The organism is Chitinivorax tropicus, assembly GCF_014202905.1.
Lineage (GTDB): Bacteria > Pseudomonadota > Gammaproteobacteria > Burkholderiales > SCOH01 > Chitinivorax > Chitinivorax tropicus.
Genome location: NZ_JACHHY010000013.1, coordinates 1 through 113,919 on the forward strand (window position 1 = coordinate 1; position 113,919 = coordinate 113,919).

General features: G+C 57.2%; 110 protein-coding genes and 1 pseudogene (1 of these 111 only partly in view). 40 read left to right on the forward strand and 71 right to left on the reverse strand.

Annotated features, from left to right (window positions below; translation table 11 throughout):
• The 3 genes from HNQ59_RS11045 to HNQ59_RS11055 form a co-directional block, all read left to right on the forward strand.
• A partial coding sequence (locus HNQ59_RS11045) for a DUF6010 family protein (protein ID WP_343074246.1) occupies positions 1–435 on the forward strand: 435 nt, incomplete at its 5' end.
• Entirely contained in the window at positions 428–787 is a 360-nt protein-coding gene (locus HNQ59_RS11050) for a DUF3817 domain-containing protein (protein WP_246490960.1), read from the forward strand. The genes HNQ59_RS11045 and HNQ59_RS11050, both read left to right, overlap by 8 nt.
• Positions 784–1,197 carry a CopD family protein gene (locus HNQ59_RS11055; RefSeq protein WP_184039058.1) on the forward strand — a complete coding sequence of 138 codons (414 nt, stop codon included), beginning with the start codon at positions 784–786 and terminating at the stop codon, positions 1,195–1,197. The genes HNQ59_RS11050 and HNQ59_RS11055 overlap by 4 nt, the downstream gene beginning before the upstream one ends.
• A gap of 191 nt (positions 1,198–1,388) precedes the next feature.
• On the opposite strand, the pseudogene HNQ59_RS19655 reads toward HNQ59_RS11055, so the two are convergent.
• A pseudogene (locus HNQ59_RS19655) lies at positions 1,389–1,646 on the reverse strand (transposase); the annotation flags it as partial.
• A 177-nt stretch (positions 1,647–1,823) separates the two neighbouring features.
• Positions 1,824–2,483, reverse strand: a complete 660-nt coding sequence (locus HNQ59_RS11065; RefSeq protein WP_184039060.1) for a DUF8198 family protein — start codon at positions 2,481–2,483, stop codon at positions 1,824–1,826.
• Positions 2,484–2,993: 510 nt separating this feature from the next.
• Between HNQ59_RS11065 and HNQ59_RS11070 the strand changes: the two genes are divergently transcribed.
• The 7 genes from HNQ59_RS11070 (at position 2,994) to HNQ59_RS11100 (ending at position 10,860) form a co-directional block, all read left to right on the forward strand.
• The gene (locus HNQ59_RS11070; protein WP_184039061.1) at positions 2,994–3,788 is read left to right on the forward strand and encodes a phasin family protein; all 795 of its coding nucleotides are present in this window, start codon (positions 2,994–2,996) and stop codon (positions 3,786–3,788) included.
• 151 nt (positions 3,789–3,939) lie between these two features.
• Positions 3,940–5,193: a patatin-like phospholipase family protein gene (locus HNQ59_RS11075; protein WP_184039062.1), complete on the forward strand. Its 1,254-nt coding sequence runs from the start codon at positions 3,940–3,942 to the stop codon at positions 5,191–5,193.
• 412 nt (positions 5,194–5,605) lie between these two features.
• Complete coding sequence (locus HNQ59_RS11080; protein WP_184039063.1) at positions 5,606–6,814, forward strand: patatin-like phospholipase family protein; 1,209 nt, start codon at positions 5,606–5,608, stop codon at positions 6,812–6,814.
• 327 nt (positions 6,815–7,141) lie between these two features.
• Entirely contained in the window at positions 7,142–7,957 is an 816-nt protein-coding gene (locus HNQ59_RS11085; protein ID WP_184039064.1) for an ion channel, read from the forward strand.
• 164 nt (positions 7,958–8,121) lie between these two features.
• On the forward strand, positions 8,122–8,643 hold the full coding sequence (locus tag HNQ59_RS11090; protein WP_184039065.1) for a disulfide bond formation protein B: 522 nt from the start codon (positions 8,122–8,124) through the stop codon (positions 8,641–8,643).
• A gap of 3 nt (positions 8,644–8,646) precedes the next feature.
• Positions 8,647–9,663 (forward strand): hypothetical protein, encoded by a 1,017-nt coding sequence (locus HNQ59_RS11095; protein ID WP_184039067.1) that lies wholly within the window; start codon positions 8,647–8,649, stop codon positions 9,661–9,663.
• A 525-nt stretch (positions 9,664–10,188) separates the two neighbouring features.
• The gene (locus tag HNQ59_RS11100) at positions 10,189–10,860 is read left to right on the forward strand and encodes a GntR family transcriptional regulator (RefSeq protein ID WP_184039069.1); all 672 of its coding nucleotides are present in this window, start codon (positions 10,189–10,191) and stop codon (positions 10,858–10,860) included.
• Positions 10,861–10,966: 106 nt separating this feature from the next.
• Here HNQ59_RS11100 and HNQ59_RS11105 read toward each other — a convergent pair whose 3' ends face one another.
• The 3 genes from HNQ59_RS11105 to HNQ59_RS11115 form a co-directional block, all read right to left on the reverse strand.
• Complete coding sequence (locus tag HNQ59_RS11105; protein ID WP_184039072.1) at positions 10,967–12,064, reverse strand: twin-arginine translocation signal domain-containing protein; 1,098 nt, start codon at positions 12,062–12,064, stop codon at positions 10,967–10,969.
• 95 nt (positions 12,065–12,159) lie between these two features.
• Positions 12,160–13,662, reverse strand: coding sequence for a TRAP transporter large permease (locus HNQ59_RS11110; protein WP_184039075.1), 1,503 nt, complete (start codon positions 13,660–13,662; stop codon positions 12,160–12,162).
• Positions 13,659–14,213 carry a TRAP transporter small permease subunit gene (locus HNQ59_RS11115; RefSeq protein ID WP_184039078.1) on the reverse strand — a complete coding sequence of 185 codons (555 nt, stop codon included), beginning with the start codon at positions 14,211–14,213 and terminating at the stop codon, positions 13,659–13,661. The genes HNQ59_RS11110 and HNQ59_RS11115 overlap by 4 nt, the downstream gene beginning before the upstream one ends.
• A gap of 194 nt (positions 14,214–14,407) precedes the next feature.
• Here HNQ59_RS11115 and HNQ59_RS11120 point away from each other — a divergent pair, with 194 nt between their 5' ends.
• Positions 14,408–14,743, forward strand: a complete 336-nt coding sequence (locus tag HNQ59_RS11120) for a hypothetical protein (protein ID WP_184039081.1) — start codon at positions 14,408–14,410, stop codon at positions 14,741–14,743.
• A gap of 321 nt (positions 14,744–15,064) precedes the next feature.
• Positions 15,065–17,593 (forward strand): EAL domain-containing protein, encoded by a 2,529-nt coding sequence (locus tag HNQ59_RS11125; protein WP_184039084.1) that lies wholly within the window; start codon positions 15,065–15,067, stop codon positions 17,591–17,593.
• A gap of 54 nt (positions 17,594–17,647) precedes the next feature.
• On the opposite strand, the gene thrS is transcribed toward HNQ59_RS11125, so the two are convergent.
• Entirely contained in the window at positions 17,648–19,555 is a 1,908-nt protein-coding gene (gene thrS / locus HNQ59_RS11130; RefSeq protein WP_184039088.1) for a threonine--tRNA ligase, read from the reverse strand.
• Positions 19,556–20,025: 470 nt separating this feature from the next.
• Here thrS and HNQ59_RS11135 point away from each other — a divergent pair, with 470 nt between their 5' ends.
• Both HNQ59_RS11135 and HNQ59_RS11140 read left to right on the forward strand, forming a co-directional pair.
• Positions 20,026–21,054, forward strand: a complete 1,029-nt coding sequence (locus tag HNQ59_RS11135; protein ID WP_184039091.1) for a LacI family DNA-binding transcriptional regulator — start codon at positions 20,026–20,028, stop codon at positions 21,052–21,054.
• A gap of 119 nt (positions 21,055–21,173) precedes the next feature.
• Positions 21,174–21,803 (forward strand): GTP cyclohydrolase II, encoded by a 630-nt coding sequence (locus HNQ59_RS11140; RefSeq protein ID WP_184039093.1) that lies wholly within the window; start codon positions 21,174–21,176, stop codon positions 21,801–21,803.
• 51 nt (positions 21,804–21,854) lie between these two features.
• Here the strand turns inward: HNQ59_RS11140 and HNQ59_RS11145 are convergent, their stop codons facing one another.
• Together HNQ59_RS11145 and HNQ59_RS11150 are read right to left on the reverse strand one after the other, a co-directional pair.
• Positions 21,855–23,237 carry a DUF1501 domain-containing protein gene (locus HNQ59_RS11145; RefSeq protein ID WP_184039096.1) on the reverse strand — a complete coding sequence of 461 codons (1,383 nt, stop codon included), beginning with the start codon at positions 23,235–23,237 and terminating at the stop codon, positions 21,855–21,857.
• A gap of 21 nt (positions 23,238–23,258) precedes the next feature.
• Positions 23,259–24,980 carry a DUF1800 domain-containing protein gene (locus HNQ59_RS11150; RefSeq protein ID WP_184039099.1) on the reverse strand — a complete coding sequence of 574 codons (1,722 nt, stop codon included), beginning with the start codon at positions 24,978–24,980 and terminating at the stop codon, positions 23,259–23,261.
• 496 nt (positions 24,981–25,476) lie between these two features.
• Here HNQ59_RS11150 and HNQ59_RS11155 point away from each other — a divergent pair, with 496 nt between their 5' ends.
• The 3 genes from HNQ59_RS11155 to HNQ59_RS11165 all read left to right on the forward strand — a co-directional run bounded on the left by HNQ59_RS11155 (position 25,477) and on the right by HNQ59_RS11165 (position 28,751).
• Positions 25,477–26,475, forward strand: a complete 999-nt coding sequence (locus tag HNQ59_RS11155) for a LacI family DNA-binding transcriptional regulator (protein ID WP_184039102.1) — start codon at positions 25,477–25,479, stop codon at positions 26,473–26,475.
• A gap of 118 nt (positions 26,476–26,593) precedes the next feature.
• The gene (locus HNQ59_RS11160) at positions 26,594–27,820 is read left to right on the forward strand and encodes an AGE family epimerase/isomerase (RefSeq protein WP_184039105.1); all 1,227 of its coding nucleotides are present in this window, start codon (positions 26,594–26,596) and stop codon (positions 27,818–27,820) included.
• A 1-nt stretch (position 27,821) separates the two neighbouring features.
• Positions 27,822–28,751, forward strand: a complete 930-nt coding sequence (locus tag HNQ59_RS11165; RefSeq protein ID WP_184039108.1) for a carbohydrate kinase family protein — start codon at positions 27,822–27,824, stop codon at positions 28,749–28,751.
• A gap of 91 nt (positions 28,752–28,842) precedes the next feature.
• Here the strand turns inward: HNQ59_RS11165 and HNQ59_RS11170 are convergent, their stop codons facing one another.
• The 13 genes from HNQ59_RS11170 to metK form a co-directional block, all read right to left on the reverse strand.
• Positions 28,843–29,412 carry a YceI family protein gene (locus tag HNQ59_RS11170; RefSeq protein WP_184039111.1) on the reverse strand — a complete coding sequence of 190 codons (570 nt, stop codon included), beginning with the start codon at positions 29,410–29,412 and terminating at the stop codon, positions 28,843–28,845.
• 25 nt (positions 29,413–29,437) lie between these two features.
• A complete protein-coding gene (locus HNQ59_RS11175) occupies positions 29,438–29,998 on the reverse strand; it encodes a YceI family protein (RefSeq protein ID WP_184039114.1) in 561 nt (186 codons plus the stop codon).
• 31 nt (positions 29,999–30,029) lie between these two features.
• Positions 30,030–30,578 carry a cytochrome b gene (locus HNQ59_RS11180; RefSeq protein ID WP_184039117.1) on the reverse strand — a complete coding sequence of 183 codons (549 nt, stop codon included), beginning with the start codon at positions 30,576–30,578 and terminating at the stop codon, positions 30,030–30,032.
• The gene (locus tag HNQ59_RS11185) at positions 30,575–31,021 is read right to left on the reverse strand and encodes a MarR family winged helix-turn-helix transcriptional regulator (RefSeq protein ID WP_184039121.1); all 447 of its coding nucleotides are present in this window, start codon (positions 31,019–31,021) and stop codon (positions 30,575–30,577) included. Before HNQ59_RS11185 ends, HNQ59_RS11180 begins: the two co-directional genes overlap by 4 nt.
• Before the next feature lie 223 nt (positions 31,022–31,244).
• Positions 31,245–32,390 (reverse strand): FIST signal transduction protein, encoded by a 1,146-nt coding sequence (locus tag HNQ59_RS11190; protein ID WP_184039124.1) that lies wholly within the window; start codon positions 32,388–32,390, stop codon positions 31,245–31,247.
• A gap of 106 nt (positions 32,391–32,496) precedes the next feature.
• Positions 32,497–33,534 (reverse strand): HD-GYP domain-containing protein, encoded by a 1,038-nt coding sequence (locus tag HNQ59_RS11195; RefSeq protein ID WP_184039127.1) that lies wholly within the window; start codon positions 33,532–33,534, stop codon positions 32,497–32,499.
• Complete coding sequence (locus HNQ59_RS11200) at positions 33,531–37,118, reverse strand: response regulator (RefSeq protein ID WP_184039130.1); 3,588 nt, start codon at positions 37,116–37,118, stop codon at positions 33,531–33,533. Before HNQ59_RS11200 ends, HNQ59_RS11195 begins: the two co-directional genes overlap by 4 nt.
• A gap of 273 nt (positions 37,119–37,391) precedes the next feature.
• A complete protein-coding gene (locus tag HNQ59_RS11205; RefSeq protein ID WP_184039133.1) occupies positions 37,392–39,275 on the reverse strand; it encodes a sensor domain-containing diguanylate cyclase in 1,884 nt (627 codons plus the stop codon).
• 75 nt (positions 39,276–39,350) lie between these two features.
• Positions 39,351–40,580, reverse strand: coding sequence for a nucleoside recognition domain-containing protein (locus HNQ59_RS11210; protein ID WP_184039136.1), 1,230 nt, complete (start codon positions 40,578–40,580; stop codon positions 39,351–39,353).
• Positions 40,581–40,795: 215 nt separating this feature from the next.
• Positions 40,796–41,722 carry an alpha/beta hydrolase gene (locus HNQ59_RS11215; RefSeq protein ID WP_184039139.1) on the reverse strand — a complete coding sequence of 309 codons (927 nt, stop codon included), beginning with the start codon at positions 41,720–41,722 and terminating at the stop codon, positions 40,796–40,798.
• A 285-nt stretch (positions 41,723–42,007) separates the two neighbouring features.
• A complete protein-coding gene (locus HNQ59_RS11220; RefSeq protein WP_184039142.1) occupies positions 42,008–43,015 on the reverse strand; it encodes an inorganic phosphate transporter in 1,008 nt (335 codons plus the stop codon).
• Positions 43,016–43,023: 8 nt separating this feature from the next.
• The gene (locus HNQ59_RS11225; RefSeq protein WP_184039145.1) at positions 43,024–43,665 is read right to left on the reverse strand and encodes a DUF47 domain-containing protein; all 642 of its coding nucleotides are present in this window, start codon (positions 43,663–43,665) and stop codon (positions 43,024–43,026) included.
• A 126-nt stretch (positions 43,666–43,791) separates the two neighbouring features.
• The gene (gene metK, locus HNQ59_RS11230) at positions 43,792–44,961 is read right to left on the reverse strand and encodes a methionine adenosyltransferase (protein ID WP_184039148.1); all 1,170 of its coding nucleotides are present in this window, start codon (positions 44,959–44,961) and stop codon (positions 43,792–43,794) included.
• A gap of 69 nt (positions 44,962–45,030) precedes the next feature.
• On the opposite strand from metK, the gene HNQ59_RS11235 reads away from it, so the two are divergent.
• From HNQ59_RS11235 to HNQ59_RS11280, 10 genes are all read left to right on the forward strand, one after another.
• Positions 45,031–45,885 (forward strand): lysophospholipid acyltransferase family protein, encoded by an 855-nt coding sequence (locus tag HNQ59_RS11235; RefSeq protein WP_184039151.1) that lies wholly within the window; start codon positions 45,031–45,033, stop codon positions 45,883–45,885.
• Entirely contained in the window at positions 45,885–46,748 is an 864-nt protein-coding gene (locus HNQ59_RS11240; protein ID WP_343074247.1) for a lysophospholipid acyltransferase family protein, read from the forward strand. Before HNQ59_RS11235 ends, HNQ59_RS11240 begins: the two co-directional genes overlap by 1 nt.
• On the forward strand, positions 46,745–47,296 hold the full coding sequence (locus HNQ59_RS11245; RefSeq protein ID WP_184039154.1) for a M15 family metallopeptidase: 552 nt from the start codon (positions 46,745–46,747) through the stop codon (positions 47,294–47,296). The genes HNQ59_RS11240 and HNQ59_RS11245 overlap by 4 nt, the downstream gene beginning before the upstream one ends.
• Positions 47,293–48,159: an LpxL/LpxP family acyltransferase gene (locus tag HNQ59_RS11250; RefSeq protein WP_184039157.1), complete on the forward strand. Its 867-nt coding sequence runs from the start codon at positions 47,293–47,295 to the stop codon at positions 48,157–48,159. Before HNQ59_RS11245 ends, HNQ59_RS11250 begins: the two co-directional genes overlap by 4 nt.
• 6 nt (positions 48,160–48,165) lie before the next feature.
• On the forward strand, positions 48,166–48,588 hold the full coding sequence (locus tag HNQ59_RS11255; RefSeq protein ID WP_184039160.1) for a CoA-binding protein: 423 nt from the start codon (positions 48,166–48,168) through the stop codon (positions 48,586–48,588).
• A gap of 6 nt (positions 48,589–48,594) precedes the next feature.
• Positions 48,595–48,897, forward strand: a complete 303-nt coding sequence (locus HNQ59_RS11260; protein ID WP_184039163.1) for a Dabb family protein — start codon at positions 48,595–48,597, stop codon at positions 48,895–48,897.
• Positions 48,898–48,904: 7 nt separating this feature from the next.
• Complete coding sequence (dapF, locus tag HNQ59_RS11265) at positions 48,905–49,741, forward strand: diaminopimelate epimerase (RefSeq protein WP_184039166.1); 837 nt, start codon at positions 48,905–48,907, stop codon at positions 49,739–49,741.
• Positions 49,738–50,433: a DUF484 family protein gene (locus tag HNQ59_RS11270; protein ID WP_246490962.1), complete on the forward strand. Its 696-nt coding sequence runs from the start codon at positions 49,738–49,740 to the stop codon at positions 50,431–50,433. The genes dapF and HNQ59_RS11270 overlap by 4 nt, the downstream gene beginning before the upstream one ends.
• Entirely contained in the window at positions 50,417–51,367 is a 951-nt protein-coding gene (gene xerC / locus HNQ59_RS11275; protein ID WP_184039169.1) for a tyrosine recombinase XerC, read from the forward strand. Before HNQ59_RS11270 ends, xerC begins: the two co-directional genes overlap by 17 nt.
• Positions 51,368–51,933: 566 nt before the next feature.
• On the forward strand, positions 51,934–53,067 hold the full coding sequence (locus HNQ59_RS11280) for an ABC transporter substrate-binding protein (protein WP_184039172.1): 1,134 nt from the start codon (positions 51,934–51,936) through the stop codon (positions 53,065–53,067).
• A 60-nt stretch (positions 53,068–53,127) separates the two neighbouring features.
• Here the strand turns inward: HNQ59_RS11280 and HNQ59_RS11285 are convergent, their stop codons facing one another.
• The 4 genes from HNQ59_RS11285 to bufA2 (HNQ59_RS11300) form a co-directional block, all read right to left on the reverse strand.
• Positions 53,128–53,913, reverse strand: coding sequence for an HvfC/BufC N-terminal domain-containing protein (locus HNQ59_RS11285; protein WP_184039174.1), 786 nt, complete (start codon positions 53,911–53,913; stop codon positions 53,128–53,130).
• Entirely contained in the window at positions 53,910–54,746 is an 837-nt protein-coding gene (bufB, locus tag HNQ59_RS11290; protein WP_184039177.1) for an MNIO family bufferin maturase, read from the reverse strand. The genes HNQ59_RS11285 and bufB overlap by 4 nt, the downstream gene beginning before the upstream one ends.
• Before the next feature lie 168 nt (positions 54,747–54,914).
• The gene (bufA2, locus tag HNQ59_RS11295; protein ID WP_184039367.1) at positions 54,915–55,172 is read right to left on the reverse strand and encodes a BufA2 family periplasmic bufferin-type metallophore; all 258 of its coding nucleotides are present in this window, start codon (positions 55,170–55,172) and stop codon (positions 54,915–54,917) included.
• A gap of 211 nt (positions 55,173–55,383) precedes the next feature.
• On the reverse strand, positions 55,384–55,644 hold the full coding sequence (bufA2, locus tag HNQ59_RS11300) for a BufA2 family periplasmic bufferin-type metallophore (protein ID WP_184039180.1): 261 nt from the start codon (positions 55,642–55,644) through the stop codon (positions 55,384–55,386).
• A 446-nt stretch (positions 55,645–56,090) separates the two neighbouring features.
• Between bufA2 (HNQ59_RS11300) and leuS the strand changes: the two genes are divergently transcribed.
• From leuS to HNQ59_RS11320, 4 genes are all read left to right on the forward strand, one after another.
• A complete protein-coding gene (leuS, locus tag HNQ59_RS11305; protein ID WP_184039183.1) occupies positions 56,091–58,712 on the forward strand; it encodes a leucine--tRNA ligase in 2,622 nt (873 codons plus the stop codon).
• A gap of 217 nt (positions 58,713–58,929) precedes the next feature.
• On the forward strand, positions 58,930–59,364 hold the full coding sequence (locus HNQ59_RS11310) for an LPS assembly lipoprotein LptE (RefSeq protein WP_184039186.1): 435 nt from the start codon (positions 58,930–58,932) through the stop codon (positions 59,362–59,364).
• A complete protein-coding gene (holA, locus tag HNQ59_RS11315; protein ID WP_184039188.1) occupies positions 59,365–60,396 on the forward strand; it encodes a DNA polymerase III subunit delta in 1,032 nt (343 codons plus the stop codon).
• Complete coding sequence (locus HNQ59_RS11320) at positions 60,393–61,052, forward strand: HAD family hydrolase (RefSeq protein WP_184039191.1); 660 nt, start codon at positions 60,393–60,395, stop codon at positions 61,050–61,052. Before holA ends, HNQ59_RS11320 begins: the two co-directional genes overlap by 4 nt.
• 26 nt (positions 61,053–61,078) lie before the next feature.
• On the opposite strand, the gene HNQ59_RS11325 is transcribed toward HNQ59_RS11320, so the two are convergent.
• Complete coding sequence (locus tag HNQ59_RS11325) at positions 61,079–61,885, reverse strand: substrate-binding periplasmic protein (RefSeq protein ID WP_281397210.1); 807 nt, start codon at positions 61,883–61,885, stop codon at positions 61,079–61,081.
• A gap of 318 nt (positions 61,886–62,203) precedes the next feature.
• On the opposite strand from HNQ59_RS11325, the gene HNQ59_RS11330 reads away from it, so the two are divergent.
• A complete protein-coding gene (locus HNQ59_RS11330) occupies positions 62,204–62,863 on the forward strand; it encodes a CCXG family PEP-CTERM protein (RefSeq protein ID WP_184039197.1) in 660 nt (219 codons plus the stop codon).
• A 44-nt stretch (positions 62,864–62,907) separates the two neighbouring features.
• Here HNQ59_RS11330 and HNQ59_RS11335 read toward each other — a convergent pair whose 3' ends face one another.
• The 10 genes from HNQ59_RS11335 to pstS form a co-directional block, all read right to left on the reverse strand.
• Positions 62,908–63,129 carry a PP0621 family protein gene (locus tag HNQ59_RS11335; RefSeq protein WP_184039200.1) on the reverse strand — a complete coding sequence of 74 codons (222 nt, stop codon included), beginning with the start codon at positions 63,127–63,129 and terminating at the stop codon, positions 62,908–62,910.
• Positions 63,130–63,234: 105 nt separating this feature from the next.
• The gene (gene gloA, locus HNQ59_RS11340) at positions 63,235–63,624 is read right to left on the reverse strand and encodes a lactoylglutathione lyase (RefSeq protein ID WP_184039202.1); all 390 of its coding nucleotides are present in this window, start codon (positions 63,622–63,624) and stop codon (positions 63,235–63,237) included.
• A 111-nt stretch (positions 63,625–63,735) separates the two neighbouring features.
• A complete protein-coding gene (locus HNQ59_RS11345; RefSeq protein WP_184039204.1) occupies positions 63,736–64,449 on the reverse strand; it encodes a M48 family metallopeptidase in 714 nt (237 codons plus the stop codon).
• Entirely contained in the window at positions 64,415–65,191 is a 777-nt protein-coding gene (locus tag HNQ59_RS11350) for a lysophospholipid acyltransferase family protein (RefSeq protein WP_246490964.1), read from the reverse strand. The genes HNQ59_RS11345 and HNQ59_RS11350 overlap by 35 nt, the downstream gene beginning before the upstream one ends.
• Positions 65,188–65,736: a D-glycero-beta-D-manno-heptose 1,7-bisphosphate 7-phosphatase gene (gene gmhB, locus HNQ59_RS11355; RefSeq protein ID WP_184039206.1), complete on the reverse strand. Its 549-nt coding sequence runs from the start codon at positions 65,734–65,736 to the stop codon at positions 65,188–65,190. Before gmhB ends, HNQ59_RS11350 begins: the two co-directional genes overlap by 4 nt.
• Positions 65,737–66,025: 289 nt before the next feature.
• Entirely contained in the window at positions 66,026–68,095 is a 2,070-nt protein-coding gene (gene glyS, locus HNQ59_RS11360; RefSeq protein WP_184039208.1) for a glycine--tRNA ligase subunit beta, read from the reverse strand.
• Between the two features lie 45 nt (positions 68,096–68,140).
• Positions 68,141–69,034: a glycine--tRNA ligase subunit alpha gene (gene glyQ / locus HNQ59_RS11365; RefSeq protein ID WP_184039210.1), complete on the reverse strand. Its 894-nt coding sequence runs from the start codon at positions 69,032–69,034 to the stop codon at positions 68,141–68,143.
• Between the two features lie 175 nt (positions 69,035–69,209).
• Positions 69,210–69,449, reverse strand: coding sequence for a thioredoxin family protein (locus HNQ59_RS11370; RefSeq protein WP_184039212.1), 240 nt, complete (start codon positions 69,447–69,449; stop codon positions 69,210–69,212).
• Between the two features lie 158 nt (positions 69,450–69,607).
• Positions 69,608–70,285 carry a MarR family winged helix-turn-helix transcriptional regulator gene (locus tag HNQ59_RS11375; RefSeq protein ID WP_184039214.1) on the reverse strand — a complete coding sequence of 226 codons (678 nt, stop codon included), beginning with the start codon at positions 70,283–70,285 and terminating at the stop codon, positions 69,608–69,610.
• 166 nt (positions 70,286–70,451) lie between these two features.
• Positions 70,452–71,498, reverse strand: coding sequence for a phosphate ABC transporter substrate-binding protein PstS (gene pstS, locus HNQ59_RS11380; RefSeq protein WP_184039217.1), 1,047 nt, complete (start codon positions 71,496–71,498; stop codon positions 70,452–70,454).
• A 323-nt stretch (positions 71,499–71,821) separates the two neighbouring features.
• Here pstS and HNQ59_RS11385 point away from each other — a divergent pair, with 323 nt between their 5' ends.
• From HNQ59_RS11385 to HNQ59_RS11400, 4 genes are all read left to right on the forward strand, one after another.
• Positions 71,822–73,741, forward strand: coding sequence for a B12-binding domain-containing radical SAM protein (locus HNQ59_RS11385; RefSeq protein WP_184039220.1), 1,920 nt, complete (start codon positions 71,822–71,824; stop codon positions 73,739–73,741).
• Positions 73,742–74,437: 696 nt separating this feature from the next.
• On the forward strand, positions 74,438–75,748 hold the full coding sequence (locus HNQ59_RS11390; protein ID WP_184039223.1) for a dicarboxylate/amino acid:cation symporter: 1,311 nt from the start codon (positions 74,438–74,440) through the stop codon (positions 75,746–75,748).
• Between the two features lie 217 nt (positions 75,749–75,965).
• A complete protein-coding gene (locus HNQ59_RS11395) occupies positions 75,966–77,789 on the forward strand; it encodes a sensor histidine kinase (protein WP_184039226.1) in 1,824 nt (607 codons plus the stop codon).
• A complete protein-coding gene (locus tag HNQ59_RS11400) occupies positions 77,786–79,108 on the forward strand; it encodes a sigma-54-dependent transcriptional regulator (protein WP_184039228.1) in 1,323 nt (440 codons plus the stop codon). Before HNQ59_RS11395 ends, HNQ59_RS11400 begins: the two co-directional genes overlap by 4 nt.
• Positions 79,109–79,202: 94 nt before the next feature.
• Here the strand turns inward: HNQ59_RS11400 and HNQ59_RS11405 are convergent, their stop codons facing one another.
• The 5 genes from HNQ59_RS11405 to HNQ59_RS11425 form a co-directional block, all read right to left on the reverse strand.
• Positions 79,203–79,553 (reverse strand): DUF3147 family protein, encoded by a 351-nt coding sequence (locus HNQ59_RS11405; protein ID WP_184039231.1) that lies wholly within the window; start codon positions 79,551–79,553, stop codon positions 79,203–79,205.
• Positions 79,554–79,706: 153 nt separating this feature from the next.
• Positions 79,707–80,222, reverse strand: a complete 516-nt coding sequence (locus HNQ59_RS11410) for a hypothetical protein (protein WP_184039234.1) — start codon at positions 80,220–80,222, stop codon at positions 79,707–79,709.
• Positions 80,219–80,998, reverse strand: a complete 780-nt coding sequence (locus HNQ59_RS11415) for an archaeosortase/exosortase family protein (RefSeq protein WP_184039237.1) — start codon at positions 80,996–80,998, stop codon at positions 80,219–80,221. Before HNQ59_RS11415 ends, HNQ59_RS11410 begins: the two co-directional genes overlap by 4 nt.
• Positions 80,995–83,304: a VIT domain-containing protein gene (locus HNQ59_RS11420; protein WP_184039240.1), complete on the reverse strand. Its 2,310-nt coding sequence runs from the start codon at positions 83,302–83,304 to the stop codon at positions 80,995–80,997. The genes HNQ59_RS11415 and HNQ59_RS11420 overlap by 4 nt, the downstream gene beginning before the upstream one ends.
• Before the next feature lie 498 nt (positions 83,305–83,802).
• Entirely contained in the window at positions 83,803–84,393 is a 591-nt protein-coding gene (locus HNQ59_RS11425; protein ID WP_184039243.1) for a superoxide dismutase, read from the reverse strand.
• Between the two features lie 206 nt (positions 84,394–84,599).
• Here HNQ59_RS11425 and HNQ59_RS11430 point away from each other — a divergent pair, with 206 nt between their 5' ends.
• Positions 84,600–85,523 carry a CobD/CbiB family protein gene (locus HNQ59_RS11430; RefSeq protein WP_184039374.1) on the forward strand — a complete coding sequence of 308 codons (924 nt, stop codon included), beginning with the start codon at positions 84,600–84,602 and terminating at the stop codon, positions 85,521–85,523.
• Positions 85,524–85,693: 170 nt separating this feature from the next.
• Here the strand turns inward: HNQ59_RS11430 and HNQ59_RS11435 are convergent, their stop codons facing one another.
• The 13 genes from HNQ59_RS11435 to HNQ59_RS11495 all read right to left on the reverse strand — a co-directional run bounded on the left by HNQ59_RS11435 (position 85,694) and on the right by HNQ59_RS11495 (position 98,482).
• On the reverse strand, positions 85,694–86,098 hold the full coding sequence (locus HNQ59_RS11435; RefSeq protein ID WP_184039246.1) for a ClpXP protease specificity-enhancing factor: 405 nt from the start codon (positions 86,096–86,098) through the stop codon (positions 85,694–85,696).
• Between the two features lie 20 nt (positions 86,099–86,118).
• Positions 86,119–86,724 carry a glutathione S-transferase N-terminal domain-containing protein gene (locus tag HNQ59_RS11440; protein WP_184039249.1) on the reverse strand — a complete coding sequence of 202 codons (606 nt, stop codon included), beginning with the start codon at positions 86,722–86,724 and terminating at the stop codon, positions 86,119–86,121.
• 149 nt (positions 86,725–86,873) lie between these two features.
• A complete protein-coding gene (locus HNQ59_RS11445; protein ID WP_184039252.1) occupies positions 86,874–87,635 on the reverse strand; it encodes a cytochrome c1 in 762 nt (253 codons plus the stop codon).
• A 14-nt stretch (positions 87,636–87,649) separates the two neighbouring features.
• Positions 87,650–88,831, reverse strand: a complete 1,182-nt coding sequence (locus HNQ59_RS11450; RefSeq protein WP_221320229.1) for a cytochrome b — start codon at positions 88,829–88,831, stop codon at positions 87,650–87,652.
• A gap of 68 nt (positions 88,832–88,899) precedes the next feature.
• Complete coding sequence (petA, locus tag HNQ59_RS11455) at positions 88,900–89,484, reverse strand: ubiquinol-cytochrome c reductase iron-sulfur subunit (RefSeq protein ID WP_184039258.1); 585 nt, start codon at positions 89,482–89,484, stop codon at positions 88,900–88,902.
• 252 nt (positions 89,485–89,736) lie between these two features.
• Entirely contained in the window at positions 89,737–90,483 is a 747-nt protein-coding gene (locus HNQ59_RS11460; RefSeq protein WP_184039377.1) for a Nif3-like dinuclear metal center hexameric protein, read from the reverse strand.
• 145 nt (positions 90,484–90,628) lie between these two features.
• The gene (locus tag HNQ59_RS11465) at positions 90,629–92,017 is read right to left on the reverse strand and encodes an aminopeptidase P family protein (RefSeq protein WP_184039261.1); all 1,389 of its coding nucleotides are present in this window, start codon (positions 92,015–92,017) and stop codon (positions 90,629–90,631) included.
• 104 nt (positions 92,018–92,121) lie between these two features.
• Positions 92,122–93,696: an aldehyde dehydrogenase (NADP(+)) gene (locus HNQ59_RS11470; protein WP_425491384.1), complete on the reverse strand. Its 1,575-nt coding sequence runs from the start codon at positions 93,694–93,696 to the stop codon at positions 92,122–92,124.
• Between the two features lie 303 nt (positions 93,697–93,999).
• Entirely contained in the window at positions 94,000–94,893 is an 894-nt protein-coding gene (locus HNQ59_RS11475; protein ID WP_184039267.1) for a dihydrodipicolinate synthase family protein, read from the reverse strand.
• The gene (locus tag HNQ59_RS11480) at positions 94,890–96,182 is read right to left on the reverse strand and encodes an FAD-dependent oxidoreductase (protein ID WP_184039380.1); all 1,293 of its coding nucleotides are present in this window, start codon (positions 96,180–96,182) and stop codon (positions 94,890–94,892) included. Before HNQ59_RS11480 ends, HNQ59_RS11475 begins: the two co-directional genes overlap by 4 nt.
• A complete protein-coding gene (locus tag HNQ59_RS11485; protein WP_184039268.1) occupies positions 96,169–96,414 on the reverse strand; it encodes a 2Fe-2S iron-sulfur cluster-binding protein in 246 nt (81 codons plus the stop codon). The genes HNQ59_RS11480 and HNQ59_RS11485 overlap by 14 nt, the downstream gene beginning before the upstream one ends.
• Complete coding sequence (locus HNQ59_RS11490) at positions 96,411–97,544, reverse strand: NAD(P)/FAD-dependent oxidoreductase (protein ID WP_184039269.1); 1,134 nt, start codon at positions 97,542–97,544, stop codon at positions 96,411–96,413. The genes HNQ59_RS11485 and HNQ59_RS11490 overlap by 4 nt, the downstream gene beginning before the upstream one ends.
• Positions 97,544–98,482, reverse strand: a complete 939-nt coding sequence (locus HNQ59_RS11495) for a proline racemase family protein (RefSeq protein ID WP_221320227.1) — start codon at positions 98,480–98,482, stop codon at positions 97,544–97,546. Before HNQ59_RS11495 ends, HNQ59_RS11490 begins: the two co-directional genes overlap by 1 nt.
• A 237-nt stretch (positions 98,483–98,719) precedes the next feature.
• On the opposite strand from HNQ59_RS11495, the gene HNQ59_RS11500 reads away from it, so the two are divergent.
• The 3 genes from HNQ59_RS11500 to asd all read left to right on the forward strand — a co-directional run bounded on the left by HNQ59_RS11500 (position 98,720) and on the right by asd (position 101,901).
• Positions 98,720–99,505, forward strand: coding sequence for an AraC family transcriptional regulator (locus HNQ59_RS11500; protein WP_246490965.1), 786 nt, complete (start codon positions 98,720–98,722; stop codon positions 99,503–99,505).
• A 166-nt stretch (positions 99,506–99,671) separates the two neighbouring features.
• On the forward strand, positions 99,672–100,841 hold the full coding sequence (locus tag HNQ59_RS11505) for a Do family serine endopeptidase (RefSeq protein WP_184039270.1): 1,170 nt from the start codon (positions 99,672–99,674) through the stop codon (positions 100,839–100,841).
• A 220-nt stretch (positions 100,842–101,061) separates the two neighbouring features.
• Positions 101,062–101,901, forward strand: coding sequence for an archaetidylserine decarboxylase (gene asd / locus HNQ59_RS11510; RefSeq protein WP_184039271.1), 840 nt, complete (start codon positions 101,062–101,064; stop codon positions 101,899–101,901).
• Positions 101,902–101,981: 80 nt separating this feature from the next.
• Here asd and HNQ59_RS11515 read toward each other — a convergent pair whose 3' ends face one another.
• From HNQ59_RS11515 to murA, 17 genes are all read right to left on the reverse strand, one after another.
• Positions 101,982–102,506, reverse strand: coding sequence for a hypothetical protein (locus HNQ59_RS11515; protein ID WP_184039272.1), 525 nt, complete (start codon positions 102,504–102,506; stop codon positions 101,982–101,984).
• Between the two features lie 209 nt (positions 102,507–102,715).
• A complete protein-coding gene (locus tag HNQ59_RS11520) occupies positions 102,716–103,171 on the reverse strand; it encodes a hypothetical protein (RefSeq protein ID WP_184039273.1) in 456 nt (151 codons plus the stop codon).
• Between the two features lie 135 nt (positions 103,172–103,306).
• Entirely contained in the window at positions 103,307–104,044 is a 738-nt protein-coding gene (gene tatC / locus HNQ59_RS11525; protein WP_184039275.1) for a twin-arginine translocase subunit TatC, read from the reverse strand.
• Between the two features lie 18 nt (positions 104,045–104,062).
• Positions 104,063–104,602: a Sec-independent protein translocase protein TatB gene (gene tatB / locus HNQ59_RS11530; RefSeq protein ID WP_184039277.1), complete on the reverse strand. Its 540-nt coding sequence runs from the start codon at positions 104,600–104,602 to the stop codon at positions 104,063–104,065.
• Positions 104,603–104,817: 215 nt separating this feature from the next.
• Complete coding sequence (gene tatA / locus HNQ59_RS11535; RefSeq protein WP_184039280.1) at positions 104,818–105,024, reverse strand: Sec-independent protein translocase subunit TatA; 207 nt, start codon at positions 105,022–105,024, stop codon at positions 104,818–104,820.
• 37 nt (positions 105,025–105,061) lie between these two features.
• A complete protein-coding gene (locus HNQ59_RS11540) occupies positions 105,062–105,424 on the reverse strand; it encodes a histidine triad nucleotide-binding protein (protein WP_184039283.1) in 363 nt (120 codons plus the stop codon).
• Between the two features lie 12 nt (positions 105,425–105,436).
• A complete protein-coding gene (locus tag HNQ59_RS11545) occupies positions 105,437–105,763 on the reverse strand; it encodes a phosphoribosyl-ATP diphosphatase (RefSeq protein WP_184039286.1) in 327 nt (108 codons plus the stop codon).
• Positions 105,764–105,945: 182 nt separating this feature from the next.
• Positions 105,946–106,332: a phosphoribosyl-AMP cyclohydrolase gene (gene hisI, locus HNQ59_RS11550; protein ID WP_184039289.1), complete on the reverse strand. Its 387-nt coding sequence runs from the start codon at positions 106,330–106,332 to the stop codon at positions 105,946–105,948.
• Positions 106,329–107,099 carry an imidazole glycerol phosphate synthase subunit HisF gene (gene hisF / locus HNQ59_RS11555; RefSeq protein WP_184039293.1) on the reverse strand — a complete coding sequence of 257 codons (771 nt, stop codon included), beginning with the start codon at positions 107,097–107,099 and terminating at the stop codon, positions 106,329–106,331. Before hisF ends, hisI begins: the two co-directional genes overlap by 4 nt.
• 13 nt (positions 107,100–107,112) lie before the next feature.
• A complete protein-coding gene (locus tag HNQ59_RS11560; RefSeq protein ID WP_184039296.1) occupies positions 107,113–107,880 on the reverse strand; it encodes a class I SAM-dependent methyltransferase in 768 nt (255 codons plus the stop codon).
• A complete protein-coding gene (hisA, locus tag HNQ59_RS11565; RefSeq protein ID WP_184039299.1) occupies positions 107,880–108,620 on the reverse strand; it encodes a 1-(5-phosphoribosyl)-5-[(5-phosphoribosylamino)methylideneamino]imidazole-4-carboxamide isomerase in 741 nt (246 codons plus the stop codon). Before hisA ends, HNQ59_RS11560 begins: the two co-directional genes overlap by 1 nt.
• 41 nt (positions 108,621–108,661) lie before the next feature.
• The gene (hisH, locus tag HNQ59_RS11570) at positions 108,662–109,309 is read right to left on the reverse strand and encodes an imidazole glycerol phosphate synthase subunit HisH (protein WP_184039302.1); all 648 of its coding nucleotides are present in this window, start codon (positions 109,307–109,309) and stop codon (positions 108,662–108,664) included.
• Positions 109,310–109,330: 21 nt separating this feature from the next.
• A complete protein-coding gene (gene hisB, locus HNQ59_RS11575; protein ID WP_184039389.1) occupies positions 109,331–109,918 on the reverse strand; it encodes an imidazoleglycerol-phosphate dehydratase HisB in 588 nt (195 codons plus the stop codon).
• 19 nt (positions 109,919–109,937) lie between these two features.
• Positions 109,938–111,017, reverse strand: coding sequence for a histidinol-phosphate transaminase (gene hisC / locus HNQ59_RS11580; protein WP_184039304.1), 1,080 nt, complete (start codon positions 111,015–111,017; stop codon positions 109,938–109,940).
• 49 nt (positions 111,018–111,066) lie between these two features.
• The gene (gene hisD, locus HNQ59_RS11585) at positions 111,067–112,371 is read right to left on the reverse strand and encodes a histidinol dehydrogenase (RefSeq protein ID WP_184039307.1); all 1,305 of its coding nucleotides are present in this window, start codon (positions 112,369–112,371) and stop codon (positions 111,067–111,069) included.
• A gap of 113 nt (positions 112,372–112,484) precedes the next feature.
• Positions 112,485–113,138, reverse strand: a complete 654-nt coding sequence (hisG, locus tag HNQ59_RS11590; RefSeq protein ID WP_184039310.1) for an ATP phosphoribosyltransferase — start codon at positions 113,136–113,138, stop codon at positions 112,485–112,487.
• A 236-nt stretch (positions 113,139–113,374) separates the two neighbouring features.
• A protein-coding gene (gene murA, locus HNQ59_RS11595) for a UDP-N-acetylglucosamine 1-carboxyvinyltransferase (RefSeq protein WP_184039313.1) crosses the window boundary here: on the reverse strand, positions 113,375–113,919 show its final stretch. 709 nt of this gene lie beyond the right edge of the window; the window shows 545 of its 1,254 coding nt (coding positions 710–1,254); its start codon lies beyond the right edge, outside the window; the stop codon is at positions 113,375–113,377.

Below are 113,919 nucleotides of genomic sequence, written 5' to 3' on the forward strand. Positions count from 1 at the left end.
GAATTGGTCGTGCCCGTTCTGGTGGCGCTGGTGCTCATTGCGCATATTTCGCTGCTGGCAGAGCCGGCACGACAGAAGTTCAGCGCAATCTTCCTCGCGGGCGCTGGCGCTGCCTATCTCAGCGGTGGTTTTGGGCTATGGGAGTTTGTGTTTTGCACCATCATGACAATCTTGGCATATGTGGGGCTGTCCAACTACCGAGCCCTGGCTATCGGATGGCTGGCACATACTATCTGGGATTACCTGCATCATCTTTACGGTAATCCGATTATTCCATTTCAACCAATGTCGTCTTTCGGTTGCGCGATTTGCGATCCGGTGCTCGCGATATGGTATGTAATTGGCGCTCCATCCATTTGGGCCATCTTCAAACGGTCGCCGCAACGATCCAGCTATGGTGGATTACAGTCCAGTCGGGGTGATGTCGATGGCTGATCAGGCGACACATCTACAAGTAGTAGGCAAACTTGAGCTCGATCAACTGAAACGTCTGGAGATTCTGTCGATAATCGAGGCCACAACGCTGCTGTTGCTGCTCGGTGTTGCTGTGCCGCTGAAACATGTGTTTGGCTGGCCGCTTGGGTCGCAGATTCTCGGCCCGGTTCACGGACTTGTCTTCCTTGTCTACCTCTGGGGCGTGATGCAGGTGATGGCGGGTGGTGGGTGGCGGTGGGTCGAGATGGTGCGCCTGTTTATGATCGCGCTGATTCCCTTTGGTGGTTTTTTCAACCTGCCTCTTCTGCGACACAGGGCAGCACAACTGCGTGGCATGGCGCAGCCATCATGAGTCTTGCCATGCTCTATCCCTGGCTGAAGGCGGTGCATCTTGCCGCAGCGATCATCTTTGCAAGCGGCGTGCTCGCAGTCGCGATGCTGCTTGCCGCGATGCTCGCCGACACAGCAAGCACTGCCTTGCTGGCGCGAGCTGTGCGGCGATGGGATCAGGTCGTGACGGGACCTGCGCTGTTCATAGCGTTGGCCTGCGGCTTGGTGCTGGCAGTCAATGGCCATTGGTTCGATGCCGCGTGGCTGCACGTCAAACTTGTCTTTGTGATGGTGCTTGCCAGCATCCATGGTTATCAGGCTGGTCTACTGCGTCGGCTTGTGGGTGGCGCAGCGTTGAGGCGGCGGCGATCAATGCCCCTCGTGCTAATTTGCACCACCGCCATTGCTGTGCTTGCGGTCGTAAAGCCGTGAATGCCATTTCAACAATTTGACTCTGATCAAGGGCTGCCATGCATTACCCAGATATCAGGATCTGCACTACCGTCATGGAACTGGTGTGCGACTGTTCACCGAAGTATCTTTTCAACCTGTGAGGCGCACCATCGCACACGGCACGTCTGAACTTTCTGGGCGGAAATCTTGACCTGCAATGTTTGTTGTCACCTGGACAGCGTGCTGTCGTCCGGAACGCGCCAGCCTAGACTCGCCAATTTGAGCAGGCTTTGGATGATGCCGATGATCTGCCGCAGCGCAGTCCAAACAGATTCCTGATGGTCAGACAGAATTGAATGGCGGCATCACTATCGGTTTGCGTCCGCACTTACCCAGTGGCATTGCTTGCCATGACAAGTTTGTGTCTAGCCAGATGAACAGGGCATCGCGCTCCCTACAGGCTTGGTTGTAAGCTTCCCGTTGGTGATTCGGTAGCGTTTTGGGCGAGCTTGGTTACGGTGTTATCAGGCCAAGCCGCAGCGCGGGCGGATTTGTGCAACAGAGCCGTGCGCAGCTACATATGGATAAATGCAATTTGCATTTCACCTGAAAGGTTCAACTGTATTGGATCGGGTGCGCGGGTTGAATTAACGTGTTGTCAGTATTCAATCTGCTTGGTCGAATGGAGCTGCAGCGCCTACTGCGGCAAATGGGTGAGGATCGCCCGATAGAATACGAGTCATGAATTGGCGCTCTCGCGCCACAATCAGATCAATGAATTCTTGTGCGCCGTGCATGGCCTGGAAAGCTGCAAAGCCGCGCTCCAGCGATTGCTGCAGCTCCTCCAGGCCGGCAAGTTTTGCGGGCAGGCGTGACATCATCAGCAGGGATTTGATCAGCGGTTTGTGAATCAGGCCATCCAGATCTTGCCCCAGTTTTTCGGTCAGATCGATTTGCCGGGCTCGTAATTCACCATTGTCACAGCGGCGGTATGCCGCGCAGTAGTTAGCCTCATCGATATGGTCTGCTCCCATCTCATCGAACAGCATCCGGGCGAGGCGCTCATCCAGCTCCTGGCTCAGCTGGTTCAGGGTCAGGGCATCGCTTAAAGGGGCAACCATGTGCCGAGGTAGCAGCGTCTGCAGCTTGGCATGAACCCGTTCGATCTGCTGATCACGCAGGCTGAAGTCCTTCGCTGCGTAGACATCACATAGGAAGTACTCGGTAGCGGCATGATAACGGGGGTGATTGAGCAGGTCACGGTGGCTGGTGGCCAGGCGATCGGCTTGCCATTGTGTGACTTTCAGGTGATTAGGTGTCTGCATGCGTATTCAGTGATGCTCGGATTGGGTTTTGAAAGGTGCAATCAACCTTGAATTGGTCTATGCCGAAGTATCACAGCCTGGTCGAAAGGCTAAGTATATCGGCCCCCGATGGTAGGCGAGACTGGCTGAAAATGCCATGAATCCGCTGCCACGAGATTGACATTGATCAACGCCGGCAAGATACTGGGTATTGATAATAAGTAAATCAGAATAAGCAATAAAACCTGCTGCAAGGCGCTATAAATTGAATTGTCCGCCATTCGGATGTAATTGGTAGATTGGGTATTCAGAAGGGCTGTACCGTTTTAGTTCTATTGACACGATTTCAGGGTGCGTTGGCTGTTTTTTGGGGTTGGTATCGATGCTGCAAGCCGCTTGTATGGCCGTCATGCGGCGTGCTTTGCACTTAGATGCCAAACGCAGGGAGCGCCCATGCGGATCTGGCAATCTTGTCGACAGAGCCTGATGCTGCGGGCAGACGTCAATAGGGTATGAGTTAGGAGAAGATCAATGAAATCACTTAAGAAAAATGCGCCGCAGAAGCAGTTGACCTCGGTTATCGTCGATTCTGCCAATCAGATCTGGCTGGCTGGCCTGGGCGCATTGGCTCGGGCACAGGTGGAGGGAAACAAGGTTTTTGATGCCTTGGTGGATGCTGGTAGGAAGATCGAAGAGGAAGGCAAGCGCATTGCTGGTGAGCGCGTGGGCGAAGCTGCGGGCAAGGCGGTGGAAACCTGGGACAAACTTGAAACGGTCTTTCAGGATCGTGTTGCCCGTTCTCTGTCACGTTTGGGGGTGCCGACGGAGTCAGATGTCAAAGCGCTCAGCAAGCGAGTGGATGAGTTGACCAAGAGCGTCAATGCACTGGTCAATCAATCGACAACCCAATCAGAAGCCAAGCCCAAGGCAGCAGTGAAGGCGGCGCCAAAGGCCGAAGCCAAGCCTGCCGCCGCCGCACCCAAACCGTCGGTCAAGAAGGCGGCTGTCAAAGCCGAAGCCAAACCGGAAATCGAAAAAGAAGCGGTAAAACCAGCCAGCAAACCGGCTGCCAAGCCGAAGGCGGCAGCGGCGGTGCCCAAGCCAGCAGTCAAGCAGGAGGCGGTTGAAGGCGAGGCCCAGCCTGCAGTGAAAAAAGAAGTGGTGAAGTCAGCCAGTAAGCCTGCTGCCAAACCTAAAGCGGCTGCGGCCCCGGCGACCAAGCCTGCCACCAAACCTGCTACGGCAAAGGCCGCAGCCAAGGCGACAACAGCGGCCAAGCCAAAGGCAACACCTACAGCGCCGTCTGGCGAGGGCGGAAACGCTTGATCTGTGGCTGAAGTGGGGTGGTTTGCTTGGTAATCAAGTGCAAATCACCCTAGCCATTCAGCACAAGGGCTTGATGAAGCCGTATGAGTCTGATCGGACGCGCCCCGTCTCGGAGAGGGATGGCGCGACGCTTTGACGTGAAAAGATCCGCATGAATCGACACAAATCGACATTTGCACCACGCGCAGATGGGCGCCCCCGAATCGGGTTGAATCTGGCTGGCGGCGGCCCGCTGGGTGGCATTTACGAAATCGGTGCACTGTGTGCTTTGCAAGAATCCCTCGATGGCATTGATTTCAATGATCTCGATGTCTATGTCGGGGTGTCTGCTGGTAGCTTGGTTGCAGCAGCCATGGCAAATGGCTACTCACCCACCGAGATGTACCGGATCTTGATCGATCAGGATCCGCGCTATGATGATCCATTCCGCCCCGAGCTGTTTTTACAGCCTGCCTATCGTGAGTATTGGCAACGCGCGTTGACCATTCCCAGGGCGTTGTTCGATGCTGCATGGCGCATGGTGACCCGATCGGAGGACGTGAGCCTGCCTGGGGCTCTGTCCACCTTGGGGCGAGCAATCCCAACGGGCATCTTCGATGTCGGGGCTATCAGTGAATACCTGGCCAGGGTGTTTTCCGCACCGGGGCATTGCAATGACTTCCGCCAACTTGAAAAATGCCTTTATGTGATTGCAACGGATCTGGATACCGGGCGATCCGTGAAATTTGGTGCGCGGGGGCATGATCATGTCCCCATCTCGACCGCTGTGGCGGCGTCGTGTGCCTTGCCTGGGCTTTATCCGCCGGTTGAGATCGATGGCAATTTCTATGTGGATGGTGCGCTGTTGCGTACATTGCATGCATCGGTGTCGCTGGATGAAGGGGCTGAGTTTGTCATCTGCTTGAATCCACTGGTGCCTTACGATGCCAGGCAGTATCCCAAGATCGGGTCAGTCCACCACGACAAGCTCACTGCAGGTGGGTTGCCGCTGGTATTGTCACAGACCTTCCGAGCCATCATCCACTCGCGCATGAAAGTGGGGATGTCCAAATATCGTGCGCTTTACCCGCATGCAGATGTAGTGTTGTTTGAGCCAAGCCATGCTGATGCGGAAATGTTCTTTGCCAACGTATTCAGCTATACCGATCGACATAAGATTGCCGAACATGCCTATCAGCGAACCAGGCAAGACCTGTTGGCCCGCTATGAGGAGCTGGCACCGGTCTTCACCCGCCATGGCATCGAGATCCGGCTGGATCATTTGTTGGATCAGGATCGGGTACTGAGCGACATGGTCAAACAGGCTCACGCCAAGCGATCAACCACTGAGCGCCTGAACGACACGCTGGATCAGCTTGAGCGATGGCTGCAGTACAGGGCGAAAGCGGAACCGCAGGCTGCTTGATGCCCGCACTGGATACCCCCGCCGTCGGCGGGTTCGGTAAAGAAAAATGCAGATCGGCCTATACAGTAATTGTGCATTCGCACATGTATAGGCCTTTATTTTTTCAGAGGCAGTGCCTAGTCTGAAATCAAACCCTGGGTTCTGCTGACATGATTTCATCGTCCACCTTGGCCTGATTTTGGGCTGGAGCCTGGGTGCAAAGTGCGGTGCATGGCGATCTATGCAAGTGGTTTGCAGCAATGGTACCAACCCAAAATCAGGTCAACCCGGTGGGCCGAACCGAGTTTGGGGCCGCCGCCATTGTCTGCTGCTGGTATGGCTTGCCAAGCCGCACTCGTGATGCCTACTTAGCCCCAAAACGCAGGGCTGTGCGGGCGATGAAACCGTGTCAACGGAACCTAGGTCATCTGCAATGTCTGTCGAGCCCACTGAAACACCTAAAATTGCGTTGGTATTGTCCGGCGGCGGCGCGCGTGCCGCCTATCAAGTCGGGGTGCTGCGGGCAATCGCCCATATGCTGCCCAAAGATGCCAGGAATCCATTCAAGATCATCTGTGGCACTTCTGCCGGGGCATTCAATGCCATAGGCGTGGCCATGGCAGCCAAGCAATTTCGAAACGGCATCTGCCGTTTGGATTACCTCTGGAAGAATCTGACCCCGGACAAGATCTATCGCACGGATTTCATGTCGGTATCCAGCCATATCTGGCACTGGATCTTGTCGATATTGCTGGGCGGTTTTGGCAAGCACAATCCCCGATCGTTGCTGGATAATGCGCCATTACGTGTGTTGCTGGAAAAGAATTTCGATCTGGCCGGGCTGGAGACAGCAATTGAGTCCGGCTCGTTGCACGCCTTGGCTGTGACCGTGTCCGGATTGACTTCTGGGCAATCCGTCACCTTTTTCCAGGGGCAGACAACGCTGGCAGGCTGGAATCGGGTGCATCGACTTGGCGTGCCGAACAAGATTGTCATTGATACCATCATGGCCTCGTCAGCCATTCCTTTTGTGTTCCCTGCCGTGCATCTCAATCGTGAATATTTCTGCGATGGGTCCATCCGTCAAACTGCCCCGATCAGCCCGGCGCTGCATCTGGGGGCGGACAAAGTGCTGGTGGTGGGCGTCAGCCGCCAGATCCGCTCCAATCCCGAGCGCATCAAGAGCACAGGGTATCCATCCATGGCGCAGGTGATCGGCCATCTGTTGAACAGTGTCTTTCTGGATGGGATGGCAGCAGACCTGGAGCGACTGGAGCGGGTGAACCGGACAGTGCAGTTGATTCCGCAGCAAACCAAGGATGAAACCAATTTCATGCTGCATCAGGTGGATGTACAGGTCATCCATCCCAGTCGGGATCTCGATGAGGTCGCATCCCGGCATGTGCACCGCTTTCCGCCGATGATCCGCTTTCTGTTGCGGGGCTTGGGGGGCCTGCGGCGCCGAGGGTCGGTGCTGGCCAGCTATCTGCTGTTCGACAAGCACTATACCCGGGAGCTGATCCGCCTGGGTTACGATGATACGATGAAGCAGAAAGATGACATTCTGCGCTTTCTGAATCATGCTGAGCCCAGCCCTGCAACCCATGCCCAATCACAAGCGGTGGCAGCCGAGATGGATTAGGTTCGCGTCTCCATGTAAACCAACGCAGACCATGGCGCCAGCCCAACGGGGCCAGGGTCTGATTCGCCACAAAATGCGCGTTCGTTGTTACGGATCAAAATATTTTCCCATGTGTTTTGTAAAACTTGGAAACGGTCACGGGGCTCCGCTGACAGTGTCTTGTTCCTCTGTCGAAGCGGGTGTGGTATGACCAGATACCGCATGCGTTGATGGCAGACAATGTCGGCTGGCGACAATGCAACCCAGGCTGACCGTTGCAGGCTGTGAAACAATGCCGAGCAGGGCTTGACCGGCCCGCATCAAAACAACAATCACTGGGAATACAACGTGTATAACAAGATCCGTGTCCTTTTGGGCTCAGCAGGCGTGCCGCCTGGTGATACCGCCGAAGCATACGAGTGGGAACGACGGCTGCATTGGCTGATGCTGTTCGTGGCCATGCTCGCATTGCCGACCTATTACCTTGAAGAAATCGCCATCGGTGATCAGCTGCATCAAGTCGGACGCTGGCTGGATGCGCTGATACTCGCTGCCTTCTCCTTTGAGCTGGTGTGGATGATGCGCGTGGTCAAGCAGCGCCGCCGCTACCTGCTGCACAACTGGCTTGATGTCTTGATCATCGCCGCCAGCGCCGCCAGCTTTTTCGGTATTGGCACCGAGTGGGTTGCGTTGACCCGGGTGCTGCGTCTGACTGCCGTGGCCATGATGATCATCCGGGTGATGAGCTCGGTGCGACATCTGTTTTCACCCGATGGCCTGCCTTATGTATTGCTGTTCGGTATTTTGACCATGCTATGTGGTGGGGCGGCGTTTTATTGGCTTGAGCCGACGATCCACTCTTTTGGCGAAGGGGTGTGGCTGGCATTCACGACCGCAGCAACTGTCGGATATGGTGACTTGGTGCCGACCGAGCCCGCATCACGTGTCTTTGCCGTCATACTTGTCCTGGTGGGCTACAGCATGCTGGGCATGGTGACAGCCAGCATTGCGTCGATATTCATTGGTGAGGACGAGAAAACACTGCGAAGGGAAATGCATCGGGACATTCAAAAACTGCAAGGTGAAATGCAGAGTATGCGAGAAGAGTTACGTGCAATGCGGGAACTTCTCATGCACAATCAGCGACCAAGCTGCGATGAGTGAGCGTTTGCCAGCACGCCGTCATCAGCTAAGATGGGCGCTTGGGATCGCTGTGCTGATCCGTTGCCATCAGTTTGTTCGCGGGCCTGACAGCCGCCTCTAATGGCGGTCGTGGCGCCAAGCCCTGGTGGTGCTGGCTTTACTTCTACTCTATATTCACGGACATCATGTTACTCAAGCTGATTCCTTCTCGCCGACTTGGCAATTTCCTCGGTTTTTTGGTGTGCGCCGGTTTGATCGGCTATGCGCTCTATCTACAGTATTACCAGTTCCAAGTGCCGTGCCCACTGTGCATCTTGCAGCGTATCGCGGTGATCGTCATGGGTGTCATGTTTCTGTTGGCCTCAGTGTTCCACCCTAAAGGCCAGATGGGCGCAAAGATCTGGGGGGGGCTGATTGCCATCCCGGGCTTGCTGGGCTTGGGCGTGGCCGCCAGGCATCTGTATATTCAGAGCCTCCCGCCTGACAAGGTGCCAGCATGTGGGCCAGGGCTGGAATACATGCTGGAGACCATGCCCTGGGCTTCTGCATTGGCCAAGGCGCTGCGCGGCTCTGGTGAATGTGCTGAGGCCAGTTGGCGGTTGCTGGGCTTGACCATTCCTGGGTGGATGGCGGTCTGTTTTGTGGGTTTGCTGACCTATACCATATTGGTGGTGTATAAAGATCTCAAGCACACCGCACAGCGATGAGGCATGTCAGACCAACCCGCCCCTCCAGCGGAGTCGATTGATGATCCCGCACCCAGCAAGCCAGGCCTCATGGCCCGCCTGCTTGGGCGCATCCGTCCTGGCAAACAGACCGAATCCGAGAGCGATGCGTCACCTGTAGTGGGTGATGCATCGGCAGCCAAATCCTCCCTCCTCAGCCGCCTGTTCCGGCGGAAACCGGCAGCAGAAGCGGCGGTGTCAGCTTCTGAAGGCAGCCAAGCTGATAGCCCGCCGATTCAACCCGCCAGTACTCCTTCTGCTGACATTTCCGACGAGGCAGCCCAACCTGCAGGTGGGGTGATGGCATTGATCCGCTCGCATCTGATCCTGATTCTGATCCTGGCAGGCGTGGTGTTGGTGGGGGTATTGATCATCTTGATCGTGCTGGTTGTCGTCAAGCGCCATCAAGCAGCCGCACCCAAGCCGGTCGCTGCTGTATCCGCCCCTGCCAAACCTACCCCGACCGCACCGGAAAAAGCGCAGGTCGGGCATCAGCAAGGGGGGCATGAAGTGGCGGCGCATCCATCTGAACATGGCTCGTCAGTTGCCTCTGATACCAGCCATGGCAAAGCGGACGATGGCGACGCCCACCCATCACCTGCGGGTGGTGAGCCAAAGGTAGAGGCGGTTGCCACCGATCATGGCACCAAGCCCGCAACCGAGCCGTCGGAAGACCCATTGGCGGAGGCGCGTAGGCAGCTTGAGTTGGAGCGGGCCAAATTGGAGGAAGAGAAGAAGGCACTGGCGGATGAGCGCAAGGCGCTACAGGCGCAACGTTCTGGCAAAGGCAATCCGGCTGGTGCGGTATCCAAGCCATCCCTGATCGGTGACTGCAGCTTGACTGGAGGGGACACGGCCACAAGGCGCGAAGCCCTGCGACGTTGCCTGGGCTTGCCCGACAAGCCAGTAGAAGCGGAATCGGCTAAGCCGGTTGAGCCGGCAGATGACAAACACGACGAGAAAAAAGCAAAGCCCAAATCCGCCCAGGATGCCCATTACTGACCACCCAGCCAGCTTGTCGATGATCGACCCTGGCCGTGACAATGCATGATCTGCCCACCTACAAAACAAAAACGCCACGGCGTGTGCAATCGCCATGGCGTGTTGATCGCGGCTGCTTATTGGTCTGTCCGTGTTGTTTCTATTGACAACTAGCTGACTGACCACTTGTTTTTACCGCTTGCTTACCTCGGTTGTTCTGTATGTTTTCGCTGATTGTATACAAAAGTAAAAGATGTGCAACCGTAAACTTTTGCAGTAGTTTACCTCTGCGTGGTCGGATGCCATTTGATTCCATGGAGTATTTGTTGCTTTAGGGCCGCTGGGAGGCTTATCCAGCGCTGACTTTGTCTGTTGGAGAGGTTGGTTTTAGCGTCAATATTGTAGTTTTTGTATACAAAAAAATGATGTTTTTTGGTCAGTAATGCTTCAAACTGCTTCCAGGCTGGATCGAAATCGCCCCCCCATCATGGCCGATTGGCGTTGTGCGCCGGCCCGGGGGACAACATCACTTGGAGAGCACCTGTCATGTCCAGTTTGAACAGGGTGCAGCAAAGCACCTTGACCGCCACCGCTACCGAGGCGTTACGAAGCCGTATCCTGTCTGGGCATTACCCTGAGGGAATGCAGTTGCGGCAAGAGGCCATTTCACGGGATCTGGGCATGAGCCGCGTCCCGGTGAGGGAGGCATTGCGCCAGCTGGAGGCCGAAGGGCTGGTCAATATCGTGGAGCACAAGGGTGCCGTTGTTACCACGCTGGTGTTGGAAGAGGTGGTCGAGTTGCTGCGAATTCGGGTCTTGCTGGAGTGTGATCTGTTGATGGATGCCGTGCCACGGCAGACACAGCAGGACCTGGATGTGGCCGAAGCGGTATTGCAGGCATTCGATCAGTCGATGGCTGCGCGTGATGTTTTGCATTGGGGGACGTTGAACGCGCAGTTTCACCTGGCGCTGTATCGACCGGCACAACGTCCGCATACCTTGGCATTGATCGAGCAGCTTCACAACCGCACAGAACGTTACACCCGGATGCAATTGATGTTGACCGATGCCAGCGGCAAGGCGCAGATGGAACACATGACCTTGTTGAATATGTGCCGTCACAAGGATGCCATTGGGGCTGCGGCATTTTTGCGACAGCATATTCTGGGTGCCGAGGCCTCGTTGGAGGCATACTTCCGCAAGCAGCAGGCCAGTTGAGGGCGCCTTGAGTGTTGTTGGGGGAGTAGTCGGCGTGGCCGACCAGGCCCACCACACACGATGTGATGGGCCATGGGACTGCGGCAGCCGCGCCTGAGCTGGCTACTTATTTCTTTGCTGGCGCCTTCTTCGGCGTGTACATCACCCGTTCCAATGTCGAGTCGGCAATGGCATGCCAGCCATGCTGCAGCTTGCGGAATTTCAGCCATTCCACATAGATCTTCTTGAATTTCGGGTTTTTCTCGGCTTCTTCGTCGTACAGCTTGAATGCTTCTGCCTCTGCCGCCGCGAGGATATCGGCTGGGTATTGGCGCAGCTTCACGCCATTACCAAGTAACCGCACCAGTGCAGCCGGGTTTTTGGCGTCATATTCGGAAAGCATCACCAGATTGGCTTCGGCTGCCGCCACTTCGAATGCAGCCTGGAACTCCTTGGGTAGTTTGTTCCACTGATCGAGATTGACGTAGAACGAGACTTGGGGGCCCGGCTCCCACCAGCCTGGGTAGTAGTAGTTTTTGGCCACTTTGTAGAAGCCCAGCTTTTCGTCATCATAAGGGCCGACCCATTCGGCTGCATCGATGGTGCCTTTTTCCAGCGCAGGGTAGATATCACCACCTGCAATGGTTTGCGGCACCGCACCCAGGCGTGCCATGATCTCGCCGCCGATTCCTGGTATGCGCATCTTCTTGCCCTTCAGCTCGGCCAGAGATTTGATTTCGTCGCGGAACCATCCCCCCATCTGCGTGCCAGTGTTGCCACCCGGGAACTGCATGATGTTGTATTCCTTGAACAGCTCGCGCATCAGCTGCAGTCCTCCGCCAAAATACATCCAGGCGTTTTGCTGACGAGCGGTCAGGCCAAAGGGCATGGAGGTGTCGAAGGCAAAGGCCTTGTTCTTGCCGACATAGTAATAGCTGCAGGTGTGTCCGCACTCCACAGTGCCTTGCTGAACGGCGTCCATCACCTGCAGGCCGGGAACCAGCTCGCCACCTGCATAGACGCGGATCTGGAATTTGCCTTCGGTGATCTGTGCGACACGGTTGGCCAGGGTTTCGGCTGCGCCGTAGATGGTATCCAGGCTCTTGGGGAAGCTTGAAGCGAGCTTCCATTTCACTTGCGGCTCGGCTGCCATGGCTGGTGCAGAAACGGCTGCTGCCGCCAAACCGGCAGTGCCGGCCTTTTTCAGAAATGAACGACGTTCCACGTGTGGGCTCCTATGGATTGGAAATGGATTGGGGTCGTACCGCCTGGGCATTGCTGATACGGGCCAGGAACTGCAACAGCAAAACCCAGGTTCAATCAGGGCGTGTTTTTGGCTGCTTCCTCCATCAATGCAGATGCGGCATCTGGCTGTTCAGCCTGGTCCGGTGCTGGCGTGGTGGCTGGGTCAGGGTTGAGTTGGGTTGCATGGTCAGGGGCATCGGTGCTGGTATCGGGGGCTTGTTGGAACAATAGATCAGCGTTCTCACTGCCCTTGGCCGCAGCGGGATGGTGGCCGACCAGCTCCGGAAAGCTCAACACCAACGCAACCATGATGATCTGGATGCCGACAAATGGAATGGCGCCCCAGTAGATGTCCGTGGTCTTGATGGATTTGGGTGCGACTGAGCGCAGGTAAAACAGTGCGAACCCAAATGGTGGATGCATGAATGAAGTCTGCATGTTGACACCCAGCAGCACGCCAAACCACACCAGGTCAATTCCCAGTTTTTGTGCCACGGGCGCCAGCAGCGGTACCAGGATGAAGGCGATCTCGAAGAAATCGAGGAAGAAAGCCAACACGAATACCAGCAGATTGACTACGATCAGGAAGCCCAATTGACCGCCAGGGATGGTTTCCAGCAGCCCTTCGACCCACTGATCGCCATCTACGCCCAGAAAGGCGATACGGAACACCCGTGCGCCTATCAGGATGAACACCACAAAAGTGGATAGCTTGAGGGTGGATTCCATCGCCTGACGGGTCAGGCTCAGGTTCAGACGGCCATTCATCATCGCCAGGATCAGAGCCCCCACCGCGCCCATGGCGCCGCCCTCAGTAGGGGTGGCAATGCCGAGGAAGATGGTACCCAATACCAGAAAGATCAACACCAGTGGTGGCAATAGCGAGGTGCCGACCCGTAACAACAGCTTGCTACCTTTGAGTGTGCGCGCTTCGGGCGGGAGGGCAGGGGCAAAGTCAGGCTTGACCAGGCTGACCATGAATACATACAAGGCGTACAGACCGGTCAGCACCAGACCTGGAACCAGCGCACCCTCATACATATCCCCCACCGAAGTGCCGAGCTGATCTGCCAGTACGATCAGCACCAGGCTCGGCGGGATGATCTGCGCGAGTGTGCCAGATGCCGCAATGACCCCCGTTGCCAGCCGGGCATCATAGCCATAGCGCATCATGATAGGCAGTGAAATCAAACCCATGGAAATGACCGAAGCCGCGACCACGCCTGTGGTGGCGGCCAGCAGGGCGCCAACAAAGATCACCGCATAGGCGAGGCCGCCTCTGACGCGACCAAACAGCTGTCCGATGGTGTCGAGCATGTCCTCGGCCATGCCCGAGCGCTCCAATATCAATCCCATGAAGGTAAAGAAGGGGATCGCCAACAGCGTGTCGTTCTTCATGATATCGAACACCTGCTGGGGCAGAGCCTGCAGCAGGCTGGGCTGCAGCAGCCCCATGTTGATGCCGATGATGGCGAACAGCAACCCCACTGCGGATAGCGCAAATGCGACTGGATACCCTATCAGCAGGAAGACGATCAGCGACAAAAACATGATCGGAGCCATTGATGCATGGGTCATGATGCATCCCCTTGCGGGGCGTGGCTCTTTGAGTCTGCCGGGTTGGGGATGAGATCCTGCAGGAAGGCGATGCGTTTGATGATCTCAGAGCAGGCTTGCAGGATCAGCAGGCCAAACCCGGCGGGAATCAGCACCCACACTGGCCATCTGATCAAGCCGCCCGCATCGGGGGACATTTCGTTCGAGATGATGGCGCGAGTCACGAATGGCCAGCTGTAATACACAATCAGGCATGCCATGGGCAGCAGGAAAAAGATCGCTCCCAGGATATCGACCCAGGCCTGCTGACGCGGGCTCAGCCTGCCCACGATCACATCGATGCGGATGTGCTCGTTACGCAGCAAAGTGTAGGCGGCACCCAGCAGGAAAATCGCTGAAAACAGATACCACTGGATTTCCAGAAATGCATTCGAGCTGATATCGAAAGCCTTCCGGATGATGGCGTTGCCCGCGCTGATCAATACCACCATCAGCACCAGCCACATGGCAGATTTGCCAACGAACTCGGTCACGGCATCGATCCACCGTGAGAGCTGCAGCAGGAACTTCATGAAACGACTCCTCTAGCTTGATTTGGAACAGACACGGGGTTGTTCGGTAGGCACGTTGCGTAGCGGGTGTCATAGTCCATTCGGCAGCGGGCAGGGCCGACGGGGCGTCGCCCGTCATAGCGCAAGCTTCTTCTGTCGTGGATGACCGACACATCGCAAACATTCGTGCTCTTGTGCAAAGCGTGAGTTAAGCCATGGATGTCACCCATTACCTGCAACGCCCAGGCTGTGATCTCAGGTGTGGGTACAAGAAGTCGACCAACCTGGATGATCAATCGGGCCACGGTGAGGCAGTAGGTGTCACCGAGCTGCTTTGTCATTGTTATATTTTTGTCATTGTTATATTGAGTTGGCGCCTGCATTTGCGGGGCGGGACAGGCGACAACGGCATGCGTTTTATTACCGCCATTGCAAATAATACGTGGAGAGCGGTGATCAAAGCGCAGTTGCAAATGATCATACGCAAAAAGTGTGGCTTGGCAACAGTATTTTTCTTGTGGATTTCCGAAGTCATATATTCGGAAGTTTGATTTTCAAAATAAGATTTATTGCATATTGTTAATTTAAATATTCAAATCAATTCATTAGGTTTAATGCTGCAGCTGCAGTAATTTGCTGCAGTGCAAAAATGGCCTGTGGTTTTCCGAATGCCGATTGTGTGATTGATCGTAAAAGCGTGGCTGTGTAGTTCAAATCAAAGCAGGAGTGCTTGGTCGAGGCATTTATTGCCTAGAATGGTTAAATGCAAGGGTGAATGAGGTCGCCAAGTGATGGGGGAGCATCTGAGAGGTAACGTTTTGCAGCGTTGCGGGTGGTGGCTTCTTCTTCATCTTCTGATCAACCTGCTGAGCATGGGCTATGCGCATGCTTCAACTGTGGTATTGAACGATGCAGGAAAAGTGATCTCCTTGGGGCCGTCTTTGTCGGTCTATGTTGACCCGGCCAACCAGCTGCCGTTCGAAGCGGTCCGCAGCTTGCCACCCGAGGTGTGGCAACCTGTTCAGGACAATACCCCCAACTATGGCTACAGCGCAAAGGGGTATTGGTTTCGCACCCAGCTCAGGCTGCAACCGGGCTTGCCGCGCAATTGGCTGATCGAGGTCGGCTATCCGGTGCTTGATCATGTCGAGTGCTGGCTGATCCAGCAAGGCCGCATCGTTGCCCACTGGCATACGGGTGATGATGTGCCGTTTTCGCAGCGCCCGGTTTTTCACCGCAACTTTCTTTTCCCTATCGAGCTGACGCCTGACAGCGAGTACCAGCTGTGGCTGAATGTGTCGTCCCAAGGCACGGTGCAGCTCCCCATCACTTTGCAGACGCCTGCTCAGTTCATTGAGGTCGAGCAGGCTCGCCTACTGCCGCAAGCGATCTATTTTGGCATGCTGATCGTGCTGCTGATCTACAACGCCTTCATCTGGATCAGGATTCACGAACGTATCTATTTATATTACATCACCTATGTTGCGGCGATGTTGCTGGGCCAGATGGGTATTCAGGGGCTGGGTTACCAGTACCTGTGGTCAGGCAATATCTGGTGGCAGGATAAGTCGATGGCGGTCGTCACGGCGTCGTTTGTCACATTTGTCAGCTTGTTCACCGACGAATTCCTTCGTTTGTGGCTGAGTAAACCCTGGCTATCGAGGTTTTTGCGAGGCCAGGCTGGCTTGGCTGCCTTGATCGCCCTCGGCGCATTGTGGTTACCCTATGCCGTGATGATCCGGGTGGTTGTCATGTTGGCGTTGTTGGCGACAGTCGTTTCTTTGTTCTCTGGTTTGCTGAGCTTGAAGCAAGGCAGTCTGCCGGCCCGCTATTTTGTTGCCGCCTGGAGTTTGTTTCTGGGTGGGGTCTTGCTGTACGCCCTGCAGAAATATGGCCTGTTGCCACGGAATTGGATGACTGAATACGGCGTGCAATTGGGCTCGGTCTTTGAGGTGGTGGTGGTATCGATTGCGCTGGCTGATCGGATCAATCACGAGCGACGCAAGCGCTATCTTGCCCAGAAGACAGCCTTGGAGGAGGCGCGGCACCGGGCAGTGGCGGAATCGAGGCTGTTGTATCAATCCCTGCATGACAGGTTGACTGGCAACCCCAACCGGGTGCTGTTGGAACAGGCATCTGGCGCTATTCTGGACAGGGCGACGCAGTCAGGACAGTTGGCCGCCTTTCTGCTGATCAAATTTGCGCAGTTCCACGAAATCAACAATACATTGGGCCATCAGGCGGGTGATGGCTTGCTCAAGCTGGTGGCGGATCGGCTGGATCAGGCCGTGGGCAGGCTGCCTGGCATCGAGATGCTGGAGACGGGCTCGAATGGGGCTTTAGCACATATCGAGGGAGTCAGTTTTGCGGCATTGATGGTGGCGGCCAGTGAGGCGGACATCCTGCTGAGCGCCAAAGAACTCGCCAGAGCCATGCGGGAAACCGTGCTGTATCTGGACATGGCGATTGATATTCCAGTCATGATCGGCATCAGCCTGTACCCCGCCCATGCAAAGGACTTCGACAGCTTGCTGCGCTGCGCGGAGGTTGCGGTCGAGATGGTGGTGCACAGTGAGCACGATGTGGTGATCTATTCTGACAGTGGAAATCGCTACAGTGCGCGACGGCTGTCGATGATGGGGGAGTTGCGCCAGGCGATGCAAAGTGATGGCGAGCTGACGTTGTTCTACCAGCCCAAGCTGGATCTACATACCCGGCAGGTCGTTGGTGTCGAGGCGCTGTTGCGTTGGACGCATCCTGTACATGGCAATGTGCCACCTGACCAATTTGTTGTCATGGCTGAACACACCGGCTTGATCAAGCCCTTGACCCAATGGGTCTTACAGCGAGCATTGCGGCAGTTGCAGCATTGGCAGTCCCAGGGGCTGGCCTTGGGGATGGCGGTGAATATTTCAGCGCGCAATCTACGAGAGGCACAGTTTTGCGAACAGCTCCTGGCGCAGTTGCATGCCGTGCAGATCAGCCCGGATACACTGACGCTTGAGTTGACGGAAACGGCAGTGATGTGTGACCAGGAAGTGGCGCTACGGGTGCTGCGCCATATCCGGGAGGCGGGCGTGCAGATCGCGATGGATGATTTTGGTGTCGGGCATTCGTCGCTGTCATACCTGAGTCAACTGCCCATCTGTGAGCTGAAGATCGACAAGTCCTTCATCTTTGCGTTGGATCGTCAGCCGGATGACACCGCCATCGTGCGCACAACCATCAATATGGCCCATGACCTGGGGTTGAGGGTAGTGGCGGAGGGCATCGAGTCCGAGCAGGTCTGTGAGCGATTGCAGGCCCTGGGTTGTGATCTGGGCCAAGGCTATCATATTGCCCGGCCCATGCCCGCAGAGCAGTTGGTGGCTTGGTTGCGCACCGTCCGCACCGAGTCGTAGCCTGCACCAAGAGCTGCCCATCCCGCCTTGGTCGGGATGGGCGTGGCACCTGGTTCAAGGCTGGGGGCGGGCCTCGCACAGCTGTGTGATCAAGGCAGCCAATGACATCCTGCCCAGGTCGATGCCTTCCCGTGTGCGGACGGCGACTTGCCCGGTTGCCTTTTCCTGATCACCCACGATCACCAGATAGGGCACTTTCTCCAGCGTTTTTTCACGTATCTTGAAGCCAATCTTCTCATTGCGCAGATCCAGCTCGGCCCGACATCCGGCAGCCTTGAGCATCGCCCATTGCTGCCGAGCGTAGTCCGCCTGGTGTTCGCTGATGGTCAGAACGGCGACCTGCACCGGTGCCAGCCATGCGGGCAGGGCACCGGCATGGTGTTCAAGCAGGATGCCGATGAAACGTTCCAGCGAGCCAAACAGGGCACGGTGCAGCATCACAGGGCGCTGCTTGTTGCCATCCTCGGCCACATAGTGCACATCAAAGCGCTCTGGCAGATTGAGATCCACCTGCAGCGTACCGCACTGCCACGCCCGGCCAATGGCGTCTTTCAGTATGAATTCCAGCTTGGGGCCGTAGAATGCACCCTCGCCAGGGCTCAGCGAATAAGGCAGGCTGAGCGAGCCCAATGCACTGGACAATGCAGCCTCCAGCCTGTCCCATAGCTGATCATCACCGATCCGGTTGGCCGGGCGAGTGGAAAGCCTGATGACCACATCCGCAAAGCCGAAGCCCTGGTAAATGGCCAATATCAGGCGGATCACCTGCCGGCACTCTGCCTCCATCTGTGGCAAGGTGCAAAAAATGTGTGCGTCATCCTGCGTGAAGTGGCGCACCCGCATCAGGCCATGTAGCGCTCCAGAAGGCTCGTAGCGATGCACCTTGCCGAATTCTGCCATTCGTAACGGCAGCTCGCGATAGCTGCGCAGGCCATGTGCGAACAACGAGATCGCACCGGGGCAATTCATCGGCTTGAGTGCAAACACGCGGGCGTCGTCGGTTTGTGTCGTGAACATATGGTCCCGATAGTTATGCCAGTGGCCCGAGATCTCCCACAACGAGCGATCCATGACATCGGGCGTGTTCACCTCGACATAGCCCTCGGCATCGTGCCGCTGCCGCATGTAGGCCAGCAGCTGCTGGAACACCGTCCAGCCTTTGGGGTGCCAGAACACTGCGCCTGGCGCATTGTCCTGAAAATGAAACCAATCCAGCTTGGCACCGAGTTTGCGATGATCCCGCTTGGCGGCTTCGGCCTGCTGGTGCAGGTAGGCATCCAATGCGGCCTGGCTGGGCCAGCAGGTGCCGTAGATGCGCTGCAGCATCGGATTGCGGGCATCGCCCCGCCAATAGGCACCTGCCACATGCAGCAATTTGAAGGCACCTATCCGGCCAGTCGAGGGCAGATGTGGGCCCCGGCACAGGTCTGCGAACCCGCCTTGCTGGTACAGCGTCAGCACCTCGTCAGCTGGCAGATCGGCAATGATGGCCTGTTTGTAGGGCTCCCTCTGCTCGCCAAAAAAAGCCAGAGCAGCCTCTCGTGACAATTCATGGCGGTGGATGGGCAAGTCCTCTTCAATCAGCTGCCGCATGCGGGCCTCGATCATGTCCAGATCAGCCATTGAAAACGGATGCTCACAGGCAAAATCGTAATGGAAGCCATCCTCGATGACCGGCCCAATGGCAAGTTGAGCGGCGGGGAAAAGCTGTTTGACCGCCATGGCCAACAAATGGGCGCACGAGTGGCGCATCAGCGGCAACGCCGCAGGGTGTGCTGCGGTGACGATGTCAACCGAGGCATCGTGATGGATGACCTGGCTGAGATCGACCAGCTGGCCGTCCACCAGGCCTGCCAAGGCTGCCTGCGCCAATTGCGGGGCGATGGCCTGGGCGATTTCGAATACGCTTGGTGCATGCTCGAATGACTGCACCGATTGGTCGGGTAAAGATATGGATGACATGGGGTTCTCCTGATCGGGTGATGTCCTGGCTGACTCACAGGATTCACACTCGATCACCGGAGGCAGCCATGTGGGTGGCTACCTCTGCACGCGCTAGGTAGCCGTGGAGGTGGTGGTCGTGGTGGTGAAGACGAACTGAACCGCGCATTGCAGCAGATCTGCAATGTGTTGCTGGCAAAGGCGCGAGTGCGCTTGGTGCGGAAAGCGGTTCATGTTTTTCAGCCTAGCACGAGCGTATCGGGCACTGCAACCTTGCCCGAGAAGCATCGCATGCGGTCAACACGACCATGGATGGTCGATGTAGGGTAAGGGTTGCTTCACAAATGGCGTGGTTATAGGCACCATGTCAACGGAATAATGGCGCATTTGCGCGGATGCCATTCATCCCTGATATCCTGAATGGCGCTGAGTCGAGATCATCGCAGTCAAACCATCAAACTTGTCATGAATCTATGGAAAAACGCTGAACCATGAGCGAAATACAGTCCCCTGCCGCCCCTCCACCAACCTTGGAAGACGTCGCCGCATTGGCTGGTGTGTCCACCAGCACCGTGTCGCGTTTCCTGAGCGGGGCGGTGCCTGTCTCCGAGCCACGCAGCAAGCGGATACAAGCAGCCATCGATGCGTTGCAATTCACACCCAATCTACTGGCGCAAAGCCTGAAAAAAGGGCGGGCCATGACCATTGGCGTGATTGCACACAATATGACCAGCCAGTACTTTTCGACCATCCTCACCCATATCGAGCATGCATTGGGAGAGGCGGGCTACGCACTGCTGATTGTCACTGGGCATTGGTCTGAAACCATTGAGGCGCAACGGATTGCACTACTGACGGCTCGCCGGGTCGATGGCATCATCTTGCTGGAGGGGCGGCTGCCTGACGAGCAGATTCTGCACCACGCCCGTAAGACACCAATTGTCGTGACCGGGCGACAGCTGGTGGGTGAGCAGGTCTATGGCTTCAAGTTGGACCACCGGGCCGGTGCGCTGCTGGCCGTAGAGCATCTATTGCAACAGGGGCATCGGCGGATCGCCTACATCGATGGCCCGCCAGGGCATGGGGATGCCACAGCCAGACTGAGCGGTTACCAACAGGCACTTGCCCAATATGGTGTGCCGTTTGACCCAGATCTGGTGGCGTGCGGCAATTTCCAGCAAGCGGATGGCCATGCTGCGACAACGCGGCTATTGAGCCAGGGCAGGGCTTTCACGGCCTTGTTTGCAGCCAATGACGAAAGTGCGTTTGGGGCTCGCCTGGCTTTGTTCGAGCAGGGTTTTCGAGTGCCAGATGACATTTCGGTCGTTGGCTTTGATGATATCCCTGGTGCCGCCTTCACCACTCCACCGTTGACAACGGTTCGCCAGCCACTGGCGGAAATCGGGGCCGCAGCGGCCAACGCGATGCTTGGTTTGTTGTCCAAACGCCCGATTGCAATCGACATTCCGCCATTTGGTCTGCAGGTACGGCGCTCAACCAAGCTTTGTCTTGCATCGTGAATCCCCGACCACCACCTTGTTGCGCGGTGGTGCTGGTGATCAAGTTTGTGGGCGAGGGGCTTGAAATATCATATATTGCCGCAATTAATTGTCTCTGAATCTGACACGAAGTGCAGTATATGAATCCAACTCAACCACACCCCTGCATCAAGCAGACGGTGGATCTGCCAATTCTGGGTGGTAACGTCATCGCCAAACTCAGTAGTTTTGACAACCTGAGTGATGGGCGTGAGCACATCGCCCTGCGACTGGGGCCGATGTCCGATGCAGTGCCATTGGTCAGGCTCCACTCGGAGTGTTTGACCGGGGACGTATTCGGCTCGCAGCGCTGTGACTGTGGCCAGCAACTGACCGAAGCGCTGTATCGGCTGAACGCCAGTGGCGGCATTCTGCTCTATCTGCGGCAAGAGGGGAGGGGCATTGGTCTGTATTCGAAGATCGATGCCTATGCCTTGCAAGCAGCAGGGATGGATACCTATGCCGCCAATCGTGCTTTGAATTTTGCAGATGATGAGCGCGATTACCGTTGTGCAGCAGAAATGCTGCAAGCGATGGGGGTCAGTGCCATCCGTTTGTTGTCCAATAATCCAGACAAGGCGCGGCAGCTGACCGCCCTGGGCATTACCGTGGTCGAGCGCCTGCCGACCGGTGTGTATGCAAACCAACACAATCATCCCTACCTGCAAGCCAAGCGGGTGTATACCGATCATCAGCTTGAGTTGGGTGCTGATCCTGGCTTTGATGCGTGAACTCAATCATCGGGAGTCTTGGCTACGGGGCGGTTGCCCGCGAACTGCCAATCATAGAAAGCCCAGGTTGGAGGTGGCGAAGCGCCCGATGTTGGGCAATACCAAGGGCAGGTCACTATCCGCCACCCCCAGCCAGCGGCCAAGCGTAGCGGCATACTGATCCACCGCGATACTTGGCAGCAGGCGGCCCGAGCCGACATCTTCCGCAGTCCCGAATTGGCTGATCGGCATCGTCCCTACAATCTGTTTGCCTTTCACTGCACCCCCCACCACGAACTGATGACTGCCCCAGCCATGGTCTGAGCCATCGCCATTGCTGGCCAGGGTTCGGCCAAAATCTGATGCGGTGAACAGCGTGACCTGATTGGCCAGGCCCAGCTGTACCGTGGCGTTGTAGAAATACTCGACTGCCTGTGCCAGTGTATTGTGCAAGCCCGCCTGCGTGGCCAATTGATTGTCGTGTGTATCAAAGCCGCCGAGGCTGACGAAAAAGACCTGCCGTTTGACACCAACGCTCTGGTTGATGCCGATCATCCGTGCCACGATCTGCAACTGCTGGGCCAAACGGTTACTGGCGAGATTGGCGCTGAGAGCCACCCTGGCATCGCTGGCGGGCAGCCCGGCCAATGCGGCATTCAGGGTGTTGAATGCATCGATTGATCGTTGTGTGATCCGATTGTGCTCATCTTGCAGCAGATGGCTTCGCGATTGCGTGATCAGTGCACGGAGTGCCTGACTGCCCGGCGTGCTGCCATACAAGGTGGTATTGAGGCTATTGATGCCGACGGGCCCGCTGCTGCCGATCTGGTACTGTTTGACCTTCTGGCCAGACAAAAATACGGCATTGGAAGCGGCAGAAACCGCTGTGAATTGCGCAGCCGTGTTCTGGCTCATCAACAGATCACCCATGCGCCCACCCCAGCCGATACGCGCACCTTCGGGTGACAGCGCCTGCCAGATGGCTTGTTGATCATTATGAGAGAACAGTTTAGGTGGTACCGGCACCTTGCCGGATCGATACTCGGCGGCATTGGCGATGGGGGCCACCAGTGTGCCGACATTGGCGACCACGGCGGCCTTGCCTTGTTCAAACAGCTTTTGCAGTGGCGCCAGCTCCGCAGGCACGGCAAATTGCCGGCCATCGGTGAGATTGCTGGCGTTCAACTGCTGCAGGCTGGCCAATGGCAAGGCCAGTGGGGAACGAGCGTTGCTATAGCCTTGGTAGGATGCGGCATCAAACGGAATGACCGTATTGTAATGATCGTTGCCACCGAGCAGAAACAGGCAGACCAGGGCGCGGTATTCGTCCGCCCCCGCTGCTGCAGCGTTGCCCATGGCAGCCAGATTCAAACCAAAGGGCGCAGCGGCGCCCAGGGCGCCAAGGGCCCCCAATTGACGTAGAAAGGCGCGACGAGATGCGTGATGCGTAGTCATGTTCTTTTCCTTGGCGGGTGATCAGCGCTGAATCAGGTAGTCTGATGAAACCATCACAAGATAGATGGCAGTCTGGACGCGATTGCGACGGGCTGTCGCAGCTTTATTGGCGTCAGCCGGGATGCTGATGGCAGCAATGGCGTCACGGATCAATTGCCGATTGCCAGCGTCAAGGCTGCCATAGCTCAGCATCAATTCCACCCGGCTGACCAGGGCATCGGCATTGTCTGCCAATGACAGCTCTGTGGCGTAATCTGGCGCGATATCCCGCACCCCGTTGGTCGAGGTGCCCACGCCTCTGGCGACGACATCCTGCATCAGGTTGTAGTACCCAACGACCGAGGTTTCATGGGCGATCTGGAATTCAGGTGCAACCATGTTTTGATCTGCGATGGTGGTGCCAGCGGGCACATAACCAGGCCGGAAGAAATTGAAAACCGACGGAGAGCGCAATGGCGTCTGCCCCAGGGATGAAGTCGGGCTGTCGGTATTGCCAATCAGATAGCGCCCGCTGGCTGATGGTTTGCCAAAGGCTCGCATCCAGTTTGCCAAGCGGACGACCGGCTCGCGGAGCTTGCCGCCGGTGGATGTGTCCATTAGCTTCAGGTCGCGTGCATCGTGGTCGAGCAAAATGGCCTGGATCACGGCTTTCATGTCGCCGCGTACACCTTGCCCATTGTTGGCAAAGACGGCAGCCACCCGTTGCACATAGGCAGGGCTGGGGTTGCTGGTGACCAACCGTTGAATCAGTTGCCTGGAGATGAACGGCCCAGTATTGGGGTGATTGAAGAGATGATCCAAGGCCAGTTTCAGGCTGTCCTTACCTGTGGTGCCCGCTGGGATGGTCAGCCCCAAGAACCGTTTTTCTGTGGTGGAGTGGAATTTGGGGTAGTTCTGCATCGGCAGGATGTCCCGATTGGGATCGATGTCGCCACCAAAGAAGCGTTTGTCCGATTGATCCGGCCCGCCCCAGCTCCACCCGGTGAATACCTTGGCCAAACCCGTGACATCTTCATTGCTGTAGGTTTCAATCGGCTTGCCGTTGGCCAATTTGACGGTGCCATCCGGGTTGAGCTCGTACAGGCCGATGGAGAACAGCTGCATGATCTCCCGGGCGTAGTTCTCATCTGGCACGCGGCCACTGGTGGCGTCTTCCTTACGGTTGCGTAGGTGGGATAGGTAGAGCCCCATCATCGGGTTGAGCGAGACGGCTTCCAGCAGCTCACGATAGTTGCCAAATGCGTGCTTGCCCAGCAAGTCCAGATAGGCGGCCACCCCGCGTGGGTATTCAGCTGGCGCGCCATCCACGCTGACGACGAACAATTCCGACAAGGCAAATGCCACACGTTGCCGTAGCTGATCCTGGCCCGCGGCTGCCTGCTTCCAGAAACTCTCATGCACCATGCTGGAGGTGGCTTTGTTACCCGCTGCAATCTGCTGATCGACATAGAGCTGATGTGCATTGCTGGCTGACATGGCGAATTGTTGGTCGAGCCAGCTTGTGTAGCCTTGTGGCGCAAGGCGCTCGATATCGCCGGGCTGGGGGCCGAAACTGGCTTGGGCCAGGAAGCGTGATGCTTCCGTCTGGGAGACAGGGCTGGGCGTGCTGGTTGGCGGTGGTGTGGTCGCGCCGGTGCTGCCGTTACTCCCGCCGCCCCCACCGCAGCCGGGCAGCAGCAGTGGCATGGTTGCCAGCAGGCAGACTGATAACATGTGTGTCCAGTGATGCTTTTTCTGCTTCATGCAGCTGTCTCCATGTATTGCAGCCCTTGGGTGCGGAATCAAAGGCATGGTCAGCCTGACCACATTGGGCATAGAGCCGTTGTCAGGTTGAATATTAGATAATGGTTAAATTTGGATTGTGTAATTTGAAGACATATTTTTCGGAACAAGGGAATGACAAACCAGCTTGGTCGGACAAATGGTGTGCTGTGCCGGATGGGTGACCAAGCGAGCAGAAATTGTCACATTCGGACAATTTCAAGTTGATGTTTTTATTTGTTTTGTTTCATGAGGCTAGGTGCCGTAGGTGACCAAATTGAGCAGAGGGTCTGACAACCCGAGCGCTGGTAGAGGATGAGCAAGCGTTTTTCATGTGTTTACTAAACGAGAGAAACATTGTTTTTGCAATTGACCTATTGATCTGAATGTTGAAGATCAACATCATGGGCGATCATGATTTCAGTTTGTCTGTTTTACTAAACTGACAAGCTCGTATTGGAGAGGCGACAAAGCAGGCATGGTCACTTTACGTGATATTGCGCACATGGCGGGATGTTCTGTTGGTACGGTGTCACGTGCGCTGAAGCAGCAGGCAGGTTTGACTGAGCAGACAAGGCAGCAGGTGATGGCGGTTGCCGAGCGACTGGGCTATGACACCACCCGTCTGCGGCATCGCAAGGTCAATCGGCTGGCTTTCTTGTTGCACCGGCAGCACAGCTCGCTGGCCCAGAACCCTTTTTTCTCCCCGGTTCTCTCTGGTGTGGAGGCTGCCTGCCGCGAGGCAGGGATTGTCCCGTCAGTATTGACCTTGGACCCAGGCGAGCCGATCCGCGAGCGCTTGCAGCTGCATGATCCGGATGTGCTGTTGTGTGCGGGTTATATCGAGCCCGAGGTGTTGGCAACTTTGCAGACAACCGGCAAACCGCTGGTGCTGGTCGATGCCTGGGCGCGCGATCTGCCCAGCATCAATGCCGATCACTATGATGGTGCTCGGCAGGCGGTCAGCCATCTGCTCCAGACCGGTTGTCGGCGGGTCGCCATGCTGGCGGGCTCGCTGGCGCATTACAGCATCCGTGAGCGAGTGCGGGGCTATCGAAAGGCTTTGTTCGATGCGCGTGTGTTGGCTGATCCGGATCTGGAGATCGTGCTGGAGCCGTCCGCCAATCCTGCCGAATCGGCCATGGTGGCGATGCAGCAGCTGATGTCGCGCCCAGACAGGCCGGACGCCATTTTTGCCTACAACGACACGACCGCGCTGGCGTGTTTGCATGCTTGCCAGTTGGCAAGGCTGCGTGTGCCAGAGGATGTGTCGGTGGTCGGCTTTGACGACATCTTGCAGGCCAGTCATGCCAGCCCGGCACTGACCACGTTGCGTGTGGACAAGGAAAAGCTGGGTCGGGCAGGGGTGAGTTGGTTGCTGTCCGGGCAGGCTGACGTTGAGCACAGGATATTGCCGGTGGAGCTGGTGTGCCGCAGCAGTACGCGGTCGGTCGCTTCGCCGGTGGTGGGTGGTTGAATGGGTACATCGTCTTGCTTGGCTGATGCGAGCCGTGGCAGCCGCACTGTCGCCACCCCGGTCTGCCCCGCACTGGTTGTGGTGGCGTGATGGTATTGAATTCAGATGGAGTAACAGGATGACAACGTTCCCCGATTTCCGTAATCCGCAAACTTTGTTGAGCCATGTGCGCCAGACCATGGCGTTTTATCACCCTCGTGCTATTGATCCGACTGGCGGCTGTTATCACTACTTTCTGGATGACGGCACGATCTACGACGCACATACCCGCCACCTGGTCAGTAGTACCCGCATGGTGTTCAACTATGCGATGGCTTACCGGCAATTCAAGGAGCCGGCCTATCTGGCGGGCGCCCGTCAGGCAGTGGCATTCGTGCGGGATGTGCACCGCAACCCCGAAACCGGGGGCTATGCATGGGTGCTGGATTGGCGTAATGGCGAAAAGACTGTCAAAGATGGTACCAATCACTGCTACGGGCTGGCTTTTGTCGTGTTGGCCTATGCACAGGCGATCCTGGCTGGGCTGACAGAGGCCAAAGCCTGGCTGGAGGAAACCTATGACCTGATGGAGCGTCGCTTCTGGGATGCACAGGCGGGCCTGTATGCAGATGAAGCCGCTGCGGATTGGTCTGAGTTGTCTGCCTACCGGGGGCAGAATGCCAACATGCACACCTGTGAAGCCATGCTCACGGCCTTTGAGGCAACAGGAGACGTGAAATACCTGCATCGGGCCGAGCAGCTTGCACGCCATATCACGGTGCGCCAGGCATCGCTGGCCAATGATCTGGTCTGGGAGCACTATCGCCCAGATTGGTCGGTGGATTGGGACTACAACCGCGATGACAAGACCAACATCTTCCGTCCCTGGGGCTACCAGCCAGGGCATTTGACCGAGTGGGCTAAATTGCTGCTGATCATGCGCCGCCATGCCGGGCTGCTGCAAGGGCCTGCTGACTGGTTGCTGCCCAAGGCCCAGGCGTTGTTTGACGCAGCTGTGCAGTCTGCATGGGATCACGAGCACGGTGGTCTTTATTATGGCTTTGCGCCAGATGGCAGCATTTGTGACGAGGACAAGTATTTCTGGGTGCAAGCGGAAAGCCTGGCCGCCGCAGCGCTGCTGGCTGATGCCACGGCTGACGAGCGGTACTGGCAATGGTATCAGCGCTTGTGGGAATACAGCTGGGCGCACCTGATCGATCACCAACATGGTGCGTGGTACCGCATTCTGCGGCGTGACAATACCGCCTACAGCAATGAGAAAAGCCCTGCGGGCAAAACGGACTACCACACCATGGGCGCGTGCTATGAAGTGCTGAGCGTGCTGCCAGCCACCCAGGTGGCATGAAATGACAGATTCGCTTCCGCAATTCGTCAGCTTTGGTGAAGCGCTGACCGACATGATCCGCGATGGTGGCGACCATTGGTTGGCCAAGCCTGGCGGTGCTCCCTGGAACGTTGCCAGGGTGATGGCCAGCCTGGGCGTCCCGTCGGCGTTCGGTGGCGCCATCAGTCATGATGTATTCGGTGACACCCTTTGGTTGGCCAGCCAGCAGGCCGGACTGGATATGCGCTTCATCCAGCGTGTCAAGGCATCACCGCTGTTGGCGATGGTGTATCAACTGAGCCCGCCGCGATATTTCTTCATTGGTGATGACAGCGCTGACTTGCATTTCGATGTGGCACAGCTGCCTGCATCCTGGGCGGATCAGGTTCATTGGGCCATGTTCGGGGGCATCAGCCTGGCACGCGAGCCACTGGCAAGCCATCTGCTGCAGCTGGCCAGCCAGTTGAAAGCACAGGGCGTTCGTATCGCCTATGATCCGAATTTCAGAGCTGCCATGGACGAGCGCTATGACCCGACTCTACGCAAAATGGTGGAGCTGGCCGATGTGATCAAAGTATCGGATGAAGACCTGGCCGGTCTGTTCCGCACGCAGGATCTGTCAACGGCATTGGCGACGATACGCAGCTGGCATCCAGACGCGCTGTTTTTCTACACCCAGGGGGCGGAAGGGGCCACATTGTATGCACAGCAATCCAGCTGGCAGGCCAGGCCGCCAGAGATCGAGGTCATCGACACCGTGGGGGCGGGGGACGCCAGCATTGGCGGATTGATCCATAGCTTGATGCAGCACCCCGCCGCTGATATGCCCACCCACCTGCGGTACGCCATGGGTGCTGGTGCGGGGGCCTGCATGGCAGCGGGTGCAACTCCGCCTACGATTCAGCAGATTCAGCAGCTGGCTGCTCGGGTGGTGGTCAAGTCCGGCGGGTAGGGGGGATGGTGGCAGTGGTGTGACAGCCATCAGGTCGGATGCCAAATGAAAAAGCGGTGCTGGATGCACCGCTTTTTTTACTGGGTACTGCTTACTGCTTGAATGCTTCGATCTGGATGGTGAATTTCACCTCATCACCGATGTTCGGGACATAGGCATTCATGCCGAAATCGGTACGCTTGAGTGCGCCTGTTGCATTGGCGCCACATGCCATTTTCTTCGCCATTGGGTGCTCTTTGCACACAAAGGCATCTACTGTCAGGCTGACAGGCTTGGTGACGCCCAACAGGGTCAGGTTGCCATCGAGCTTGGTGAGCTTGTCGCCATCAAAGGTGGCTTTGGTTGATTTGAAGTCGATGCTAGGGAATTTGCCGACATTGAAGAAATCTTCGTTCTTCACATGATCGTCACGCTTTTTCCAGCCAGAAGACAATGAGCCCACATCGATTTTGGCCTCGACCGAAGCAGTCTTCGCTTCCTTGTCCAGGACGATCTTGGCGTCAACTTTGTCAAACCGGGCATACTGGGTGGATAGGCCCAGGTGGCTGATCTGGAAATTGACATAGGTATGGCTGACATCGTTGATGTAGGTTTCCGGTGCAGCGTGGGCGGCTTGGGCCAGTGCACCGACAGCGGTCAGGGCGAGCAAGGTTTTTTTCATGGGTGACTCCTGGTGATATCAGTTTTCATGACGTTTTTTTGGCAAGTGCCAGCTTGAACTTCACTTGAACATCATTGGAAAGGGAGGCCTCGTCAGCCCAATCGCCCTCGCCAATCTTGAAAGCCAGCCGCTGAATGGTGACTGTGCCCTCGGTTGTGAAGCCACCGGCTTCCGGCTTCACGGTAAATGGTGCATGGATGTCCCGGCTGATGCCCTTGATGGTGAGCTTGCCGCTCACCTGGTAGCGATTGTTTCCCAATGGCTTGAAGCCACTGGCCACAAACCGGGCTTGGGGGAATGCCGCAATATTGAAAAAGGTTTTACCTTTGGCTTCGGTTTCACCTTCCGGGCTGCCCAGGTCAATGCTGCCGAGATCGATCTGCAGGTCGGCCTTGCCTGCCTCTGGCTTGGCCGGGTCAAAGTCAAAGGTACCGGTGAATTTTTTGAAGGTGCCTTCGACCGGTACATTCATCTGTTTGAAACCGAAACGGATCTCGCTCTTGGCGGGAATCAGTGGCGTATCGGCCTGGGCAGCTGGGATGAGGCTGGCCGCCAATACAGCCATCAGTAGGCTGGAAAAACGCATGGAGTGTTCCTTTGTCAGTCTATCGGGCGTGTCAGGCTTTATTGCGTAGCCAGGGCACCATCCGTGTCAAGATATCGTCGCGGTCGATATAGTGGTGTTTCAGCGCAGCGCCCACATGGGCCAGCAAGATCAGCGCCAAGCCGTTGTTCAGCCATTCATGGGTTTCTTCGAACAGCTCACCCAGTTCAGCATCTTTGCCGACCAGCTCGGGCATGGTGAACAGACCAAGGTAGACCACCGGGAAGCCTTTGGCCGAACTCATCAACCAACCGGACAGCGGGATCGCCAGCATCAACAGATACAACAGATGGTGTGCGCCGTTGGCTGCCATGCGTTGCCAGGCGGGCATATGGGCGGGCAGGGCTGGTGCGCCTTTCACCAGGCGGTACGCCAGCCGGATGATGGCCAGACCGAAAATGGTCATGCCGGCCCATTTATGGTACGAAATCAGCTGGAGTTTGGCTGGTGACAGTGACATCGATTCGATGACATTGCCGACCACCCAGGCGCCGATGATCATAATGGCGATCAGCCAGTGCAACGAGACTTGCAGGCCGTCGTAACGGTCGGGGGTTTTCATGATGGATCTTTTTCCTCTTGGATAAATGCTTCACGAAGGCGGATCAGCATGTTCTGAATGGCACTCAGTTCATCATCGGTGAAGCTGGCGAAGCCCTGCCTGATAAAGGCCAAATGTGCCGGGAAGACCTGTTCGAACAACTGCTCACCTGCCGGTGTCAGCTTTACAAACACGCTTCGTCGATCATGTAAGGCAGTTTCCCGCTCTACCAGAGCTTTGCTTTCCAGGCGGTCGATGACACCGGTGAGTGTTCCTTTGGTGATCAAGGTCTTTTCACCCAGCTCACCACAGCACATGCCGGGTGTGTTGCCCAGCGTGGCAATGATATCGAACTGAGCCGACGTGAGTCCCAGGCTTCGGATATGTCGTCCGGAATGCAATTCGAATGCCTGATAGCAGCGAGCAAGCTCACGTAGTACCGGGAGGAAACGCTCTTTAACCATAATGTGCCATTGTTGATGATGCTGCGATATTAGTTTCGATTAGGACAAATTGAAATCGAGAAGTTCCGAGTAACTTGTTCAAAAAATAAGAAATGGTAGTACCCATCGGCATCACTTCGTGAAAAAGCCGTCTGATCAAGGACGGCTGGTTGGTGATTTCCGCTGGATGACGGCGCCAGGGGTATGCCATCACTATGGTGGGGGCATTTGTTATATGAGTAAATCAGATTTCCTGAATGCAGGTGATGGTCATAGTCTGGTTGTGCAGGCGGCAATCTGCGATATTGCCATGCGGGCTGATCTCGCCATTTGAATAGAACCCTGTCAGGATGCTCTGTGCATGCAGGACATCCGTCACGGCCTCCAGCTCTTCCTCGACGCGATCACCCATCACCAGTTTGCGCCCCACGCAGCTGATCAGAATCGACAGGCTGGCCTGGTTGTGTTGCGCCTCCTGCCAGGCTGCTTCTGCGGCGGCCTGTGCGCCATCCACCAGGGCATCGGTGCTGGCGTGCATCAGGCGCAGTTGGCTGCCTAACTCGACATCACCTGCCAGAACCAGGCTGCCGGCGGATTCATCAATGCCCAGGATGGTGCGGATCAGGCCGGTTTCGGTGGAGCCGTCACCCAGGATGGCAAAGGGGAAGAGCAGACCCGAACCCGGTAGATCCTTGGCGTAGTCCCCCAGGTATTCTTTGTAAATGGCCAATGCTGACTTGCCGTCCAGCTCGAACAGGACATTGCCGTCGCAACGGGTGACCTTGCGGATCGGGCCAAAGGGCTGCCAGCCACCGAAGCTGCCGTGGTAGAGTTTGATCGATTGGCCGTGAAAGCCGATGCCAACCAGTTGCCGGGTTGAAATCCGGTCATCCAGCAGTGTCCAGGTCTGTTGAAACGCGCCGTTGTCACCCGCGAGGCCGCCGGTGATCTGGATTTCATTGCCCAGGGCCTGTTTCAAGCCAGCGATCATGGCGCTGCCATTGATGGCAACCCCTTGCCCCAGCACGAACACGGCATGCAGATCCGGGCGCTTGAGCGCCTCGCCCAGGCGCTGGCCTGCCGCTTGGGAGTCCTGCATATCGCCCATATCGACCGCCGCCAGTGAGAAGTCCGGGTGATCGAAGTGGACAGCAGTGAGCGTCAGGCTGTCGGTTTCGACATATTGCTGGGCAATTTCGCCTGCGGTCGAGCAGCCCATCACCCGTGTGCCAGGCAAGGCGGCGCGGATCGGGGCAAGCCAACTCGGGTCTTGCCAACGCCCCGCCCCACCGAACACCAGCAGCCATTGCGGTGCGATCTGGGCCAGCTGGCTCAGTTGGGCTGCTTCGGGTTGTTGGCCATCGGGTACGACAATCTGTAGCAATTGCATGGGTACCTCCAAGTGAAGTGGTCGCAATCCTGGTGCTATCGGTATGGTGTCGGCAGAGCCGTATACCAAAGATGGTTTTGGCCTCCTGGTGGGACTGCCGACGACGTTACAATCGATCCTGTAGCCGGATGCGGACTTCGTTGATTGCCTCCCACGAGTCAAAGAACGCATCCAGACATGCCGGATCGAAATGCTGGCCACGTTGGGCCTTCAGAAAATCCAGCGCCTGCTCCAAGGGCCATGCTTTTTTATAGGGCCGCTCAGACATCAGTGCGTCGAACACATCGGCTACGGCAACAATGCGGCCAACCTGCGGAATATCCTCGCCTTTGAGCATGTTGGGGTAGCCGGAACCATCGTATTTCTCATGATGGGTCAACGCAATGATCGCCCCCATCTGCAATAAGGGGGACTGGCTGCCATGCAGGATGTCGTGTCCATACTGCGCGTGCTTGCGCATGATTTCAAGCTCCTGGTCATCCAGCCGACCAGGTTTCAGCAGAATCTGATCTGGAATGCCGACCTTGCCAACATCATGCATGGGTGCTGAGGCCAGGATCAGCTCCTGTTCGATGGCGCTCCAGCCCAGCTTGCGGGCGATCAGTTGAGAGTAGAGGGCCATCCGCTGGATGTGCGCACCGGTTTCCGGGTCACGGAATTCCGCAGCGCGGGTCAGGCGTAGGATGGTTTCCTGTTCTCCCCGCTTGATTTCCAATGTGGCTTTATGGACTTCCTCCGCAAGCCAGGCCGCCCGATCATTCAGTGCCTTCTGGCTGCGGCGCAGCGCCAGCATGTTACGGGCGCGGGCCAGGAATTCCTTGTTGTCGATCGGCTTGGTCAGAAAGTCATTTGCCCCCACGTCGAGCGCTTTGTAACGTACCTCGTTATCGTTGTTGGCTGTCACCATCAACACAGGGATATCCTGTTTCTCAGGGGCGGCTCGGAATCGCTCGATGAATTCGAGGCCATCAGGGGAGGGCATCATGTAATCGACGACAATCAGATCCGGGTCGTTGTCGATGCACCATTGCAGCGCTTCAGCGGATTGCTCGAACAGAAGCGCTTCCGCATCATCGAGTCGTTTGATCAGGTGCTGCATCAACGTCAGATTGATGCGGGTATCGTCCACCACAATCACCTTCATGCATTGACTCCATTCTGCGCAATGGCGGCGCATTGCCTTAGTAGCGGTAGCACATCATCCAACTCAGATTTCAGTTGCTGCATGGTGTCATGTGCAACAGCCCAGTCAGTCGGGTTGCTGCCAAATGCTTCTAGGCTTTGTGCCAGCTTGGCGACGCCGTTCAGCCCGAAATTCACCACCATTCCCTTGAGTGTGTGGGCTGCGCGCATCACCTTGTCGCTTGACTTGTCGTCCAATGCGTTCTGTAGCGTGTTGACATACTCATGGTAGTCACTGAGAAACAAGCTTGCCAGTTGCGCGAACAACACCTCATCCCCCCCCATGCGGGCTACCGCTTCGGCAAAGATCGGGTGCATTGTCGGGGTGATGGGGGTGTCGGGCTCTGGCTGTGAATGTTGCGGGAGGGCCAGCATCCGCTGAATGGCTTCGATCAGCAGCTGTTGCTGGATGGGCTTGGTGAGATAGTCATCCATACCGGCCTGCAGGCATTGCTCCCGGTCCCCCTGCATCGCCCGGGCGGTCATGGCGATGATCGGCGTGTGATAGCCCGCTGCCTGCTCATGGGTGCGGATCAGACCGGTTGCTTCGAACCCACCCATGATCGGCATCTGCACATCCATCAAGATCAGGTCGAAGCGTTGGCTAATGGCGAGATCGGCACCGATCTGACCATTCTCGGCCAGTGTGACCTGATGGCCCATTTTTTCGAGCAGGCGAATCGCCAGTTTTTGATTGACCGGGTTATCCTCCACCAACAGGATATTGCCGGTACGGTCGCGTTCACGCAGGCTGTGGCGGGTGATGAGCTGGGCGTTGTTGCCTTGTGGATTCAGCCCCATGGCCAGCATGATGGCATCGTGCAGTTCCTGATCGGTGACTGGCTTGGTCAAATAGCCCACCAATCCACAGTTCTGACCCCGCTTGGCATCACCCCGCTTGCCACCGGAGGTCAATATGAAGGAGCGACTGTTCTTGAGCAACTGCAGCTCGTTCAACTGCTCCAATAGCGTCAGGCCGTCGATCTCTGGCATGTGGCCATCGATGAACACCAGATCAAAATGCCGCTGTTGTTCGTATTCCTCCAGAATCATTTGGGTTGCAGTGACAGGATCATCTGCGGTGGTGATGGTCAGGCCAAGCTGATTCAACTGCCGGCTGGTGACCATCAGGTTGGTCGAATTATCATCGATGACCAGCGCGGTCTTCCCGATGACGGCCTCGATCGGCGCGGCAATCGGGCGTTCGGTGTGTTGGGCGATGGCATAGGGCAAGACGAAATGGAATGTGCTGCCCTGGCCCGGCTCGCTTTCCACCCAGATCCGGCCCCCCATCAGCTCGACAAGCCGTTGACAGATGGTCAGCCCAAGCCCGGTGCCACCGTATTTCCGGGTGGTGGAGGTATCAGCCTGTTGAAAGGACTCGAAGATCAGCTGTTGCTTGTCTTTGGGGATGCCGATCCCGCTATCCTTGACCGAGAAATGGACCTGTACGTGATTCTGCTTGGGCTCGTTGGTCACCACCTTGAGCACAATCTCACCATGCTCTGTGAATTTGATGGCGTTGCCGATCAGATTGTTGATGACCTGTCTCAGCCGACTGGGGTCACCAATCAGGCGATAGGGCAGTGCGAGGCTGACGTCGCATATCATCTCCAGCCCTTTTTCCTGAGCCCGCAGCCCCATGCTCTTCACAATATCGTTCAACATCGGGCGTGGGGAGAATTCGACTTGCTCGACCTCCATGCGCCCCGCTTCGATCTTCGAAAAGTCCAGGATTTCATTGATGATGGTCAGTAGGCCATCCGCAGAGGATTTCACCAAGCCCAGGTATTCGCGTTGCTCGGCATTCAGCTCGGTATCCAGCGCCAGCTGCACCATGCCGATGATGCCATTCATCGGCGTCCGGATCTCGTGGCTCATATTGGCGAGAAACTCGCTTTTCGCCTGGTTGGCTGATTCGGCGGCTTCCTTGGCCCGCAGCAGCATGGCCTCGGATTGCTTCAGGCTGGATATATCGGTGTATAGACTGACCACTCCACCGTCCGCAGTTCGTCGATCCGAGCTGCGTACCCAGCGACCATTGACTTGTTGCTCGATGGTCTGGCCGGGGTGGCGTATTCTGGACAATTGACGCTGAATGAAATGCTCTGGCTTCTCACCATTCCAGCGATGCCCGCCTTGAAAGCAATATTCACGCAGGATATCCAGATAGGGCATGCCGGGCTGTAGGACTTCGGCGGCTTGTGGAAACAGCTCTCGGAAGCGTTGATTACAGATCGCCAGCCGCTCTTCGGCATCCAGCATGATCAAGCCGGCATCGAGGCTCTCGATGGCATCGACCAGCTGCATCCTGGCGCGGTTGATCTCGTTTTCAGCCTGCTTGCGCTGGGTGATGTCACGAAAGCTCCACATGACGCGTCGTTTGCCTGCATTGCCCATGGGCACGAAGTCCATTTCCAGCACGCGGCCATCTTTCATGATGACTTCTGTGTCGCGGCTGAGCTGCCCGCGCTGGTGTAGCCATCTGGCCTGGCGGGCGAAGGCATCGCCGTCGGCAAAGCGGGCGGCGGTATGCTGCATGACCTCCTGAAATGTCTGTCCGGCCTGGATATGGAGATGTGGCTCCAGGCCAAACAGGTGATTCATGGTTTCGTTGATCAGCACGATCTGCCCGGTGGAGTCCTCCACCATCACGCCAGCTTGCATGTTCTCAACCAGGGTGAGCAGGACTTCCATGGTGCGTTTCAGCTCGCGCTCGGCCTCGACGCGCTCAGTGATGTCGATCAGTGATCCAGTCAATCCCAGCAGTTCACCACGTTTGTCCTCCAGCCGATGGGCGTAAAGCTCGATCCAGCGGATCTGCCCAAATCTGTTCACCCACCTCGAATTCAGCCGACATGAACGGATGTCGCAGTTCAGCAGACGGGTGATTTGATCCATGGCTGTCGCCACATCGTCCGGGTGAAACAGCTCCTTGAGATGAACGCCAATCGATTCTTCGGTGCTGAACCCGGTGATATCGCACCACGCAGGGTTGAGATAGCGCCAATGGCCTGCCACATCGGTCTGGTATACCACTTCACGCAGGCTTTCGAACACCAGGCGGAAGCGCTGTTCACTTTCGGTCAGCTTGGCCTGCGCCCGTTCCTGCTCGGCAACCAGATGGCTGATCATGGCGGATAGATAGGTGATATCCGAGTCATCCTCGGTGACACGGGGCTGTTGGCTGCCGGAGAGCAGGTGATTGATGGTCTCCCTGAGCTGGGTCAGGGCGGCTTGCTGGCTTTGTGCATCCAGCCGCAGTTGTTCGTTGGCCTGAAACAACTCATTCGAGCTGAGCTCCAGGCTACGGGTACGTAAAGCCAGATCACGCTCGGACTGCTCATAGGCCAGATTGATCTGGCCAAACAGAGTTGACAGGCGCTCGCCCAGCTTGTGCAACGGCGATTGCTCGCCAGCTTGTTGCCCACAGGCCTCCAGTGCATGCATCAGGGCTGCCAGCGCGTCGTCACTGTTGATCCCCAGTGACCGTTTCAACTGGCGTTGCAGCAGCTTGCCAAAATCACTCAGTCGGGTTTCTTGCATGGCGGCATCGGGCAAATGAGCAGATTCGTTTTGTCATTCCAGGACGGTGTAGCAGCATGATGGTTACGCGATATATAAAACCAGAGAATCATGTCGGGTCTCCATTGTTTATAGCCAGTGCACCCATAAAGAAAAAGCCGCCTCGGCAGATTTGCCCTGTGCCAGCGAGATCCAATACGACAGGGCGGGAGTGCACAGGCAGTGGCTTGGCAGGTGCGCTGATCCAGGCTGGCTGGTAGCCAGTCCCGGTCCGACGCGAAGCGTCAGCATGGTCTACTTGTGGCTGGCCGATGTGTTGGCCGGGCGATATCGCACCACCCGATTCCGGCCTGCGGACTTGGCCTGATAAAGCGCAATGTCTGCTTCAGCCATGACATCTTCTATCGTTTGATGATTCAGGTGCAACAGAGTCACCCCGATGCTGACGGTGAACCATAAGGGGTTTTCACCCGAGACAGGAATCCGTAGCGCAGCGACCTCCAGCCGTATCCGTTCTGCGACTTCTTCTGCAAGTAGGATATCTGTTTCCGGCAGGAGTACGGCGAACTCTTCCCCGCCCAGCCTGCCGATCACATCAGACTGACGCACCACCTGTTGGCAGGCCCGCGCCATGGCTTGCAAAGCTTGATCACCTACGGCGTGCCCATAGCGGTCATTGACCTGTTTGAAGTGATCGATATCGAGCAGCATCAAGGACATCGGGCGATGAAAACGCCGAGAGCGTGAAATCTCCATCACGGCTTTAGCCACAAACCCGCGTCGGTTGACCAGGCTGGTCAAGCTGTCGGTGATGGCTTGCCGCTCCAACTGGATTTCGAGTTCCTTACGCTCAGTGATATCCACCAAGCAGATGTAAAGCCGCTGATCCAGCTCTGCCTGCCCAGCGCGTACCGATACCAGCGCCCAGAACAGGCTCCCATCCCTGCGTTTGAGCTGCATCTCGAATTCGTTGATCTGTTCCTGATTGTTCAGGAGCTGGCTGAGCGTATCGGCATCGTGCTGGGCGACGAAGAATTCCTGCACATGTCGCCCTGTGGCGGCTGCAGTGTCGATGTTGAACAGCAAGGCGGCGCGTTGGTTGATGAACTCCACCTGCAACGAGGGGTAGGCGGCGATGACGAGTGAGACCGGTGCGACTTCTGCGGTCAATCGGAACCGCTCCTCGCTGGCCTCCAGCAGCTTGCGGTGTTGCAGGAGTGCCAGGGTTTGATTTTGTGCCCGCCAGAACAACACGACCATGACGCTGACCAGCAAAATCACTGCTACGGAAGCAGTGGCGTAGATCCACAGTGAATTCTGCAAGGTCTGCAGGATCTCATCGGTTGACAGGCCGACCGCCAGAATCAGGGCGCTGTTCGGCACGCGTCGAAACGAGGTAAGGCGTTCCACGCCGTCGATGGAGGACTTGACCAACAAGCGCTGGGTGGTAGATTGGCTGGTGGCCAGACGCCGTACCTCGCCATGCGGTGGTAGCGACACGCCAGGTGCTGGGAATGTAGGGGTGCGCGCCAGCCAAGTACCCTGCTCGTCATGCAAAGACACAACACCCTTCGTGCCGATGTCGAGCGACTCAAGCAGAACAAGCAGCCGCGAAACCGGCAGAACCACACAGACTGCGCCGATCATGTGGCCTTGTCGATCATGCAGCTGCTGGAGCAGAAAGACACTCGGCCCCAGGGTGTTGAATACATTGCGGGTGTCCGTGCGGCTGGTTGCATGTCTGGTGCCCCGCAGCTCAGAAAGCCAACTGGACACATCCAGCCCAGCCCATCGTGACGCATTCGAATGCAATGCAGTCACCAACTCGCCTTGGCTGTTGAAGATGGCCAGCTCACCGGCTTGAGGGAGGCTGGCCAGCTTGGTCCGCAGGTTCTGTTGGTGTGCCGGGACGAGGTCGGGGCTGAGGTCATGGGTTTCATCCGCGATATCCAGCAAGACCAAATCGGCCTCGCGCAGCAGGCCACTGACCCGCAATTTCAAGATGGTCGATAGGTTTTCGACCTGGATATTGGCGGCATCCAGCGCTTTGACGCGGGCATCGTGGATCAGGAAACTCAACCAGCTGACAATCGCCAGCACCAATGTCACCGCAATGGCGACGACCAGCCACCGTTGTTGTTTAAGCCTTGCTGCCGTGTTTCCTGTGCGACGACTCATAAAAGGCATATTCCTCGCTGCCCGTTTCGGGCCATGCATTCATGTCATCAGAATTTGGCTGTATCAGGATCGATGCTACCCAAAAAAAGCATAGGCCACGCCGACCGCAGCCACAAAGCTCGCCAAGTCGGCAATCAGCCCGCATGCCAGTGCATGACGGGCACGCCGGATGCCTACCGAGCCGAAGTAGACGGCCAAGACATAAAATGTCGTCTCGCTGGAGCCCTGTAGAATCGACACCAGCCGCCCGGCAAATGAATCGGCACCCTGTACTTTGAGCGTATCCAGCATCATGGCCCTTGCGCCGCTGCCAGACAAGGTTTTCATGAGCCCTGTCGGCAAGGCATCGACCCAGCGAGTATCGAGACCGGACATTGCAACCATATGGCGAATGCCATTGATCAACAGATCCAGTGCGCCACTTGCTCGAAACAGCGCAATGGCGAACAACATGGCGACCAGATAGGGAATGATCCGGACAGCGGTTGCAAAGCCGTCCTTGGCGCCCTCGACAAATGTCTCGTAGACATTGACCCCCTTGAGCCAGGCCCCACCGACAAAGGCCACCACGATCGCCATCAGCGCAGCATTGCTCAACAGTAATGTTTGTTGCTGCATGTCGGCAGCCGACAGACGTAACAACCAAGTTGCAAGCGTGGCAAGCAGGGCGCTCCAACCGCCCAGCCATAGCAGCAATACCGGGTCGAATAGGCGAATGCGCTGGATCAAACCGGTGACGATGATGCCGGCCAGGGTGCCACAGAACGAGGCGATCAGCAGCGGAACAAAGACATCAGCCGGATTGGCTGCGCCCATCTGGGCACGATAGGCCATGATGGTCACCGGGAACAGGGTCACTGATGCAGTATTGATCACCAGAAACATGATCTGCGCATTGCTGGCCGTGTCTTGGCTGGGGTTCAGAGTCTGTAATTCCTGCATGGCCTTGAGCCCGAGCGGGGTGGCTGCATTGTCGAGGCCTAGCATGTTGGCGGCCATATTCATGGTGATACTGCCCAGTGCGGGGTGACCAGCCGGTACTTCGGGCAGTAGCCGCCGGAACAACGGTGCCAGACCGCGGGCCAGTTTCTCGATGAAGCCTGCTTGTTCCCCAATCTTCAATAAGCCGAGCCATAGCGTCATGACCCCGGTCAGGCCCAGTGCAATCTCGAATCCGTTCTTGGCGGAATCGAACATGGCCTTGGTCAATTGGCCGAATATATCAGTGTGGCCGAGTAGGAATGCCTGCACGCAGGCGGCCATGAATGCCAGCACGATGAAGCTGGCCCAGAGGATATTCAACATAGTGTGGTGGTGATCAGTTCAGGTACATGGGTTGAGCGGAAGGTGGCAAGCAGGCTTGCCCGATGGTGCTGGTGTATAACTGCTCCGCAGTGGGTAAAACCATGTCAGCAGCGCCCAGGCTGTGATCGGACAGCCGCTCACTCAAAGGGTTCGACGCAGGTTCCGCTTTGATGCCGAGGAACCTGCCCACCCACGCTTCAGAATGAAGCCACCGTTCAAGCGTTGACCAATTTTGCTGTGCTGGGCGCGCTGTTCTGCTTAGATGCGAGATGCGCCAGCATCCAGGTCGTGATATCGGCGTAAACAGTCTCCCGATTGATCTCATTCAAGATTTCGTGACGCCCACCGGGGTAGATCCTGCAATCCACATCCTGCATGCCGGCTTTGACATAGCGTTTCCGCAAGGCCTTGCAGCCACGGCCTCCCATGCTGACCGGGTCTCGTCCGCCGGCAATGAATAACACCGGGAGTTGTGTGGGGATGCCCAGTCCTGTTGCTTCTGCGTGCTCCATGAGGGTGATCGCCTCGAACAAATCTCCCCAGAGCCCGCCGGAGCAGTCAAACCCACAAAAGGGGTCTGCGAGATAGGCATCGACCTGCGCTGGGTCGCGTGATAGCCAGTCGAATGCCGTCCGGCTTGGCATGAACTGTAGATTGAAGGCGCCAAAGCTCAATTTGGCCATCAGTTTGCTTGGGGTGCGCAAACCTATGCGCCGAGCATCCCACTTGGCGACGGCACCCGCGAGTTTGGCGACGATGCCATAGTGGATGCCTGTCGAGGAGATGATGGCACCTTGCAGCGTATTGCCGTGCTGGAGCAGGTAGGCTCGTTGAATGAAAGAGCCCATGCTGTGACCAAGCATCATGATCGGGACGCCGGGATGGGCCTGATGGATGTGTTGATTGACTTGATGGAGATCCGCCACCACCTTGGCCCAGCCATCTCGATCCGCATAATGGCCAAAGGCTTCGTCACCCTGCACACTGCGACCATGGCCACGGTGATCATGGGTGCAGACGCCGATGCCATGCCGACTCAGATGACTGGCCAGTGCCTTGTAGCGTAGGCAATGTTCTGCCATGCCATGTGAAATCTGCAATATTCCAACCAATGGGGCGTCGTCTGGCAGCCAACTGATCATGAATATGCTGTGGCCGTCTGGTGCAGCCAGTATTTGTGTCATTTCCCGCACAACCGCTCCATCCCATCTGTGTCCGCCAATCTCGGCCATGCCGGTCGGCGTCTTGTTTAACAACGTTATGTTGCGGTGAAATCGGCGATGTGGCAAGCCATGTTGGTGAATATCACCCGGAAGCTGAATGAATTGCCAAGTGCGGCGAAGCTGACGGGAACCGCATCAAGACTGCGACCGCCCATGAAAAAAGCCACCCATGTCTGAGTGGCTTTTTAGCGGTGCTGACATGAATCAGAACAGATGTTCACCAATCCAGTAGAAGAACGCCGAGATGGCCGCACTGGCGGGAATGGTCAAGATCCAGGCCCAGACGATGCCCCCTGCCACGCCCCACCTGACTGAGGAGAACTTGCGAGCGGCCCCGACACCAACGATGGAGCCGGTGATGGTGTGGGTGGTGGAAACCGGAACCCCAAGCGCGGATGCGAAGAACAACATGATTGCGCCACCAGTTTCAGCACAGAAACCACCCACAGGCTTGAGCTTGGTGATACGCTGGCCCATGGTCTTTACGATACGCCAGCCGCCAAGCATGGTGCCCAGAGCGATGGTGAAATAACAAGCGAAGATCACCCACAGCGGCACCTCATCCTGCGGTGTCGAATACCCTGCAGCGATCAGCAACAGCCAGATGATGCCAATGGTCTTCTGCGCGTCGTTTCCGCCATGACCGAGGCTGTACAGGCCTGCCGATACCAGCTGCAGACGGCGGAACCAGTTATCGACAGCCAGCGGCGTGGATCTGAAGCAGATCCACGAGACAATGATCATCAAAATCGCCCCCAGGAAGAAGCCCAGCACCGGCGAGATGAAGATGAACGCCACGGTTTTACCGATGCCGGCCCAGATCAAGGAGTCCGGTCCGGACTTGGCCAAAGCCGCACCGACCAAGCCCCCGATCAGCGCATGGGACGACGACGATGGGATGCCGAAGTACCAGGTGATGATGTTCCACGCAATGGCCCCGACCAATGCGCCGAATATCACGTACTGATCGACAATGCCAGGGTCGATCGTGCCTTTGCCGATCGTGGTGGCTACCTTGAGGTGGAAAATGAACAAGGCGATGAAATTGAATGCTGCCGCCCAGAGCACCGCGTGTTGGGGTTTCAGTACCCCGGTCGAGACGATGGTGGCGATTGAGTTCGCCGCATCGTGGAAGCCGTTCATGAAGTCGAATGCCAGCGCCAGTATCACCAGCATGACGACTACATTGAGGCTGATTTCCATACCAGTCATGGGTTACCTCAGGCGTTTTCGAGCACGATGGCTTCGAGCGTATTGGCAACGGACATGCAGCGGTCAGTAATGGATTCCAGAAGCTCGTATACCGCTTTCAGCTTGATCAGCTCACGGACATCCTGCTCCTCGCGGAACAGACGGGAAACCGCACCACGCATGATGCGATCCGCGTCGCTTTCCAGCTTATCGATGTCCTTGCAGGTCTTCAGGATGTCCTGTGCGTGTTCGCTCGGCTCATTGATGAGCTTGACAGCGGAGCGCACGCGCTCGATGGCTGACAAACTGATTTCGGCCAGCTGTTTCATCTCTGGTGTCGCCCGGCGGACGTCATACATGGTCAGCGTCTGGGCGATACTGTGGATGACATCGATGATATCGTCCATGGAGCTGATCAGCTGGTGGATCTCGTCGCGGTCGAGTGGGGTGATAAAGCTCTTGTTCAGCAGAATCACGGTATCGTGCGTTAGGGTGTCAGCTTTGAATTCGGCTGATTCGATCGTTTGTACGTGTTCTTCAAGTGCGCGCGCATCGCCACCCAGTAGGTCCATCAGCGCAACCAGTTTCTGTGCGGAGAGGGCGATTTGGTCTGCGTGGGCGTTAAAGAATTCGAAGAATTTGCCTTCTTGGGGCATGAAGCGAGCGAACATGGGCTTCCCTGATCGTTGCGAAAAATATTGTATTTTAACGCGTCACGGGCTGAGAGATAAGTCTAAAGCGTAAAAATGAAAAACGGGGCGATGATCGCCCCGTCATAATGCCTTGACTGTATTGGGTTACAGACCAGCAGCAGCGCGCAGTGCCTCTGCTTTGTCGGTGCGTTCCCAGGAGAAATCAGGCTCTTCCCGACCGAAATGGCCATATGCGGCAGTGCGTGTATACACTGGGCGCAGCAGATCAAGCATCTGTACGATGCCTTTCGGGCGCAGGTCAAAATGTGCCTTGATCAATTCGACGATCTGCTCGTTGCTGAACTTGGAGGTGCCCCAGGTGTCCACCATGATGGAAACAGGCTTGGAGACGCCGATCGCGTAGCTCACCTGCACCAGACACTGCTTGGCGATGCCTGCGGCTACGATGTTCTTGGCTACGTAACGGCCCGCATAGGCAGCAGAGCGGTCAACCTTGGAGGGGTCTTTACCCGAGAATGCACCACCGCCGTGTGGCGCAGCCCCACCGTAGGTATCGACGATGATCTTGCGGCCAGTCAAACCGCAATCGCCCATCGGGCCGCCGATCACAAATCGACCGGTGGGGTTGATCAGGTAACGGGTATTCTTGAGCCATTCTGCGGGAACGACAGGCTTGATGATCTCTTCGATCACGGCCTCGGTCAGCTGCGCGTGGGAGACATCCGGGTGGTGCTGGGTGGAAATGACCACGGTGTCAACTTCCATGACCTTGCCACTGGCCTGATCATAACGGATGGTGACTTGGGATTTCGCATCCGGGCGCAGCCAAGGGAGACGACCATCTTTGCGGAGCTCCGCCTGGCGTTGCATCAGGCGATGTGAATAATAGATCGGTGCGGGCATCAGCTGTGGGGTTTCGTCGCAGGCATAGCCGAACATCAAGCCTTGGTCGCCAGCGCCTTGGTCGAGGTCCAGTCCCCGGCCTTCGTCAACGCCTTGAGCGATGTCAGGTGATTGCTTGTCGTATGCGACCAAGACAGCACATGTTTTGTAGTCGAAACCGATATCGGAATGATCATAGCCGATCCGTTTGACCGTATCGCGTGCGATCTGGATGTAGTCTACGTTCGCGGTCGTGGTGATTTCGCCAGCCAGTACGACCAAGCCGGTGTTGACAAGGGTTTCAGCCGCAACACGTGCATATTTGTCTTCCGCCAGGATGGCATCCAGAATGGCATCGGAAATCTGGTCGGCTACCTTGTCCGGATGGCCTTCTGAAACGGACTCGGACGTAAACAGGAAAGTGTCACTCATAATCGTCGTATCGCTCGCTGTATGAGGTTGCGGGTAAAATGGTTGTTTTCGAGTGTATCACAAGCCGCAATGCTCAACAGTCTTATGCGTACAGCCGCAAGTCTGCCACTGGCTTTCTACCATTTGATCGGTGGTTTGGTCGGGCGGTTGATCTATTTGTTTTCAAAACGTTTTGCCAATACCCTACGCACCAATCTGGCGCGTGGTGGCATGTCGGTGTCACCTTGGAAGGTCGCAGCTGAAACCGGTAAGGGGGCATTTGAATTGCTGATCGCCTGGGGGCGCCCGCCCGCTGGTGTGTCCCGTCTGGTCAAAGGCTGTACTGGCTGGGAGCACGTCGAGCACGCCTTGCAGGCGGGGCAGGGTATTGTGTTCGTCACCCCGCACCTGGGCGGGTTTGATATTGCTGGGCGTTATCTGAGCTCGCGATTGCCCGTGCCATTGACGGCCATGTATCGCCCCCCCAAGCTACAATGGCTGGAGCCGTTGATGAATGCCGGGCGGGTAAGGGGGAATGGTCGTACTGCGCCAGCGACCGCAGCTGGGGTACGTCAATTGTTCAAAACGCTCCGGCAGGGCGAGCCCCTGATCATCTTGCCTGATCAGGCCCCGGCAGAGGGTGGGGGTGTGTGGGCGCCTTTTTTCGGGCGGCCTGCCTACACGATGACATTGTTGGCCAGGCTTGCTCTGTCCACTGATGCCAAGGTGTTGATGTTCTATGGAGAGCGTCTTTCATTTGGCCGGGGTTTCCATGTCCACATCGTGCCGATGGCTGAAGCGTTTTCCGGTGAGGCCGAGCAGGATGCGGCACGCCTGAATCACGCGGTGGAGCAGTTGATTCAACAGTGCCCCAGCCAGTATTTGTGGAGTTATAACCGTTACAAGGTGCCGGCTGGTGTGGCTGCGCCTGATGGAGTGAAGTAGTGATACGTTTCTGGATGGTGTTGTGGCGGGCAGTCAGCTACCTGCCGACACCGTTGATCGGTTTGCTGGGATATGGTCTGGGCTGGTTGTTGTTCTGGGTGGGGCGGCGTACCACCATGCGCAACCTTGAGCTGTGCTTTCCGGGCTGGACGCCCGCTCAGCGCAGCCGGGTGGGTCGCAAGCACTTCATGCGCCTGACCCGTGCCGCGTTGGAGCTGGGCTTGCATGTTTGGCAGCCCAAACAGCGCATGTTGAAGATGGTCAAGCTGGTTGGCTGGGAGCACCTGGAAGGCTGTCTGGGGCAGCCAGTCATCATGCTCAACCCCCACTTCGTGGGCCTGAACAACGGCTCGGCGGCCATTGGTGAGCGGCTGGCAGAGTCCATGACCTTATATAGCCGCAATAAAAACCCGGTAGTGGAAGACTTTCTCTTCCAGGCCCGACATCGCTTTGGTGCGCCCATGCTGTTTGCGAGGCAGGATGGTCTGCGATCCATCGTGAAACGGCTGAAACAGGGGGTGCCCTTCTTCTACCTGCCAGACATGGATTTCAACACCAAGGATGCTGTTTTCGTGCCTTTTTTCGGGGTGCCTGCGTCAACATTGACCATGCCCAGCCGCCTTGCTTCGATGGCGCATGCCAAGGTGGTGCCAGTGGTGACCCGCCAGTTATCGGTCTGGAAGGGGTATGAAGTGGTGTTTTACCCGCCATGGTCACATTTCCCAAGCGATGATCCGGTGGCGGATACCCTGGTCATCAATCGGTGGCTGGAGGAGCGTGTGTTGGAGATGCCTGATCAATACTATTGGGTACACAAACGATTCGGCACCCGCCCGGCGGGGGAAAAGAATTTATACAAATGAATGATCAAGCACATTATCTGGCCTATTTGCAAGGTATTCACCAACAATTGGGTATCCCTGCGGATTATGCCGCACGTTTTCGATTGCCCGTGCAGTTCGAGGCCACCCGGCTGACGCCGGTCGGGCTGGATAAATTTGACCGGGACGCCTTCCTGGATGAACAGACGGCTGCCGCCTGGCGACAGATGCAGTCCGCAGCCGATGAGGCGGGCGTGTGCTTGGAGCTGGTGTCCGGTTTTCGCAGTGTGGCTTATCAACAGGGTCTCATTGTCCGTAAGCTGGCCAAGGGGCTGTCGATGGAGGCCATCCTGGCGGCCAGCGCCGCGCCGGGCTACAGTGAACACCACACGGGGCGGGCATTGGATCTGGCCACGCCAGGGGCGGATGTGTTGGAGGAAAGCTTCGAGCTGACGCCGGCCTTTGCGTGGTTGCAGCAGCATGCAGCCCGATTTGGATTCGTGATGAGCTTCCCGCGTGAGAACCCACACGGTATTTTGTATGAGCCGTGGCATTGGGCGTGGCAACCTGCGCAGGAACCGCATTCATGAGGTTGGCGTTAGGTCTGTTGTGGCTGTTCCAGTGGTTGCCGTTAGCCGTACAAGCCAAGGTTGGGAATGGGTTGGGGAGCTTGGCCTATCTCCTGGCCAGGAGCCGGGTCAGGGTGGCGCGTGTCAATCTGCAGCTGTGTTTTCCTGACTGGTCTGAGGCAGAGCGGGAGCGCCTGATCAAGCAGCATCTGCAGAGCTTCATGCGGGGTGCATTGGAGCATGCTTTGCTGTGGTGGGCACCGGAATCGCGACTGCGGCGGCTGATGCGGGTGGAAGGTTGGGAGGAGCTGGAGCGTCATCAGGGGCAACCGGTCATCCTGTTCGCGCCCCATTTCATGGGCTTGGACCATGGTGGCATCCGGGTGGCGATGGATGCAAAAGTCTGTTCGATGTATGCCCAGCAGAAAAATCCGGCGGTCACGGACCTATTGTTGAAGGCCCGTAAGCGTTTCGGTAACGCTGTACTATTGTCGAGGCAGGATGGTATCCGTGGCTTGGTCAGGGCGGTCAAACGTGACAAACTGCCTCTGTATTACCTGCCGGATCAGGATTTCGGGCGGGACGATGCCGTATTCGTCCCCTTTTTTGGTACGCCAGCGGCCACCATTACCGGGTTGTCACGTATCGCACGGCTGACTGGCGCGGTGGTCATCCCTGTGGTGACGCGGCAATGCCCTGGTGGAGAGGGCTATGTCACCCGGTTCTACCCGCCGCTGGCGGGCTTTCCGAGTGAGGATGTCACGCGCGACACACAACGAATGAACGAATTCATCGAGGCACGGGTTCGGGAGATGCCAGCACAGTATTTCTGGACGCATAAACGGTTCAAAACCCGGCCAGACGGCGAAGCCTCTTTTTACTGAGTCTGTATGATGTTTACCAATCCAGATGATGCAGTATTGAAATCCTGCTTGCTGAATAGTCAGCGAATCGCCGTGGTGGGGCTGTCACCCAATCCGGCACGGCCCAGTCACGAGGTGTCGTCACATATGCTCGCGTTCGGGTATGACATCGTACCGGTGCGCCCAGCGGTCGCGTCGGTATTGGGCCAGGCTGCCTACCCCAGTCTCCAGGCTGTTCCTGGGCGCATCGATCTGGTCAATGTGTTCCGCCAGGCAGCTGAGGTGGATGCAATTGTCGATGACTGCATCGCCATGCGCATCCCTGCAATCTGGATTCAGCAAGGTATCATCAACGAGCCCGCCGCCAAGCGGGCGCAACAGGCGGGCATGTTGGTCGTGATGGGTCGTTGTATCTATGTGGATTACCTACGTTTGATCGGGAGAAGCTGAAGCAAGATGATTCGACATATTGTGATGTGGCGCTTGAAGGATCAGGCAGAAGGTGCAGACCGGGCGAGCAATGCCAAGCAGGTGAAGGCACTGCTGGAAAGCTTACGTGGTCGGATTCCCGGTATGCTGCACCTGGAAGTGGGCGTGGATTTTTCCGGCACCGCCCAATCGGCAGATCTGGTGCTGGTGACGGATTTTGAGAGCCGGGCCGCGCTGGATGCCTATCAACACCATCCTGCCCATGTCGCGATGAAGGATTTCATCGGTGCGGTTCGCGAGGTAAGAATGATGGTCGATTATGAAGTGTGAGGAGCAGATGACCGCAACATTGCGATTCACCAAAATGCACGGCTTGGGCAATGATTTCATGGTGGTCGATGGTGTGCGCCAGCCGTTCAAGTTCTCAGGCGAACAGATTGGCAGATGGGGAGATCGCCGTTTTGGCATTGGGTTTGATCAGCTGCTGCTGGTCGAGCCATCGCCGCAGCCAGATGCCGATTTCCGCTATCGGATCTTCAATTGTGACGGCTCTGAGGTAGAACAATGTGGTAATGGCGCACGGTGTTTTGCCCGGTTCGTCCATGACCAGGGCTTGACTGATAAGACCGAGATCCGCGTCGTGACGGCGAAAGGGGTCATTGTGCCACGGCTTGAGCCGGATGGCGCCGTGACCGTCAACATGGGTGTGCCACGGTTCGAGCCTGATGACATTCCCTTTGTGGCAGAGCGCGAGGCTGTCATCCATTCGCTGGAGGTGGCGGGCGAGCGTTATGACATCACTGTCGTATCGATGGGCAACCCCCATGCGGTGCAGGTGGTGGCGGATGTGGACGCTTTCCCGGTTGCCGATCTGGGGCCGCAGATCGAGCAGCATCCGCGCTTCCCGCGCAAAGTCAATGCAGGGTTCATGCAGATTGTGGCGCGTGACCAGATCCGTCTACGCGTGTTCGAGCGGGCAGCAGGAGAAACACTGGCCTGCGGCACGGGGGCCTGTGCGGCGGTGGTGGCGGGGATTCGTCGGGGCTTGCTGGGTGCGTCCGTCCTGGTTCACACTCGGGGCGGCGATCTGACGATCCGCTGGGAAGGCGAGGGGCAACCGGTCTGGATGACTGGGCCTGCTGTCACGGTGTATGAGGGTGAAATCACACTATGAGCGTCGATAAAATGGTAGAGCAGACCATGGAAGCCAATTCCGTCGTGGAATACTTGAAGTCCCACCCGGCGTTTTTCGAGATCTATGCAGACGTGTTGGCGGACATCTTCATTCCCCACCCTCACGGCGGGCACGCCATCTCCATCACTGAGCGGCAGATGTTGACCCTGCGGGAAAAGGCGCGGACGCTGGAATCCAAATTGGGGGAGTTCTTGCAGTTTGCTGAAGAAAACGACGCGATCAGCGAGAAAGTGCATCGTCTGGCGCTGAGCCTTCTTTCCACCAGTGGTTGCGCCGATGCCCTGCATCGATTCACCTACCATCTGCTCGAAGACTTCGCTGTACCGCATGTCGCTATCCGCTATTGGGGCTTCGCGCCGGGCGAGGGGCCTGATCCGGCGCTCGGAGAGGTGTCCGATACCCTGAAAGCCTTGGCGGACAATCTGGCCGAACCCTATTGCGGGCCGCATGTCTCTGACGAAGCCCTGACTTGGTTTGGCGAGGCGGCGTCCCGTCTGCGCAGCTTTGCGCAGGTCCGCTTGCATGGTGGACATACCACGGGGCTGCTGGTGCTGGCCAGCGAAGACCCACAACGTTTCTACCCGGAAATGGGCACACTCTACCTCAAGCGCATTGGCGAGTTGCTGACAGCGGCACTGACACGGGCGCAGCTCCATGCAACCACCGACTGAGGCTCCGGCACCGGTTCAGACCGTCAGGTTTCGCCCTTTGCCAGAGGGCTCGGTAGCGCAAGTCGAGGCCTACCTTACCTGGGTGCGTGATGAGCGGGCGATGAGTGAACATACTGTCGTGGCATACCAGCATGATATGTCCCGCCTGCTGGCGCTGGCGGGAGAAGAGGCGCTGCTGGCGCTGACCGCACAACAGTTCAGGCGCTTTGTCGGTAAGCTGCATCATGATGGCTTGTCTGGCCGATCATTGGCCAGGGTGCTATCTGCCTGGCGCGGGTTTTATGACTTTCTGGCCAAACGGTATGGTACGGAGGTCAATCCGGTGATCGGTCTGCGTCCCCCCAAGCCCAAGAAGCGCCTGCCACATGTGCTTTCGCCGGACGAAGCCGCCAAGCTGGTGTCGATTGCCCCTGAAGATGTGCTGGCCATCCGCGACAAGGCCATATATGAGCTGTTTTACTCGTCAGGGTTACGCTTGTCTGAGCTGGTCAATCTGCCTGTGACCGCATTGAAGGATAGTGGTGAGGTCAAGGTGTTGGGGAAGGGACGTAAAGAGCGCGTCGTGCCAGTCGGCAAGCTGGCCCAGGCAGCAATTGAGCAATGGTTGCCGCACCGTATCGGGCTGGCAGCCCCCGACGAGCAGGCCTTGTTCGTGGGCCAGACTGGGCGGGCATTGACCCCGAGAGCTGTCCAGAAGCGCTTGGTGGAATGGGGAATCAAACAAGGGTTGAGTGATCGCGTCCACCCCCATGCATTGCGGCATTCCATGGCAACCCATCTATTGCAATCATCACAAGACCTGCGTGCCGTGCAGGAGATGCTGGGGCATGCCAGCATTGCTACTACCCAGATATACACCCACCTCGATTATCAGCATCTGCAGAAGATCTACGATGCTGCACACCCACGGGCCAAGCGCCAATCAGAAGATTAAACCCAGCTGATGCGATTTCATCAGCGCGTTGGGTTGTCTTCATATTGGCAATGCGGCGCCCGCTCAGCTGCTTTCAGACGGTCTCTCTACTTGCACCGGGCGGGGGCGGCGGCCTGATCACCCGTGGCGGTTGGATTGTCTTGCCATATGTGTTGTGCAGATGTTTTTGCATATATTAAAGCGATTACTTTAAATCGGGGATGCTCCTTTCTGCTGTCTCAATCAGTTCCACTGAAAAAGTAACGGATATCGGATTTAAAAAGGTATGACTATCCCCTGACCTGAAAGGACTCTGCGTGCACCCGGATGCTGATCCAGCAGCCATGAATGGCCCTGCTGATCCTTGTGCCATGTCAGGAATGTGGTGAATGATCAGAAATCGTGAATGAAAAGAATAGTTATACAAATCAATATATAACGGCTCTGCCAAACAGCTTGCCGTTTGTCGGTCGATTAATGGATTTCAGACGGTTCCATTCCGGCCAGCCGTTGTGATCAATGGGCGAATGATTAGACTGGCTACCACAACTTACATGTTGGTTTCATAAGTGTTCGGAGGTGGAAAAATGTTTATTCGTCAGTTGGTTACGGCATTGTCTATCGGTTGGCTTGCAGCAGTGGCGCATGCCGAGGTGGGGGTTACGAATGACGCGATTGTGCTTGGCCAATCTGCCGCGCTGAGTGGTCCCGCCAGATTTCTGGGTGAAGAAATGCGAGATGGGGCCTTGGCCTATTTCGCACAGATCAATGAGCAAGGAGGGGTCAATGGCCGCAAGATCCAGCTGGTGTCGTTGGATGATGGCTATGAGCCTGATCGTGCGATGGAAAACACCAAGGTACTGATTGAAAAGCATAAGGTATTCGCCCTGTTCGGCTATGTGGGCACGCCGACCAGTAACGCCGCCATGCCGCTCTTCACCGCTGCCAAGGTGCCGTTCTATGCGCCATTCACCGGCGCTGATTCGCTGCGCACGCCGCACAACCGCTACATATTCAATGTGCGAGCCAGCTACGCGGATGAAGCGGAGAAGATCATCCGCCATGCAACCAACCTGCACCTGAGCCGTATCGCGGTGTTCTATCAGAATGATGCCTATGGCAAGGCAGGTTTGGCTGGGGTTGAGCAAGCCATGCAAAAGCGCGGTATGACGATCACCACCACCGCCACGGTGGAGCGCAATAGCACCGAGGTTGAGAGCGCGGTGAAAAAGCTGGCGGAGGCCAAGCCAGATGCCGTCGTGATGGTAAGCACCTATAAATCATCGGCGGCCTTCATCAAGCGAGCGCAACAGGCAGGGGTTGCTTCACAGTTCTACAATGTATCTTTTGTCGGCAGCCGACCTTTGGCTGAAGAATTGGGCGAGCAGGCTGCTGGCGTAGTGGTCAGCCAGGTGGTGCCGTCGCCCTTTGATCAAAGCCAAGCCGTGGTGCGCGAGTACCGGAAGTCAATGGCCAAATATCAACCCAAGTCGATGATCTCGTTTACCAGCATGGAGGGCTTCATCGCCGCCAAAAGCATGGTGGAAGGGTTGAAAAGGGCGGGCGAATCACTGACGCGTGAGCGCCTGATCGCAGCGCTGGAGCAGGGCGAGCCGGTGCATGCGGGTGAATTCAAGGTAGCCTTTTCGGCCACCAGTCATAGCCCTTCCAGATTTGTCGATCTCACCGTGATGCAGCGAGACGGCACCTTCCGTAATTGAGTGGCGATGCCATGCATATTGAGATGTTGAAGAAGGCACCCGTAAAGAGGCCGGTGCCTTCTATCTATATTGTACGTCCAGCCCTGTCACCAAGCCTTCATTCAGCCAGGTCTTCAAATACTGTGCAGCATACAGTGGGGCATCGTCCTCGCTGACAAAGGCGCACAGCTCCTGACACAGATCGCCGAAATTCAAGCCACGCCGGGCGTTGTCCAGCGCATCGGCTTCCGCCGGCACCAATGACCGGAAGTAGGTGGTGATGTCCTGCCGCCAGATCAGCCAGGGCGTGGCCTTGGCCTGTTCTGCCAACGCCGGTGGGTCGGACTCCGCGACCATGGCTTTCCAGATCGGGGGAATGTTGTAATGCAGGTCGAGGCGACGGACAGACGGGTGGAAGCGGAGGTGGAGATTGGCCCAGTCATCCACTGGGATGTTGGCCATTTCGTTTGGCCCCATCGGAGTGGCATTGGCTGCATCAAACGCCTCGGTCATTGCCCATTCCCATTGCGCAAGCTCGATCAGCTTGGGTTGATTGGCATAGGGGGATGTGTCACCCAGGAAATCAGCCAGCTGCTCGCCAAACCATCGAATCGAAAAGTGGCTGGGTGGGTAGCATGCCAGGTAATCGATAGCCATCTGCTCAAAGGCATCGTCGCCCACCAGTTGATGCATGACCGGGAAATTGGCATCCAGCGCCTCGATCAGCCGGGCGCGATAGGCATAGGCGTAGACATGTAATCTGGCAGCGACATCAAATTGGGCCGTGCCCACCACGCAATCCGCAAATTGATTGGGTTGGCCACGTAGAAAGTCGTAAAAGTGTTGTTGCAGTTGTATCAGCTTCATACCGCGACCTGCTCCAGTACGTCACCCGCAATCTGTCGGGCCTGCTCAAGCTCACCCAGCAGCGTTGCCAGCGGCGGAATATCATCATCCCGCTCGATCATGGTGGAAACAGCGCCAAGCCGTTGAATCGTGTCCCGATACAGCGCCCAGACAGGGTCTGGCACCGGGTGGTCGTGGGTGTCCACCAGATAGTGCCCCTCATTGGTATGCCCTGCCAGGTGGATCTGCTGTACCCGGTCAGCGGGAACCCCATGTAGAAAGGCCTGAGGATCAAAGCCGTGATTGACGCTGCTGACATAGATGTTGTTGACATCCAGCAGGATCAGACAGTCTGCCCGGTTGGCGATTTCAGCCAGAAAGGTCCACTCCGGCATCTGAGAGGCCTGGTAGCTGACGTAGCTGGAGACATTCTCCAGCAAAATCTGCCGGCCCAGAAAATCCTGTACTTGCATCACCCGGGTGGCAACATGGCGGATGGCCTCTTCGGTATAGGGCAAGGGTAGCAGGTCGTGGGCGTTGTGCCCCCCGATGCCCGTCCAGCAAAGATGGTCGGATACCCAGGCGGGCTCGACCCGTGCAATGAGCTGCTTGAGCGCATGCAGGTAGGTCATGTCGAGCGGATCACTGGCGCCGACCGACAAGCTGACCCCATGCATCACCATTGGATAGTGCTCACGGATACGGTCAAGGAAATGAAGCGGTTTTCCACCTGGCACCAGATAGTTTTCCGAGATGATCTCAAACCAGTCGATTGCAGGTCGCTGGTCGAGGATCTCAGTGTAGTGGTCGGTACGTAGGCCCAGACCAAAGCCCAGATAAGGTAGAACAGCCATAGCGTAGCTTTCACAACGAGAGAGAATGCGGAATCTGAGAGGTTGATACCCTGTCACCCGGTCGAGTCGCACGCCTACCACGATCCCGTACCGCCTGGGCGCCAGATCAACAGCACCTTGCAGATTGCAGAAGGGCTGGTGATGCACCAGCCCTTACTGAAGGCGTTATTACTTCGCTACCTTGCCTTTTTTGGCCTTGCACTCTTTTTCGGTCACTTCCAACCAGCCATGGCCCTTGCAGGTGTTCTGGCCTTTGCATTCGTTGCTGGCTGTTTTGCAGGCGCTGGTACCCTTGCAGGTATTGATGCCTTCGCATTTCACCTTGGCAGCTTCCGCTGCGTGGGCGGTTGTGGCAACGCCGACTGTTGAAAAGAGTGCCGCCGCAGCAGAGGCCAGTGCCAGCCCAGTCAGTTTTTTCTTGTCCATCATGGTTCTCCTTTAGATTTCACATATCACAACACGAAAAACGTGAAACAACGCATTAAATGCGCCGTTTCGACGCCTTGTGGGTATCACGAATACCCACAAAGTCGAGTGGATGCGGACACTGGCGGTAGCGAGGGGGACGAAGACCGCGAGCAGCAAGGTGCGCCATCGATGGCAATCCCTGTGCTCACGGCACCTCATCGATTGTTGATTACTTCTGCGCACCCTTCAGCGTCGCCTGTGCCGCTTCACATTCTTGCTTGCTGGTTTCAACCCAGCCTTGTCCTTTGCATGAATTCAACCCCTTGCAATCGTTTTTTGCAGTCTTGCAGGCGCTTTGGCCTTTGCAACCATTGACGCCCTCGCATTTGACTTTGGCTTCATCAGCAGCATGTGCACCAGGTACGGCAATGGCACCAAACATCAGAGCGGCAGCAGAGGCGAGTGCAACACGGGTAGCTTTGACTTTCATGGTTTACTCCTTTGTTTTCGATTGGCTTAGAAATCAGCGGCTTTGCTGAAATCGCAATCTACCGTAGCACTCATCTCATTTTTGTTGCAACCACATGATTTAATGTGGATTTTTATTTTTCTGCCATGGCCGCAAAGTGATGTCTTGATAGAATGTTTTTCATTGCTATTCAAGGGGTTGAGTTTTCATTTATACAATCGCCTGTGCGCACAGGCGAATGCAATCAACTTGCCTGATCGTGCGCTAATTTCATGGGCAGATCGTCTTGGTCTGCACGTTGGTCGGTTCATCTTCAAGTTTCTTACTGGGATGCTGAAGAAAAATACGTCATGGTGAGCAGGTCAGAAGGAGACGGGGATGTTAAAAAAGCATGTAGCAGATGCCGCAGAAAATCATTTCTTATAGGTATAATTTCCCCTTTCGCGATTAGCAAGGAAGCGCCAAACATGCAAGAACAGTACAACCCATCGCAGGTTGAGCAGGCTGCGCAGGAAAGCTGGAACCGGAACAGGGTGTTCAATGTTGCTGAAGACACCACCAAACCCAAGTATTACTGCCTGTCGATGTTCCCTTACCCATCTGGCAAGTTGCACATGGGTCATGTCCGCAACTACACGATTGGCGACGTGCTATCGCGCTTTCATCAGATGAACGGCTATAACGTCCTGCAGCCGATGGGCTGGGACGCCTTCGGTATGCCGGCAGAGAATGCAGCCCTGAAATCAGGCCGGGCGCCAGCAGAGTGGACTTACGCCAACATCGAGTACATGAAAGGACAATTGAAAAGCCTTGGCCTGGCCATTGACTGGGAGCGTGAGGTCACAACTTGCAAGCCTGATTATTACCAGTGGGAGCAATGGCTGTTCACCCGCTTGTTTGAAAAAGGCGTGATCTACAAAAAAGCCGGTATCGTGAACTGGGACCCGGTTGATCAAACCGTGCTGGCCAATGAGCAGGTGATTGATGGCCGTGGCTGGCGCTCTGGCGCACTGGTCGAAAAGCGCGAGATCCCGATGTATTACTTCAAGATCACCGCATATGCCGACGAATTGTTGCGTGATCTGGATAAATTGACTGGCTGGCCTGAGCAGGTCAAGACCATGCAGCGCAACTGGATCGGCAAGAGCTACGGCGCGGAAATCGTATTTGATTACGATGTCTCATCGGTGGGCGAGGCCGGCCAGCTCAAGGTCTACACCACCCGCCCGGATACCCTGATGGGTGCCACCTATGTGGCAGTGGCAGCGGAACACCCATTGGCCTCCCGTGCTGCTACGGGCAACCCAGCTTTGGCCGCTTTCATTGCAGAGTGCAAATCAGGCTCGGTCGCGGAAGCCGACGTGGCCACCATGGAGAAGAAGGGCATGCCGACCGGTCAGTCCGTGGTGCACCCTTTGACGGGTGACCTGCTGCCGGTGTGGGTCGCCAACTATGTACTGTGGGGTTATGGCGAAGGCGCAGTCATGGCGGTGCCCGCGCACGACGAGCGTGATTTTGAATTCGCCAACAAATATCAATTGCCGATCCGACAGGTTTACCAGTTGGTCAGTGCCGACAGCACTTTTGATGCCACCCAGTGGCAGGAATGGTATACCGCCAAGGATGATTCGATCACCACCATCCCGAGCGGCAAGTATGATGGCCTGGGTTTCCAGGCTGCATTCGACGCTATTGTCGGTGACCTGGAGGCCAATGGCCATGGCACCAAGCGCACGCAGTTCCGCCTGCGTGATTGGGGCATCTCCCGCCAGCGATACTGGGGCTGCCCGATCCCCATCGTCCACTGTGAATGCTGTGGCGATGTGCCAGTGCCTGCAGACCAATTGCCGGTCCGGTTGCCTGAGAATGTCGTGCCCGATGGCCGTGGCAACCCATTGGCCAGAATGCCGGAATTCTACGAAACCAGCTGTCCTAAGTGTGGCCAACCCGCCAAGCGCGAAACCGACACCATGGATACTTTTGTGGAGTCGAGCTGGTATTACGCACGTTATGCCTCACCACAGTTCAACGGCGGCATGGTGGACAAGTCTGCCGCCAATTACTGGCTGCCGGTCGATCAGTACATCGGTGGCATCGAGCATGCAATCCTGCACCTGTTATATGCACGCTTCTTCCACAAGCTGATGCGGGACGAGGGCTTGGTGTCAAACGACGAGCCATTTGCCAATCTGTTGACGCAAGGCATGGTGGTGGCGGAAACCTTCTATCGCGACCTGCCAGATGGCAAGAAAGACTGGATCAACCCGGCTGATGTCGAGCTGGAGCGGGATGGCAAGGGCAAGATCATCAAGGCGATCCTGAAAAGCGATGGCCAGCAGGTGGTGATCGGTGGCACCGAGAAAATGTCCAAATCCAAAAACAATGGTGTCGATCCGCAAGAGCTGATCGACCGCTATGGTGCCGACACCGCACGCTTGTTCATGATGTTTGCCTCGCCACCCGAGCAAAGCCTGGAGTGGTCTGATGCTGGCGTGGAAGGCGCACATCGCTTCCTGAAGCGGTTATGGAAGACGGTCTTTGACCATGTCAGCCAGGGCGTGGTTACGAAGTATGTGGCGGGCGAGTTGACCGAGGCCCAAAAAGCACTGCGTTTCCAGTTGCATAAACTGGGGGTCGAAAAGATCACCGTGGATTACGGCCAGCGTAAACAATTCAACACAGCCATTGCTGCTGTGATGGAGCTGTTGAATCTGTACACCAAGACCGACCTGTCAGGCGCGGTAGGGCGTGCTGTCGCGCAGGAGGTCTTGGAAAATGCGGTGTTGCTGCTGTCGCCAATCGTGCCGCACGTGTGCGAGGCGCTATGGGCCGAGCTGCGCCCGGGTACCCAGCTGTTGGATCAGTCTTGGCCAGCTGTCGATCAAGCCGCGTTGGTGCAGACTGAGATCGATATGGTGATCCAGGTCAATGGCAAGCTGCGCGGCAGCATCCGTGTCGGCAAGGATGCCGATAAAGCCACCATTGAAGCGGCAGCCTTGGTTGATGAAAACGTGAAGAAATGGGTCGAAGGCCAAGCCATCAAGAAAGTGGTGGTGGTGCCTGGGCGGTTGATCAATATCGTGCTGTAACTGCCGAGCGGGTTGGAGAGCTGTCAACCCAAGGCATGCCACAACAGGGAGCAGGCGGTGGCCTGCTCCGCTTCCAATGGCGGTGACCTGTGTCACTGCACACAATCCCAATAGGGCCAAAGCAGACATGAAATTCAAGTATGGGATGCCGCTCCTGGCGGCGATCGTGCTCAGCGGCTGCGGTTTCCACTTGCGAGGTCAAGGCGGAGCATATGCCGTGCCATATCAGACAATGTCGGTAGAGGGCACTGGCCCGGTGTCGATCGGGCTGCAGCAATATCTGCGTGCAATCCCCAATCTGAAGCTGACGAGCACCGCCGAGGCCGAGGCGACGGTTGCAATCATCAAGGAAAACCACGAGAAGGTGATCCGTTCGCTGAATCAGTCCGGCCAAGTCAGTGAGTATGAGCTTCGCTATACCTTGACCTATACTTTGCTCGGACAAAAACGCCAACCTCTGTTTCCCACCTCAGATATCCATATCCGCCGCTATATGACCTATAGCGATAGCCAGGCTCTGGCCAAGGAGCAGGAAGAGGCCCTGCTGCTGCGCGACATGCAGCAGGATGCAACCATGCAGGTCATTCGCAGGCTGAGTGTGTTCAGGCCGCGTCCGGAAGACATGGCCAGCCAGCCGGCAAAGGCGCCTTGAGTGCAGATCAAGTTAGAGCAGCTACCACAGCATCTGCAGCGGGGCTTGGCTCCGCTGTATGTCCTGCATGGCGAGGAGGCCTTTCTGCTGCTTGAGGCTGCCGATCGGATTCGGGCCAAGGCCAGACAAGGGGGCTTTGTCGAGCGGGAAGTGCTGACTGTGGAATCCGGCTTCAAATGGAACGAGCTGATGATGGCCGGGGCCAGCCAGAGCCTGTTTGGCGACCGTAAATTGCTGGAGCTGCGGATTCCGACTGGCAAGCCGGGTACGGAGGGCGCACAGGCGCTGCAGGAGTACTGCAACCACCTCTCGCCAGATACCATCACCCTGATCACCCTACCCAAGCTGGATCGCACCCAGCAGGGCAGCAAGTGGTTCACAGCGTTGGAGTCGGCGGGGGTGGTCATGGCGGCATGGCCTGTGGATCGTGCGCATCTGCCGCAGTGGATCGCAGGTCGCCTGGCCCTGCAGAATCAGCAGGTTGATCGCCCGACGCTGGAATTCCTGGCCGACAAGGTGGAAGGCAATCTGTTTGCCGCGCATCAGGAAGTGCAGAAGCTGGCGCTGCTGTATCCCGAAGGGGTGATCACCCCAGAGCAGGTCAGGAACGCCGTGCTGGATGTCGCCCGCTTCGATGTATTCAAACTGGGCGAGGCTTTGCTGCAAGGCGATGCAGGCCGGTTTGCAAAAGTGCTGGATGGCTTGCAGGCCGAGGGAGAGTCGCCAGTCTTGGTGTTGTGGGCGCTGGCCGAGGAAACCCGCACCCTACTCAAACTCAAGCAGGGGCTGGCGGATCGACAGCCGCTCCCACAGCTGTTCAAGGACCATCGGGTATGGGGTGAGCGGCAGAAGTGGATGGAGCCCGCCTTGCGCAGAGTGGGTGCTTCCGCATTGCAAGCCGCGCTGCAGCAAGCCTATCAGATTGATCGCGCCATCAAGGGCGTGGGTAGCCAGGAGCCATGGGCCGCCATGATGCGCCTGGGTCTTTCACTATGCGTGGCCAGTGCTGCGCGATTTGAATTGAGTCAATGATGTTGAATGTAGAAACGATCCAGGCCGTCATTTTCGATATGGATGGCCTGATGTTGGATACCGAACGACTTGCGCTGTCATGCTGGCACCAGGCGCTGTCACAGCATGGTTATGAGGTGGACCCCGCCATCGGGTTGGGCATGGTTGGGTTGAACAGCCGTGATTCAGCAGCGTGGTTGCGCAGTCAGTTAGGTGATGATTTTCCGATCGAGTTGATCAATCAGACCTCCAATACACTCTATATCGAAGCCGTTTCGCACGGCATTCCCTTGAAGACTGGCCTGTTGTCTTTGCTGGATCATCTGGACAACAAGCAACTGCCAAAGGCTGTCGCCACCTCCACCCGCCGACTCTATGCAGAAAAGAAGCTGCAAATGACAGGCATCTTGACACGTTTCAAACTACTGGTCTGCGGCGATGAGGTGAGCGCGGGCAAGCCTGCCCCAGAAATTTTTCTACGTGCGGCAGCGGGGTTGGGAGTGGCACCCGAGCATTGCTTGGTTCTTGAGGATTCCGACCCAGGGGTCAGGGGAGCTCGCGCCGCCGGCATGCAGGTGATCCAGATACCAGATGTCCGCCCGCCCAGCGAGGAAGTCATCAGCTTTGGGCATTCCATCCTGCCTGATTTGCATCATGTCCAGCGGCTCATGTGCTGAATATCTTCAACGGAGATGCACACCGATCAAGGTGAAAGGACAGGTGCTTTCTCATAGATCACATCATGCGGGCTGTGCCGACCGATGATCCTGGCAAACTCGCCAGACTGTTTGCCCCGGCGGATGGCGGCGTTGATATGATGCAGGGCTTCTCCGATTTCCATGGACTTGGGAAACGCCAGATAGAATTCATTGCGGGCCAAGGGGCGTGGCAATGCAACGAATTCTTTCGACCTGGCTGCCAGAATGGCATCGTTACGCAGCACTTGAAACAAGCCTTCCTGCCCGCCCCCTATCAAGATGGCATCAACTCTGCCTGCCAGCAGTTTTTTCACACGGCTGGTGGTGTTGCCCGCATCTTCATCGATATCCAGATAGCTCCGCTTGGCTGCTTCAAAGGTATCATTCAATTTGAACCCAGCTTGCATCCCGATCCGTATTCCCTTCAGATCAGACAGTGATTCAAATGGAAATTCCTGCCCACGCTTGGTGACCAGGATGGTGTCCACACCGTAAAGCGGCTCGGAGAACTCAAAGATCAGGTCGCGTTCCTCGGTCTTCGACAACCCAAGTATGGCGCCCTTTCCCGCAGTGCCCAAGGCAACGGTCCTGCTCCAGGGATAGCACTTGATTTCAAAGCGTAATCCAGTTTGTTGCTCAATATATGCAACCATGTCTACCAGAATGCCCTTCGGCTGGCCATTCTCATAGTGCAGTGTGGTGGTGCCGGTATCTGTCGTGAGCAGCGGAATGGTATTAGCTGATGCAAATGACCCAATGCATATGAACAACGAAAAAACATATATCAACTGGCGTATTGAGTGTCGCAACATGATGCATTGGAATTCGTGGGTGATCGAATATCGTAAGATGTCCCACTATACCAGGAGAAGCTAGGGAAAACCCGATTCTTGCCAATTATTTCAATCAGCTACACATACTTGGCTGACTGAGCTTGCGCTGATCGGTCGATCACATCGGATCATGAAAAGAACATTTGTCGATTTTTTTTACATTTAGTTAAAAGCTATCATGCTATGCTGTTCCATTCTGTTGAATATAATAAATGTATTATATATGGCATGAGTATTGCTTCCCTGATTGCCCGTCGGCCTAAATACACACAGTCAAAAAACGAAAGTGTTCAATATATGAAGAAAATCGTATCCGCTTTGATGGCATTCATGGCGATAGGCGGTTGCCTGGGTGCGGCAACTGTTGCCAATGCCAGTGTCATCACCTACCAGAGCCGCTTTTCCGATGCTGGTAATTTCGCTTCAGGTGCTGAATACAAATCTGCAATTGATGGTTTGCTGACAACGGGTGCAACGGCTGGCTATTGCGATCGCAACGTTGGCGTATTTGCTGATATCAACAATCAGATGCTGTGCCGCAACGGCTCAGACAGCAATATTGCGTTTCACTACAACATCGCGTTTGGTCTGGCCGCCACCAACAGCTGGTCATTCCGTCTAGGGCCGGATTTCAGCAAAGGTGGCGCGGTGTTTTTAGATGGCCAATTGGTGGCATCCAAGAATGATGACTTGTGGTGGTTTGGTGATTTCAATGCCAAGGACGAGTTGTTGGAGGCGACGGTGACCAACCTGCTGGCTGGTAACCATGTCCTGGATATCTATGGCTTTGATTCCTGCTGTGACGGCGAGCAATCCGCGCAATTCCGCGTGGGGGCTGGGCAATGGACAACGTTCTCGCGCCAAGACAAGCAGAATCACGTCCCCGAGCCGGCTTCATTGGCATTGGTTGGGGCTGCAGCCATCGGTTTGCGCGCCAGCCGTCGCCTCTGGGTTTGAGTGCGAGGTAGATGAAAAAACCGACACGTAGGTGTCGGTTTTTTTTACAGCTCTTTTTCCTGTTGGGCATGTGTTTCACTGCAATAGAACTGCCCATCCCGCTGGAGTGCTTCTTGCTCAGGCACCAGCGTGCCGCAGCGTCGGCATGGTAGCAACTGGCCAGCCTGGGCTGGTTGTCTGGCTGCTTCGGATCGCTGCTCGCGCTGCCGGAACCAACGCCAGCACAGATATGCAAACAACAATACCGCCAAGATGCGGATCAACATGATGGTACTCGCTTCGCCTCAATCGACATTTTTCTACCAACCCTGTACGGAATGTGTTGGTTGTGGGTGGTCTGTTCAAACAGATGGGTCATCTGCCTGATCAGGTCATGGTGTTTTCTTCTGAATGAATTCGATCTTATAACCGTCAGGATCTTCGACAAAGGCAATCACCGTGGTGCCATGTTTCATGGGGCCAGCCTCACGTGTGACTTTACCACCCAGCTTCTTGACCTCCTCGCAGGCTTGGTAGGCGTCATCGACTTCAATGGCGATATGTCCAAATCCATTGCCTAGCTCGTAACGGTCGGTATCCCAGTTATGGGTGAGTTCAATGACGGTATGTTCGCTTTCTGCGCCATAGCCGATGAATGCCAGGGTAAAACGCCCTTCCGGATAGTCCTGGCGCCGCAATACGCGCATCTTCAGTACCTGGGTGTAAAAGTCGATGGACTGTTCCAGATTGCCGACACGTAGCATGGTGTGAAGGATTCGCATGGTTTGTTGTCCTTGAATGTTTGACGTGATGGGCCGTGAGCGGGGCGCTGCTGGCCTGTGCGATGATACTGTGCCGCTGCAACCCGATTGCCTGACGCTCACGAGCGGAATTCAGAGCTGATGGAGTCTAGTGCTGATGGCCCGTAGTTCCGATCTGGCCAGCTTGTAGGCTGGGTACAGTTTAGCGACATGTGACCAGAATCGCTCGGAGTGATTCATTTCCAGCAGGTGTGCAAGCTCGTGGATGATGACGTAGTCAACCAGGTGTGGGGGGGCTTGAATCAATCGCCAGTTCAGGCGGATCTCCTGCTTGCCGTTGCAGCTCCCCCAGCGAGTCCGCGCGTTGGATAGCAGAATCTTGCTGGGCACCACCCCTAGCTGGGGTGCCAGGGTTTGGGCCCGTGCCATGAAGTGGGGCCTGGCCTGTTGCATGAGCCAGCGTTTCACGGGCAGGGCAGGCAGCTGATCTGCCGGTAGACCAACCAATAATTCATTGCCTAATTGTCTGATTGCGATCCGATCTGTTGTCACGACCCGTAAGGTGATGGCCTGCCCCAATAACCAAAGGGTGCTGCCATCCTGTAGCGGCGCCGGGTGGGGGGGCTCCTCCTGCCATTGGGCCAGTTTATCCAGTATCCAATCGGCTTTTTCGGCCAATAATGCATGGATGCGTGCTTCGCTGACTTGAGTTGGCACGCTGACCGTCAAGCCTTGCCGGTCGATGCGCAGCCCTAAGGTGCGGCGCTTGGCGCTACGCTTCAGGCTGTACTGGATGTGGTGGTCAGCCAGTTTAATCGACCGTTGCTCGGCTTGGGGTGTTGGCAAGATTGGATTGATTTCGTGGATGACATGGGCCGATCCCACTGATACGTGGCATCTCGTGATTGATCCAGCCTTGCCCGGCGTTGGTTAGGCTCTGGATGGTGTGCCCCGCTGGGTGGATGGCTGGGCCGATTGAAACGGTGATTTCACCTGGGAATCGCCACAGCGAATTTTTTGGCCAGAACTCACCGGAGTTCAGCGCGACTGGCAGGATCGGTACATTCAAGTCATGCGCCAAGCGGGCGCCGCCATGTTTGAATTCACGTTGTTTGCCAGCAGGCACCCTTGATCCCTCAGGGAAGATGACAATCCAAAAGCCTTTGGCAAGGCGATCCCGGCCTTGGTCGATCAATTGTTGATTGGCTTTTCTGCGATCGGACCGATTGATCAGAATCGGGGACAAGGTGGCCAGACCCCAGCCAAAAAATGGCACCCAGGCCAGCTCACGCTTCGCCACCCAGACCTGGGGCGGGAAAATGGCCTGGAACACAACGGTTTCCCAGGCGGACTGGTGCTTCGAATAGATGATACAGGGGGTGTCGGGCAGGTTTTCCAGCCCCTCTACGCGATAACGGACCCCGCATAGATGCACCCCAAACCAAGTGTAAAGCCGTGACCAGCCAGTCACGATACGATAGCGACGCAGCGGAGGGAGTGGCAGAACCAGCAGCGCAATCAGTGCAAATATCGGTGTGATGATGAGGAGTATCAGTAAGAACAGCAGGGATCGCAACCAGACTTTCATTCATCCTCCGGCAGCTTGGCAAGGTATTCTGCCGCTTGCTGCAGATTGTCAAAAATCAATGTGCCCTCGGGCAGATTGCCATCTGCCTTGGTCTTTTCGCCTTTGCCGGTCAGCACCAGGATGGGTTGCCCGCCCATGGCATGGATGGCTTCCAGATCGCGCAGGCTGTCACCGATGCCGGGCACGCCAGTCAGGCGGATACCGAACCGGTCTGCAATCTGCTCGAACATGCCTGTTTCCGGTTTTCTGCAATTGCATGCATCCTTGGCCGTGTGTGGGCAAAAAAACACGGCATCCACCCGACCACCGCTCTGCGATAGCAGCTTATGCATTTTCTGGTGCATGGCATTGAGCGCCGACATATCGAACAGGCCACGGCCAATCCCGGATTGGTTGGTGGCGACGACCACGCGATATCCGGCTTGATTCAACAGCGCGATGGCTTCCAGACTGCCCGGCAGGGGCTGCCATTCATCAGGGTTTTTGATGAATTCGGCGCTGTCGTAGTTGATGACGCCGTCGCGGTCGAGAATGACAAATTTCATGTAAGTGACCTTAACATAAACACTATGGAACGACTAGCAGGGAGCGCCCTGGCTTGCCTTGACTTGGCACAAGTGCATGTCGGCAGGGTCTAGTTTACAACATGCGCAAGCCTTGTAGTCTGGTGTTCAGCAAGACTGATGCAGCCCTCGATAGCTTTATAGCTGGCATCGGCGGGTTATGTCTTGGGTCAGGGCGACAAGGGCGGATCAGATGAGCATTCGTTTGCGGGCGGTGTGGTGAAGAAAAAACAGGCCGCATGAGCGGCCTGTTTTTTGATGGCGGTGGTGGTCAGACCGCCAGCTTGGAGATGTCCGCCACCTGATTCATCAAGCCACCCAGCTGCGTAAGCAGGGCCAGGCGGTTTTGACGGATCAAGGGCTCATCGGTCATCACCATGACCTGATCAAAGAAGGCATCGACCGCTTCGCGCAGACCGGCCAGCGCTTTCAGTGCCTCTGTGTAGCCTTGATTGGCAACGTGGGACTCCACAATCGGCTTGATTTGGGTCACGGCGTCAAACAGTGCTTTCTCGGCGGCTTCTTGCAGCAGGGTGAAGTCGGGTGCCACGGTGATGGCGTCGGTCTTCTTGAGGATGTTGCCGATCCGTTTGTTGGCGGCGGCCAGGCTGTTGGCCTCGGGCAGCTCGCGGAAGGCGGTGACGGCTTCCACTCGTGGCAGCACCTGGTCAACGCGGCGTGGGCCTTGGCTGACGACGGCATCGATGACGTTGTTGTCGAACTGCCGGCCAGACAGGTAATTCTTCAGGCGCTCCTGCATGAAGTCGAACAGCTTGGAGACGGTATCGTCGGCCAGTTTGGCGGTAATGAAACCGGCGCGGGCGTGTTCGAGGAGTTCCTGCAGATCCAGTGACAGCGGCGATTCCAACAGGATGCGCAATACACCCAGCGCGTGACGGCGCAGACCGAATGGGTCTTTGTCGCCGGTGGGGATCAGGCCGATGCCCCAAATGCCGACTAACGTGTCCAGTTTGTCCGCCAGGGCAACAGCAGCGGCGATGTTGTCCTGTGGCAGGGTGTCACCGGCAAAGCGGGGGTGATAATGGCCCTCGATGGCGGTGGCAATGGCTGCTGGTTCGCCATCGATACGGGCATAGTACATACCCATGATGCCTTGCAGCTCGGGGAATTCGCCAACCATATCCGTCAGCAGGTCTGCCTTGGCCAGATAGGCTGCGCGTTCGGCTTGCTGGGTATCGGCGTGCAGCTTGCCAGCGATGATGCCCGCCAGTTTGCACAGGCGTTGCACGCGCTCCAGTTGCGTACCCAGTTTGTTGTGGTAGACCACGTTTTCCAGGCGTTGTACGCGGGCATCCAACCGTTGCTTCTGATCCTGCTCGAAGAAGAATTTCGCATCCGACAGGCGGGCGCGCAGTACGCGCTCATTGCCATGCACGATGTGGCTCGGGTCGTCCGTCTGCAGGTTGCTGACCACCAGGAAACGCGACTGCAGGCGGCCCTGTGCATCCAGCAATGGGAAGTATTTCTGGTGCTGCTGCATGGATAGGATCAGGCACTCCTGCGGGACTTTCAGGAAGTCTTCACTGAAGGCGCCGACATAGACCGCAGGCCATTCCACCAGGGCGGTGACTTCATCCAACAAGGCATCGTAATCCGCCAGCTGGCAGTGGGCCGCAGCTGCAGCGCGCTTGAGTTGGTCTTCGATATGGGCGCGGCGGGCCGCGAAGCTGGCAATGACCTTGCCTTGCTCATACAGGGTGCGGGCGTATTCATCGGCATGGGCGATGCTGACCTCGCCTGAGGACAGAAAGCGGTGGCCCAGGGTGGCGCGACCACTGCTGAGCTCCAACACTTGGCCATCGATGATCTGGCTGCCATGCAACATGATCAAGCCATGCACCGGTCGGATGAATTGGCTTTCGCGCGCGCCCCAGCGCATCAGCTTGGGCGCGGGCAGCTTCTTCAATGCGGCTTCCACGATGGTGACCAGCTGGCTGGCCAGGGGCTCCCCTTGTTTGGTGAACCGATGGACATAGACATCGTTTTTGCCATCGTGGCCGACGGCCAGCTCGGCAATGTCAATGCCGCACGAGCGGGCAAAGCCAGCCAGGGCCGGGGTCGGTTGGCCATCCTTCATGGCATTGGCCACCGCCGGGCCACGGCGTTCTACCTGTTGATCGGGCTGCAGGTCAACCACATGCGGGATGGTGACCGCCAAGCGGCGAGGGCTGGCGAACACATGGTGTTCGACGCCTGCGGCAACAAAATTCAGGCGGACGAGTTCGTCCACAATACTCTGCGCGAAGGCCGCGCCCAGCTTGGGCAGGGCTTTGGGGGGCAGTTCTTCGGTCAGCAGTTCAATCAGTAACGTATCTTGCATGGCCAATTCTTTATCGGTAAGTCGCAAACCGGGGCTGCGACAAGATCATGGTTTCGCTTGGCACATCGGGAAGCCCAGGGCCTCACGAGCGTCGTAATAAGCTTGTGCCACACCACGGGACAGGGTGCGCAGGCGGCCAATGTAGGCAGCACGCTCGGTGACCGAGATGGCGCCACGCGCGTCCAGCAGGTTGAAGGTGTGGCTGGCCTTCATGATCATCTCGTAACCCGGCAAGGGCAGGCCCAGCTCCAGCAGGCGTGTTGCTTCGGCTTCGAAGTCGTTGAATTGCTCGAACAGCAGCGCGACATTGCTGGCGTCAAACGCAAATTTCGATTGCTCGACCTCGTTCTGGTAGAACACATCGCCATAGGTCAGTTTGCTGCCATCTGGCATGGTCGCCCATACCAGGTCATAGACATTTTCCACGCCTTGCAGATACATCGCCAAGCGTTCCAGTCCATAGGTGATCTCGCCGGTTACGGGTTTGCAGTCCAGCCCACCAACCTGTTGGAAGTAGGTGAACTGGGTGACTTCCATGCCATTGAGCCACACCTCCCACCCCAAACCCCATGCGCCTAGTGATGGGCTTTCCCAGTCATCTTCGACAAAACGGATGTCGTAGATGGTCGGGTCAACGCCTAGCGCCCGCAGGCTGTCCAGATAGAGGTCCTGGATGTTGTCGGGGCTGGGTTTCAACACGACCTGAAATTGGTGGTGCTGGAACAGGCGGTTGGGGTTTTCGCCATAGCGGCCATCTTTCGGGCGGCGGGAAGGCTGCACGTAGGCGGCATTCCAGGGCTCCGGGCCTACGGCGCGCAGAAAGGTGGCAGTATGGAAGGTGCCAGCGCCGACTTCCATGTCGTAGGGCTGCATGAGCGCACAGCCCTGTTTGTTCCAGTAATGCTGGAGGGTGAGAATGATTTCCTGAAAGGTCAGCATGAATCGATGCTTGCTAGTAAGGTCGAAACGGGCATTCTAACCCGATTGGATTGGCGGTAAAACCCAGAATTCAGCGGGGTGGGTCGAATCCGGCAAAACGATTGTTGCCGAGCGCAGCATAGAGTCAGACAAGCGCCAGTCCCGGCGCTTGTCTTTATACACCAATGTGATTGGGTCAGCCCTTGACATCAGCCAGGCTGGCGCCAAAGTTGATGTGAAACACCTGGCCCTCCATGACCATGGCGGGTACGGACTTGACGCCCGCGCGTTCCGCCTCGCCAATACGGTCGCGCTGTTCGCCCAAATGCACGACTTCCACTTGATAGCGTTGCTGATCCAGTGCGCTTGCGAATTGCTGTTCCGCCGCGACACAGACCGGGCATCCTGCGTGGTAGAAAACGGCTTTTGCAGTCATAATGCGGTCACTCCTTTGTCGTAGATGATGGGGTGCGGGTGCTCAGTCCGGTCGCCAAACTCAGCTGAGCATCCGGTTCTTGCCTGATCGAGATCAGGCGGTGTATCGACCTCAGGCGATGCCTGCTGTCAAATGCTTTTCCCTTGGCTTGTGCCGGTTCATCCTTGGCGCATTGCTGCCGGGCGATTCCTGTCGTTGAGCCAGGTGATGGCCTGCGTTGCTGATTCCGCCTGCTCATGCTCTGGGCAGTCCAGCCGTAAATGCGCTACGGCCATTGCCGTCCCGACCAGCCTGCAGAAGTGGGGCATGGCCGCATCTGGGTACTGATTGGCAACGAAGTACCTGCAGCTTGGGCACATGCGCGATATAGGAATCCTGTCTTGCCCCTGTAATGTGCGGATCAGTTTGAGTAGGGTCTGATAGCACGCCGTCACCTCATGCTCTGGCAGCCTGGTCAATGCATCGGCCAGAAAGTGATGCCAACCATCGATTTCCGCAACCAAGGCCTTACCCGCGTCGGTCAGCGCCAGCGCCAGCGCACGGGCGTCGTCCGGGCTCCGGGCCTTGGATACCCATCCTTTCTTCACCAGTACTTTCACCGCATCGCTGATGGTGGGTGCCGCCAAGGCCGTCTGCTCCGCAATCACCTTCAATTGCAAAGATCGCCCACGCACGCTGAGCAGCGACAGGATTTCCATCTGCGTCGGCGTCAGCCCGTGCTGGCCTGCCATCTGCCATGCGTGGAAGCGCAGGGCAACGGATAGTCGCACCAGGGAATCAGCCAATTTGCCGTGCAAGGTCTGGCTGGGCGTATCAAGTGGGTGGGTATCGCTCATGGTTTTTATTATTAGGATTCCTAATTAAAATTGTCAAGGGTTTTGCATAATGTTGCATCGGCAAAACAAGTCTTATCCGTGCTAGGTGAAGAGTGGGGGCCAGTGGCCTCAATGAAAATGACCAGCACGTAGCTGGTCATCAGGGGCAGGCGGGTCAGGGGGCTGATCAGAAGTAGTTGATATTCAGCGGTTGGCCAGATTTATCACGGATGCCAGCCATGGTCCTGGTGGCTTTGCCTTTGATCTGGTCTGGCAATCTGATCCATGAGACGGATTTCACCGCCGCATCGCCCGACATGAAGCCACGCACGAACAATTCCGTGATGGCGCCGCCAGTTGCCTGGTCAACCACTTTGGGCACCACTGCAAAGGTGCCGGTGACGATCGGCCATGTGCCATTGCCAGGGCGATTGATCAGTTTTTCATCAAAGTCCCCTTTACTGGCCCAGCCGCTGTTCATCAGCGCATCTGTGATGGCGCCGGATGAGGCTTTGACAAACTTGCCCTCGGCATTGGCCAGTCTGGCATCAACCAAGGCGTCTTCTGCCACCGCGCTGAAATCGACGTAACCAATGGCACCTTCGGTGCTCTTGACGGCATCAACGACACCCTTGGTTCCCTTCGCCTGTTGTGCGTTCGCGGGCCACTTTAGGCTGAAACCCACCCCCATGGCGCCCTTCCAATCTTTGTTGGTGGAGGCCAGGAATTCGCTCAGTGAATAGGTGGCGCCTGAGCCGTCCGAGCGGACAACCAATTTGATCGGGCTCTTGGGCAGTTTCTCGCCACTATTCAGCGCCGCGATGGCTGGGTCGTTCCAGTCGGTGATCTTACCGCTGAAGATCTGCGCCAGAACATCGCCATTCAGCTTGAGCTGGCCGCTTTTGAAACCGGCCAGGTTCACCACAGGTACCACCGCGCTGACGGCAACCGGGAAGGCAACCAGCCCGGCCTTGTTGAGTTCCGCCGAGGAGGGGAGGACATCGGTGGCGCCAAAGTGGCTTTGGTTGGCTTTGACCGCCACCAGCCCACGCTCAGAGCCAACAGCATCATATTTCAAACTGTGCCCGCTTTTCTGCAATGAGTTGGCCCATTTGTTATAGAGCGGTGCAGCCGCTGAAGAGCCGACCCCTTGGATTTCAACGGCGTGGGCAGTGGAGAAACTGCATAGCAGTGCCGTGACCAGGACGTAGGCAGATTTTCTTATTGTGAACATGAACTCTCCGGGTTTTGCTTTGTCATGAAAATGCAATATTATCAAATACGAATATAATTTAGGATAAAATTTTTTAACGTAAGATATTGTTTTAACAATGTCCTATGCTATTGACAAGTGACGGAATGACTGAGTGTCAGTCTTGATGTGACAAGCGGTAGCGCGGGCCGGGGCAAGGCCCTACAAGGCTGTCGCCAATGTGGCGGCCAGGGCTGTCCGTTGTCAGTGGAAAGATTCAGAGCGGTGTGCCCCATGGGTCTGCTGATTGGTTTCGTGGGACAATAGTGCCTTCCATTGCTTTATCTGGGTTGATCCAAACCACCATGCCGCTGTCTTCGATTCGTGTGCTGTCCATCATTCCTCCGATGACTCAGCTCAATACTCCATACCCCTCAACGGCCTATTTGACAGGCTTTCTACGGTCGCGCGGCATCGATGCCGTGCAGGAAGATCTGGCGCTGGCGCTGGTGCTGCAGCTTTTCTCGCGAGCGGGCCTGGCGGCCATGCGCAAGGTGATCGAGGCGATGCCGGCCCGGCAACGCACGCCGCTGGTGGCGGAGTTTGTGACTCATTTCGACCGGTATGCGGCCACGATCGACCCAGTAATGGCTTTTCTGCAGGGGCGTGACAGCACCCTGGCTTATCGGATCTGTAGTCGTCAATTCCTGCCGGAAGGCCCACGGTTTGACTCGCTGGAAGTGTATGTCGATCCCGATGACCCGACTGGCGGGGACCCGTTGGCCTGGGCGTTTGGAGCGCTGGGGGTACAGGATCGTGCCCGGCACCTGGCAACCTTATATATGAATGATCTGGCAGATGTGCTGCGCGAGGCCATTGATCCACGCTTCGAATTTGTCCGTTATGCCGAGTCATTGGCGCAGGCCCAGCCCAGCTTTGATCCGTTGGCTGAGGCGCTGGCTACACCGCGCAATCTGGTCGATGACACGTTGCACGCCTTGACACTGGCTGCGCTGGCGCGGCATCAGCCCAATCTGGTGTTGTTGTCGGTGCCTTTTCCTGGTGCGGTGTATGCCGCGTTGCGGATTGCACAGAGTATCAAGCAGGCTGATCCGTCGATCGTGGTCAGCCTGGGGGGAGGCTTTGTCAATACCGAGCTGCGTGAGCTGAGTGAGCCTCGGCTGTTCGATCATATCGATTTCGTGACGCTGGACAGTGGTGAGCGGCCACTTCTGGCCCTGCTGGAGCATCTGCAAGGCAAGCGGTCACGTGAGCGTCTGGTGCGTACCTTTGTCAACGATGCTGAAACGGGCCAAGTGCGTTATTTGAATTGGCCCGAGCCGGACATCCCTTTTGATGAGATCGGCACCCCGACCTGGGATGGCCTGCCGATCGACCGTTATCTGTCCCTGCTCGACATGCTCAACCCGATGCATCGACTGTGGTCGGATGGTCGTTGGAACAAGTTGACTGTGGCACATGGCTGTTATTGGAAGAAGTGCAGCTTCTGCGATGTGACGCTGGATTACATCTCCCGTTATGAGGCGGCTTCGGCCAAGGTGCTGGTAGATCGCATCGAGGCCATCATTGATGAAACCGGCCAGAGCGGATTCCACTTCGTGGACGAGGCCGCACCACCCAAGGCGTTGCGGGCGCTGGCGGAAGAGTTGCAACGTCGTCATCTGTCGATTTCCTGGTGGGGCAATATCCGCTTTGAAAAGTCCTTCACCCCGGAGCTGTGCCAGCTATTGGCCGACAGTGGGTGCATCGCAGTGACGGGGGGGCTGGAGGTCGCCTCTGATCGTCTGCTCAAGCTGATGAAGAAGGGCGTGTCAGTTGACCAGGTGGCGCGGGTGACCAGCGCCTTCACCGAGGCGGGCATCCTGGTGCATGCCTACCTGATGTACGGCTTCCCAACCCAGACCGTGCAGGACACGGTGGATGCGCTGGAGTATGTACGGCAGCTGTTCGAAGCAGGGTGCATCCAGTCTGGCTTTTTCCATCGGTTTGTCTGCACGGTGCACTCACCTGTGGGGCAGAGCCCAGAGGAATACGGCGTGACTTTGTTGCCTTTGCCCGAGATTTCATTTGCTAAGAATGATGTCGGGTTCATCGACCCGACCGGTGTCGATCATGATCGACTGGGTAAGGCGCTCAACAAGGCGTTGTACAACTATATGCATGGTATTGGGCTGGACCAGGATGTGCGGCGCTGGTTTGATGAGCGGGTGCCCAAGCCGCAAGTGCCCAAACATTTCATTAGCCGGGCTTTGCAGTCCCGGTGACTTTTCCGCCTGAACAAGCTGGATTTCCCCGCCATGCGCCGGGTTGGCCGCCCAGTGTATTGGGGCTGTCCGGCATCAGCATGGGTGGTTTGCACGACTGTCGATTTCTCTAGGGGCTGCGTCTGCCTGAGCCCAGGCGGTGCCGCGGTGTCTTGCCGTGTTTCCTGCTGTGAGTTGGTCGGCTGAGCGAACGCTTGATGGGGTGTTTGTTCGGTTTTTCGAACGTCATGGGCGTGGGTGATCATGCCATTTTTTATTTTTCAATGGCTTATCGATATATCTGCCTGGCCGATAGATTGGCACGATCTGTGCACTGTGTTGCCTCCATATAGGTAAAAACCATAACCCATCTGGCACCATCCGGAGGCTGCAGCGAGACATGAAACTCAATTTGATCCGACGTCCACCCACTCTGCAACAGACTGTCGCCCCACTCCCTGCCTGGCTGACCTGAGATCACGGCGAGCCCGCTGCATCTAAGATAGCCCATCGATTGCCCTGTCCGACCACTCTGCAGATCGGTGTCCGGCATGGTTTCCCCCGATGGCCCCGACGATGCATGCCTGCCATGGGCTCATCTGGCCAGTTGCCTGCAGGACAGGTCGGCAGCCCAGTCTGCCGGCAGGAGATAACCGAATCAATTCATACAGCGGCGAGCCTGCCCCCACGGCTCGGCTGTAGACAAAGAGGCTCAGCATGAATATGAAGAAACTCCCCACAATGATTGGCATCGCCATGGTGCTGGGTATTGTGGTCGGTACGTTCGCCAACCATATGGCACCTACGCCTGAAGCCGCCAAGAACATCGCGGGCTATCTATCGATCTTGACCGATGTCTTCCTGCGATTGATCAAGATGATCATCGGCCCGCTGGTGTTCGCCACTTTGGTGGCAGGCATTGCTGGCATGGGGGATGGCAAGACTGTAGGCCGTATTGGCCTGAAAGCCATGGGCTGGTTCCTGGCGGCATCGATCATATCGCTGTTCCTCGGGCTACTCATGGCCAATACCCTTACTCCTGGCGTCGGCCTGAATCTGCCGCTGCCAGACGCCCATGCGACAACGGAGCTGAAGACTGGTGCGCTGAACCTGAAGGATTTCGTGACCCACCTCGTCCCCAAGAGCTTCTTTGAGGCGATGGCAACCAATGAAATCCTGCAGATCGTGATTTTCTCGCTGTTTACCGGTTTTGCGCTGGGCACCATCAAGGATGGCGTCGGTAAGCCGGTGCTGGCCGTGGTCGAGGGGCTGGCAGAGTTGATGATGCGCATCACCAACTATGTCATGTATTTCGCACCGCTGGGTGTGTTCGCCGCTATTGCTGCGGTGATCACCAAGCAAGGGCTGTCGGTGCTGACCGTCTATGCCAAGCTGGTGGGCAGCCTGTATCTGTCGCTGGCCATTCTGTGGGTGCTGCTGATCGCAGGGGGGTATTTCTTCCTGCGTGGTGACGTATTCCGCCTGATCAAGATCATGCGCGCCCCGTTGATGATCGGCTTCGCCACTGCCAGCAGCGAATCGGCCTATCCCAAGGTGATCGAGCAACTGAGCCGGTTTGGCATCAAAGAGCGGATCTCCGGCTTCGTGCTGCCACTGGGTTATTCGTTCAATCTGGATGGCTCCATCATGTATACCTCGTTCGCCGCGTTGTTCGTGGCCCAGGTGTATGGCATCGAATTGAGCCTCAGCCAGCAGATCACCATGTTGTTGGTCCTGCTGATCACCAGCAAGGGCATCGCCGGCGTGCCACGCGCCTCATTGGTGGTGGTGGCGGCGGTGCTGCCGATGTTCGGGTTGCCCGAGGCGGGCATTCTGCTGATTTTGGGTATTGATCACATCATGGACATGGCCCGTACCGTGACCAATGTTCTGGGTAACGCCATTGCCACTGCCGTGGTGGCCAAGAGCGAAGGGGCAATCGGCCAGGACGCCCTGGGCGAAGCAGCACAGCCCTCGGCCCCCTTACCAGACGTGCCCCTGCATACCCCCGCAGCGGTACAGGCCTGACCTGTGATCCCTCACTGTGTTTGATGTCGTGTGAGCGTTGTCCTGCTCTCCACTTTGCGGCACGCATCGGCTTGCGTGCCGTTTTTTTTCGATGTGGCACCTATGATCCGAGCCCAGTCTTCAGTTGAGCCTGGATTCGTTGATCTGCTTGCAGGGGCAGGCGGCTACATCGCTTACAATGTCTTCAGATATCATTTCAACTTTTGTGTCCAACGGTATGTCCCACTGGCGACGGATCTGGCGAATTGCGGTTGTGCTGCTGATCATTACTGCCGCAGGGGCGGCGGGCTTTCACATCAGCCAGACGCTGGCGTATCAACAGCAATTGGCGCGCAGCCAAGTCCAGCTGCGGGTGTTCGGGCAGACCATCGCCAGCGAATTGGCCCGCTATGACTATGTGCCCCATGTCCTGACCCTGGACAGCAAAATCAACCAACTGTTGGACAACCCCGACCAGGCGGCGGTTGTGCAGGCAGCCAATCTGTATCTGTCGGCCTTGAACGAGCGCACCGCAACCCGCGCCATCTATATTCTCGACAAAACCGGCAAAGTACTGGCGACCAGCAATTGGCAGCGGCCTGACAGCTATCTGGGTGAAGACCTCAGCTACCGGCCCTATTTCCGCGCAGCGATCCAAGGCCAGACTGGTCGATTCTATGGGGTCGGCACCACACGTAGCGAGCCGGGCTACTATCTATCAGCGCCATTGGGCAATCGCCGGTCACCCAGCGGGGTGGCGGTGGTGAAAGTAGGGTTGGAGCCGTTGGAAGCCAACTGGCAAGGGCTGGACGGGGGCGTCCTGCTGGTGGACGAAAACGGCGTGGTGATTCTGGCCTCACAGCCCCGGTGGCGCCTGCAGACTGTGTTCCCCTTGGCGCCAGCCAAGCGTGCTGCGTTGGATCGCAGCTTGCAGTACAACCGTGCGCCACTGCCCAGCATGGGGATCGAGCAGCAGAAAGCCATTGCTGATGATGCCGAGTTAGTCCGCATCCGTAAGGGCTCCTTGCTGTTATCACAAAACATGCCCTTGGCTGGCACCGCCTGGCGTCTTTATCTACTGTCGAGTACCCAGGCATTGCAGATGGGGGCATTGAAAACTGCCACCCTGGCCAGCGGAGGCTCGGCCTTGTTGGCCTTGCTGGGCGTGGTGTGGAATGCCCGCCGCCGCATCAATGCTGAACGGCAGAAAGCCCGCATCGCGCTGGAGGCGGCTAACGCCGAGCTGGAACGCAAGGTGATCGAGCGCACCGCAGATCTGTCGGCGGCCAATCTGCAGCTACAGGCGGAGGTGACGGAGCGCATTCGCACCGAGGCTACTCTGCGCCGGGCGCAGGATGAGCTGCTGCAAGCCGGTAAGCTGGCGGTGATCGGGCAGATGTCCACTGGGATCGCCCATGAGCTGAATCAACCGCTGGCGGCCTTGCGGACGCTGTCTGGCAATACCGTGCGGTTTCTGGCGCGTGGTGATCTGGCCACGGCACAATCCAACCTGCAAACCATCATCCAGCTGGTGGAGCGGATGGGTAAGATTTCCGGTGCGTTGAAATCGTTCGCCCGTAAATCATCGAATCGGATGGTGCCGGTCGAACTCAACGCTGCGTTGGAGAACGCGTTGTTCCTACTGGAGACACGAATACACAGCGCGGGTGTCGTGATCGAGCGTGACATGCCTGCCCAAGCGTGGGTCAAGGCAGAGGCCACACGGCTGGAACAAGTCCTGGTCAACCTGCTGGCCAATGCCCTGGATGCGGTGGCCACTGTGACCAACCCGCACATCCGCGTGGTCGGCCAGCTTGAGCAGGGCGAGGTGTCCGTGAGCATCTGTGATAATGGCCCAGGTTTGACTGCAGAGGCCGAGGCGCGACTGTTCGAGCCATTTTTCACCACCAAACCGGTGGGCGAGGGGCTGGGCTTGGGGCTGACGCTGTCCATCGGCATCCTGGACGAGTTCGGAGGCCGCTTGAGTGGCTATCATCAACCACAGGGTGGGGCCTGCTTTACCATGGTGTTGCCGCAAACCACAAAGGAAATGTTGGGATGATAGAAGCCTTGCAGGTCTTGATCGTCGAGGATGATCCGGTCGTCCGGCTGGGGTGTGTTCAGGCCTTTGCTCTGGAGGGCATTGCGGCTATCGAAGCGGGTAGCGCCGAGGCGGCTCTGCAGCAGATCACGCCAGGCTTCCCAGGTGTGGTGGTGACCGACATCCGCCTGCCTGGGCAGGATGGCATGGCCTTGCTCAATACGTTACGTGCCCAGGCGCCAGATCTGCCAGTCATCATGATCACTGGGCATGGTGATGTCAGCTTGGCGGTGCAGGCCATGAAGCAGGGTGCCTACGACTTTCTCGAAAAACCATTTGCGCCAGAGCAGCTGGTCGAGGTAACACGCCGAGCGCTGGCGCAACGCCAGCTGTCGCTTGAGGTGGCCAGCCTGCGCGCGCAGCTGGCCAGCCACGATCATGTCGCGAACCAGATCATCGGCCATTCACCCGCGATGGCCCGCCTGCGCAGACTGATTGCCGAGGTCGCCAATACCGGGGCAAATGTGCTGATCCATGGCGAAACAGGCACTGGCAAAGAGCTGGTCGCCCGTTGCCTGCATGAAAGCAGCCAGCGTCATACCCGGCATTTCGTGGCGGTGAATTGTGGCGGGTTGCCCGAGCAATTGATCGACAGCGAGCTGTTCGGCCACGAAGCAGGGGCCTTCACCGGGGCGGCCAAGCGACGTATCGGCAAGATCGAGCATGCACAAGGCGGCACCCTGTTTCTGGATGAAATCGAGAGCATGCCGATGCCGATGCAGATCAAGTTGCTGCGGGTATTGCAAGAGCGTGTGCTGGAGCGCCTTGGCTCCAATGCTCTGCTGCCGGTCGATATCCGGGTGGTGGCTGCCACCAAGTCCGATCTCAAGCGGATGGGCGAGGCGGGGCATTTCCGCTCTGATCTCTACTACCGCTTGAATGTGGTGACGCTGGAGCTGCCACCCCTGCGTGAGCGGCGTGAAGATATCCCCCAGTTGTTCCAGCATTTTCTATTGCAGGCGGCACAACGCTTCGAGCGTGACCCACCTGTCTTGCAACAGGCAGACATGGCCCGGCTGATGGCCTACAACTGGCCAGGCAATGTCCGAGAGCTGCGCAATGTCGCTGAACGGTGCGCATTGGGGCTGGGGTTGGCCATCGGGACATCTGACGAGCCGATGGAGCACACCAGCCTCAATCAGGCGGTGGAACAGTTTGAGAAAGCGCTGATCCGTGACGCCCTGCACCGTTGTGGCGGCAATCTGTCCAAAGCAGCGGAAGCCCTGTCAGTGGCCAAGACCACCCTGTTCGACAAGGTGAAGAAGTATCGGCTTTCATGACCCGCCAGCAGGTTGACAGCATGTTTCAACCGGCCACGGATATCTGCTGATCAGCCCGGCAGGCTGCTGATCCTGGCGGGTGTCGGGGCAGGGCTCAAAGCAAATGGATGCCCATACGCCGCACCACCAGGGCGAACAGACCGAAGCAGAGCATGGTCAGCACCACACAGACCAGCAAGGTCAGCCAGAACCCGCAGCGCGGCAGCAAAGCCGGAAACACCAGAAACATCGGCAAGGTCGGCACCACATACCAGAACGTGTACCACGCATGGTTCGCAATCTTGTCTGCAGGCTGCTTTTCCACATACAGCCAGATCAGCGTCAAGACCGTGACCAACGGCAGCGAAGCAATCAAGGCACCCAGTCGATCGCTCCGCTTGGCCACCTCTGATACCAGCACGATGACGGCTGCCGTCAGACCATATTTGGTGATCAACCACAGCATGATGCGCCTATTCAGGGGATGGATGTCCACCCGATTATAGGCCACCTGCGTCACCAATGGCTGTTGGTGCGCTATCCGCCCCTGGCCTTTAGGTAGACCTGACTGAGTTTGGTATGCCATGACTGTGGCTGGCCACGGCGCGGAGGGGGTATTTCATTGTCTGGTTGGCTGGGCTGTGGTGATTGCCCACCAGGGCGCTTCGCTTTGATTCAGTACGGCAGACCAGTACCAGGCTGAGGCATCTCGCCATTGCCTGCCTTGAGTGTCGATGATCCGTTCCTCCACCGTCCATGTGTCGTGGCCTTTACGGGCGATGAAACGGGACCATTGCTGGCCATTTTTGTCGATGGCGGGTTGCAGGGTCAGCTGATAGCCATGGGCCTTGAAGCAGTCGATACTGGGGTGGAGCTTGCGCGAGGGTGCGTTGACCCAGCGCAGGATGATTTCGCGTTCTCCGTCGGTGAAACGCGCCATCTTGCCGGGGAACCCAGTTTGGAATCGTTGCTCCAGCGCGGTCAGCGGAAGGGGCCGAAGCGGACGGCCATCCAGCGTAGTGGGCCAGCCAGGGAATGGTGTGGCGCGGGTGATGGGGGGTGTGCGCCAGGGCAATAGTGGTAGCGTGGCGGCCAGCAGACACCATGCGAGAAAGCAGGTTTGCAGGCGGGTCATGGGGTTGTTCCTGTGCGCTGATGGAGGGCGGTGATGGCGAGGGCCGTGGCCAGAAATGCCATGACCCCGATTGCGTCATGAAACCAAGGCGGGGCCTGCACCAAGCCGCTTTCTGAATAGAACAGGGCAGTTGTGCGCCCGGTGTTGGCCAGGTAGACCAAGAGCGGTGTGCCAAGTAGGCAACCCAGCGTGCGTAGCGAGTTCAGCCCTTGCCAAGTGGCGAGGGAGGCACTCAGCACCCAGCCGGCCCATAGCATTTTGACACCGCTGCACGGGGCATCGATGGCGATCTGCCGGGTCTGCCAAAGTAGCAGTGAGCCGTCTTGCATGACGGGTAAGCCTTGCCATTGCAGCCAGGTGGCCGCGCCAGCACAAGTCAGATAGCGCATGGGGTAGCCGAGGTAGAACTGCATGGAGGCGGACAGTGGCAATGACAGCCAGCAGAGTGTCCAAAGCCCGACATGCCAGGGCCGCCCGGTACGTAGTCCGCTGGCCCAGCTGGCCAGTGCCAGGCAACCGAGGCTGCCTCGGATGGCCATGGGCAGGTCGAGGGCAATGGCCAGCATGTATAGAGTCAATAAGACAGCGGGTGTGATCAGTAGCCGATCAGTGGCGAGGTTGTGGCTGTGGCGCAGGGCCAGCAAGGCGGCCAGCACGGCTGGCAACCAACCCCAGGGTTCGTTCGAGGCGTCCAGTGTGCCCTGGATCACCCATTTCCAGACTGGCCAGGTGGCGCCGACCAAGGCCAGTGTCAGGCCGATGATGACTGGCCTCATGGCTTGCGAGCCTTCCGATACCCTTGCCAAATCAGTACGCCGACCACGATCAGAATCAAGGCCCAGGTCTCGGGCTCCGGCACGGTGGGCACGGTGCCGGGCTGCGCGGGCTCCAGATTGGCGTCATCATATTGCTGCTGGTTTTCCAATACGACTGCGCCAGATACGGGGGTGACCAATTGATACTGCTGTGCCAGTTGAATGGCTTGCTGTGGGGCCTTGGGTATCAGGCGGCGGACTTCATCCTGCGCCCACAGGCGGACGAGGTGTTCACCTCGTGGGCCGGTTGGGGGGGCGGCAGGTGCAGATTCGCGTTGTCGCGCCAAGATCCATTCGGCCTGGCCCACTTGCCACGATTGAAACAGTTGTTGCAATGCTTGTTCGGGCTGGTTCAATGCCTGGCGGGTCTGCAGATGGGGCAGATTGTCCAGCGTGTTCAGCAGTTGATGGCTGCCTGCTTGCATTTGCAGGCTGTAAAGCCGGGCTTGTCGCGGGTTGTTGGCCAGCGCTGCTTTCAGCTGCGGTGCGGTATGGCTGAACGGGTATGGCTGGGCACCGTGCAGCCACACGACAGCACGATCAGGTCCGGCCTGTGCCCATTGCCAAGCCATCAACAGGGCCGGGGTGTTGTCTTGGCCGCCTGCAAAGTTGAGGTCCTTGAGCATTGCCACATTCAGCGGGCCAAGGGTGGGGGGATCGTCGGTGGCAGCGATCAACTGCCATTCAATGTGCTTGGGCAGGGCTGCCAGACTATGTTCCAGTGCCGCTGGCAGCTTGTGCATGCTACCAGAGCCATCCACCACGATGGTCACCTGGCTGGGTCGCCAGCGTGGTCGTTCGACCGCACGCTGGGTGATCAGCGTAGTCGATGGCGTGTGATCATCGATCTGCCAAGCGGGGGTATCGGCCAGGGTGTGGCCTGACAGCACCTTGGCGGTGGGGCTGCCCAATTGCGGGTCACTGAGTTGTGCGGTGATTGCCAAGGCAGGTTGCTGTGCCGAGGAGGGGAATGCCGCGCCGCCCTGGATGGGTTGATCGGCTTGCAGGATGAGCTGGTGTCGCAATGCCTCTGGGATTTCGAAATTGCGGTCCAGCAATGCTGGCAGTTGGGTCTGGGCGCGATGGCGGCTGGTGGGTTGCACGGGGAAGCTGATCCCCAGCCGGATCTTCATCTCCTGTTTATCCGGCTGCACCGGGAATAATTGAAACTGCACACGATCAGGCCCTGCAGTGGTGACCAGTAGCGGGTCGCGTTTTGTCGAGACCACGGCTTGATAGGCGCTCCGGACTTCATTACGCCCACCAAAGGCGGCCTCTTTGGGTACGCCATCGATCCATAGATTGGCTCTGGAAATGACGGCTCCAGGCGGCAGCAGGAGTTGTCCACGGGCTTCCTGCTGTTGTTTCGTCTCATTGCGGAAGTGCATGGTCCATTCCATATAACCGCTACCCGATTGGGTTTGAAGCGTGCCATTCAACGATGAGCTGGTCAGGGACAGACCTGGAATCCTGCCCCCGATCCAATCCGTGCCCTGTGCCAGGTCTAACGTTTCGTCGAACCGATGCCACTCATGCGGGCTATGTCGTTGGGGGGCTGAGCGCTGGAAAAAGGTATCCCCGGTGACCTGATAGAACACCCGTTGTGCCAGATCCGCTGTGTTGACATCGCTTGGCACCAGCAGTGCACCGGCAATGTCCAGCTGGCTTGGCTGGATGCCATAGCTCCAGGCCAGCAGGTGTTGTTCGTTACCCAGCAGCCGTAACCACCGGATGCCGAATCGTTGCCAATCTGGCGTGGATGAGGTGGCCATGTTGAAACCGATACGTGTCGCCAGCAGTGGCACATTACCCAGCAGCAGCAACGCCATCACCACTACGCCAGTACGCCACAGGCTGGGAAGGGGCTGGTGATTGAAGCCAGGGTTGGATTTCAAGCGCTGTCGTACCCGCCAAGTGGCAATGCATGCAAAGAACGGCGCCAGTGATAATAAGCCCAGGCCAGAGATGAGGATCGCAAAGATACTCATGGGCATCAGCGGGGCAAACAAGATGCTGTAGAGCACAGTGACCAACATGGCTACGTTATTCAGCACCGCCAACCACCTGATATGGCGACGCCGCCACGCCTCCGATGAAAACAACACCAGCCCGTTGCTGATCGGCACGATGGCCACCAGCAACATATGCAGTGGTGTCGGGATGGGGTCGAAAAACGTATCCCGGCACATGTGTGTGGTCGCCTCGATCAGCAAGGTGACCAGCGGCAACAAGAAACCGCATATCGCCAATAGCACTTGGCGGAACATGGATATCTTCCGCATTGGTTGCGTTTCAGGAGTGGGGTTGGCTGGCTCGGTCATGATAGCTTCGTGGAAAAGGTGAGCTGATATATTCACAGTCTATGATGAATGATTGACGCAGTGGCTGTGAAGGGCGTGTGAAATGGCGATCGCCAAGTCGCTAGATGTGACAGGGCGAGCGGATTGCTGCGCAGGGATCGTGTCGTGGATCATGATCGACCCTGCCATGAGTGCTGATAGCGCATCGCCCACAGCAGCGGGCGGAAGAGAGATCGGCTGGATGGCCTGTAGTAAGGTTTCAAGCAGGCAACCGACCCGCAACCGGCGTGACTCCGCTGTCTTGCCGCCTGTGTCCGCTGCTTCAGTCTTGGCGGTGACCTCCGCCTCTCACCAGGTATTCAATGAACGTCAGCAAGGGTGGTGCGGAAAGCCAATGAAAACAGGGCGCCTTGGCGCCCTGTTTTCATTCTACTTGCCCATCAATGGGCAAGAGTGCTTGATCGATCAAGCGAAGCGTTTGGCCACGACACTCCAGTCAACCAGCTTCCAGAAGCCTTCCAGATAGTTGGGGCGGCTGTTCCGGTAATCGATGTAGTACGCGTGCTCCCACACATCACAGGTCAGCAGGGCGGTGTCGGCGGTCGTCAACGGCGTGCCTGCAGCAGAAGTATTGACGATATCGAGTGAGCCATCGGCTTTTTTCACCAGCCAAGTCCAGCCAGAGCCAAAGTTGCCAGCAGCAGAGGTGTTGAACGCTTTCTTGAATTCATCGAAAGAACCCCACTTGGCATTGATGGCGTCTGCCAAGGCCCCAGCAGGCGCGCGGGCGTCGCCATTGGGGTTGGGTGCAAAGCCCAGCCAGAAGAAGGTATGGTTCCACACCTGAGCTGCGTTGTTGAACAAACCACCTGCCGGCGCTTTCTTCACAATCTCTTCCAAGGACAGATTTTCGTTGTCTGTACCCTTGATCAGGTTGTTCAGGTTGGTGATGTAGGTTTGATGATGCTTGCCATAGTGGTATTCAAGGGTTTCCTTCGACATGAAGGGGGCCAGGGCGTCGAGTGCGTAGGGCAGTTCGGGCAGCTTGTGTTCCATTGAATTCTCCAGGGAATGGTTTGAGTATGATGTGAGCCAAGCGGCTCTGGTGACAAAGCAATGCCTGGAGTTTAGCAGTTTCAGGGGAAATGCGACAATACCTGAGTAAATTACTCTTCTTTTTCCCGTGGCGCGTCCGAGCTAGTTTCTACCCCGTTGCTGTGTTATCTTCAAGGCAAATCAATAAAATGGTGTTTACTGTCGCCATGAGCCTGTTATCGCTGATTGCTGCGTTGCTGCTTGAGCAGTTCAAGCCGCTCGAATTCCGCAACGAGTTCATGCGCGCATTTGCGCGTTTTGCCAACAAACTGGAGCGAAAACTCAATGCCGGGGAGTACAAACATGGTTTGATTGCCTGGCTGATTGCCGTGGTGCCGGCTTGTGCGCTCACTGTTGCTGTCTACTACCTGCTTTTTCGTCTGTCACCCGCGTTGGCTTGGGCTTGGAACGTAGTGGTGCTGTACATGATGATGGGGTTCCGGCATTTCAGCCATGCTTTCAGCGGGATCTCTGAGGCGTTGAAAATCGGAGACGCTGATCACGCACGCCAGTTATTGTCGGACTGGACCAATCAAAACACTACCGAGATGAACGATGGCGAGGTCTCACGCCTGGCCATCGAACAAGGCTTGATCGATTCATATCGCCATGTGTTTGGCACCATTTTCTGGTTTCTGATTCTGCCTGGGCCCGCAGGGGCTGTCCTGTATCGCTTTGCAACGCGGCTGGCGCAAAAATGGGGCGATCGTGATCAGGCAGGGGCAGATCAGTTCGGACGTTTTGCCATGCTGATGCAGACACTGCTCGATTGGGCACCCATCCGGCTGACGTCGGTGAGTTTTGCGATTGTTGGTGATTTTGAAGATGCCGTGTACTGCTGGCGCTCCCAGGCTCAGGCGTGGACCAATTACGATTATGGAATCTTGCTGGCCAGCGGCGCGGGAGCGATCGGCATCAAACTGGGCGAGCCATTGCATCAAGACAATACACTCAAGTTCAGACCTGAGCTTGGCATCGGTGACGAGGCTGATGCTGACTATCTGGCAAGTGCTGTCGGCTTGGTCTGGCGGGCGGTGCTGCTATGGTTGTTCTTGATATTGTTGTTCAGCGTGACGCACTGGGTGGGCTGAGGTTGTCCATTTGCCCTCTGCTGCCAATACTGACGCGATGACGGGCTATTTTTGATCAGAGTCGATAGGCCAAAAAAAACCGCAGTTGAACACTGCGGTTTTTTTCTGAGCGCCGCTTGCCTGGTCGGGCCTTGCCAACCGGGGCTATCAGCGCGTTGCGACCAAGCAGTCTACTTGATGACTTGCAACTTGGGGCGAGGCTTGGGTTTGTCACCCGCCTCCGATGTCGGTGCGGTGGGTGGCTCGGTCGGCGGGGTGGTCGGTTCAGGCGCAAAGCTCATGCCCGTACCGGTTTCCCGGGCAAAGATTGAAATGACCGCGCCAACCGGCACCACGATGTCTCTGGCAGTGCCGCTGAAGCGGGCCGAGAACATGATCCAGTCATTGCCAATATCCAGCCCTTTTGTCGCCCCATAGCCGATATTCAAGACGATCTCGCCATCTTTGACGAATTCGCGTGGCACCTTGACCTGATCGTCCAACACCGCTACTGCCAGGTAGGGGGTATAGCTGTTATCCACGCACCACTGGTGTATGGCGCGAATCATATAAGGCTTGGTCGAAATTTCGCTCATTCGGGCACTCCTTGGGCTGCTTACTTGCGCATGGCCTTTTCAGCAGGGGTCAGCGAGTCGATGAAAGCTTGGCGGCTGAACAGGCGCTCAGCATACTTCAGCAGGTGAGGGTTGGGTTTTGAGAAATCAATGCCATAGTGCTCAAGGCGCCACAGCAGCGGGGCCACTGCAACATCGAGCATTGAGAATTCATCGCCCAGCATGAATTTCTGCTTGGAGAAGATCGGTGCGATCTGGCTCAGGTTTTCGCTGATTGCCTTGCGAGCCTTGTCCTGATCTTTCTTGGTGCTTGAGCTGTTCTCCAACACGCGGACATGGCAGAACAGCTCCTGATTGAAACGGTACAGGAACAGGCGGGCGCGAGCTCGCATGATCGGGTCTGCAGGCATCAGCTGTGGGTGAGGGAACCGCTCATCGATGTATTCGTTGATGATGTTGGATTCATGCAGGATCAGATCGCGTTCGACCAACACCGGCACTTCATTGTAGGGGTTCATCACGGCCAGGTCTTCCGGCTTGTTATGCACATCAACATCGTTGATCTGGAAGTCCATGCCTTTTTCGAACAGAACGATTCGGCAGCTATGGCTGAATGGGCAAGTGGTACCGGAGTACAGAATCATCATGATGGGGCCTTTGTGTTGCTATGTTCGGTAAAAAGTGAATTTTACCAAAGTCGATTGGTGGAAAGCGAATTTTGATTGATAACCTTTTGTTGTTAAATGAAAAACGGGAGGCTTTGCCTCCCGTTTTTCATTGGCCCGGATCAAATCGATCAGTGCACATCTTTCCAGTACTCTTGTTTCAGAGCATAGGTCAGCGGCACCAATACCAGAATCAGGAACAACAGGACGATGTAGCCAATGGTTTCGCGGGTATTGGCCGAGGGTTCGCCCATGTATACCAAGTAATTGACCAGATCGCCCACCAGCTGGTCGTAATCATGGGTATCCGCCTTGCCATTTGTCAGGCTGGTCATGCTGCCTGGCTTGATGAGCTTCAGCACTTTTTCCTCATGGCCATGCTCGCCTTCTGCTTTCTTGACCTCCAACACCTGATCGCCTTGCAGCTCGTACAACACATGGGGCATGCCGACCTTGTCGAATACCGTGTTGTTCCAGCCTGTCGGGCGGGTTTCATCACGATAGAAGCCACGCAGATAGGTATAGAGCCAATCTGCACCGCGTGAGCGGGCAATCACGGTGAGGTCTGGCGGGGGGGCACCCAACCAAGTTTTACCGTCGGCAGCGGTCATGGAAACCTTCATCAGATCGCCAATTTTGGCTTCCTTGCTGAACAGGAAATTGTCCTTGATCTGTTGCTCGGTCAGGCCGATATCCTGCAGGCGGTTATAGCGCATGTAAGCGGCACTGTGGCAGTTCAAGCAATAATTGACGAATAGCTTGGCACCGCGTTGCAGCGACTCATAGTTACGTGTATTGGGCTCGAACTTGTCCAATTTGACGTCTTCACTGGCCATCGCCATCAATGGCGCGGCCAGCAGGACAACCAGCAATTTGCTGAACAATTTTTTCATCTTGTTGTGCTCCCTTAACCTGTCACACGAGTCGGTACAGGCTTGGTCGAATCATTCTTGGTATACCACGGCATCAACAGGAAGAAGCCGAAGTAAACGAAGGACAAGATCTGCGCGATGATGGTGCGGGTGTCTGTCGATGGCAATGCACCGAGGATGCCCAGACCGACGAAGGCAATCACGAACAGGAACAGCGCAATCTTGAATTTCGGGCCACGGTAGCGGATCGACTTCACCGGGCTACGATCCAGCCAGGGTAGGAAGGCAATGATCACGACTGCCGCACCCATGGCCAGCACCCCCCAGACTTGCGTACCCAGGAATGACGGTACGGCACGCAAAATGGCGTAGAACGGGGTGAAGTACCAGACCGGCGCGATGTGTGGCGGGGTCTTCAATGGGTCGGCTGGAATGAAGTTGTTGTCTTCCAGGAAGTAGCCACCCATGGTCGGCAGGAAGAAGACGATGGCACTGAATACGACGAGGAAAACAGCGACGCCGAAGATATCCTTCACCGAGTAGTAAGGGTGGGAGTGGATGCCATCCAGTGGCAGACCGGTTTTGGGGTCTTTGGGTTGCTTCTTGATCTCGATGCCGTCCGGGTTGTTGGAGCCGACTTCGTGCAATGCAACCAAGTGGGCAACGATCAGCAGCAGCAGTACCAGCGGAACGGCAATCACGTGCAAGGCGAAGAAGCGGTTCAGTGTTGCATCGGAGACGACGAAATCGCCACGGATGAATACCGCCAGGTCTGGTCCGATCACCGGGATCGATGCAAACAGGTTCACGATCACCTGTGCACCCCAGAATGACATCTGTCCCCAAGGCAGCAGGTAGCCCAGGAAGGCTTCGGCCATCAGGCACAGGAAGATCAGCATGCCAAAGATCCAGACCAGCTCACGCGGTTGTCGGAACGAGCCATACAGCAGGCCACGGAACATGTGCAGGTAGACCACCACGAAGAACATCGATGCGCCAGTGGAGTGCATGTACCGGATGATCCAGCCACCAGATACATCACGCATGATGTATTCGACTGAGGCAAACGCCAAGTTTGCATCAGGTTTGTAGTTCATCGTCAGGAAGATGCCGGTGACGATCTGGATGACCAGTACCAGCATGGCCAGGGAGCCAAAGTAGTACCAGAAGTTGAAGTTCTTGGGTGCAACATATTTACCCCATTGCTCCTCCCACATTTTGGTGAGCGGAAAACGGGCGTCGATCCAGTCGATCAGTTTTTGAGAGTTTGCCACGGAATGCTCCCTTATTTGTCTTCACCGATCAGGACACGGGTGTCGCTGAGGTATTTATGCGGCGGGACGATGAGGTTGGTCGGCGCGGGAACCCCTTTGTACACGCGACCGGCCAGATCGAACTTCGAGCCATGACAGGGGCAGTAGAAACCACCCATCCAGTCGGCTCCCAGATCGGCTGGTGCCAGATCCGGACGGTGGGTTGGCGAACAGCCAAGGTGGGTACAGATCCCGACCGCGATCCACACATCGGGCTTGATGGCACGGGTGGCGTTCTTGGCGTATTCCGGCTGCTGGTCGGCTTCTGACTTGGGATCAGCCAGCTTGTCGTCCAGCTTGGCCAGATTGGCGATCTGTTCTTTGGTGCGGGAAAGAATCCACACCGGCTTACCGCGCCATTCCACGTTGATTTTCTGGCCGGATTCGAGCTTGCTGATGTCCACTTCCACCGGTGCCCCGGCAGCCTTGGCTCGTTCACTTGGCGCGAAAGTCAGCACGAATGGCGTCGCCACGCCACCCACCGCGACGGCCCCGGCTGCACCGGTAGCCGCAACGAGGAAGCGGCGTTTGCTGTTATCGACTTGAGTATCGCTCATCGTTGATCCCTGTTATTTTGGAAACCATGACCCTGGGTTTGTTGACGTTAATTTTGCGATCCGGCCTGCAATTGACCCCATATGGGGCAGTTTCCGGCGATGGCTACGCGCCGAAGGCCAAGCATGCGGGATGGCAAAACTAACGCCAGCGAAACCCTAAACCATCCGATTTTACCCGATATCGGAAAGTGGGTAAAACCCGATGGCGGGTCTGTGCGTTGCCGGGCCTTGTATGCCTTGATCTGGATCAGATTATGCAGGGTTGTCGATGTCGATGAAGTGATGTGTCAGCCCGAATTCACCCGCCAGATAGCGGCCCAATGCCTCGATGCCATAGCGTTCGGTGGCGTGGTGACCGGCAGCAATGAATGCGACGCCGGCTTCCCGGGCAGTATGGACGACTGCTTCGGAGATTTCACCGGTGATATAGGCATCAACACCTTGTGCAATGGCATCGTTGAAGTAGCTTTGCGCGCCACCCGTGCACCAGGCTACGCGGCGGACTGCCTGGGTCGGGTCACCGATGATCAGAGGTGGGCGACCGAGTTGCTGGGCGATGTGGTCGGCAAAGATCGAAAGGGGCAGGGTGTCAGATAATACGCCGACAGCGCCCAGATTTTGTTCACCGAAGTTGCCGTCCGCCATCAGTCCGAGTTTTTGCGCGAGTTGTGCGTTGTTGCCGAGTGTCGGGTGGGCGTCCAACGGCAGGTGATAGCCAAACAGATTCAGGTCGTTGGCCAGTAAAAGCCCGATGCGTTGACGTTTGATGCCGACGATCCGGGCGTCCTCGTTTTTCCAGAAGAAGCCATGATGGACCAGGATGGCATCGGCTTTCAGATCAAGTGCGGCTTCGATCAGTGCGCGGTTGGCAGTGACGCCGGTCACGATGGTTTCGATCTGTTCACGGCCTTCGACTTGCAATCCATTGGGAGCGTTGTCTTTGAATCGGGCGAGGTCGAGCAGCTGGTGGAGATGGCGTTCGAGTTCTGGGCGGGTGATCATGTGGACGGTCTCGGTAGGAGAAATGCCGGAATTGTCGCACATCATCGAGTGCCAGGTTTTGTCGGCATCATGTCAACCCAACCTGGTCGGTGTGGAGAGCGCACCAACTGCCGCTTCATGGTTGGATGAAGCGGCAGTGTGGTCATCGCTGGGTCGCTGCTTCGACTTCCTCGATTGTTCTGGGGATGGGGTCGCCCAGAACACGTGAGCCAGTGTCGGTGATCAGCACATCGTCTTCGATCCGGATACCGCCAAAATTGCGGAAGGCGTCGAAGGCTGCATAGTCGATGAGATGAGTGAATCGGCCCTCTGCGCGCCAGCGGTCGATCAAGGCTGGAATGAAGTAGATGCCCGGCTCGATGGTCACCACCCAGCCTGCCCGGACAGGGCGGGCCAGGCGCAGTGATTTCCGCCCGAAATCGCGGCTGCGCTCATATCCTTCGCCGTAGCCGACCCAGTCTTCGTTCAGTGCTTCCATGTCGTGGACATCCAGGCCCATCAGGTGCCCCAGGCCGTGCGGGAAGATCAGGGCAAAGGCGCCGGTGCGGATGATTTCATCGGTGTCGCCTTTGAACAGCCCAAACTGTTTCAGACCATCGACCAGAATCCCTGCTGCCAGCTCATAGACTTGCAGATAGGGTACACCGGGCTTCAGTGCGTCGATTGCAGCCAGCTGGGCATTCAGCACGGTCTGATAGATGGCGCGCTGGCGTTCGTCAAAGCGCCCGCCGACTGGAATGGTGCGGGTGATGTCGCTGGCGTAGTGCATGGGGCTTTCCGCACCACTGTCATTCAACAACAGGTCGCCTGCACGTAGGGTGTTGTGGTGGTAGTGGTTATGTAGCACCTCGCCTCGCTTGCTCAGAATGGGGGCGTAGGACTGACGGCAGCCGTGTGACCAAGCGTAGCCCTCCATGGCGCCGACAATGGCTTGCTCTGTGGCACCGGGTTGCGCCATGCGCATGGCGATCAGGTGCATTTCTTTGGTGATCGACAGCACTTGCTCGATATTCGCGATCTCGGCAGCGCTCTTGACGGCGCGGATGTCGATGATGGCTTTGCAGGCGCTTGGGCTGGTCAGGTTGTCGAGCTCAGCCAAGCTGATGCCGATCCACTCGCTGAGGCGGATGCGATTCTGTGCGCGATATTGCGGTGGCAGGTGTAAGGTGCGGCCAGCTTGCCGGGCTTGGCGCAGTACGCTGGCAATATCGCCCAATGGAGCGGTGCGTGTGACCCCGACGCGGTCAGCCTGCTCGGCCAGCGATGGCAGCGGGCCTGTCCAGACGATGGCGTCCAGGCTCGGGTCGTCACCAAACAGGGTGGTTTCACCTGTGTCGAGGTCGATGATGCCGACCAGGTCGGGCAGGTCGATACCGAAAAAGTAGAGAAAGCTACTGTCCTGCCGGAACGGCTGGATGTTATCAGTGTAGTTGCCAGGGTTGTCGCCATTGCCAGGAATGATCAGCAAACCGTTGCTGACCTGTTTGCTCAGGGCTTCGCGGCGCTGAATATAGGTCGTTCGTTCAAACATGATGGATTCTGCCCACGTGATCAGTCATGAATCATTGCGGAGTACCACATCGGCATGCGCCCACCGCCATCGAGATGGCTGTAGTTGAGCGCATGCCGCTGAGGTCATTGCTGGCTCAATTGGCCGTCGATCAAGCGCCACAGCTTGAGCGGGTTGCCATCCTGCAGCGCGGTCGGCAACAGCGCGGCAGGGAAGTTCTGATAGCAGACCGGGCGCGCGAAGCGGTGAATGGCCATGGTGCCCACCGATGTGCTACGTCCGTCGGATGATGCCGGGAATGGCCCGCCATGAACCATTGCATGGCTGACTTCGACGCCAGTCGGGAAGCCGCCAAACAGCAGGCGCCCAGACTTGCGGCGCAACGACTGCACCAGCTCCGGCCAGTTGGCCAGCTCGCTTTCGGTGGCGTGCAGAGTGGCAGTCAGCTGGCCTTCCAGCGCGGAGACAGCGTCGAGCAGGCTGGCTTGATCGGGGCAGCGGATCACCAACGTCGAGGGGCCGAACACCTCATCTCTCAGCAACGGCTGGCCGCACCAGTGTGCCGCATCGGTCACCATCAAGGCGGGGCGGGCTTTGCAGCCTTCGCCGGTTTCACTCAAGCGGGCATCGATGCCTTGCTGGGCGCCTTGGATACGGATGCCGGCATGGTAAGCCCGCGCAATGCCAGGGTTCAGCATCACACCGGGCTGGATGTCGCTCAGGGCGGCTTCCAGTGTGGTGAGGAAGCGATCCAGCGCTGGGCTGTCGATGGCCAGGATTACGCTCGGGCAGGTGCAGAATTGACCGGTGCCCATCGTCACGGAGGCCGCCAAGCCCTTGGCAAGCGCTTCAGTCTGGGTATCCAGCGCACCCGGCAGCATCACCATCGGGTTGAGGCTGCCCATCTCAGCATAAACTGGGATCGGCTGGGGGCGTGCAGCGGCAATGTCCATCAACGCCTTGCCACCACTGTATGATCCGGTGAAACCGACGGCCTTGACGTGGGGGTGCTTGACGAGCGCCGAGCCGACCGTGCTGCCGTCACCAAAGATCAGGGAGAACACGCCTTCGGGCAAGCCTTCAGCCTGGACGGCGGCCTGCACGACACGGCCAACCAATTCCGACACGCCAGGGTGCGCCGAGTGGGCCTTGACGATAACAGGGCACCCAGCCGCCAGCGCTGCAGCAGTATCACCACCGGCAACGGAGAAGGCGAGTGGGAAGTTGCTGGCACCGAAGACGACAACGGGGCCCAAAGGCTGCCACATGGAGCGCAGATCAGGCTTGGGGAGTGGCTGGCGTTGTGGATCGGCGCGATCGATCCGGGCATCGACCCAGTGGCCTTGTTCGGCCAGGTCGGCAAATAAGCGCAGCTGCAAGCAGGTGCGCCCCAGCTCACCCCGCGCCCGTGCCTCTGGCAGGCCGGTTTCCTGAGGCATGCGCTCGGCCAGCTGATCAGCGATGCCCTCCAGGCCGGTGGCGATGCGGCGCAGCAGTGCTGCACGGGTTTGGCCGCTGCTGCTGGCAAAGCTGCTGAAGGCCTGCTCCGCCAGGTTGGCTGCGGCATCGACTTCTTGTTGGGTCGCACAGCGGAAGGCAGGTTGCAGGCGCTCACCTGTCGCAGGATTGAGGGCGTGGAATTCGGCCCCGCTGGCGGTTCCTGTTTGTGCGCCGATCAGGGATCGGCCTTGCAATTCGATCATCTGTTGACCTCTTGAATGAGCCAAAGGCAGCACATGGCTGCCTTGAATTGAATATGACGGTCGCGCTGACTGCCTTGAGACATCCGACCCATACTGAAACGGGGCCAATACCGATGTCGGTCTGCATGGTCACCACTCGCCATCAAGCTGAAACAACCGTGTCGATGATGCTTGGGTGCGGTACGGTCAGTGCTGTTTCATGGCCATGCCGCAAGCCGCACACATGAGTCATGATGTAGCGCGGCTTGCAGCAATGGTTGTGGCCATGAAATCAAGCCACCAGAACCCGTATGGCAGGACTTAGATGGCAGGGCGGTTTTGCAGCGCGGTGTCAATGACAGCCTGTGCTGCGGCCAGTTCGTCGCCAACCACTTCCAGACGAGGCGGACGGACACGGCTGTTGCCCCAGCCCAGGCGCTCTTGCGTCAGTTTGATCAGCTGAACGAACTTGGGCACGGTATCCAGGCGCAGCAGCGGCAGGAACCAGGCATACAGCTTGGCAGCAGCTTGCCAGTCGCCTGCCATGGCCAGATCATACAGTTTCACAGACTCGTGCGGGAAGGCATTGACCAGACCGGCAATCCAGAATTCCGCACCTGCGGCAACGCCCTCGACCAGGCAGTCATCCACGCCCACGCCCAGGGTCACGCGATCACCCAGCAGCGCCTTGATAGCGGTGACGCGGCGCGCATCGGTGGAGGATTCCTTCACCGCCGCCACGTTTTCGAATTCGTTGGCCAGTTCTTGGATCTGGCTGGGTTGGAAGTCGGTGCGGTAGGCAACTGGGTTGTTGTAGACGATGCAAGGCAGCTTGGTGGCTTGGATGACAGCGGCAACGTGGGCCTTCATTTCGCGCCAGTCGGTGCTGTAAACATAGGGTGGCAATACCATCAGGCCCTGTGCGCCTTCGGCCTCGGCAGCCTGGGCCAGCTTCACGGCTTCTGCGGTGGACAGCGAAGCAATACCAGGAACGACCGGAACATTGGTCTTGGTGGCCAGGGTACGGATGATGGCGAGTTTTTCATCGAAGGTGAGCGTGGCGCTTTCACCCAGCGACCCGCAGGGGATCAGGGCTGTACAACCCGCTTCGATTTGCCATTTGGCATGCTCGACCAGCATGGCATGATCGATGCTCAGATCAGCATTGAAAGGTGTGGTGATGGCAGGCATGACGCCTTTGAAACGCAAGCTCATGAGATTCCTTCAGTTTCTGGTTGTGGGCGGTCGGCCAGGGCAGCCAATGTGGCCAACTTGGCAGGGAAAACAGGGGGGCGTAGGCCAGGAGATGCCCAGCCCAACACTTGTTGACAGATGGCGCCACAGGTGCGGCCTTGACAGGCGCCCATTCCGCAGCGGGTCTGCAATTTCGCTTCGCGCCAGTCTTCAAACCCGGCAAGCGCTTGCAAGCTGACGTCTTCGCAACGGCAGATCAAGGTGTCGGGTTTGGCCAGCGCCATCAAAGCAGGGTTGAGTGCGAAACACTCGGCCAATAATTGGCTGAATCGATGATGTGATTTCCAATGCTGCAGTTTGACCTGGGAAACTGGCAGGGCCAGCGCAGCACAGGCTGCCATGTGGCCTTCCACCCAGGCTTTGTCCACGCCACCGATACCGGTGACTTCCCCGGCAGCATAGACACCGGGGCAGGTGGTGCGCAGGTTGGAATCGACCTTGACGGCTTCTCCCGTCAGTTCGCAGCCCAATAGTTGAGCTGCATCGGTGTTTGGAATCAAGCCATAACCGATGGCCAGGTGGTCACAGGCAATGGTTTTCGTCTGGTTGCCCGATTTGATCTCGATGGCTTCCAGCTTGGATGTGCCATGGGCCGCCACCACATGGCTGTCGGCTCGATAGCGGCCAAGGAACTGGCTGCCCAGCAGTAAGGCTTGCCAGGCTTTCCCTGGCCAGTTCGGCAGTTGTAGGGTGAACCGACGTAGCGATGCTTGGCTGGCTTGCTCCAAGATATGGGTGACCTGTCCACCAGCCTGTTGAACAGTACGTGCACTGGCCAGCAGCAGCGGCCCGCTGCCTGCGACGACCACGCGCTGCCCCTGAATCGGCCAACCACCTTTGACTAGTGCCTGTAGGCCGCCTGCACCGGTTACGCCGGGCAGTGTCCAACCAGGGAAGGGCAGATGCCGTTCTCTCGCGCCATTGGCGAGGATGACCCGATCCGCATGGATGCAGACCGGCCCAGCAGGGCCTTCCAGCAAAAGGGCGTGCGCACGATGGCTGGGTGCGAGTGCAGCCACCAGTGTATGTTGAGCGAGGCGGACGCCGTCAGAATGTGCCAGGCTCTGCATGGCGGCATGTGCGCGGCTGTCTGATTGCAGACCACCACGCCAGATCTGCCCGCCGGGCTGCGCCTGATTGTCAACCAGACATACCGTGCGATTGGCCTCGATGGCTACGCTGGCTGCGGCCAGGCCTGCCGGCCCAGAGCCGATGATGGCCAGCTCAGTTTGAATCTCACGCATCGCAATGGATCTCCATGCCGTCCTCCGCCCATACCTGACAGGCGCGTTGGTGTGGGAGGCCATTGATGGTCACGCGGCATTCAAAGCACATCCCCATGCCGCAGAAGGCCTGTCTTGGCTCGTGCAGGCGTGAGGATTGGCGACAGGCGGCCTGTTTGCTCATCGCCAGCGCTGCTGCGACAGTCATCGGTGCTACTGTAGCAAGCTCGACTGTTTGGCCATTGATGATCAACTTCATATCAGCAACTCCTCAGCCACAGGTGCGGTTTCGAATCGATCAGGGCGGAATGGGCTGCCATCCAGCGCAGTGGGGATGTCACACAATTGATCCGCCAGCAGCGCTGCGGAAGCCAATGCCGTGGTGATGCCAATCCCTTCATGACCGGTGGCCAACCACACGCTGTCCATTGCGGGCCAGGGGCCCAGCAGCGGCAATTTGTCGGGTGTAGAGGGGCGGAAGCCCGCCCAGGTGCGAATGGCGTTCAAGTTCCGCAAGGCGGGCAGGTAGTCGAATGCAGCATTCAGCATGCGACCCATCAGTGGCCAATCGATTTCAGGTGATGTGTCATCAAAGCTACGCGATGAGCCGATCAGCAGCTGGCCGGTTGCTCGGGGCTGGACATTGAATGCCACAGAGCTGGCCGCGCTGCCGTGGGCTGATTGCAAGTAATCCAGGGCCACCAGCTGGTGGTTGACCATGCCAGGGTAACGCTCTGTGATCACCAACTGACCTTTGCGAGGCTTGAGCGGCAAGCCTGGGAGCAGATGTGCAGAGGCGTTGCCTGCCGCAACCACAATCCGCTCCGCTTGCCAGACGCGCCCTTGCTGCGTGCTGACCCGGTGCGGCCTGATTTCGGTCACCTGCTGTTCACGCAAGACGGCAGCCCCGGCGGTTTTTGCGCAATGCAACAGCCAGTTGACTGCTGCAGGTGGATAGATCACCGCCTCATCCGGGCGCAGCAAAGCCCCGGCCAAGCCCGGCGCCAGGTGTGGCTCACAGGCGTAGAGCTGGTTGGCGGTCAATAACTGGGACTGCAGACCGATGCTCTGATAGAAAGCCTGTTTGCGCTCGGCCTCGGCCATTTCTACCGGATTGCGTGCCAGCCATAGTGTACCTGTGCGACGGAACTCCACCTGCTCTGGCAGTTGCGATTGGCAGGCCAGCCAGCGACTGACACCTTCTCGTGACAGCGCAAGCTCCGCCGGATTGTCATCAAGCACCACCAGATGGCCCATCCCAGCTGCCGAGGTGCCGCCGCCGGGCGTCTGGGCTTCCAGCACCAGTACGTTGAAGCGACGGGCTGCCAGCTCGGCGGCTAGCGCCGCGCCGATGATGCCAGCACCGATGATCAGGATATCGCAGTCCATCAGTCTCGAATGCCCCAGGCAAATGGATCATCGTCCGCCACGATCAGGTGGCTGTCGGCATTGACATAGGCTGTACCGATGATTTCGGGCAGCAGTTGATCACCCTGCCAGACCAGACGACCTTCAAACCGGCTGCCGATCACGCTTTCCTGAATCCAGGTCTCTCCTGGTGCCAAGTGGCCATCGGCATGCAGGCAGGCCAGCTTGGCGCTGGTGCCGGTTCCACATGGCGAGCGATCATAGGCAAGCCCTGGACAGAGTACGAAGTTACGGGCATTGACCTCTGGGTCGGGGCTGGGCCCAACCAGCTCGATATGATCGATTTCCTCGCCGTTCGCGGAAATGCCTTGATCGGTCAGCGCCTGGCGGATCTTGGTGGCGCAATCCATCAGAGCTGGAATCTGCTGGCGGTTGATGGCCAACCCATGGTCTTCAACCAGAAAGAACCAGTTCCCCCCCCACGCGATATCGCCATGCACCGTGCCATAACCCGGCACGGACAAGGGCACCTTGGCAGCCAGCCGGTAGCTGGGGACGTTGCGGATGCGTACACGATGGCCGCCCAGCCACTCGGCTTCTACCTCACCGACGGGTGTTTCCAGCCGGATCACGCCAGGCTGGATGCGCCCAAGGTGGGCCAGCGTCATCACCACGCCAATGGTGCCGTGGCCGCACATGCCCAAATAGCCGACATTATTGAAAAAGATGACGCTGGCTGTGCATAATGGATTGTCTGACTCGCCCAGCAATGCGCCGACGAAGACATCACTGCCGCGTGGCTCGTTGACGACTGCGACCCGATAGGGGTCAAATTGCTGTTGAAAACGATCCCGGCGTGCAGAAATGGGGCCATCACCTAATGGAGGGCCACCTTCGACAATCACACGGGTCGGTTCGCCGCCGGTATGTGAGTCGATTACCCTGATATGTCTGACCATGGTTTGTCCTGTCAAATATGTCTTGAATAGCCGGTTCAATATTTGATTGTCCGCATGGCATCGGGGCGTGTGTACTGCTTGAACTCTTCATGTATTGATCGTACGTGTCGATGATTCGCAGTGCACATCTCTGGCCATTGCCCATGACAGATGTTGAACACGTTTCGGGGCATTTTAGAAAGCTTGATAGAACTGGTCTTGTAAGATTGTCATGCCAACCTAGGACAAAATCGCAAAATGCCTGCTCGACGCGCTGAAATTACTACGCATGACCCAGAAACCGCTCAATGGCGGCACGCTTTCATGTCGCAGCTGGCCTCACCCATGTTCATGGAGGCATTGTTCGACCGCCTGCCGGATATCGTGTTCTCGATCAAAGATCGCGATGGGCGCTATGTCTATATTTCACAAGCCTGTGCTGAGCGGTGTGGGCTGAACAACCGATTGGAGGCGATCGGCAAGACTGCACGCGAGCTGTTTCCGGTCGAGATGGCCGACCGCTACGAAGCGCAGGATGCGGAGTTGTTCCAATCCGGCCAACCAGTGCTCGACAATCTGGATCTGACCTTGCTGGCCGACGGCAAGCCTGGCTGGTGCTTGACCAACAAGGTGCCGCTGCACGACACGCTGGGTGTGGTCATCGGCCTGGCGTGCCTGTCACGTGATCTGCCGGAACCCAGCCGTGCTGGTATGATCGACGCCCCATTCGCCGCTACGATAGACTATATGCGTGCCCATTTTGCCGAGCCGCTCCGCATGGATGATCTGGCAGAGATGGCTGGGCTGAGTGTGGCGCAATTCGAGCGCCGCATGAAAAAGCTGTTCCAATTGTCTGCTGGACAATATTTGTTGAAATGCCGGATCGATGCGGCTGCTTATCGTTTACGGCTGAGTCGTGAGAAAATTGCAGATATTGCGCTTGATTGCGGTTTTTTTGATCAAAGTGCACTTTCTCGACAATTTCGACAATTTGTCGGTTTGAGCCCGCGCCAATATCGAGAGCGGCATGGGGTGGATGTCTAGGCGCTGTTGATACGATTTCATGGCCTCCTGGCGGTGGACCAGGCCCTGTATACAACGACCGCAACCATGATCGATGCAGGCGATAGGCGGTAATGGCATAAGCTTGAAAACCGGTCGGCCCGATGAGCCGAATGGATGGCAGCATAACCTGGCGAGCTGAGTCAGCATGTTGAAACGATTGTGGTTGGTATTTGCTCAAAGCGCCACGGTGGCCATGGCGGTCTGGTTTGTTGTCACATTGGTCAAGCCGGAATGGGTCGGGCGGGGAGCTGCCACACAACAAAAAATCGTCACCGTGCGAGAGGTCGCGCAGCCAGCACCCCCCAGTGGCCCAGTGGCGGGGCCGATTACCTATCGTAAGGCCGCTGCCAAGGCTCAGCCCTCGGTGGTCAATATCTACACCAGCAAGCAGGTCAAGGTGCCACGTCATCCGATGTTCAGCGATCCCACCATTCGTGAGTTTTTCGGTGATCGTGGCATGACCTCGCAGCGGGCGACCAGCCTGGGGTCTGGTGTAATCGTCAGCGCGGAAGGCTATATCGTAACCAATAACCATGTCGTGCAATCAGCCGATGAGATCGAAGTGGCACTGGCTGATGGACGCACCACCAGCGCACAGGTGGTTGGTTCCGATCCGGAGTCCGATCTGGCGGTGATTCGTGTCGATCTGGCCAAGCTGCCTACAGTCACTTTGGCCAATTCCGACCAGGTGTCGGTAGGGGATGTCGTCTTGGCCATCGGCAATCCCTTTGGTGTCGGCCAGACCGTGACCGCAGGAATCGTCAGTGCGCTGGGGCGGACCCAGCTGGGCATCAATACGTTCGAGAATTTCATCCAGACCGATGCCGCCATCAACCCAGGTAATTCCGGCGGCGCGTTGGTCGATATGGCAGGCAACCTGCTGGGCATCAATACGGCGATCTATTCGAAATCCGGCGGTTCGATGGGGATCGGTTTCGCCATTCCAGCCAATTCAGTCAAGCAGATCATGGAGCAGATCATCCATACTGGCAGTGTGACACGGGGCTGGATCGGTATCGAAATGCAACCTATCACCCCCGATCTGGTGGCGACATTCAATCTGCCAGTCAAACGTGGTGTGTTGATCAATGGTGTCGTGCGTAATAGCCCTGCGCACGATGCGGGGATTCTGCCAGGAGATATACTGGTGGCGGTGGCTGGGCAGGCAATCCGTGATGTGCCGAACGCCATCAACCGCATCGCCGCCATCCAGCCTGGGCAAACAGTTGAATTGAGTTTGATCCGTAATGGACAGGCTGTCTCCATTGACGCGGTCGTGGAGCGTCGCCCGCGCTTCAGGACACCGTCGCAATAGATCAGCTCTGATCACCTTGTGCCCTGCCTGCCACGAGATGAGATGGCCCGACTGAAGCCGATCTGCAATGCAGGGAAGCAGATGTGCAGAATCCCGCCTGTGGCGCCAATTCAGCTTGGCCGGCCCTCGTTTCCGAAATTGACCGCAATTCATCTGACCGTTCGATTTGCCCGCCCAACACGGTATAATCGCCGATTGTCTTTTATTCTGGGTGAATATCTTGTCCGATCGCCTGGCAGTATTGCCGCAATATCTATTACCGAAACAGGCTCTGACAACGTTGGCAGGCAAACTGGCTGGATGGCGTGGCGGGAAGCGTACCACTGCAATCATTCGTCACTTCGTTGAGCGCTATCAAGTGGACATGGCTGAAGCAGCCAACCCGGACATTACCAGCTATGCAACCTTCAATGACTTCTTCACGCGCCCACTGAAAGCTGGTGCCCGCCCGCTGGCAGATTCCCCTTTTGTCTGCCCCGTTGATGGCGCGATCAGTCAATTCGGCTCGATTGAGCACAATCAGATTTTCCAAGCCAAAGGCCATCATTACACCACGCAAGCTCTCGTCGGCGGTGATGCCACACTGGCCGCCCAATTTGAGAGTGGTAGCTTTGCAACCCTCTACCTCAGTCCGCGCGATTACCATCGTATCCACATGCCCTGCCGTGGCAGGCTGGTGCGCATGATCTATGTGCCCGGCGCGTTGTTCTCAGTCAACCCAGCCACCGCACGCGGCGTACCCGGCCTGTTTGCCCGGAACGAACGGGTTGTCTGTGTATTTGAAGGTGACCACGGTCCATTTGTCCTGACCCTGGTAGGCGCCACCATCGTAGGCAGCATGGCCACAGCCTGGCACGGCGTGGTCAATCCACCCCGCACAAAAGAAGTGCGCGAATGGCATTACACCGATCAGCAGATCGCCCTGGAAAAAGGCGAAGAAATGGGCCGCTTCCTACTGGGCTCCACAGTTGTCATGCTCTTCCCGAAAAATGCCATGCAATTCAATCCAGATTGGCAACCTGCTAAGCCGGTTCGGATGGGTGAGGTGATGGCTGTTTGATTCAGTTGGCAATTGTGGCGAATTCACTGATTGCAGTCGTAAAGAACTGATCTTTCTTCGAGTGGAAGGTCGGTTCTTTGCTATCGCTGGCAGGGGATCAGCTTGTTTTGTTCTTTTCCCTCTTTCCATCCTTCAAAACGACATTCGACGGCTTGGTATTGCTGGCCGTTGAACTGAAGTTTCTCCTTGATACAACTACTGGCGGTGCAATTGGTCTGGATGAGGTCATATTGCTGATGATGTGTGCTCGACAGTACCTCAAACACATCGCCGATACCTGAGAACAGTACCTGATATTGTGTTTTACCTTTGATGGTCTGTGCATTGATCAACCAGAACCGGAACAGGTGGGCGCCATAAAATGTCTGACAATATGGCGCTAGGGCTGGCCTGACAAAGTACTTTCTTTCTCCTGCCTGGATTGTCGGCAGTGGGGTTGACAGAAACAATCGGGGAAGGGCGCTCTGCGGTAAGGAGAGCTCACCCAGGCAAGCTGCTACCCCTTCTTGATCTGTGTCGTCGGTGGATTTCATGATGGCGCGCATCATGGCGGGTGTGGGGCGCTGGTTTCCCGCTGTCGGCAGGGATTCCGTTGAGCTGGACAAGATGATCTGCACAGGGGCATCAGCGCTGGCTGAGGGCTGGTAGATCACGCAGTGTGCAAGCCATATGCCGACTGTGCTCCATATCCGGCGCCAGTTGGGCGCGTGGGCTGATGACGTGCTTACCATTTGGCCCCCGGGTTTCACGCCAGACCGGATGATCTGTGCTGTGTGATGATAGTAACGGCTGGTGTGAATATTGAATGATGGGTTCAGCTCAGCAAGGTAATGACCTGTTTCAGTATCTGCTGTATACGTAGTGGTAGCTCGCCGGGATTGGCAATGGGTTGGATGAAATAGTCATCAACGTTGCCGACGATGCCTTCGTACATGTCGTCCAATTCGAGCCGCGTCTGGAGTAGGGTGATCAGGTTGTCGCCCGATTGCGTGGCTAGTGCCTGCTCGGCTGCCATGAGCACTTTGGCCAACAACTGTCGGCGCTTTGGGTGTTGATCCAGTTCGAAATCATCGTCTTCGCCAAGAAAGAAGGATTTCTGGTGATCGTTCCAGCTGCTGAGATACAGCTCTTCACGATAGTCGGCCAGCCAGTCTGGCGGCTCGATACCGCTTTGCAGGTGGTGGATCACTACATATCGCAGTGTCAGTGCCAGGTCATGGGTATCGATGTCCAGGGCGCCAGCAGGGCTGATTAGTTTGGTATGAGGCATGATTGGTCTGTCGAGGCAAATGTCGAAATGGGCTGAGCCTGTGCCAAGTGTAGCGTGCCAGGTCTCAAACAGGCGTTGCGGGAAGTGTCCAATGAGGGCGAGGCTCGGTCGAGCTGCTTTGGATGTCGTTGCTCATTATCCCTCCATGATCTGCTGGCGGCGTTTCTGCAGCAGGCCAGCCACCACAACCCCCAGCTCATACAACAGCCAGAGTGGCACAGCCAGCATCACCTGAGACAAGACATCTGGTGGTGTTACGATGGCGGCCACCACAAAGGCGCCGACGACTACATAAGCACGCGCCTCGCGAAGCTTCTCTACGCTGACAAGGCCGAATTGGGTCAGCAGGATGACAGCGATAGGCACTTCGAATGTCACCCCGAATGCCAGAAACATTCCAAGGACGAAATCAAGATACTTGCTGATGTCAGTCATGACAGCCACCCCCTCAGGGGCGACGGCGTTCATGAAGTGGAAGACCACCGGGAACACCAGGAAATAGGCAAATGCCATGCCGATCAGAAACAAAAGGGTGCTGGCGATGACCAGAGGCAACATCAGCTTCTTCTCGTGATCATATAAACCAGGTGCCACAAAGGCCCAAACCTGGTACAGCGTATTGGGCAGGCTGATCAGGAAGGCCGCCATCAAGGTGACCTTCATCGGAACGAAAAAAGGCGTGGTGACATCCGTGGCAATCATCTGGCCGCCTGCTGGCAGCGATTGCAGCATGGGCATGGCCAGCAGCGCGTAAATCTGCTGTGACCAGTGGAACAGGCCCAGGAAGACCAGGATGATGCCCAGGAAGATCCGCAATAGCCGATCGCGTAGTTCAACCAGGTGGGAGACGAATGATTGGACTTCTTCGTTCATGATGCGGTGTATGGGTGGTCAGGCATGAGTTGAATCGGGCCGCGTCGCCGCGACATGAGGCGGCGGTGGGGCGTGTTCGGGTACGTCTGCAAACAGATCAAGCTGCGATTGATAAAACGCCAGTTTGTCTGGGTCCACTTGGGGGGAGTTGGGGGGCGCCGAGTGAGGTGGTTGTGCAAACAGGTCGTAACTGTATTCGTCCACAGGCTGCATCAGCTCGGGTGCTGGTGCGCGCCCAAGAATGTCATTACGGAGCTGTTGCGAGAACTGGCTTGCATCGCCATCCAGTTGCTGGATCGCCTGTTGACTGGCCTGTACTTCCTGATGGATCGAATGCTCAAACTGCTGGGCGGCCTGGGTGAATTCAGTCTGTACTTTACGTAATTCATCCAGTTCCATTTCGCGCGATACATCGGCTTTGACCTGCGCAACATAGCGCTGTGCCCGACCGACCAGGTGGCCGAGTGTCCGTGCGACCTTGGGTAGTCGCTCCGGGCCAATCACAACCAAGGCTACCACGCCAATGGTGACCATTTCGCCAAAGCTGACGTCAAACAAGATGGCTCCTGAATCGGTGAAAGTGGGGTGAGGACAGCGTGGAAACGCACTACCAAGTCAAGGCAGACGGCATTGGCTTATCTGCGGAGTGGCCAAGCCTGAGCCTGGGATGGTGACAACAGTAATGGTGCAAGTGCGGGGCGGCAGAACCGCATACGATTGCTGGCGGCCCCTTGCCCATCCGGGCCTTGCATCTACGCTTCCATACTGATCGATCAGCGTTTTTCGCTGTCGGCGTCGATAATGCGGCCCGCTTCCTTTTTGGCATCGTCCGCCTCGTTTTTGGCGCCAGACATGCCATCTTTGAAATTTTTCACCGCAGCACCCAGGTCACCACCCGCGTTACGCAGTTTTTTTGTGCCGAACACCATGACCACGACCAGCAGAACGATCAGCCAGTGCCAAATACTAAATGAACCCATGATTGACTCCTAAGAAAGGGTGGTTGCCTTGGGCAACTCAGCCGTGATGCAGTTTTTCCAATGCGCTGTCGAGCTTGCCACCCGTGCCGCCAAAGACATGCACGTGCAAGTGGAATACAACCTGGCCGCCGCCTCTGCCGGTATTGATCGCTGTGCGGAAGCCGGTGTCCAGCCCTTGTTCACGAGCCAGCTTGGGGGCCAGGCGCAGCATCTTGGCCAGCACCGCATCGTGCTCGTCAGTGCATTCGACAAGCGAATTGACGTGTTGTTTTGGAATCAGCATGAAGTGAACCGGGGCGACGGGGTTGATGTCATGGAAAGCCACAACATCATCGTCCTCATAGAGTTTCCTGGCGGGAATGCTGCCTTCAACAATTTTGCAAAAGATGCAATCGCTCATGCTCTGTCCTTGTCAGTCCTTGGGGCGGGACGCTTTTTCGTCAATGCCGGAAATGCCTTCACGGCGGTGTAGTTCGGCCAGGATGTCATCAGGGCCCAAACCGTGCCACGACAACAGAACCAAGCTGTGAAACCACAGATCAGCGACTTCGCGCACCAAGTGCAATTGGTCGTTGTCTTTGGATGCCATGACGGTTTCGGTGGCTTCTTCACCGATTTTTTTCAGGATGGCATCCTGTCCTTTGTGAAAGAGGCGGGACACATAGGATGACTCTGGATCGGCACCTTTGCGGGATTCCAAGGTCTGGGCCAAGCGATGCAATACTTCTGCGCTGATCATGTGATTGAGCCTGTTCGGTGGCTAAAGCGCTATTGTAAGCGCGGAATGTTAAAAAAGTGTAAAACAACTGTCACGTTGATGTGACAGACCGGGCGCAGACACCACCCACAACGCAGCCATGCCAGCGCTGCACGGCACCGGTGGTGGGGTTGATGATGGCCAAGGTGTGAAGCCAGGGCTGATCAGGTGTTGCGATAGATGTCCTTCGGGTCTTTCAAGACTTCATCGGTGATCACCCATTCATCTCCTTGCAATTTGCGATAGAAACAGCTTTCCCGGCCTGTGTGGCAGGCAATGCCGCCTTGCTGTTCGATGACATAGATGACCACATCCTCGTCGCAGTCCATACGGATCTCGTGAATGCGTTGGTAATGGCCGGAGTCTTCGCCTTTGTGCCAGAGTTTGTTGCGGCTGCGCGACCAGTAGTGGGCAGTGCCTTTTTCAGCGGTCAGGGCCAGTGCCGTGCGGTTGGCATAGGCAAACATCAGGATACGGCCTGTCTGCCAGTCTTGTGCGATGACCGGGATCAAGCCATCGCGATTCCAGCGGATTTCATTCAGCCAGCTCACAGTCTCACCTCGATACCTTGTTGACGCATGTATTCCTTCGCTTGCTGCACCGTGTATTCCCCATAATGGAAAATACTGGCGGCGAGCACAGCGTCGGCATGGCCTAACAGGATACCATCGGTCAGGTGTTGCAGGTTGCCCACGCCGCCCGATGCGATGACTGGAATATCGACCGCATCAGAGACAGCGCGGGTGAGTGGCAGGTTGAAGCCTTGTTTGGTGCCGTCCCGGTCCATGCTGGTCAGCAGAATTTCCCCTGCGCCCAGTGATTGCATCTTTTGTGCCCAGGCGACCGCTTCCAGCCCCGTTGCTTTGCGGCCTCCGTGGGTGAAGACTTCCCAGCGAGGGGCTTCGGGGGTGCCGACATCCTTGGCATCGATGGCGACCACGATACATTGCGAGCCAAAGCGCCCGGCGGCATCTTCCACCAATTGTGGGTTGGTAACAGCTGAGGTGTTGATCGACACTTTGTCTGCACCAGCGTTCAGCAGTCTGCGGATGTCCTCGACCTGCCGGACGCCACCACCGACAGTCAGCGGGATGAACACCTGGGAAGCCACATCCTCGATGATATGCAGGATGATGTCACGTTCATCGGAGCTGGCGGTGATGTCCAGAAAGGTCAGCTCATCTGCGCCTTGGTCGTCGTATCGCTTGGCGATCTCAACCGGATCGCCAGCATCTTGCAGTCCGACAAAGTTGACGCCCTTGACGACTCGACCAGCAGTGACGTCAAGGCAGGGAATGATGCGTTTGGCTAAGGGCATGGTGATTCAATCGTCAGTTAGCGCGGAGTGCTCCGCAATAGACAACAGTTTGATAGAGGAATTCGATCTGCCCCTGTTGCTGATGTGCCGCAAACAAGGCTTGTGCCGCATCGATCATCGGCTGGTAACCAGCTTGGCCGGGGGCCGGTGTATACGAGCTGGAGCGAAGCCGTGCCAACATGCCATCCAGGTCGAACACCTGTTTGTTCGGAAAGCGCTGGCATATCGGAGGCTGGCCGTAGAACGCTGTCAGTCGGTCACCATCCACCTGGGCATGGTTGACTTCGCAATAGTCCGTGCCATGTTCGATCAGCAGGGCTTCATAGGCTTGCAGAAACGGTGTGCTGTCGGTTTCGCGCTCATTCCACATCAGCACGACCTGGCCGGTTGGCTTCAAAATGCGGCGCCATTCCTCGCGGGTGGGGGCAGGGTCGAACCAATGAAAAGCCTGCCCGGCCACGATCAGATCAACGCTGTGCGCTGGCAAGGTGGTGGCCTCGGCAGTGCCATTGATGCTGACAAAGCCACGATGATCATCGAGCTGGGCTTCTGCCGCCTGACGCATGGCTTGGTTGGGCTCCACCCCATACACCGTGTTGGCATGGGCCAACAAAGGCAAGGTGGAGAGCCCGGTGCCAGCGCCGATATCCGCCACATGGCTCGATGGTGCCAGTACGCCAAGCGTGGTCAGCCAGTCGAACACGGCAGCTGGGTAACCGGGCCGGGCGCGGTGATAGTCGCCCACCCGGTTGGAGAAGCGTTCGGTGGATCGATAGGTCATCAGGGACGCAGATCGTCAGCGAGGTTCTGGGCTTCGGTGAAGTCGAGCGTGCCCTCGTAGATGGCGCGACCGGTGATGGCACCCATGATGCCCTCGTCCTCGACATCGCATAGGCGTCTGACGTCTTCCAGGTCGGTGATGCCGCCGCTGGCGATGACTGGTACGTGCAGGTGCTGCGCCAGTTTGACCGTGGCCTCGATATTGACGCCGTTGAGCATGCCATCACGACCGATATCGGTGTAGATGACGGCTTCCACGCCATAGTCCTCAAAGCGTTTGGCCAGATCGACCACATCGTGGCCCGTGATCTTCGACCAGCCATCCACCGCGACTTTACCCTCTTTGGCGTCCAGGCCCACGATGACATGGCCCGGGAACGCATCGCAGGCTTCGTGCAGGAAGCCCGGGCGCTTGACGGCAGCCGTGCCGATGATGACGTAGGACAAGCCCAGGTCGAGATATTGTTCGATGGTTTCGAGATCCCGTATGCCACCACCAAGTTGAACCGGGATTTCATGGTTGATGACGGACAGGATTTCCTTGATTGCATCCAGGTTTTTGGGCTTGCCGGCAAATGCGCCGTTCAGGTCAACCAGGTGCAGTCGTCGTGCGCCTTGCGCCAGCCAGTGTTCGGCCATGGCTGCCGGGTTCTCGGAGAATACCGTGGCATCCTCCATTTCGCCTTGACGCAGGCGTACACATTGTCCGTCTTTGAGGTCGATTGCAGGGATGAGCAACATGATGAAAAGTGCGGTTCAGTAAAGGGTTGATGAATCGGGCATCAGGCTTGGCCATTCCATGCAACAAAGTTGCTGAGCAGGCGCAGCCCCGCCGAGTGGCTTTTTTCGGGGTGGAATTGGGTGGCAAACAGATTGTTGCGGCCCACTGCACAGGTGAAACGGTTGGGGTAGGTGCTTTCGCCAGTGGTCAGCGCGGTATCGGGTGTGGTGACAAAATAGCTGTGTACGAAATAGAAGCGGGCACCATCTTCGATTCCATGCCAGAGTGGGTGCGGGCGGCTGTGCCACACCTCGCTCCAGCCCATGTGGGGGACTTTCAGCCGTTGCCCTTGTGCATCGACCATTTGATCGGAAGGGAAGCGTTTGACTTGCCCTGGCAGAATACCCAGGCCAGGGGTGTCAAATTCTTCGCTGTGCTCGAACAACATCTGCTCGCCAATGCAGATGCCCAGAAAAGGACGGTCGGTTGCTGTTGTGTGAACCGCATCGCGTAAGCCGCGCGTCGTCAGTTCCGCCATGCAATCGCGCATGGCCCCTTGCCCCGGAAACACCACCTTGTCCGCCTGTTCGATTTGTCGGGCATCACTGGTCAATAGTACCCGGGAGTCGGGTGCTACGTGTTCCAGCGCCTTGGTGACTGAACGCAAATTGCCCATGCCGTAATCAATGACTGCGATTGTCTGTTTCATCTTGTTATGGGTGTTATAGACCTAGAGAGTGCCTTTTGTCGATGGCGTGATGCCTGCCATCCGCGGATCAGGCTCCACCGCCATGCGCAAGGCACGGCCAAACGCCTTGAAGACGGTTTCTGCTTGATGGTGGGCGTTGTGGCCGCGCAGATTGTCGATATGGAGCGTGACACCTGCGTGATTGACAAAGCCCTGGAAGAACTCGTGAAACAGGTCAACGTCGAATTGGCCGATCATGGCGCGGGTGAATTCGACATGGAATGACAAGCCGGGGCGCCCCGACAGATCGACCACCACCCGCGATAATGCCTCGTCGAGCGGCACATAGGCATGCCCATAGCGGCGTACGCCTTTTTTATCACCCAGCGCTTTGGCAAAGGCTTGCCCCAGGGTGATGCCGATGTCCTCCGCTGTGTGGTGGCCATCGATATGTAAGTCACCATGGGCGACGATATCGAGATCGATCAAGCCATGACGGGCGATCTGATCCATCATGTGATCAAGAAAGGGCAACCCCGTCTCGAAGCGGGACTGGCCTGAGCCATCCAGATTCAATCTGACGGTGATCTGGGTTTCCAGGGTGTTGCGGGTGATAGCGGCTTCGCGCATTGCAGTCATCGACATGATTTCAGGCATCCATTGCCATTAAAGCGGATTTAAGTGCATCAAACAACAATTGATTTTCTTCGGATGTACCGACGGTCAGCCGCAGACAGTTCTGTAACAGTGGGTGGGCACCGTGCAGGTTCTTGACCAGGATACCCGCTACCTTCAATGCGGCGTGGACGGCAGGGGCGTCAGGTACGCGCACCAGAATGAAATTGGCGTCGGACGGGTACTGGGTCAGAGTGGGCAGGGTAGCCAGCCGCTCGACCTGTTGCATCCGTGCCTGCTTGATCTGTTCGGTCTGTTCACGGAGGACATCGATCTGATCCAGCAAGGTTTCCACTGCATATTGTGTCAGTACGTTGACATTGTAAGGCGGGCGTAGCTTTTCGAATTCATTGATCCAGGCTGGCGCGCCCACCATGAACCCCAGGCGCAGTCCGGCCATCCCTATTTTTGAGAGGGTGCGCAGAATCAGCAGATTGGGGAATTCGGTGACTTTGGGTAGAAAGCTATCGCGCGCGAATGCCTCATAGGCCTCATCGACCACCACCAAGCCCTTGGCCGCACGGATGATGCGGGTGATATGTTCGGCAGGGAAGTGGTTGCCGGTTGGGTTGTTGGGGTAGGCGATGAAGATCAGTGCGGGTTGTTCACGCTCGATGGTGGCCAGGGTGGCTTCGATATCAAGTGTGAAATCTTCGCGCAAGGGTACCCCTACATACTGCATCTGGCAGAAGGTGGCGATCATTCGATACATCACGAAGCTGGGTTCCAGGCTCATCAGCTTGGCGCCGGGCCTGGCGAGGCCCATGGCCAGGATCTGGATCAGTTCGTCAGAGCCATTCCCCAGCATCACCGCAGCTTGCTCTGGCAGGTTGTAGATACGCCGCAATCGGCCTTTCAGCTCACCATAGCCAGCATCAGGGTAGCGGTTGATGGCGATGTCACCCAGTCCTTGTCCAAGCTGTTGCCGCAATGCGGTCGGCAGGCGGTATGGGTTTTCCATGGCATCCAGCTTGACCATTTTGCTGGCCGGCGGGACATGATAGGCCGACATGGCCAGGATTTCTGGTCGGATCAGTTGTTCAGGTGTCGTCATGGCAATCTTCAGTCGAGTGATGTAGGCAGCTGGCGGCGTGCCGTCGCGTTCAATTGGTTTTCAACCGTAGCTCGGCGGCACGGGCATGTCCTTGTAGCCCTTCGCCGTGGGCCAGCACTGAGGCGACCCGCCCCAATGTGTCCGCACCCTCTGCCGATACCATGATCAGGCTGGAACGTTTCTGGAAATCATAGACACCCAATGGGCTGGCAAAGCGGGCCGTGCGGGAGGTCGGTAGCACATGATTGGGGCCAGCACAGTAATCGCCCAGCGATTCTGAGGTGTAACGTCCCATGAAAATGGCGCCCGCATGCCGGATCTTGGCTGCCATGGCCGGGGCGTCGGCCACGGACAATTCCAGATGCTCAGGGGCGATCCAGTTGGCAATGTCGCAGGCTTCATCCAGGCTGGCGACCTGAATCAGCGCCCCCCGCCCTGCCAATGAGGCGCGGATGATGTCCGCGCGGGGCATGGTTGGTAGCAGGCGTTCGATGCTGGCGCTGACTTGTTCGATGAAGTCGCCATCCGGGCTCAATAGAATGGCCTGGGCGATTTCGTCGTGCTCTGCTTGGCTGAACAGATCCATGGCAATCCAGTCTGGATTAGTCCGGCCATCACAGATGACCAGAATCTCGGATGGGCCTGCGACCATGTCGATGCCGACCACCCCGAACACATGCCGTTTGGCGGCGGCGACATAGGCATTGCCTGGGCCGACGATCTTGTCCACTTGCGGAATGCTGGCTGTGCCATAGGCCAGCGCGGCTACGGCCTGGGCGCCGCCAATGGTCAGTACGCGATGTACGCCAGCCAGGTAGGCCGCAGCGAGCACCAGCTGTTGCTCATCCCCTGCGCGGGCTGGTGAAACCATGATGATTTCACCCACTCCGGCAACCTGGGCCGGCATGGCATTCATCAGCACCGAGGAGGGATAGGCAGCCTTGCCGCCCGGCACATAGATGCCGACCCGATCCAGCGCAGTGATCTGTTGACCCAATACCGTGCCGTCAGCTTCCTGGTACTGCCAGGAGGATTGTTTCTGATGCTCGTGATAGCGGCGCACTCGTTCAGCAGCCAGGGTCAACGCCTGACGCGCCCGCTCCGGAAGCTGTTCATAAGCCGCTTGCAGCGCAGCATGGGGGATTTCCAGTGCGGCCATCGATGAGGCATCGATGCGATCGAAGCGGCGGGTGTATTCCAATACAGCCTCGTCGCCACGTTGTTTGACATCAGCCAGAATGGCCTGGACGGCAGCATCGACCTTTGGGTCCTGAGCGGATTCAAAGGCCAGAAGCTGGCTTAATTCGGCGCGAAAGCCGGGACTGCGGGAATCGAGACGGCGAAGGGTGGCCATGGTGTTCGGTCCTGTGCGAAGCAATATTATATCGTTCGCGCGGCATTTTTGTTTGGAAAATTGCCGTTTGGCGGTCCCGAACAGGGCCGCGCATGCCTGCTCAAGACCAGTGCTCAGTGGTCGTGATGATGCATGGCGTGTTTGAATGCATCAAATATGGGAGCCAGTTTGCCGCGTTTCAGTTTGTAGGCTGCTTGATTGACTACCAGGCGAGAGCTGACATCAAGAATATGCTCGACCGCGACCAGGTTGTTGGCTTTCAAGGTGCCACCTGTGCTCACCAGGTCAACGATGACATCGGACAGGCCGACCAGTGGCGCCAGCTCCATGGAGCCATACAGCTTGATCAGGTCAATGTGTACGCCCTTGGCGGCAAAGTGTTTGCGGGCGGAGTCCACGTACTTGGTGGCCACCCGCAGCCGCGCGCCACGCGCAACAGCGGAGGTGTAGTCGAATCCGGCGCGGGTGGCGACCATCAGCCGACACTGGGCGATTTCCAGATCCAGGGGCTGATAGAGATTGTTGCCGCCATGCTCCAGCAGCACGTCCTTGCCCGCCACGCCGAGATCTGCCGCGCCATGTTCCACATACGTCGGCACATCGGTTGCACGGACGATGATCAATCGCACGTCGTCACGATTGGTGCCGATGATCAGTTTCCGGGAGGTTTCCGGGTTTTCCGCTGGGACGATGCCTGCTGCTTCCAGCAAAGGGAGTGTCTCGTCAAAAATGCGGCCTTTTGATAAGGCAATGGTGATCGTGCTCACGAAATTGGGCTTGTTGGAAAGATTCCACCCGATTGTATCCGATTTTGTTAAAAATGTTGCGTTGCATTGGCAGAAAACACGCCATGCTGCTTTCTTGGTGGTGAAGGCCGGTCGGGCCGAGTGCGTGTGCTTTCAGAAAAAGCCTTTTATTTCCTGGGTATGTGCTTACATCTGAAAGTATGCGGAAGGCGCCACCTGTATGGATGGCGTCTGACGGGCGGTGGTCGTGGTGTCTGTCAGCTGATCCGCTCGATTTGCGCACCCACGGCGGACAGTTTGCGCTCGATGTGCTCGTAACCACGATCCAGATGGTAGATGCGATCCACGATAGTGTCGCCCTCTGCGATCAGGCCGGCAATGACCAGGCTGGCTGAGGCCCGTAGATCAGTTGCCATGACCGTGGCGCCAGACAGCTTCTCGACACCACGGGTGATGGCGGTATGGCCGCTGGTCTCGATATCGGCGCCCATGCGGCTCAGTTCCGGGGCGTGCATGAAGCGGTTCTCGAAGATGGTTTCGGTAATCACGCCGGTGCCGTCGGCAATGGCGTTCAGCATCATGAATTGCGCCTGCATATCGGTTGGGAAGGCTGGGTAGGGCAGGGTGCGGATATTCACCGCCGCTGGTCGGCGCTTCATGTCCAGGCTGATCCAGTCTTTGCCTGCCTCGATGTGGGCGCCTGCTTCTTTCAGTTTGTCCAACACCGCATCCAGCATGTCGGCACGGGTGTTGCGCATAACCAGGTGGCTTTGGCTGGCGGCTGCGGCCACCAGAAAGGTGC

Coding starts and splice junctions, on each gene's coding strand:
- dapF (WP_184039166.1), top strand. CDS start 48,905: ATGACCGCAACATTGCGATTCACCAAAATGCACGGCTTGGGCAATGAT.
- HNQ59_RS11220 (WP_184039142.1), bottom strand. CDS start 43,015: ATGACTGGTATGGAAATCAGCCTCAATGTAGTCGTCATGCTGGTGATA.
- bufB (WP_184039177.1), bottom strand. CDS start 54,746: ATGGCTGTTCTACCTTATCTGGGCTTTGGTCTGGGCCTACGTACCGAC.
- HNQ59_RS11195 (WP_184039127.1), bottom strand. CDS start 33,534: ATGAAGGTGATTGTGGTGGACGATACCCGCATCAATCTGACGTTGATG.
- bufA2 (WP_184039180.1), bottom strand. CDS start 55,644: ATGAAAGTCAAAGCTACCCGTGTTGCACTCGCCTCTGCTGCCGCTCTG.
- glyS (WP_184039208.1), bottom strand. CDS start 68,095: ATGCAAGATACGTTACTGATTGAACTGCTGACCGAAGAACTGCCCCCC.
- HNQ59_RS11475 (WP_184039267.1), bottom strand. CDS start 94,893: ATGAGCTTGCGTTTCAAAGGCGTCATGCCTGCCATCACCACACCTTTC.
- HNQ59_RS11250 (WP_184039157.1), top strand. CDS start 47,293: ATGAGGTTGGCGTTAGGTCTGTTGTGGCTGTTCCAGTGGTTGCCGTTA.
- HNQ59_RS11490 (WP_184039269.1), bottom strand. CDS start 97,544: ATGGACTGCGATATCCTGATCATCGGTGCTGGCATCATCGGCGCGGCG.
- HNQ59_RS11110 (WP_184039075.1), bottom strand. CDS start 13,662: ATGACCCATGCATCAATGGCTCCGATCATGTTTTTGTCGCTGATCGTC.
- HNQ59_RS11415 (WP_184039237.1), bottom strand. CDS start 80,998: ATGAGGCCAGTCATCATCGGCCTGACACTGGCCTTGGTCGGCGCCACC.
- HNQ59_RS11235 (WP_184039151.1), top strand. CDS start 45,031: ATGCTCAACAGTCTTATGCGTACAGCCGCAAGTCTGCCACTGGCTTTC.
- HNQ59_RS11255 (WP_184039160.1), top strand. CDS start 48,166: ATGATGTTTACCAATCCAGATGATGCAGTATTGAAATCCTGCTTGCTG.
- HNQ59_RS11055 (WP_184039058.1), top strand. CDS start 784: ATGAGTCTTGCCATGCTCTATCCCTGGCTGAAGGCGGTGCATCTTGCC.
- HNQ59_RS11410 (WP_184039234.1), bottom strand. CDS start 80,222: ATGACCCGCCTGCAAACCTGCTTTCTCGCATGGTGTCTGCTGGCCGCC.
- gloA (WP_184039202.1), bottom strand. CDS start 63,624: ATGCGAATCCTTCACACCATGCTACGTGTCGGCAATCTGGAACAGTCC.
- thrS (WP_184039088.1), bottom strand. CDS start 19,555: ATGTCATCCATATCTTTACCCGACCAATCGGTGCAGTCATTCGAGCAT.
- HNQ59_RS11210 (WP_184039136.1), bottom strand. CDS start 40,580: ATGTTGAATATCCTCTGGGCCAGCTTCATCGTGCTGGCATTCATGGCC.
- HNQ59_RS11440 (WP_184039249.1), bottom strand. CDS start 86,724: ATGATGATTCTGTACTCCGGTACCACTTGCCCATTCAGCCATAGCTGC.
- HNQ59_RS11350 (WP_246490964.1), bottom strand. CDS start 65,191: ATGAAAGTCTGGTTGCGATCCCTGCTGTTCTTACTGATACTCCTCATC.
- HNQ59_RS11185 (WP_184039121.1), bottom strand. CDS start 31,021: ATGGTTAAAGAGCGTTTCCTCCCGGTACTACGTGAGCTTGCTCGCTGC.
- HNQ59_RS11435 (WP_184039246.1), bottom strand. CDS start 86,098: ATGAGCGAAATTTCGACCAAGCCTTATATGATTCGCGCCATACACCAG.
- HNQ59_RS11505 (WP_184039270.1), top strand. CDS start 99,672: ATGTTGAAACGATTGTGGTTGGTATTTGCTCAAAGCGCCACGGTGGCC.
- HNQ59_RS11050 (WP_246490960.1), top strand. CDS start 428: ATGGCTGATCAGGCGACACATCTACAAGTAGTAGGCAAACTTGAGCTC.
- HNQ59_RS11090 (WP_184039065.1), top strand. CDS start 8,122: ATGTTACTCAAGCTGATTCCTTCTCGCCGACTTGGCAATTTCCTCGGT.
- HNQ59_RS11425 (WP_184039243.1), bottom strand. CDS start 84,393: ATGGAACACAAGCTGCCCGAACTGCCCTACGCACTCGACGCCCTGGCC.
- HNQ59_RS11145 (WP_184039096.1), bottom strand. CDS start 23,237: ATGACTACGCATCACGCATCTCGTCGCGCCTTTCTACGTCAATTGGGG.
- HNQ59_RS11375 (WP_184039214.1), bottom strand. CDS start 70,285: ATGAGCGATACCCACCCACTTGATACGCCCAGCCAGACCTTGCACGGC.
- HNQ59_RS11395 (WP_184039226.1), top strand. CDS start 75,966: ATGTCCCACTGGCGACGGATCTGGCGAATTGCGGTTGTGCTGCTGATC.
- pstS (WP_184039217.1), bottom strand. CDS start 71,498: ATGTTCACAATAAGAAAATCTGCCTACGTCCTGGTCACGGCACTGCTA.
- HNQ59_RS11075 (WP_184039062.1), top strand. CDS start 3,940: ATGAATCGACACAAATCGACATTTGCACCACGCGCAGATGGGCGCCCC.
- HNQ59_RS11545 (WP_184039286.1), bottom strand. CDS start 105,763: ATGATCAGCGCAGAAGTATTGCATCGCTTGGCCCAGACCTTGGAATCC.
- HNQ59_RS11200 (WP_184039130.1), bottom strand. CDS start 37,118: ATGCAAGAAACCCGACTGAGTGATTTTGGCAAGCTGCTGCAACGCCAG.
- hisH (WP_184039302.1), bottom strand. CDS start 109,309: ATGAAACAGACAATCGCAGTCATTGATTACGGCATGGGCAATTTGCGT.
- HNQ59_RS11125 (WP_184039084.1), top strand. CDS start 15,065: ATGGGCTATGCGCATGCTTCAACTGTGGTATTGAACGATGCAGGAAAA.
- HNQ59_RS11095 (WP_184039067.1), top strand. CDS start 8,647: ATGTCAGACCAACCCGCCCCTCCAGCGGAGTCGATTGATGATCCCGCA.
- HNQ59_RS11540 (WP_184039283.1), bottom strand. CDS start 105,424: ATGAGCGATTGCATCTTTTGCAAAATTGTTGAAGGCAGCATTCCCGCC.
- HNQ59_RS11150 (WP_184039099.1), bottom strand. CDS start 24,980: ATGAAGCAGAAAAAGCATCACTGGACACACATGTTATCAGTCTGCCTG.
- HNQ59_RS11485 (WP_184039268.1), bottom strand. CDS start 96,414: ATGAAGTTGATCATCAATGGCCAAACAGTCGAGCTTGCTACAGTAGCA.
- hisD (WP_184039307.1), bottom strand. CDS start 112,371: ATGGCCACCCTTCGCCGTCTCGATTCCCGCAGTCCCGGCTTTCGCGCC.
- hisF (WP_184039293.1), bottom strand. CDS start 107,099: ATGCCCTTAGCCAAACGCATCATTCCCTGCCTTGACGTCACTGCTGGT.
- HNQ59_RS11170 (WP_184039111.1), bottom strand. CDS start 29,412: ATGAAAAAAACCTTGCTCGCCCTGACCGCTGTCGGTGCACTGGCCCAA.
- HNQ59_RS11430 (WP_184039374.1), top strand. CDS start 84,600: ATGAGCCTGTTATCGCTGATTGCTGCGTTGCTGCTTGAGCAGTTCAAG.
- metK (WP_184039148.1), bottom strand. CDS start 44,961: ATGAGTGACACTTTCCTGTTTACGTCCGAGTCCGTTTCAGAAGGCCAT.
- HNQ59_RS11135 (WP_184039091.1), top strand. CDS start 20,026: ATGAGCGAAATACAGTCCCCTGCCGCCCCTCCACCAACCTTGGAAGAC.
- HNQ59_RS11400 (WP_184039228.1), top strand. CDS start 77,786: ATGATAGAAGCCTTGCAGGTCTTGATCGTCGAGGATGATCCGGTCGTC.
- HNQ59_RS11225 (WP_184039145.1), bottom strand. CDS start 43,665: ATGTTCGCTCGCTTCATGCCCCAAGAAGGCAAATTCTTCGAATTCTTT.
- HNQ59_RS11320 (WP_184039191.1), top strand. CDS start 60,393: ATGATGTTGAATGTAGAAACGATCCAGGCCGTCATTTTCGATATGGAT.
- HNQ59_RS11405 (WP_184039231.1), bottom strand. CDS start 79,553: ATGCTGTGGTTGATCACCAAATATGGTCTGACGGCAGCCGTCATCGTG.
- petA (WP_184039258.1), bottom strand. CDS start 89,484: ATGAGCGATACTCAAGTCGATAACAGCAAACGCCGCTTCCTCGTTGCG.
- HNQ59_RS11450 (WP_221320229.1), bottom strand. CDS start 88,831: ATGTGGGAGGAGCAATGGGGTAAATATGTTGCACCCAAGAACTTCAAC.
- HNQ59_RS11285 (WP_184039174.1), bottom strand. CDS start 53,913: ATGAAGCTGATACAACTGCAACAACACTTTTACGACTTTCTACGTGGC.
- HNQ59_RS11330 (WP_184039197.1), top strand. CDS start 62,204: ATGAAGAAAATCGTATCCGCTTTGATGGCATTCATGGCGATAGGCGGT.
- HNQ59_RS11495 (WP_221320227.1), bottom strand. CDS start 98,482: ATGGTCAGACATATCAGGGTAATCGACTCACATACCGGCGGCGAACCG.
- xerC (WP_184039169.1), top strand. CDS start 50,417: ATGCAACCACCGACTGAGGCTCCGGCACCGGTTCAGACCGTCAGGTTT.
- HNQ59_RS11280 (WP_184039172.1), top strand. CDS start 51,934: ATGTTTATTCGTCAGTTGGTTACGGCATTGTCTATCGGTTGGCTTGCA.
- hisC (WP_184039304.1), bottom strand. CDS start 111,017: ATGACGACACCTGAACAACTGATCCGACCAGAAATCCTGGCCATGTCG.
- HNQ59_RS11205 (WP_184039133.1), bottom strand. CDS start 39,275: ATGAGTCGTCGCACAGGAAACACGGCAGCAAGGCTTAAACAACAACGG.
- HNQ59_RS11120 (WP_184039081.1), top strand. CDS start 14,408: ATGGATGTCACCCATTACCTGCAACGCCCAGGCTGTGATCTCAGGTGT.
- HNQ59_RS11270 (WP_246490962.1), top strand. CDS start 49,738: ATGAGCGTCGATAAAATGGTAGAGCAGACCATGGAAGCCAATTCCGTC.
- HNQ59_RS11245 (WP_184039154.1), top strand. CDS start 46,745: ATGAATGATCAAGCACATTATCTGGCCTATTTGCAAGGTATTCACCAA.
- HNQ59_RS11190 (WP_184039124.1), bottom strand. CDS start 32,390: ATGCAATTGCTACAGATTGTCGTACCCGATGGCCAACAACCCGAAGCA.
- HNQ59_RS11335 (WP_184039200.1), bottom strand. CDS start 63,129: ATGTTGATCCGCATCTTGGCGGTATTGTTGTTTGCATATCTGTGCTGG.
- leuS (WP_184039183.1), top strand. CDS start 56,091: ATGCAAGAACAGTACAACCCATCGCAGGTTGAGCAGGCTGCGCAGGAA.
- tatA (WP_184039280.1), bottom strand. CDS start 105,024: ATGGGTTCATTTAGTATTTGGCACTGGCTGATCGTTCTGCTGGTCGTG.
- HNQ59_RS11215 (WP_184039139.1), bottom strand. CDS start 41,722: ATGATCAGTTGGCTGCCAGACGACGCCCCATTGGTTGGAATATTGCAG.
- HNQ59_RS11115 (WP_184039078.1), bottom strand. CDS start 14,213: ATGAAGTTCCTGCTGCAGCTCTCACGGTGGATCGATGCCGTGACCGAG.
- HNQ59_RS11370 (WP_184039212.1), bottom strand. CDS start 69,449: ATGACTGCAAAAGCCGTTTTCTACCACGCAGGATGCCCGGTCTGTGTC.
- HNQ59_RS11560 (WP_184039296.1), bottom strand. CDS start 107,880: ATGACCTATCGATCCACCGAACGCTTCTCCAACCGGGTGGGCGACTAT.
- HNQ59_RS11100 (WP_184039069.1), top strand. CDS start 10,189: ATGTCCAGTTTGAACAGGGTGCAGCAAAGCACCTTGACCGCCACCGCT.
- HNQ59_RS11175 (WP_184039114.1), bottom strand. CDS start 29,998: ATGCGTTTTTCCAGCCTACTGATGGCTGTATTGGCGGCCAGCCTCATC.
- HNQ59_RS11260 (WP_184039163.1), top strand. CDS start 48,595: ATGATTCGACATATTGTGATGTGGCGCTTGAAGGATCAGGCAGAAGGT.
- HNQ59_RS11180 (WP_184039117.1), bottom strand. CDS start 30,578: ATGAAAACCCCCGACCGTTACGACGGCCTGCAAGTCTCGTTGCACTGG.
- HNQ59_RS11420 (WP_184039240.1), bottom strand. CDS start 83,304: ATGTTCCGCCAAGTGCTATTGGCGATATGCGGTTTCTTGTTGCCGCTG.
- HNQ59_RS11165 (WP_184039108.1), top strand. CDS start 27,822: ATGACAGATTCGCTTCCGCAATTCGTCAGCTTTGGTGAAGCGCTGACC.
- gmhB (WP_184039206.1), bottom strand. CDS start 65,736: ATGAAATTTGTCATTCTCGACCGCGACGGCGTCATCAACTACGACAGC.
- HNQ59_RS11325 (WP_281397210.1), bottom strand. CDS start 61,885: ATGTTGCGACACTCAATACGCCAGTTGATATATGTTTTTTCGTTGTTC.
- HNQ59_RS11080 (WP_184039063.1), top strand. CDS start 5,606: ATGTCTGTCGAGCCCACTGAAACACCTAAAATTGCGTTGGTATTGTCC.
- HNQ59_RS11155 (WP_184039102.1), top strand. CDS start 25,477: ATGGTCACTTTACGTGATATTGCGCACATGGCGGGATGTTCTGTTGGT.
- HNQ59_RS11070 (WP_184039061.1), top strand. CDS start 2,994: ATGAAATCACTTAAGAAAAATGCGCCGCAGAAGCAGTTGACCTCGGTT.
- HNQ59_RS11390 (WP_184039223.1), top strand. CDS start 74,438: ATGAATATGAAGAAACTCCCCACAATGATTGGCATCGCCATGGTGCTG.
- HNQ59_RS11465 (WP_184039261.1), bottom strand. CDS start 92,017: ATGTTTGAACGAACGACCTATATTCAGCGCCGCGAAGCCCTGAGCAAA.
- HNQ59_RS11065 (WP_184039060.1), bottom strand. CDS start 2,483: ATGCAGACACCTAATCACCTGAAAGTCACACAATGGCAAGCCGATCGC.
- tatC (WP_184039275.1), bottom strand. CDS start 104,044: ATGAACGAAGAAGTCCAATCATTCGTCTCCCACCTGGTTGAACTACGC.
- HNQ59_RS11445 (WP_184039252.1), bottom strand. CDS start 87,635: ATGAAAAAATTGTTCAGCAAATTGCTGGTTGTCCTGCTGGCCGCGCCA.
- hisB (WP_184039389.1), bottom strand. CDS start 109,918: ATGCGCGAAGCCGCTATCACCCGCAACACCCTGGAAACCCAGATCACC.
- hisA (WP_184039299.1), bottom strand. CDS start 108,620: ATGTTGCTCATCCCTGCAATCGACCTCAAAGACGGACAATGTGTACGC.
- glyQ (WP_184039210.1), bottom strand. CDS start 69,034: ATGCTGACCTTTCAGGAAATCATTCTCACCCTCCAGCATTACTGGAAC.
- HNQ59_RS11520 (WP_184039273.1), bottom strand. CDS start 103,171: ATGCCTCATACCAAACTAATCAGCCCTGCTGGCGCCCTGGACATCGAT.
- HNQ59_RS11500 (WP_246490965.1), top strand. CDS start 98,720: ATGCCTGCTCGACGCGCTGAAATTACTACGCATGACCCAGAAACCGCT.
- HNQ59_RS11160 (WP_184039105.1), top strand. CDS start 26,594: ATGACAACGTTCCCCGATTTCCGTAATCCGCAAACTTTGTTGAGCCAT.
- HNQ59_RS11140 (WP_184039093.1), top strand. CDS start 21,174: ATGAATCCAACTCAACCACACCCCTGCATCAAGCAGACGGTGGATCTG.
- HNQ59_RS11385 (WP_184039220.1), top strand. CDS start 71,822: ATGCCGCTGTCTTCGATTCGTGTGCTGTCCATCATTCCTCCGATGACT.
- bufA2 (WP_184039367.1), bottom strand. CDS start 55,172: ATGGACAAGAAAAAACTGACTGGGCTGGCACTGGCCTCTGCTGCGGCG.